The sequence below is a fragment of the Marinobacter pelagius genome, assembly GCF_900114925.1.
Classification (GTDB): domain Bacteria; phylum Pseudomonadota; class Gammaproteobacteria; order Pseudomonadales; family Oleiphilaceae; genus Marinobacter; species Marinobacter pelagius.
The window spans coordinates 338,804-451,227 of record NZ_FOUR01000003.1 but is presented as its reverse complement, the minus strand read 5'-3'; the positions used below and the strand labels follow the sequence as shown (position 1 = coordinate 451,227).

Here is a 112,424-nt window from a genome sequence, read left to right as displayed (position 1 = left end):
AGTGTGCTCGGGCGGATCCATTCCATTCGGCACTGAAAGATGGCTGGATACCGCACTGCTGAAGGTCTGATGATCTTCCAAAACCCGCATGACATCCCCGTGCCTGAACAAGGTCCAGTGCTGATAGTCGCTCCATGCCACCGGGCATCGCGCCCGCATGGCATCGTAGGCCTTTACCTGGTCTCTCAAAACTTCAGCAGTTCGCGGTTTCCAGTCGGGCTTGCGGGAGTCATCTGCCATTGCTGATCCTCGTGACAAGTGCATGTTTTGTCAGAGTATCAGGGCGCCGGAGTGTCTTCTTGAAGATAAATCAACTGGTCTGTGGCCAGATGATCTGAATCATCTGGTTGTGAGAAACTATCAGACCTGCTCCCGCACCAGCATGATCTTGATATGCCCAATAGCTTTCATGGGGTTGAGTCCCTTGGGACAGTATGCGGTGCAGTTGCCAATGCCCCGGCAGCGAAATACGCTGAACGGATCCTCCAGTTTTGCCAGACGCTCCCGTGTGGCGGTATCGCGCGAATCCACCAGGAACCGATACGCCTGAAGCAGCCCCGAGGGCCCGATATACTTCTCCGGGTTCCACCACCAGGAAGGGCAGGCGGAGGTGCAGCAGGCGCAGAGGATGCACTCATAAAGTCCATCCAGCTTTGCCCGGTCTTCAGGACTCTGGAGGCGCTCGATGGCCGGTTCGGGATCATCATTGATCAGCCAGGGTTGCACCTGTTCGTACTGTTTGAAGAACAGGGACTGATCCACCACCAGATCCCTTATCACGGGCATTCCCGGTAACGGGCGAATCTCCAGTGTGTCCTTCTTACCCATAATATCCGCCACTCTCGTGATGCAGCCCAGACCGTTGCGGCCATTCATGCTGAGGCCGTCAGAGCCGCAAACACCTTCCCGGCAGGAACGACGAAACGAGAGTGTTGGATCGCGGGTTTTGAGATGTTCCAGGACATCGAGAACCATGCGGTTGCGGAATTCACCGTCAACTTCGATGTCTTGATTGTAGGGGGCGTCATCCTGTTCCGGGTTGTAGCGATACAGGCGAACAGTAAAGGCCGACATTTTACTACCCTCCTGGAATTTCATTCATTTTCAGTATGGGTTTAAGATCAGGTTAGCAGATGGGGGGTGATTTTGTGGCAGCCGATAGTCCGGAAAGTCAGGAATCGAAACGGTTGGCCTTTGTCGGGGGCCGCGACGGTTTGGCCGCGGCTGTGGCGTTTGCCCGGCAGGGGATCACCCAGTATGAGGCTGCCATCCGGGAATCGGATTCCGGTGGCAATCAGTACGGTGCTGCCTACCGTGAAAGCCTGCTGGCATCCATCAGGGTGTATAGGAAGTACCTGCAGAAACACGAAACCCCGGGCTGACCGGGGTTTCATGAATTAGATGGATTCAGGTAATGCAGCACTAATACATCTCCAACCGGCCAATATCCCTGGATTGCAGGCGGGCCTCGGCCTGTTGACTGGATGCGAGCTCACGGAAGAGTTCCGCCTCACGATTATTCTGGGCGAGTTTGGCCCGCAGCTCATACATTTCTGTGAGCGTTTTGTGTGAGCCCAGAATGTTCTTCAAAATATCCTGAATATCGTGGCAGCCGGTACACGCCGGTATCTGACCCGGAATCCGGCGGCTGTCGAACTGCTGGGAGTCAACCAGCCAGGCATCCATCAGATCGTCGTCGGCATCCTGCAGGAAGTCCTCCATGGCTTCTGCCTGGATATGCTCACGGCTCGCCAGAAAACTGAGTGCCATTTGCATGCGCTCATCCGTCTGTGCATCGGCTAGCATTTCATACTGTTGTTCGAGCAGTTCGTGGTATTCGGTGATCCACTCGATCAGGTCTTTCAGTTGTTTGAAGGCCATAGCGCTATCTCCTCCACTCAGAACTGGAAACGCGGGAACAGCACATCCCGTTCCAGATAGATTTGCTCGGTAAGCCGGAAGTCCAGGCTTTTCAGTTCCCGGTAGAAACGCCTCCAGGAACGGCAAGCGGACTCCGGTGCATGGTAGTCGCGGGTCATCTCGCGAAGCTTTTTCAATTGCTCTTTGATGATTGAATGCTCCTCGTTCATCTGAGCAATCGGTGTTTCCGGTCTGGGCGGCTGGTCATGCACCATCTTGGTCAGCACGTGGGTGTTTTCCCGCTCAATGTGATCCTTGAGCGTACGCTCCAGGTTCTTGATAGCGAGGGTAATGCCTTTGGGCACATCAGGGCTTGCCCTATGAACCGCTTCGATCTTGCGGGCAAGTCTGTGAAGCTCTGGCAGTTTCGCAAGATGGCCGGCATCGTAACCTCTCGTTATCAGCTCCAGCAGGACATCTGTATCCAGTTCCTCAATCGGCGGTTGTTGATTGTTCATTGCTCATCCTCCTCTCTTGCTTTAACATACATATAAAATACATTTTAATAGGTGTCAAGAATTGTTCTCATTTTCCTGACGCATCGGGAGGCGGAGATGAACTGCAACAAGCCGGAACACATTAAAGAGAAGGTCTGGGAGCAGCACCTGAGATGGCTGGATCTTGTAAGCGATGAGTGCAGATCCAATCAGCTCAAGCGTCAACGCGAGAAGCGTAAAGGAGGTGGAGCCCGTGAACATCAACGCTGAAGTGACACCGGAGGCCCGTGACTATCTGGTCGCTATACTGACGAAACAGGAAGTGCCGGGAATGGCAGCGCGGGTCTATGTGGAGAAAGGCGGCACCCAGCAGGCCGAGACTTGTCTGGCTTTTTGTCCGCCAGGCCATGAATCGACCGGGGATGTGAGGAAAGACTTTGAAGAGCTGACTCTGTATTTCGAGGCGGCCAGCGTGCCCTACCTTCAGGATATGGAGATTGGTGTTCAGGGCGAGGGGAAGCTCCAGAGCCTGACCATCAAAGCGCCGCATTCCAAAAAGCCGGCAAAGCCACCCAAAACTTTTGTTCTGTCAGAGAGCTGTGAAGCCCTGCGGGTTCCTTCCGGTGCGTCCACAACACTTCCGGAGGGGGCGTCCGTCTCCATAACCCAGGCACTCGGTGGAAGTTTCACGGTCAAGTATGAGGGTAACCTGTATCGCCTGTCTCCGGAGGTGACTCGCCGTCTGGGGTTTCATTCAGACGCCATCCTGTTCGAGCCACCGGGAGATGGCCGGATCAATGAGCAGCAATGCTGGGATGCATTGCGCCTGGTTTATGACCCGGAAATTCCGGTGAATGTTGTCGGCCTGGGACTCATCTATAAACTGGATTTTGACCAGGATAAGCATTTTGTCCGTGTTGAAATGACGCTGACATCACCAGGTTGCGGCATGGGCGATATTATCGCTGGCGACGTGAAAGACAAACTGCTGCAAGTTCCCTGGGTCGAAGATGCAAGAGTCGACATCGTATTTGATCCTCCGTGGAGCTACGACAGCCTTGATGAGGAAGCGCGTCTGGAACTGGGGCTGATCTGAGTCGGTCAGCTTACTTTACGATCATGCCCGGGCGCGTTTAACCCGAGCAGATGGTTCCTGACATCGGGCAATTTTCCATGAACCTTTATGCAGTATTCTGGGCAGTGACCATGTCCAGTGATCGGAGCGAAAGGTGAACCCGGATTGGCAGCCACATCCCGAAAAGTTCGAGATTTTCCCCTGGAACAGGAATTTCGAAACAGGCCTTGAGGAAATTGACGAGCAGCACAAGGTGCTGGTCGATATTCTCAATAGGCTTGCGTGGCATTTCGCTTCCGATGCTTCCAGAGTCACCTCTGGCCATGTGCTGGACGAGCTACTCTCGTACGCAGCCTACCATTTCAAGTCTGAGGAGAAGATCTGGCAGGAAGCACTCGGGGAATCGGATATGGCCAGAAACCATCACGATGCCCACCAGATGTTTTTTGCCCAGATCCAGACGCTCAAGCAAAGCCATGGCACCGAAGAGGAAAGGCTCTCAGAGCTATTCGATTATCTGACCCGGTGGCTGGCGTTTCACATTCTGGAATCGGACCGGCGTATGGCACTTACCGTCAAGGCGGTGAGGGGCGGGCTGTCTCTCGAAGAGGCCCGGGAGCAGGTGGATTCGGAACTCAGCGGGTCCGTCTCGGTGCTGGTGAATGCTCTGCTCGAGATCTACGCCAAGCTGTCTTCGCTTACGGTTCAGTTGCTGCAGGAGAAGATGGCGCGGCACAGGGCCGAGGTTGAGCTGGACCGGCTTCAGCGAAAGCGGTGATGCCTCGATCTTGCACCTACCCACCGCTTTCATCCTTCAATATAAGCCTTTTGTGAGCTTAATCAGGCGGCCGGGAACAGTATGCTCTGAAAGCTGACATCCCATTCCAGTCCATCCAGCAGGTTCTTCAGTGCAAGCCCCAGCTCAGTGTCTCCCTCAATGACCAGGCGACGCTGGAAGAAGAGCTGATCCGGATCCTGGCGCCGCTCGGCCAGGGTTCGGAATGCCGACAGGGAGCCGCGGATGGTGGCTTCCCCTGGCCCGTTGACTACTCTCAGCCTGCCTGACCAGAAACCCAGGGTTATGCCCGGCTGCCCCCCATTGAGTTCCAGGCGGATCCGCCGGCCCTCGAAATCATCAAATTCGCCTTCGGCCATGGCTTCGGCGAACAGGCGGTTCAGCGGGGCCTCGGCTGCCAGCTGTTTGACCGGCATGGGAATGCGCTGGTCGATGGCACCGAGCACCGGGGCGGGAGAGGGGAGGTACTCCCGGAGTACTGCCAGGGACTGGTTGAGTAATGGGTGGTGTGCGGGGAACGGTGGCAGTTTGGGTAGCGAGAGGTGCATGGCCGGCTCCGTTATTTGGCTCGGGAGCAGGGTAGGGGAAATCTGGTTTGGGGGCTTTGATATAACTCAGGGGTGGGGTCTGAAGAAAGCCTTCTTCTGACCCCGGGTTAACCTGGGAGTTGGACTTAAGATGGGGTCAGAAGAAGGCTTTCTTCAGACCCCTGGGGTTAAAGTTGGGGTCAGATGAAGGCTTTCATCTGACCCCGTCTTCGGGACCTTCAGCGGTGCAGGCCTTCTTCCACGGCCCAGACGGCCACTTCCACCCGCGAGCGGAGGTTGAGCTTTTTCAGCAGGTGCTTCACGTGCACTTTTACGGTGCCGTCGCTGATGTCGAGTTTGCGGCCGATCATTTTGTTGGACAGGCCTTCGGCGATCAGGCGCAGGATGTCTTTTTCCCGGGGCGTGAGGGTGTCAAAGTCAGGGCGTGCGGTCTGTTGTGGCTTGTTGGAGCGCAGGGCCTGGGCCAGCAGGGTGGTCAGGCGGTCGCTGATCACCATCTTGCCTACGGCGGCCTGGTGCAGCTGGGCAATCATTTCCTCGGGTTCCATGTCCTTGAGCAGGTAGCCGTCGGCACCGGCGCGCAGAGCGGCCACAACGTCATCTTCCTGGTCGGAGACGGTGAACATCACGATGCGGGAGCTCACATTCTGTTCCCGCAGCTTCTTCAGGGCCTCGATGCCATCCATTTCCGGCATGTTGAGGTCCATGAGGATCAGGTCCGGCTCCAGCTCAGTGGCCATGCGGATGCCGTCGGCGGCATTGCTTGCCTCACCGATCACTTCCATATCGTCTTCCATGTCCACCAGCTGCTTGATGCCCTGGCGCAGGAGGGGGTGGTCATCGATCAGCAAAATACTCGCGGGTGATTCAGGCATTGTCTCTCTCTTGTCGTCAGGCACTGGAAACTTCGGTTGGAATCAGGTTCCTGCTCTTGGGGACGAATGTTAGCGTGACTTCCACGCCGCCTTCATCCCGGTTCTGCACATTTACCTGTCCGCCCAGGGTTCGGGCTCGGTCCTGCATGATGATCAGGCCGTAGTGATTCACTGGCTGGTCGCCGCCGGGCAGGCCTTTGCCGTTGTCCCGGATCCGGGCCTTGACCTGCGGAGATTCGAACATTACGTCCACCGAGATCTCCGTGGCGTCCGCGTGCTTCACGGCATTGGCCAGCCCTTCCCGGACAATCTGGAGGGTGTGGATCTCTTCATTCGGCGACAGGGTCTGGGGCGGCAGGTTGTAGTTCAGCTCCACCGGTTTGCCCAGTCGCTCACTGAATTCGTCAATGGTTTTTCTCAGGGCCGTTGCCAGATCCGGGGTGTCCAGTTTCAGGCGGAAAGTGGCAAGCAGTTCCCGCAGTTGCCGGTAGGCGCTGTTCAGGCCGGTACTGAGTTCGTCCAGGATTGCAGCGTGCGCTTTCTGCTGGTCCCCCTCGATGTTGAGCCGCCGTAGGCGGGCGACCTGCATCTTCAGGTAGGAAAGCGACTGGGCCAGGGAATCGTGAAGTTCCCGGGCAATCACGGTGCGCTCTTCCGCCAGGGTCAGTTGCTGTTCCTCGGTGATCTGACGTTCGAGGTAGATGGCCGTGGCCAGCTGGTCGCTGAGGGTTTCAAGCAACCGGCGGGCGGTCTCGGACAGTCCTTTCTCACTGGGGTACCAGACTTCCAGGGTGCCCAGCAGCAGGCCCGGGGTCCGGATCGGCAGCAGCAGGCGCCGGCCATCGTTGTTTTCCACCGGCAGGTCATCGTAGACCTCGGGCGTTACCAGACAGGCGTTGCAATGGTGATCACGGCAATAGAACGGGCGCTCCTTGGTGGCCGTGGTCACGGCTCTCACCGGTTCCGCCGACTCCCGGTCGTGGAGGTACAGGTGAATCGGCCCGATACCCAGTAATTGCTCAAGATCCTGCAGCATGGGAACAGCCCCACTGCACAGGTCATGGTTGGCAAACAGGCCACGACTGGAGGAATGCAGCAACTGGAGTGCGGCATGGCTCTTCTCCAGCTCCTCGGTCTTGGACCGGACCCGCTCTTCCAGTTCGTAGTAGGTGAGGGCCAGTTCACTGGTCATCTGGTCAAAGGCCTGCCCCAGCTGGGCCAGTTCATCCGAGCCTTTCAGCTTCGCCTTGTGGGAGAAATCCTGTTCACCCACCGCCGTGGCAATACCCACCAGTTTGCGCAGCGGACGCAGCACCCGGTTCTTGAGGTCCAGGAACAGGGCGATCACGATCAGGATAGAGAACACCAAACTGATAATCTGGATCAGGTGCAGCAGGTCGATCCGTGCTTCGGTGCGTTGTTCGAGCATGTTTACCATGGCATCGACTTCCGCCACATAGTGTTCCGCGGCGTCGAGCATGGCCGGCGTAACCGGTGCACCGGCCGGATGGTTTTCCATCGCTGGCCGCAGTTCGTCTCGCCAGGCGTCAAGGATGCTCTGGTACTGCGCGCTCAAAGGGTGATCGACGGCCTGGGGCAGGGCATCGAGGATGGTGGCATCGGAGAGTTTTGCGCCGTATTCGTCCATCATGCCGGCGAGGCCCTGCTCATCTTCCCTGTGGGCCCCGGTTGCCGCCGCATGGGACAACAGATTGAATGCGCCCATGCGCAGCGCCCCGGCCAGGTTGATGGCGGTGGCGTTGCCCTCGATGCTTTTGGAGACCGCGAGCGTGGTCGCCATGCTGACGACGGCGGTCAGCACGATGGCGCCAACGACGATGGCGATACGGTTAACTAGGGGGCTTCTGGATTTCATGCTGTCAGTTGCACGACGCCTTGTCGAAAGTTTGCTGGCGGGGGCCTCAATTATGACCGCACTTCACCGTCCGTGATACCTCCTTGAGGATAGTCAATTACCCCGATAGTTGGTAACCCATCATAGTCTTTGACCCTTTGAGGATCAAAAGATGAGACTAAAAGTTGGGTTATCAAAGGTTAAGGCTATGACCGTGCAAATGGATCCGGATGACGACACGCTGGCGTCGCTGTGGGTAGTGCTGCCCCTGGCGTTGTTCGGTTTTGTCGTGGCGGCCGGATGCTGGACGTTATTTGCGGTGGCCGGGGTGCATTTGCGGGCGGAGCTTGAACTGTCCAGCCTCCAGTTCGGCATTCTGCTGGCAGTGCCCATGGCAGTAAGCGCCTTGCTGGCGGTGCCTGCGGGTCTGGCAGCCCGCAAATTCGGCGCAAGGAACATCATGTTGTTCTGTCTGGCCGGGCTGGCCCTGTGCATGGTTTTCATGCTTACCGCCGATACCTACTTCGGTTATCTGTTTGTCGCCAGCGGTCTCGGTTTGGCGGGAGGGTTCTACAGTGCCGGGTTGCAATTCGTGACCGGTCATTGCGAACCCCGTAGGTTGGGCCTGGTGCTGGGTACTTTTGGCGCGGGCGTGACCGGGGCAGGCTTCAATTATTACCTGGTCCCGTTATTCCATGAGGCCTTTTCCTGGCACGGGGTGCCTTTAGCCTACCTGATTGTTCTGCTCCTGATCCTGGCGTTACTGATGCTGCTCACCTCCTCCGAGGACTCCCGGGCCGAGCCTGGCAGCGAAACCTCGGTGCGGATATTGTTACGCCAGCTCAGGCATCACCGGACCTGGCACCTGTGTGCCTATTTTGGCGTGGTGGCGGGCAGTTTTTTTGCACTGGCACTCTGGCTGCCGGATTACCTGGCTTCCCAGTTCGATTTGCCGGTGCAGACGGGGGCCAGTCTGGCCCAATGGTTTGTCATTCCCGGTGCCCTGGCGCAGGTTGTCGGTGGCGGGCTGTCCGACCGTTTCGGTAGTGGGCGGGTGATCAGCCGGTCATTGCTACTTTGCCTGGTCTCACTTTTTGTCCTGTCCTACCCGCCGATGACGCTCTTCATCCGCGGGGTGGATGACACCATCCGGTTGGAGTTTGCACTGCCTCTGATGATGGAAGGCGCGTTTGTGGTGCTGCTGGGGGTAGCCCTGGGCTGTGCCATGGGCAGCCTGCAGCGCCTGGTCATTCTCGGGAACCGGTCAGTCGCTGCGTTTGTGGCGGGTCTGCTGCTGGTTGCGGCCAGTCTGGTTGCCTTTGTCCTGCCCGTCGTCTTCGGGGCCGTGAACCACTGGCTGGGTATCCGCAGTGCCGTGTTCATGATCCTTTTCCTTCTGTTGTTCAGCTGCCTGTTCCTGTTTTCCCGGGACAGCCGCGAGCACGAACGTATGAGCCTTCTCCACCCGGGGATATAGATCGCCTACCACCAGGGTGGTAGAACCGGGTTATGTGGTAGTAACCACGCAGATTTCAGGGTTTCTCTATTCCACAATGGTTTCACATCGGAAACCGATCCGGAGAGAGACCATGAGTCATTTGATCGATAAACTGAACTACTTCAGGAAGAAGCGCGAGCCGTTCGCCAACGGCCACGGCGAAACCCATGACGTCAACCGTGACTGGGAAAACGGCTACCGCCAGCGTTGGCAGCACGACAAGATCGTGCGCTCCACCCACGGCGTGAACTGCACCGGCTCCTGCAGCTGGAAGATCTACGTCAAGAACGGTCTGGTGACCTGGGAAACCCAGCAGACGGATTACCCGCGCACCCGCCCGGATCTGCCCAACCATGAGCCTCGCGGCTGCCCTCGTGGCGCCAGCTACTCCTGGTACATGTACAGCGCCAACCGCCTGAAGTACCCGCTGATGCGCAAGCATCTCATGAAGCTCTGGCGTGCCGCCAAGGCCCAGCACAGCGATCCGGTGGAAGCCTGGACCTCCATCGTCGAGGATCCGAAGAAAACCGCCGAGTACAAGCCCCGCCGGGGCATGGGTGGTTTTGTCCGTTCCAGCTGGGACGAGGTCAACGAGCTGATCGGTGCCGCCAACGTCTACACCGCCAAGAAGGTCGGTCCGGACCGCATCATCGGCTTCTCTCCGATTCCTGCCATGTCCATGGTGTCTTACGCCGCTGGTGCCCGTTACCTGTCACTGATCGGCGGTGCCTGCCTGAGCTTCTACGACTGGTACTGCGACCTGCCTCCGTCCTCGCCGCAGACCTGGGGCGAGCAGACTGACGTGCCGGAATCCGCAGACTGGTACAACTCCGGTTATATCATCGCCTGGGGCTCCAACGTTCCCCAGACCCGGACCCCGGATGCCCACTTCTTCACCGAAGTCCGCTACAAGGGCACCAAGACTGTCGCCATCACGCCGGACTACGCGGAAGTGTCCAAACTGTCCGACGAGTGGCTGAACCCGAAGCAGGGCACCGACGCTGCTCTGGGCATGGCCATGGGCCACGTGATCCTCAAGGAATTCCACGTCGACCAGCCCAGCGAGTACTTCACCGACTACGTGCGTCGTTACACCGACATGCCGTACCTGGTGATGCTGGAGCAGAAGGACGACGGCAGCTATGTGCCGGGCCGCTTCCTGCGTGCCAGTGACCTGGTGGATGGTCTGGGTGAAGAGAACAACCCGGAATGGAAAACCATCGCCATTGACGAGAGCACTGGCGAACTGACTGCTCCGAACGGCTCCATCGGCTACCGCTGGGGCGAGAAGGGCAAGTGGAACCTGAAGCAGACCGCCAAGGACAAAGACGTCAACCTGCAGCTGTCCATGGTCGAGAAGAACGACGAAGTCGTCGATGTCGCTTTCCCGTACTTCGGCGGTATCGAGCACGACCATTTCCAGCACGTCGAGATCAAGGACATCCTCAAGCACAAGCTGGGCACCCGCAAGGTCAAGCTGGCGGATGGTTCCGAGGGTCGCGTGGTCACCGTCTATGACCTGATGGTTGCCAACTACGGTATCAGCCGCGGTCTGGGTGACGACGACGGTGCTACTTCCTATGACGAAGTGAAGCCCTACACCCCGGCCTGGCAGGAAAAGATCACCGGCGTACCGGCCGAAAAAGTGATCCGCATTGCCCGTGAGTTCGCCGACAACGCCAACAAGACCAGGGGTCGCTCCATGGTCATCGTCGGTGCCGGTATGAACCACTGGTACCACATGGACATGAACTACCGCAGCCTGATCAACATGTTGATCATGTGTGGCTGTGTGGGCCAGAGCGGTGGTGGCTGGAGCCACTACGTGGGCCAGGAAAAACTGCGTCCGCAGACCGGCTGGCAGCCGCTGGCCTTCGGTCTGGACTGGCAGCGTCCGCCCCGCCACATGAACGGTACCTCCTTCTACTACGCCCACTCCGGCCAGTGGCGTTACGAGAAGCTGGGTGTCGACGAGATCCTGTCCCCGCTGGCGGACAAGTCCAAATTCGGTGGCAGTCTGATCGATTTCAACGTGCGTGCCGAGCGTATGGGCTGGCTGCCGTCAGCTCCGCAGCTGAACCGCAACCCGCTGACCATTGCCGCCGAAGCCGAGAAGGCCGGAGTGGAAGTGGCGGATTACGTGGCCCAGTCCCTCAAGGACGGTTCCCTGGCGTTCGCCTGTGAAGATCCGGACGCGAAGGAAAACCACCCGCGCAACATGTTCATCTGGCGTTCCAACCTGCTGGGTTCCTCCGGCAAGGGCCACGAGTACATGCTCAAGTACCTGCTGGGTACCAAGAACGGCCTGCAGGGCAAGGACCTGGGTGTGGAAGGCGGCGCCAAGCCGCAAGAGGTCAAGTGGCACGACGAGGCGCCGGAAGGCAAGCTCGACCTGCTGGTGACCCTGGACTTCCGCATGTCCACTACCTGCCTGTATTCCGACATCGTTCTGCCGACCGCAACCTGGTACGAGAAGAACGACCTGAATACCTCCGACATGCACCCGTTCATCCACCCGCTGACCGCCGCCACCGATCCCGCGTGGGAAGCGCGCAGTGACTGGGAAATCTACAAGGGTATCGCCAAGTCCTTCTCCAAGGCGGCCGAGGGCCACCTGGGTGTCGAGAAAGACGTGGTCACCCTGCCGTTGCTGCACGACGCACCGGCCGAACTGGGCCAGGCCTTCGACGTCAAGGACTGGAAGAAGGGTGAATGCGACCTGATCCCGGGCAAGACTGCGCCCAGCTTCATCACCGTTGAACGGGACTACCCGAATACCTATGCCCGCTTCACTTCGCTTGGCCCGCTGATGGACAAGCTGGGTAACGGCGGCAAGGGCATCAACTGGAACACCGAGAAGGAAGTCAACTTCCTGAAGGACCTGAACTACACCCACATCGAGGGTGCCAACGCCGGTCGGCCGAAGATCGACTCTGCCATCGATGCGGCAGAGGTGATCCTGACCCTGGCGCCGGAGACCAACGGTCAGGTAGCGGTTAAGGCCTGGGGTGCGCTGTCGGAAATGACCGGCCTGGATCACACCCATCTGGCGAAGAACAAGGAAGAGGAGAAAATCCGCTTCCGGGACATCGTGGCGCAGCCGCGCAAGATCATCTCCAGCCCGACCTGGTCTGGCCTGGAAGACGAGCATGTGTCCTACAACGCTGGTTACACCAACGTCCATGAGCTGATCCCCTGGCGCACCCTGACCGGCCGTCAGCAGTTCTACCAGGATCACGAGTGGATGCGTGCCTTCGGCGAGAGCCTGCTGGTGTACCGCCCGCCGATCAACACCAAGGCAGCGGCGCCGATGCTTGGCAAGAAAGCCAACGGCAACCCGGAGAAGGCACTGAACTGGATTACACCGCACCAGAAGTGGGGTATCCACAGCACCTACAGTGAAAACCTGCTGATGCAGACCCTGTCCCGTGGTGGCCCGATCGTGTGGCTGAGCGAGGACGACGCCAAAGAGATCGGCGTGGAAGACAACGACTGGATCGAACTGTTCAACGTCAACGGTGCCATCGCGGCCCGGGCGGTGGTCAGCCAGCGGGTCATGCCCGGCATGGTGATGATGTACCACGCCCAGGAACGCCTGGTGAACATCCCGGGTTCCGAGATTACCGGCACCCGTGGTGGTATCCACAACTCGGTCACCCGGGTGTGCCCGAAACCGACCCATATGATCGGTGGCTACGCCCAGTACTCCTACGGTTTCAACTACTACGGCACCGTAGGTTCCAACCGGGACGAGTTTGTGGTGGTCCGCAAGATGAAGAACGTGGACTGGCTCGACGGTGAAGGCAATGACTATGCTCAGGAGGCTGTAAAATGAAAATCCGTTCCCAAGTCGGCATGGTGCTGAACCTGGACAAGTGCATTGGTTGCCACACCTGTTCCGTCACCTGCAAAAACGTATGGACAAGCCGTGAAGGCATGGAATACGCCTGGTTCAACAACGTCGAGACCAAGCCCGGTATCGGCTACCCGAAAGAGTGGGAGAACCAGGACAAGTGGAAGGGTGGCTGGATGCGCACCCGTTCCGGCAAGATCCAGCCCCGCATCGGCGGCCGCTTCCGGGTACTGGCGAACATCTTCGCCAACCCGGACCTGCCGGAGATCGACGACTACTACGAGCCGTTCGACTTCGACTACCAGCACCTGCACACCGCCGGTGACAGCAAGGATCAGCCGATCGCCCGTCCGCGTTCGCTGATCTCCGGCGAGCGCATGAAGAAGATCGAGTGGGGCCCCAACTGGGAAGAAATCCTGGGTACCGAGTTCGCCAAGCGCCGCAAGGACAAGAACTTTGACCAGGTTCAGGCGGACATCTACGGCCAGTTCGAGAACACCTTCATGATGTACCTGCCGCGCCTGTGCGAGCACTGCCTGAACCCGGCCTGTGTCGCCAGCTGCCCGAGCGGTGCCATCTACAAGCGTGAGGAAGACGGCATCGTCCTGATCGACCAGGACAAGTGCCGCGGCTGGCGGATGTGTGTCTCCGGCTGCCCGTACAAGAAGATCTACTTCAACTGGAAGACCGGCAAGTCCGAGAAGTGCATCTTCTGCTACCCGCGGATCGAAGCCGGCATGCCCACCGTGTGTTCCGAGACCTGCGTAGGTCGGATCCGCTACCTGGGTGTTCTGCTGTATGACGCTGACCGCATCGAGGAAGTGGCCAGCGCCCCGGGCGAGCACGAGCTGTACGAGAAGCAGTTGGAAATCTTCCTGGACCCGTTCGACCCGAAAGTGATCGAGCAGGCGAAGAAAGATGGCATCCCGATGAATGTCATCGAGGCCGCCCAGCAGAGTCCGGTCTATAAGATGGCGGTGGACTGGAAGCTGGCTCTGCCGCTGCATCCGGAATACCGCACCCTGCCCATGGTCTGGTACGTGCCGCCCCTCAGCCCGATCCAGTCCGCTGCTGAAGCCGGCAAGGTCGAGTTCGACGGCGTGCTGCCGAAGATCGAAAGCCTGCGGATCCCGGTCAAGTACCTGGCCAACCTGCTGACTGCCGGTGATGAGAAGCCCATCGTTCTGGCTCTCAAGCGGATCATGGCCATGCGCCTGTACAAGCGCGCCGAGACCGTGGATGGCAAGGAAGACCTGCGGGCCCTGGAAGAAGCCGGGCTGACCAAGAAACAGGCCGACGAAATGTACCGCTACCTGGCGATCGCCAACTACGAGGACCGCTTCGTGATCCCGACCAGCCATCGCGAGCTGGCCAAGGAAGCCTTCCCGGACGCGAATGCCTATGCCGAGCGCGGCGGCTGCGGTTTCAGCTTCGGTGATGGCTGCAGCGGTGGCGACAGCGACTTCAGCCTGTTCGGTGGCAAGAAGCAGACCACCAGCATGGTGCAGAAGCTGGCCACGGTGAAGCAGGTCGACCCGAAACAGCTGCAGGAATAAGGAGGCCAAGATGCAACTTCTCAAAGTACTGGCACGGGTACTGGAATACCCGACCGAAGAACTCCAGGCCTCCAAGGACGCCCTGGTAGCCGCTGTCCTCGAGGACAGCCGGCTGCCCCGGCAGAACAAGGAGCAGCTGCTCACCTGCCTTGACCGGCTGTGTGACGGCGACCTGATGGACCTGCAGGAAGACTACGTGGGCATCTTCGACAAGGGCCGGGCTACCTCCCTGCTGTTGTTCGAACACGTTCACGGCGAATCCCGCGACCGCGGCCAGGCCATGGTGGACCTGATGGAAGAGTACCGCCGCAACGGGCTGGAAATCGACGCCCGCGAGCTGCCGGATTACCTACCATTGTTCCTGGAATACCTCTCCACCCGCCCGTGGGAGGAAATCCAGAACTGGCTCGAGGATATCCACCACATCCTGGGCCTGCTGGGTGAACGTCTGTTCCAGCGCCAGAGCTTCTACCACGTGGCCATGGACTCGTTGCTGGTCCTGTCCGGTCGCAAGGCCGACCGCCAGGAACTGGCAAAGATCGTGGCCTCCGAAGAGCGCGACGATACCCCGGAAGCCCTGGACAAGGTCTGGGAAGAGGAAATGGTGAAATTCGTGGATGACCAGGGCAGTTCCTGCAGCACCGGTGGCGTGGTTGGACAGCGCCGCCGCGAACTGGAACAGACCCAGACCATTCACCTGAGTGATCAGCTGATGACGGACGCCACACCCCGTCCGGCAGGGCGCGCCTGAGGCGCAGGAGGAAAAGACGATGTCCTATATCAATACACTCTTGTTCGGGGTTTACCCCTACATCGCCCTGATCGTACTGTTTGTCGGTACCTGGGCGCGCTATGACCATGGCCAGTTCACCTGGAAGGCTCACTCCAGCCAGATGCTGCGCAAGAAAAACATGATAGTGGCCTCTGTGCTCTTTCACGTAGGAGTATTGGTGGTTTTCTTTGGTCACCTGGTCGGTCTGCTGACACCCCACTGGGCCTATGAATGGTTGATGACCCCGGGCCAGAAACAGGTGATGGCCATTGTGGTTGGCGGCATCGCCGGCGTGATGGCGATCATCGGTGGCGGAATGCTCGCCTACCGCCGCATGACTGACCCGCGGGTACAGGCCAGCAGCACCTTCGCTGACAACATGATCATCATCATCCTGGTGATCCAGCTGGCCCTCGGCCTGCTCACCATCCTGCCCACCATGGGCCACCTGGATGGTGCCACCATGCTCAAGTTCACAGCCTGGGCGCAGGGCATCTTCACCCTGCAGGGCTCTGGCGTGGCGGACTACATCGCGGATGTGAACTGGATCTACAAGACCCACATCTTCCTGGGCCTGACCATCTTCGTACTGTTCCCGTTCACCCGCCTGGTGCACATGCTGAGCGTGCCGGTGGAGTATTTCGGACGGAAATACCAGGTGGTGCGCAAGCGGGCCTGAGTCTGAGATGAAAAAGGGGTCAGATGAAAGCGTTCATCAGACCCCAACTTTACAAAGGTGAACACCATGCAACTGATCCCCACTGGCGAAGCCGACAAGCCCAGAAACCAGTTCCCGCCGGTTTACGTGGGCGAAACGCTGATTCCGGAAGACGACATCGCCCGGGAAATGCAGCACCACCCGGCGGAAGAAGTGGCAGAGGCCTGGCACGAAGCCGCCAAAAGCCTCGTCATCCGCGAACTGCTCCTGCAACAGGCCGCGCTCCTGAAGCTGGACGACATTGAAGACGAAGAAGACCGCATCGCCCGCGTCCTGGAGCTGGAACTCAACGTCCCGGACCCCACCGAGGAAGACTGCGAACGCTTCTACGCCGCCAACCCGGCCCGCTTCCGCAGCCCGACACTGATGGCCGTCAGCCACATCCTCCTCGCCGCCGCCCCGGACGACGTCCAGGAACGCATCCGCCAGGAAGAGGCCGGCCGCCAACTGTTGTCAGCCCTCCTGGATGGCCGCTCCCAGTTTGCCGAACTGGCCAAACAATACTCCGCCTGCGAATCCCGCCACCAGGGCGGCAGCCTCGGCCAGATCAGCAAAGGCCAGACCGTGGAAGAGTTCGAACGCCCGGTCCTCAGCCTCCAGGAAGGCCTGAACCCGGAACTGATCGAAACCCGCTACGGCTGGCACATCGTCCGCGTCGACCAGCGCATAGACGGTGAGCAATTGCCCTACGAGCACGTGAAGCCCCAGATCCGTCAATACCTGAGCGAAAGCGTGACCAGAAGGGCATTCCGGCAGTACCTGCAGGTACTGGCTGCGGAAACGGGTGTTGAAGGTGTAGATCTGGAACTGCCGGATTCTCCGCTGATGCAGTAAAGGCCACGCCCCCCAAACACTGGAGCCTGGTGGAGACCCCCTGTCCAAAACTGTGCGGAGCCATGGATGGCGGAGCCCAAGCGTCACAGGGACGTGCCGAAGGAGCGTGTTTTGGACAGGGGGGCTTCGCCAGGCTGTGCACCAGTTGTCGAGGGCCGCGGGACATGCCGACGCAACGCGTTTTGGCAAGAAACTCCCGTCCAGTCCGCGCCCTGATTTTACTTAAGTAGATAGCAAAACTAATCTTTGAGTTAAGTCAATTACTCAGGAATAACCACCCGAATACCCCCATCGGGGGAGCGATTTTCAACCAGTTTGCATCTACCATTTAAATCAAGATTTTGAATGCATGTATATGCAGAGGGACACTCACATGGCACTGATGCAATCAGCCGACACCCGCTACAGCAAACCCGTACTCGTAGCCGTCAACAAACCCTTTGATGACGAAGATGGCCTCCAGGCGCTGCGCAGCCACCCGCTGTTCCGCAACCTCCGGCCCCGGGATCTTGAAAACCTCATCCAGCAGTCCCGGCGGCTTCGCCTCGGCCACCATCAGCTGCTGTACCGCCAGGACATGCCGGCCCATCACTTCTTCTTCGTGATCTCCGGCCGCCTGCGCCTGTACCGCCTGGATTCATCCGGCATCGACCGTACCCTCGACAGCATCGCTCCGGGCGACTGCTTCGCCGAAGTCATGATCTACGCCGATCCGCCCCGCTATGCCTGCTACGCCGAAGCCCTGAAATCCAGCGAAGTGCTGATGATCCCGGTCAAAGCCTATCGCGAGCTGCTGGACCAGCATCCGGAGTACGCCCAGGCAGCCCTGAGCCACTACGCCAAGCGCGCCGTTACACGCTTCCACGACCTGGAAATCATGACCGTCCAGAACGCCCGGGACCGACTGATCCGCTACCTGATCGACCTGCTGCCCAACGGCACCGAGCAGGGCGGAGAAGTGGAGCTTCCGCTGCCCAAATGCCTGGTGGCCTCCAGGCTGGCCATGCAGCCGGAGACTTTCTCCCGGATCCTGGCCGACCTGAAATCCAACGGCCTCGTGCGGGTAAACCGGAGCAAACTGTTTATCTCCGATCCCCAGCGACTGATTGAAATCAGCCAGTAATTCATTGCCCTGAAGCCTCCAGGCTCTTCCAGAGGAGGATGTGTGAAACCGAGAAAGCAACGCCCGCTGATCTATTCCTGCTCCGGCTGCTCCGACGTGGCGCAGCTGGCCAACAACGCGGCTGTCCGCCTGGACCACGAAGGCAGCTTCGAGATGTCCTGCATCTCCGGAGTTGGTGGCAAAGTGCCGGCACTGGTGAAAACCGCCCAGTCCGGCCGCCCGATCACCGTGATCGACGGCTGCCCCCTGCATTGCGCCCGTGCCTGCCTGGAAAACGTCGGTGTGGAACCGGATGAACACGTCCGCCTGTACGAATTCGGCTTCAAGAAACACTACGGTCAGAGTTACGGTGACGAGGCGGTCGAGGAAGTCTGCGACGAAGTTCGCAGCCTTTCGCTCGGCGAACGACTGATTGCCCGCCAGGCGTAAGTCCCGGCGGACACCCCTTTCTTTTCAAGGAACACCCATGATCAGCAACTACCAGGATCTCATCCAGGCCACCCGCGAGCAGTCCGAACCCCAGCGTCTGTTGTTTGTCTTCTGCCGAGCGGAGCTGCCGGATGATGCCTCTGCAGAAGAAAAAGCCGCGTTCGAGCGCGGCGAGGGTGGCGCACTGACCCCCGTTATCTGCGTTGATAAAACCCCTGACGAAGCCCCCGAATTCAACGTGCTGGCCCAGGAATCACAAGCCACCGGCCAACCCTGGGACATGGTGTTCGTGGCTGCCATGTCCGGTCGCGGAGGTGTCGCCCCTTCCAGTGACGAGGCCCAGCAGCCCCTGACCATGATGGTAGAGGGCATCCGCATGGGTCACATCGGAAACTACCTGCCCCTGAACGGCCAGGGCGAAGCAATCGACCTGGGCTGAACCGAGCCCCGGTGGGCCTGACCCCCGGGGTGTATTCAATTAGGGGTATTTCCTTTCCATCAATAATTGACCAAGCTTTTGATATACCTATGGATATGGGGGCTCTCGTGGGCTTAGCAGTTCGAAGCTTTGCAGTATTTCTTTTTACCCTTGTCAGCACTGCCGTTCTGGCCATGCCAGTGGACCAGTACGAGCCCGTGGCTGGCCGGCAGGTGATCGAGCAGGCGTTGCCCTCGGTGACCGAGATGGTGCCGAGAGAAGGTAATCGCGCCATTCAGGAACTCTACGCCGGGGACGAACTGAAGGGTTACGCCTACCAGTCCCTGGATTTCGTGCAGACCCCTGCCTATTCCGGCAAGCCGGTCAACGCCATGGTGGTGCTCGACACCGAAGGCACTATCCTCGCCGCCAAGGTCATCCACCATGACGAGCCCATCCTGCTGGTAGGAATCCCGGAGAGCAAACTCCACATCTTTACCGACCAGTACGCCGGTCTCAAGGCTGATCAGCGGGTTACCGTGGGCGGCACCTCGAATGAGCGCAAGGTGGCCGTGGACGGACTGTCCGGCGCTACCGTTACAGTCATGGTGATCAATGAAGTCATCATGCGTACCGCCCACCGTGTCGGCGTTGAGCTGGGTATGGTGGAAGGCGGCGAAAAGTCGCGTCCGCCGAAGGCCACCGTCGACAAAGAAGCCTTCGAGCAGAAAAGCTGGACCGAGCTGACTGGTGACGGCTCCATTCGCCGGCTGCTGCTCACCAGGGGGCAGGTAGATGACTCCTTCAAGGGTACGCCAGCCGAAGGCGTCGACGCGGCTGGCAAGGGGCAGCGGGACAGGCCTCTGATCGACCTGTACACCGCCTACCTGGACGCTCCGACCATCGGCCGTAATCTGCTGGGTGAAAGCCAGTACCAGTGGCTGATGTCCGAACTGAAGCCGGGTGAGCATGCCATTGCCGTGATGGCCAATGGTAGATACTCCTTCAAGGGCTCCGGCTACGTACGCGGTGGCATCTTCGACCGGGTCCAGATTCGCCAGTTCGGTGACACGTTCAATTTCCGTGACCTCGACTTCTATCGGCTCAGCGATGTCTATGCCGAGGGTATGCTCGAGTTTTCCGAGATGGCGATCTTCATCATTCGCCAGCAGTACGACTTCGATCCGGGTACGCCCTGGACGCTTGAGCTCACCGTGAAGCGCCAGACCGGGCCGCTGGACAGCGAGTTCCAGGTATTCCCCCTCGAATACCAGCTGCCGGACCAGTATTACACCCGCCCGGAGCGGGTGGTCACCGAGGAAGAGTGGCTGGAGTCCCAGCCCATGTGGGTCCAGGTGTGGTACCAGAAGGAGTTCCAGATCATTGTGCTGGCCCTGGGCATCGGTGTGCTGCTGTTCATCCTGTTCTTCCAGGACTGGCTGGTGAAGAAGCCGAAGATGATGCGCTGGATCCGCCATGCCTTCCTGACCTACACCCTGTTCTTTATCGGCTGGTATGCCCTCGGGCAGCTATCCATTGTCAACGTGCTGACCTTCGTGAACAGCCTGATCAGTGGTTTCAAGTGGGAAACCTTCCTGATTGATCCGGTCATTTTCATTCTCTGGGCCGTCGTGGCCGGCATCATCCTGCTGTGGGGGCGGGCGGTCTACTGCGGCTGGCTGTGTCCGTTCGGGGCACTGCAGGAACTGCTCAACGAGATCGCCCGCAAGCTCAAGGTGCCCCAGTACACCGTGCCGTTTGCCGTGCATGAGCGGCTGTGGGCGATCAAGTACATCATCCTGCTGGTGCTGTTTGGCGTGTCCCTGGAGTCCATGGCCACCGCAGAAAAACTGGCCGAGGTGGAGCCCTTCAAGACTGCCATCACGCTCAAATTCGACCGGAGCTGGCCGTTTGTGACCTATGCGGTGCTGTTGCTGGTGGTCAACCTGTTCACTCGCAAGGTTTTCTGTCGCTACATGTGCCCGCTGGGCGCGGCCCTGGCCCTGCCCACGAAGCTGCGGGTGTTCGACTGGCTCAAGCGCCGGAAAGAATGCGGCAACCCCTGCAGGCTGTGCGACCACGAGTGTGAAGTCCAGGCGATCCATCCGGACGGGCACATCAACTACATGGAATGCCACTACTGCCTGGACTGCCAGATGACCTATTTCGATGACCACAAGTGCCCGCCGCTGATCGTCAAGCGTCGCGGTAAACGCCGTGGCCACAATGCACCGGGCCATCCGGAGGAAATCCCCGTGGTTCAGGTGTCCTGAGCAGTCCCAAAAAAGAAAACATGAGAAGCAAAAACCGCCATAACCAATAACGGAGTTGGATGTTATGAAAAGAAGAGATGATCTGACCAAGGATACGCCGGAGCTTCCGGAAAGCGGCCAGAGCCGCCGCCGGTTCATGGGTGCTGCGGCACTGGCCGGTGTCGCCGGTGCTACCGGTCTGGGTACTGCGGTGATGAGCCGTGAGTCCTTTGCTGCCGCCGCCAAGGAGGCTCGCAACAATGCTGTGGTCCATCCCGGTGAACTGGATGAATACTACGGTTTCTGGAGCGGTGGTCACCAGGGCGAGGTGCGCGTATTGGGCGTGCCGTCCATGCGCGAGCTGATGCGGATTCCGGTCTTCAACGTGGACTCGGCCACGGGCTGGGGTATCACCAACGAGAGTAAGGAAATCCTCGGCGGCGACCAGCAGTTCCTGAACGGTGATTGCCACCACCCGCATATTTCGATGACCGACGGTCGTTACGATGGCAAGTACCTGTTCATCAACGACAAGGCCAACACCCGGGTAGCGCGGATCCGTCTGGATATCATGAAGACGGACAAGATCACCCACATTCCGAATGTGCAGGCGATCCACGGTCTGCGTCTGCAGAAAGTGCCCCGTACCAAGTACGTTTTTTGCAACGCCGAGTTTGTGATCCCGCAGCCGAACGACGGCAGCGAGTTCAGCCTGGAAAATAGCTACACCATGTTCAACGCCATTGACGCGGACACCATGGAAGTGGCCTGGCAGGTGATCGTGGACGGCAACCTGGATAACACCGATGCCGACTACACTGGCAAGTACGCCGCTTCCACCTGCTACAACTCCGAGAAGGCGGTGGATCTGGCCGGCACCATGCGCAATGACCGCGACTGGGTTGTGGTGTTCAACGTTGAGCGCATCGAAGCGGCGGTGAAAGCCGGTAACTTCAAGACCATCGGTGACTCCGATGTACCGGTGGTGGACGGCCGCGGCGATTCCGAGCTGACCCGTTACATCCCGGTTCCGAAGAACCCGCACGGTCTGAACACCTCTCCGGATGGCAAGTACTTCATCGCCAACGGCAAGCTGTCTCCGACCTGTTCCGTCATTGCCATCGACAAGCTGGATGACCTGTTCGACAACAAGATCGAACTGCGGGACACCATTGTTGCCGAGCCGGAGCTGGGCCTCGGGCCGCTGCACACTACCTTCGACGGTCGTGGCAACGCTTACACCACGCTGTTCATCGACAGCCAGGTGTGCAAGTGGAACATTGCCGATGCCATCAAGCACTACAATGGCGAGGACGTGAACTACATCCGCCAGAAGCTGGACGTACATTATCAGCCGGGCCACAACCACGCGTCCCTGACCGAGTCCCGGGATGCCGATGGCAAGTGGCTGGTGGTTCTGTCCAAGTTCTCCAAGGATCGCTTCCTGCCGGTAGGCCCGCTGCATCCGGAGAACGACCAGCTGATCGACATTTCCGGCGAGGAGATGAAGCTGGTGCATGATGGCCCGACTTACGCCGAGCCGCACGATTGTATTCTGGTGCGTCGTGACCAGATCAAGACCAAGAAGATTTACGATCGTGATGATCCTTTCTTTGCCTCTGCGGTTGAGCAGGCGAAGAAGGATGGTGTGACCCTGGAGGCCGATAACAAGGTGATCCGTGACGGCAACAAGGTGCGTGTTTACATGACCTCGGTTGCGCCGCAGTACGGTATGACCGAGTTCAAGGTCAAGGAAGGGGATGAGGTCACGGTGTATGTGTCCAACCAGGACACTATTGAGGATGTGACCCATGGTTTCTGTATGGTGAACCATGGTGTGAGCATGGAGATCAGTCCTCAGCAGACGGCTTCGGTGACCTTTACTGCCGGTAAGCCGGGTGTGTACTGGTACTACTGCAACTGGTTCTGTCATGCGCTGCACATGGAGATGGGTGGTCGCATGATTGTTGAGAAGGCCTGATAGGCTACTCTTTCGCCGGGACTCCTTTTGGGGTCCTGGTGATTTCTGACTTCGGAGAAGCAACCCAAGAGGAAAGCCCTTTCCAAAACACGCTCCTGGCGGCACGTCCCTGTGACGCTTGGGCTCCGCCATCCATGGCTCCGCACAGTTTTGGAAAGGGCTTTCCTCTTGGCTTGCCAAGCTTGAGTGCAGTCCTCTGCCATTCTTTTCGTTTCTAGAGAGACATTGATGTATTCACTTTTGCGTTATGGAGTGGCCCTGTCAGTCGCTCTTTTATCGCTGACCGCGAACGCGGACCTGCAAGACGAACTTGATGCCCTGGAACCGGGCGCGTCCTATGAGCTTCCTCCTGAGCAACTTTCGCCTCTGGCTATCCGGGTGCCCGGTGTCACCGTGTCTTGTCATCCCGATACCGTCATTGATGGCGGGGGGCAAGGGAACGCCGTGGATATTGTTGCCGAGGAGGTGACGTTTTCCGGTTGTACGGTGCGTAACTGGGGTGAGGACCTGAACGAGCTGGATGCGGGGATTTTTGTGGCCCGGGAGGCTCGGGGGGCGGTTATCGAGAATAATCGCTTGCAGGGGCCGGCTTTCGGGGTGTGGTTGGATGCGACGCCGGATGTGACGGTGCGAGGGAATGTCATCCGTGGCGAGACGCGGTTGAGGTCGCAGGATCGGGGCAACGGGATTCATCTGTTCAATACCACCGGAGCGTTGATCGAGGGGAATGATATCCGTCAGACCCGGGATGCGATTTATATCGAGACGGCCAATAACAACACGATCCGGGGTAATGAGATGGCGGATCTGCGTTATGGCATCCATTACATGTATTCGATGAATAATCTGCTGGAGGATAACGTTACCCGCGGCACGCGGACCGGGTATGCGTTGATGCAGAGCAAGCGGCTGAAGGTGTTCAACAATCGGTCGGTGAATGATGAGAACTATGGGATTCTGATGAATTTCATTACCCAGTCGGAGCTTCGGGGCAATGTGGTGACCGGGGTGTCCGAGGGCAAGACCGGTGGGGTGGCGATTTCCGGGGCCGAGGGGAAGGCGGTGTTTATCTATAACTCGCTTTATAACACCTTCGAGGGTAATTATTTCGCGGACAGTAACATCGGGATTCACCTCACGGCCGGTTCGGAGGATAACCAGGTGTTCGGCAATGCCTTTGTGAACAACCAGCGCCAGGTGAAGTATGTGGCCACCCGGACCCAGGAGTGGTCGAAGGAGGGTGAGGGCAATTTCTGGAGTGATTATCTGGGCTGGGACCGGAACCAGGACGGGGTGGGGGACGTGCCCTATGAGCCCAATGACAATGTGGACCGGCTGCTGTGGAAGTATCCGGAGGCGAAGATTCTGATGTTCAGCCCGGCGGTGGATACCCTGCGCTGGGTGCAGGATGCGTTTCCGGTGGTCAAGGCCGCCGGAGTTGCCGATTCCCATCCATTGATGCGACTTCCCGCTGATCTTCAACCGGAGAGCTGATGAGCTGTTTTCGTCTTGAAAATGTGAGTTACCGGTACGACAAGAGCCTGGTACTGCATGGCATTGATCTGCGTCTGGAGCCGGGCGAGATCCTGGGTCTGTTCGGCCATAACGGGGCGGGCAAGACCACCTCGATCAAGCTGATTCTGGGGCTGATGCAGCCGACCCAGGGTACGGTGTCCGTTCTCGGGGGTCAGGCCGGGGATCCGCAGGTGACCCAGTACATCGGGTATTTGCCGGAGAATGTGATGTTCTACCCGCAACTGACCGGCCGGGAGATTCTGAGTCATTTTGCCCGGCTCAAGGGTGCGTCCTTGCGCCAGGTGCCGGCGCTGCTGGAACAGGTGGGGTTGGGCGATGCCATGGATGCCCGCACCAAGACCTATTCCAAGGGGATGCGCCAGCGTCTCGGACTGGCGCAGGCGCTGCTGGGTAAGCCGAAACTGCTGATGCTGGATGAACCGACGGTGGGTCTGGATCCGGTGGCTACGGCGGATCTGTACCGGTTGCTGCGGGATCTGCGGGATGAGGGCACGGGGATTGTGCTGTGCTCCCATGTTCTGCCCGGTGTCGAGCCATACATCGATCGCGCTGCGATTCTTACCGAAGGCTCCCTGAAGGCCGCCGGGGATCTGGCAGCGTTGAGGCGGCAGGCGAACATGCCGGTGACGCTATCACTGGATCCCGCCCACAGTATCTCGGCACTGGAAAAGGTGATCGACAGCGCCGCGACCAGCAGTGGCCTGATGATCAAGACTGACAACGGGCGGCTGCGAGTGGATGTGCAACCGAGGGAGAAAATGGCCTTGCTGCAAACGGTAATGGCATCGGGTGAGGTGGCGGATGTCAGTATCCACCAGCCGAGCCTGGAGGATATCTATGTGCATTTCATCGGCTCGGGTGGCCTGGCCCACCGGGGAGGCAGCCAATGAACAGTATTTGGACCATTGCCCGCAAGGAACTCAGTGACAGCCTGCGCAACCGCTGGCTGATGGCCATTTCCCTGGTGTTCGCCACCCTGGCCCTGGGCATTGCCTGGTTCGGCGCTGCCGCTTCCGGCCAGGTCGGCTACGCGTCCACGCCGGCCACCATTGCCAGCCTGGCCAGCCTGGGGATCTTCCTGATCCCGTTGATCGCGCTGCTGCTGGCCTACGATGCCATCGTCGGGGAAGAGGAGGGCGGCACCCTGCTGTTGCTGATGACCTACCCGCTCAGTCGCAGCCAGTTGCTGCTCGGCAAGTTTCTCGGCCATGGCCTGACCCTGGCCCTGGCTACCCTCATCGGCTTCGGTGTGGCTGGAGTCGCCATTGCATTGTTGGTGGAGGATGTCGCGATCACCAACCTGGCCGTCGCCATGTTCCGCTTTATCGCCTCCACTGTGCTGCTGGGCTGGGGCTTCATCGCGCTGGCCTATGTGGTCAGTGTCCGCGTCAGCGAGAAACCGATTGCCGCCGGTCTGGCGCTGGCGATCTGGTTCTTCTTTGTGCTGATTTTCGATCTGATGCTGTTGGGCACCCTGGTCGCCAGTGAGGGCAAGTTCAACGCCGAGCTGTTGCCCTGGTTGCTGATGCTCAACCCGACCGATATCTACCGCCTGCTCAATATTGTTGCCTTTGGAGATACCGGCCAGCTTAGCGGTGTTCTCAGTCTTGGCGCCGATCTGCCCATCGGTGCCGCCGGCCTCTGGATCGGCCTGGTGCTGTGGTTTGCCATCCCGCTGGCGGCTGCCCTGTTACTTTTCCGAAATCGTCGTATCTGAACGGAGTTATCATTGATGAACCGAACCAAATTGAACTGGCTCCTTGCCGCCCTGGCTGCCATAACCCTCACCGCCTGTTCGGGTAATGAGGAACAGGCCACGGCCAAACCCGACCCGGTGCACTTCGAAAGCGGCGACGAATGCCACGTCTGCGGCATGGTGATTACCAACTTCCCGGGCCCCAAGGGTGAGGCCATCACCGAGAAGGAGCAGCACGTTCGCAAGTTCTGCTCCACCAAGGACATGTTCGCCTGGATGCTCCAGCCGGAGAATGAAAACCGTGATCATACACTTTACGTCCACGACATGGCCCAGACCGAGTGGGAGAGCCCCGATGACGCCGCCCTGATCGATGCCCGGGATGCCTTCTTCGTGGTCGGCTCAGACCGCACCGGTGCCATGGGGCCGACCCTGGCCTCATTCGCCACCGAGGATGCTGCCCATGGTTTCATGATGGAGCATGGTGGGGAGGTTCTGAAATACAGCGAGATCACCATGGAACACCTGAACACCGGTGCGGCCATGGACGAGATGAGCGGGATGCATGAGATGGGGGCGATGGAGGCCGAAACGGCAGAGCACTCCATGTGAATGAAAATGGGGTCAGATGAAAGCTTTCATCTGACCCCGTCTTTAGCAGGACTATTGCTAAGGGCTTGGATGAGCCGGTGAGGGCCCCCTTCCAAAAATGTGCGGAGCCATGGATGGCGGCGCCCAAGCGCCACAAGGATGTGCCGCAAGGAGCGTTTTTTGGAAGGGGGCCCTCATCGGCTCCACCTCCCAAACAAAAAGGCTGGGCGGCAAAACGAAGAGGTTCGCTCAGCCGCCAGTCATGTTCATAAACCGCAGAATCTGCACATCCCCATTACTCGAGAAGTGATGACGCTCCGGCTTCAGATCCATGGCGTTGATGATGGTCTCGCGCAGTTTGTCGTCGGTCACCGGGTTACCGCGCAGCACGCGACGCAGATCAACCGAGTGCTCATTGCCCAGGCACAGTAACAGCCGGCCTTCGACCGTTACCCGCACCCTGTTACAGGTGGAGCAGAAGTTGTGGGAATGCGGGGAAATGAAGCCGACCTTGATCGGGCTGTCCGTCATCCGGTAGTAACGGGCCGGGCCGCCGGAATCCTCGGTGGCCGGGACCAGTTCGTGGGTCTTCCGGATAATGTCCCGGACTTCCTCGCTGGTACACAGGGCCAGGCCCCGGTCGTGCTCGGAGATTTCGCCCAGGGGCATTTCCTCGATGAAACTGATATCCACCTGCTTCTTGCGGGCGAATTCGATCAGCTCCGGGATTTCCTCGTCATTGCGGCCCTTCATCACCACGGTATTGAGCTTGATGCCCCGGAACCCGGCTTCGCGCGCGGCATCAATGCCATCCAGGACGTGGCTGAGCTTGCCGGTGCGGGTGATGTTGTGGAATTTCTCGGCATCGAGGGAATCGAGGCTGATATTCAGCCGGTGCATGCCGGCCTTGCGCAGGGGCTCGGCCATGGTGGTCAGCTGGCTGCCATTGGTTGTCATGGCAAAGTCCCGCAGCCCGTAGGTGCCGATTTCCTTCACCAGCTCCAGGATATCCTTGCGAACCATGGGTTCGCCGCCGGTGAGGCGGATTTTTTCAGTCCCCAGCGAAACGAAGTTGCGCGCAACGCGGGCGATTTCTTCCAGGGTCAGTACCTGCTGGCGTGGGAGGAACGTCATGTCCTCGGCCATGCAGTAGACACAGCGGAAGTCACACCGGTCGGTGACGGACAGGCGCACGTAGTTGACGGTGCGGCCAAAACGGTCTGTCAGTTTGCTCTGGGGCATCGGGTTGATCCTGTTACCGCTTGTTTTTTGATCTGAGTATAGACCAAGTATTGCAGATTGGATCAACTATTCCGATACCCCTCGCGAGGTAAGCCTAGGCGGACAGCCCGTCGATGCGGGCAAAAAGCACGTTGTTCTCCGTGTCGATGTGGTCCCTGAGGTCTTGTCGGAACTGCCCGATTTCCTCATAGAGCCTGCGCCAGGTATTGCAGGCACCCTCCGGCAGTCGCAGTTGATTGGTCAGCTTCTCGAGCCGGGCGAGGGCGGCGGCATGATCGTCATGTTCGGAGCGCATGACCGAGATCGGACCGCGTGCCATGCCCGAGATTCCCCGCACGATCATCGGGAACAGGATCTGCTCTTCCTTGGCCATGTGGTTTTCCAGTTCGGCCTGCATGGCCTCGAGGTGGGCGCTCAGGCCGGTCGGGCAATCGGGGTGGCCACTGTGAACCCGCTCCACCCGCTGGGCCAGACGGATCATTTCCGGTAACTGGTCCCGGTGGGTGTCGTGGTAGCGGTTCAGGATGTGCTCGATGAGTTCCTCTTCGGTGGCTTCTTCAACCCAGGTTTGAGGTGTCATGGCATTTCTCCTTTACATTTAAATCAAGTGAATCTTTTTGGGTGAAAATCAGGAACTTCTGTCTGTTTCCGGGATCTCTGTGGGATCACCAATGGGGACAAGGGTTGAAACTTCTGAAAAGAAGTCTATAGAATACATATTAAAGATGTATTCTGGAGGTTTCAAATGGAAAAGCTGCTATTCAGGGCGAACAGTGCGATGGTCTGGTCACTTCTGGGGCTGCTGCTGACGGTGCTGGTGGCTTATCCCCTGGCCCGTTACTTTCCCATGGCCATCCAGATCCTTGCTCATGTTGGCACTTTACTGTTCGCGGTGGGCGTCAAGGTGGCCTATGTGGCGCGGCTGGTTTTCCTGAGCCGGTTGGGGAGACCCGTCCATTGAATGAAGGTAGAATGGATGCAGTTATGAATCATAGCGGGGGCCCCGTCATGGGCGAGCCTTCCGGGAAAACCGGATTTAGGATTCTGGCGTATATCTCTGCAGGCCTGGCGGTGGTGGGTGTGGTTCTGCCTTTGCTGCCCACCACCCCCTTTGTCCTTTTGGCTGCGTTTTTTGCCAGCAGGGGGTCACCGGCCTTTGCCCAGTGGCTGGATGCTCATCCGCGGTTCGGACCGGCAATTGATAACTGGCGTCGCCGTCGGGCGGTGCCGGTCAGTGCCAAGGTTCTGGCCTGCAGCATGATGGTATTGAGCTGGGCCATGTTATTGCTGATGGGAGCTTCCCTGATGGTATTGGGTATCGTGGGTGCCTGTTTGGCTGCCACGGCCTGCTATCTGCTGACGCGACCGTCCTGTTGAACAAATTTTATTTAAACTGGAGCACTGAATGCACATCACCCGTTATACGGATTATTCACTTCGCGTGCTGATTTACCTGTCGGCGCAGGGTGATCGTCTGGCAACCATCCAGGAAATTGCCGACAGTTATGATATATCCAAGAACCACCTGATGAAGGTGGTGCACCAGCTCAACAAGAAAGGCTATATCGAGACCATTCGTGGCAAGAAGGGTGGCATGCGTCTGCACATGGCGCCGGAGGACATCAATGTCGGGATTCTGGTCCGGGAGACCGAGCAGGACCTGAGCATTGTCGAGTGTTTTTCGTCGAAGAATGCCTGCAAGATCACGCCGGTGTGTGGCCTCAAGTCCATGTTCAACGAAGCGCTCAAGGCCTTCCTCGAGGTGCTGGACCAGTACACTCTGGCCGATGTGATCCAGGATCAACACCGGCCACAGTTGCTGCGCCTGCTTCAGATTGCCTGAGGGGCGCTTCCGCCTTCCAGCCGGGTGCGAACCCGGTCCGGGAGGGAGTAGCGGAAGATCCGGTTGAGCACGGTGCCGTACTGCTTGGCGAAACTGCCCGTGTTGTACGGAATGCCGTGTTTGCGACAGACCGCCTGCACCTTCTCGGAAATCTCCGGGTACCGGTGGGCCGGCAGGTCAGGGAACACGTGGTGCTCGATCTGATAGCTCAGGTGCCCGCTCAGGATATGCAGCCAGCGCCCGCCGGTGAAGTTCGAGGAGCCGGTCAGCTGGCGCAGGTACCAGTGCCCCGTGCTTTCACCTTCGCACTCCGCCTCGGAGAAGGTTTCCGCATCCTGAGTGAAGTGGCCGCAGAAAATTACCGTGGATGACCACAGGTTGCGGATCAGGTTGGCTCCGATGTTGCCGGCCAGCACGATCGGTGCAACCGGCAGGGTCAGCAACGGAAAGAACACATAATCCTTGAACGCCTGCCGACCGCCCTTGCGGGCAAAGTCCCTCAGAAACGGCAACTTGTCCCGCCAACGGATCTCGCGCCGACGCAGTTTCTCGCTTTCCAGCTCGTGCAGGCCCACGCCCCACTGGAACAGCACGCTCAACAGGATGTAGTTGATGAACTGGAGGCTGTGCCAGGGCTTCCACTCGTCCTCGTCGCTCAGGCGCAGTACCGCGTAACCGTAATCCCGGTCCTTGCCGATGACATTGGTGTAGGTGTGGTGCTCGTAGTTGTGGGTCCGGCGCCAGGAGTCGGCGGTGCAGACCGTGTCCCACTCATAGGTCTGTGAATGCAGGTTCGGGTCATTCATCCAGTTATACTGGCCGTGCATGACATTGTGGCCGATCTCCATGTTCTCGAGGATCTTGGCAACCCCCAGTGACGCGGTTGCGGCCACGAAGACCGGCGGAATGAACCCAAAGGGCATCATCACCCGGCCGCCGATTTCCAGGGTCCGGTGCAGGCGGATGATGCGGCGAATGTACCGGGCATCACGTTCGCCCAGGTCCGCCAGTACCTCGTCACGGATGGCGTTGAGATCCTGCTCCAGTTCCTGCAGTTGGGTCTCGTTCAGTTTCTTCATGGCAAACTCCTTGCAGCAGTACAAAGAAGGTAAAGGCTGCGTTGATTCGGATAACTGGGTTTAAACGTCGACAGAGACCGGCCCCCGGGGCACGGAAATACAAAGCTGGACGTTTTCCTCGCCGGCCCCGGAAACCTGGCCGGTCAAACGGTTGATCACGGTGCCGCTGGTCTTGCGGCAGCTGCACTGGTGGCAGATGCCCATGCGACAGCCGTATTGCGGCTTCAGGCCGGCGGCTTCGGCGATCTCCAGCAGGTTGGCATCGCCCTCGGAGCCCACCTGCACATCACTTTTGGCAAACGTTACCTGGCCGCCAAGCCCGGCGCCTTCCAGTTGCGCCGGCGCCGGTGGGGCAAAGAAGGTGCTGTGGATCCGGTCGTCGGTGACTCCCCGCTGATGCAGCAGCTCACCGGCCAGGTCCATCAAACCCTTGGGGCCGCACAGATACACCTCACGGCTTTTCAGGTCGGCTATCTCATCGAGATCCTCGCCCCTGAAAAACCGGGGTTCCTCGCTTTCATTGGTGGCGATGACCTGAACCCTCAGTGTCGAATGACGGGACGCCAGCGCCCGGAGTTTCTCCCCCGCGATGACATCCCGATGGGTGCGCACGAAATACAGCAGCGTGACCGGCGCCGGGTAATCCTGTGCAGCCATGGTTTCCAGCTGACTGACTACCGGTGTGATACCGCTGCCGCCGGTAATGAACAGGACCGGTTGAGCGGGCTCGGGGATCAGGAATTCGCCAAAGGCCTCACCCAGACCAATCACCTGGCCGGGTTCGACCTGGTCATGGAGCCAGTTGGTCACCAGTCCGCCGGGCAGGCGCTTGATGGTCAGGGTCACCAGGCCCTGGCTTTCCCAGAGCAGGGGAGAGCTGGACAGGCTGAAGGTGCGGTTACGGCGAACGCCGTCGATCTCGGTACAGATGTTCACGTGCTGTCCGGCCCGGAAGCCGGTCCAGCGTCGTGCCGGTCTCAGCACGAAGGTTCGGGTGTCGGCTGTTTCCTGAATTACCTGCTCGACCCGTGCCGGTGTGTACGCCTGTACCCACATGGGGTTGATCCTGGCCAACACCGGGTCCAGCCAGGATTCCGGATTGTCCTGGTTCGACAGCTGGCGGCCCAGCCAGTGTATGGTCTTGCTCTGTATCACTCTCGCTAACATGGTGGTGCTCTCCATGGAATCCCAGGTACTCATCTATGTTGATGTGTACACTTGTTCACTAATGTGTACGACTGTACACACGGAGATTCCGGGAGACAATCCGGGATGGTGAGTTGGCTCAGAATGACAAGTCCGGGCGACTTTCTTCGGGTCAAATGTGTACACTCGTGAACACGAAGAACAGATGGCGCGGCAGGACATGGCAGAACGACAACGACGAAAGCCCGGGGAAACCCGGGAAAAACTGATGGGCGCGGCGCTGGCCCTGGTGGGCAAGGGCCGGCACTTTGCCAGCCTCGGGATCCGGGAGGTGACGCGGCAGGCGGGTGTAGTGCCTACCTCGTTTTACCGGCATTTCCGGAACATGGACGACCTGGGGCTGCAGTTGGTGGATGAGCTGGGGCTGGTCTTGCGCCGGATGATGCGGGAGGCCCGCGCCAATGTGCTTCAGTCGGACAAGCTGATCGAGGAATCGGTGGGCATCTTCGTGGCCCATGCCCGGACCAACCGGAACTTCTTCATGTTCATGGCCCAGGGACTGGCGGGGGAGAGCCGGGCAGTGCAGGAAGGCATCCGCAGTGAAATGCGTTTCTTTGCCAGTGAGTTGGCCAATGACCTGCGCCGGCTAAGGTTGATGGATCATCTGAGCGATGCGGATCTGGATCTGACCTGTGACCTGGTGGTGCGTACCGTCGCCTTCAGCCTGACCGACCTGCTCAGCGTCTCTCCGGACGACGACTACCAGATCGGTCAGATCCGGAAACGGACGACCCGTTTCCTGCAGATGATCTTTGTCGGCGCCGGCCACTGGCAAAGTGACGGCGCCTGAGTTTTTCTCGACTTACTTGCTGGCGGTCGCCGCTTTCTTCCGCCGGCCGGCGGTTTTCGGCTTCGGCGGCAGGATCAGATCCTCGATCTCTTCCAGCGCCTCACCGGTGTACACCGCCAGTTTCTGCATGCTGGGCAGGGTATCCCGGCAGCCGGTATAGCCGAAGTTCAGCGATCCGGCATAGCTCAGGCAGGTAATATTCAGCGCCCCGCCATGGGCGATCAATGACACCGGGTACATGGCCTCGAGCCTCGCGCCCTCATAGTAGAGGGTTTGCTGCGGGCCCGGCACATTGGAGATGGTGACGTTGAACACCGGCCGCATGCGCCCGCCAAGCCCGGACATCAGTTGCAGGATGTACGGCGACATCAGCATCATCGTGTACTGGGTCAGGGCACTGCGCGGCAGTTTCTGTAGATGCTCCTTGGCACGGCGGGTGGAGGTCTTGATGTTCTGCAACCGGGTCAGCGGATCGGGCTCGTCGGTTGCCAGGGAGGCAATCATGAAGCTGATCTGGGTGCCGGTACCCTCGTCATCCGACGGCCGGATATTCACCGGGATGCCCGCGGTGAGCGGAATGTCCGGCAGTTGGTCCTGCTCCACCAGGAACCGGCGCAGCGCCGTTCCGCACAGGTAAAGGACGATATCGTTCAGGGAGCCGCCGGATGCGTGGGCCAGGGCCTTGAGCCGGTCCAACTGATAGTGCTGAGTCGCGAAGCGGCGTTGGGGTGTCACCCGGTGATTGAGGATCGAGACCGGTCCGGTAAAGGGCGCGGTCAGGCCGTCTCCGGGATGGCGCACCGAGTGTACGAGTCTGTTGCCGGCCTGCCAGAGTCTCGGTGCCATGTCCGCCTGGAGTTTCAGGGCATCCATGGCCTGGGAGACCGCGGCAGGAATGGTGGCTTCCTTGTCGGTCTTGCTGCCCCTGCGGCGCTGTGGTTTCACCGACCAGGGCGGAGCCATATCGCGCCGGTCAGGATCGGTGGTCAGCACCCGCTGCATCAGACGCACACCGCTGATGCCGTCGATCATCGAATGGTGCATCTTGGTGTACAGGGCAAACCGGTTGTTCTCCAGACCCTCGATCACATGGCATTCCCACAGCGGCCGGGAGAAATCCAGGGGATTGGAGTGCAGGCGGGATACCAGGATGCCCAGTTCCCGCTCGCCCCCAGGCCGTGGCAATGCCGAGTGCCGGACGTGGTAATCCAGGTCGATTTTCTTGTCTTCCACCCAGTACGGGGCAACCAGCCGGCCGAGAAAGCCGGACCAGGCAAGCTTGTAGCCCCAGGGCGAGGCGATGTCGCCAGCTTCTTTCATGCGGGTGACCATATCCCGCAGGAAGGTCTCGGGAGCGCCCTCCGGCAGTGAGAAGATCTGCAGGGTACCCACGTGCATCGGGGTGTCCTCAGATTCCACGGCCAGCCATGAGGCATCCAGTGTTCCCAGACGTTTCATTCCTTGTCGTACTCCACCAAAGTAAGGGATTTTTAGTTGTAGGTAGAAAGTATACTGATAATGGACCGTGTTCACGATTCAGGGTGCTATAAAGTTCCCTGTTCAGAGAGATTTTTTTCATTTCGTCCGGGGAGAGTTTCATGCAGTTTCTCAATGGCATAACCCTGTTGCTGGTGTATCAGTTGGTCGGAGAGGTCACCGTGCGATTACTGGGGGTGCCCATTCCCGGACCGGTGCTGGGCATGGTGATGCTGTTCATCACCCTGTGGATTCGCGGCAGCACGCCGGAATCGGTGGAAACCGCCTCCACCGGCCTGCTCAGCCACCTGTCCCTGCTGTTTGTACCGGCGGGCGTAGGCATGATGGCGCACTTCAGCCGGATTGCCGACGAGTGGCTGCCCATTACCCTGGCGCTGTTGCTCAGTACCATCATCACCATGGTGGCCACAGCCCTGGTAATGCAGGTGACCACCTGGTGGCTGGTGGGTTCGGCCGCAAACGAGGAGCAAAACCATGAATGATCCCGGGCTGAAGGATATCTGGGTCTACCTCTCGGCATCGCCGCTGCTGGGACTGACCATCACCCTGGTGGCCTATGGTCTGGCCTACCGGCTTTACCTGCGCACTAATTCCAACCCCCTGGCCAACCCGGTAGTAACGTCCGTCGCCATGCTTATCGGCCTGCTGCTGCTGACCGGCACCTCCTACAACGATTATTTCGAGGGTGGCCAGTTCGTTCACTTCCTGCTTGGCCCGGCCACGGTGGCGCTGGCGGTGCCGCTGTACCAGCAGTTCTCCCGGCTGCGCCAGCTCTGGATGCCGGTCACCATCTCGCTCCTGTGTGGTGTAGTGATTGCCGCTGGCAGCTCGATCTGGCTGGCGCGGATCTTCGGTGGCTCGTTCGAGATCCAGATGTCTCTGGCACCGAAATCGGCCACGGCGCCGGTGGCCATGGGCATCTCCGAGAAAATCGGCGGCCTGCCGTCACTGACGGCGGTGCTGGTAGTGATCACCGGGATCACGGGGGCGGTGCTCGGCACCAAGCTGTTCGAGTGGATCCGGGTGAAGGATGACACCGCCAAGGGCATCGCCATGGGCGTGGCGGCCCACGGGATCGGCACGGCCCGGGCGTTCCAGGTCAGCAACCAGATGGGCGCCTTCTCGGGATTGGCCATGGCACTGTCCGCATTTGCCACCGCCTTGTTGGTGCCCTGGCTGGTTGATCTGCTTGAAGCCTGGATCCCCGCCTGATTCTGCTACTTTGGAACCACTACCAAGATCCTATAAAAAGCAATTTAAATGTTTATTTAAGAATGGCCTTCCGATGGGTTGAATGGGATGACACCATTTCCCCATCGCTGGCGTACCCGTTATCAAGAGAAATCTTGATTGGCGAACCCTGAGGAGGCCCTTTGAACAAGAATAACTACCTGGCAGCGCTTGTCCTGGCACCCATCTGTTTTTCTGTCTCGCTACCTGCGATCGCCCAATCACCATCGGACACCGATGAGGAGTTGGTGCTGAAAGTCACGGCGCCACGGCTGGTTCGGGATCTGTATGAAACCCCCGCTGCGGTCTCAGTGATTAACGCCCCGGATATCCTCGAGGGCCAGCAGCGCCTGCAACTGGACGAATCCCTCAATACCGTCCCCGGTCTGTTTTTTCAGAACCGCTATAACTTCGCCCAGAATCTCAGGTTGTCCACCCGAGGGTTTGGCGCGAGGGCGCCCTTTGGTATTCGGGGTATCCGTGTTCAGGTTGATGGCATTCCCTACACCCTTCCCGACGGCCAGTCCCAGATTGATGCCATTGATCTGGATTCGGCCCAGCGAATTGAAGTCATTCGGGGGCCAGCGTCGGTTCAGTATGGTAATGCCGCCGGCGGTGTGATCGATATCTCGACAGCGCGGGGTAATGAACTGCCCGAGGGCGGTCGACTGCGGCTTGATGGTGGCAGTGACGGCTATCGCAAGGCTGCGGTCCAGGGTAACGGCGTTGATGGTGATACCAATGGTATAGCCACCCTCTCCTGGCTGACCGTTGACGGCCATCGTGAGCAGAGCGAGGCGGAAAAAGGATTGTTCAACGCCCGGATAGGGCACGATCTGGACCCTGGCCGGCGGGTGATAACCACCTTCAACGTGTTGCACAACCCGAAGTCTGAAGATCCGGGCGGGCTCACCCTGGCCCAGGTGGAAGAGGACCCGAACCAGGCCACTGAACTGGCCAAGAGGCTGGATAGTAGCCAGACCGTGAACCAGCAGACCCTGGGCGTAAGATTTGAAGATTCGGCGGTCGTGCCCGGCCAACTCACCCTGGATACTTTCTATACCCACCGGGATTTTGCCCAGCAACTGCCGTTCCCGGGCAGCAGCCGGGTGGCCTACGACCGGCACTTTTACGGCATCAGTTCCGAGTACCAGCAGGAGTCGACATTCGCCGGGTTGCCCCTGGTGTGGGTTACCGGTTTGGATATGCACCATCAGTCGGATGACCGGCGCCGCTATTCGGTGTCTATCGATGGCGATATCACCGGCCAGACCCAGGCGGAAAACCAGAGCGCCACTAATGTGGCGGTATTTGGCCAGGGCGATCTGGCGATTAGCGATGCACTCAACCTATCCCTGGGTGTCCGGTTCGATCGATTGCGCCTGGCCATTGACGACGACTGGCTGCAAGACGGCGAGGATGATTCGGGCAGCCGGACTTTCCGGGAGTACAGTGGTGTTGCCGGCATCAGCTACAAGCTGGCGCCAAGGCACCAGGTGTACGCCACCATCGGCACAGCGTTCGAATCGCCCACCTTTACCGAGTTTGCCAATCCCAGCGGCGGTGGTTTTAATCCCGAGCTGGAGCCTCAGCAGGCATTGAATCGCGAGCTGGGTATGCGCGGCATGCTCGGCCGCGGCCTCAGCTATGATATGGCCCTGTTTTCGATCCGGGTGGAGGACGAGATCCTGCCTTTTAACGTGGGGGATCAGACCTTCTACGAGAACGCCGGTGAAACCCGGCGCAACGGCTTTGAACTGGGCCTGGCCTGGGAGCTTTCCTACGCCTGGCGAGTGACCAGCGCCCTGACCCTCGCCGATTACGAATTACGGGACTTTGTTGATGAACAGGGCAACGATGCCAGTGGCAACGACATCCCTGGCCTTCCGGAGCAGCTCTGGGTGAGCGAGCTGGAGTGGCGCGGACCCGCCGGCCGTTTCGCGGCGCTTGAATGGCAGTATGTGGGCGAGTTCTATGCCGAGAACAGTAACCAGACCCTGGTGAGTGATTACTGGCTGGTAGGTCTGCGTGCCGGCGATTCCTTCCGGATGGCGGATCAGACCCTGAACCTGTATGCCGGCCTTCGCAATCTGCTGGATCAGGAGTACTTCAGTAACGTCCGGATCAATGCCAACGCGAATCGTCCGGTGGAAGAGCGCGGATATTTCGAACCGGGTCCCGGAAGAACTTTTTATGCGGGCCTGGAATGGGTATTCTGAGGGCGATAACAACATAAACAGTAGGGATTTTAAATTCATGCAAACCAAGTTCCTTCTCGACGAAAGCCAGATGCCGAAATACTGGTACAACCTGCAGGCGGATTTTCCGGAGCCGCTACCGGCGGTGCTGCACCCGGCCACCAAACAGCCGGTGGGCCCGGCGGACCTGGAACCCCTGTTCCCCATGGAGCTGATCCAGCAGGAGGTGTCCACCGAGCGGGAAATCGAGATTCCCGAGCCGGTTCGTGACGTCTATCGGCTGTGGCGCCCGGCACCGTTGTATCGGGCGCATCGTCTGGAGAAGGCCCTGGGAACCCCGGCCAAGATCTTCTACAAGTACGAAGGTGTCAGCCCGGCGGGCAGTCACAAGCCCAATACCGCCATCCCGCAGGCGTTCTATAACCAGCAGGCAGGCATCCGCACCCTGACCACCGAGACTGGGGCGGGGCAGTGGGGTACCTCGCTTTCCTTCGCCGGCTCCCTGTTCGACATCGACGTCACCGTGTTTCAGGTCCGGGTGTCCTATAACCAGAAGCCCTACCGTCGTGCAGTGATGGAAACCTACGGCGCGAAGTGCGTGCCGTCACCCTCCGAGCTGACCGAGTTCGGTCGCAAGGTGCTGGCCGAGAAACCCGACCACACCGGCAGCCTGGGTATCGCCATTTCCGAGGCGGTGGAGTTGGCGGTCCAGGACCCGAACACCAAGTACGCCCTGGGCTCGGTGCTGAACCATGTGCTGCTGCACCAGAGCGTGATTGGCCTGGAGGCGATGCAACAGATGGAAATGGCCGATTGCTGGCCGGATGTGATCGTCGGTTGCACCGGCGGCGGTTCCAACTTCGCGGGTATTGCCTTCCCGTTCATGGGCCATGCCCTGCGTGGTGGCGAGAAGTCCCGGATTGTGGCGGTTGAGCCCTCGGCCTGTCCCACACTGACCCGGGGCAAGTACGCCTACGATTACGGCGACACCGCTCACATGACGCCGCTGACCAAGATGCACACCCTGGGCTCTGACTTCACTCCCCCGGGCTTCCACGCCGGTGGCCTGCGTTACCACGGCATGGCGCCAATGGTGTCCCACGCCAAGGAGCTGGGCCTGTTCGATGCGGTGTCCTACACCCAGCGCGAATGCTTCGAAGCCGGCGTGCTGTTTGCCCGCAACGAGGGGATCGTGCCGGCACCGGAGGCCAACCACGCGGTCAAGGGCGCCATCGAGGAAGCCCTGCGCTGCAAGCGGGAAGGCAAGGACGAGGTCATCCTGTTCAACCTCTGCGGCCACGGCCATTTCGACATGGCGGCCTACACCGCCTACTTCGAGGGCCAGCTTGAGGACTACGAGTACGACGAGCAGGAGCTGGCCATGGCCCTCTCCGGCCTGCCGTCCGTTTCGGGCTGATCATTCCTCCCGGCCACGATGAAATACCGTCCCTCCGCCATCGGCATTCAATTGCCGGATGGCGGAGGGTGCGCCCTCCTCATCCAGCCGGACATCACCGATGCCGGCATGGTTCCACAGCCGCTCCCCGGCATCCCGACCTTCCGGCAACCTCGGTCGAATCCGCATGCGCCGACGCTTGGTGAACCAGTTCAGGGGTGACCAGGGGGCGAACAACCAGCGGTTCAGCCGGTCCAGCCATTCCAGCAACTGATGGGGAAACTCGTTCTTGATACCGCTGCTGGTGATCTGCCAGATCTCGGGGCTGTTGTGCTTGTGTTTCAGCCGGATGTCGTAGGCGAAGGAGTAGTGCACATCTCCGGACAGGATCACGAAATGCTTCGGGGTGCGGGGATGGCCGAAGATGTTCAACATCACGCTGGCGGCGCCCCGGTGCGCCATCCAGTTTTCCGCATCCACCAGCAGTGGTTTGCCGAACCAGGTGAACACCCGCTGGATCATCTCGATCAGCTTCACGCCAAACATGGGGGCGGGCGAGACCACGACCACCGCGTCCTCACCCATTACCTCCTGCTGGAAGTCGGTCAGGGACTCCCAGTCCATCAGACCTGAGGGCTGACTGCGCCGGACTTCGCTGCGCCAACGGTGGGTGCGGGTATCCAGGACCACCAGTTTCGGGCTGGTGGCCAGGCTGTAATGCCACTGATGGAAATGGAACAGCTGGTCGATCAGTTCATCCTGGATGGTCTTGTCCAGTTCATTGTGATCTTTCTGTGGTGCCAACAGTCCCTGGCACTGCTCCAGCAGGTCCTTGAAGGTGTCGGGTTGGTTGCCCCAGCCTTGACAAAGCAGGTAACCAAGCAAGGCATTGCCGATGATCCGGCGGGAGAAGGGATGCTCGTAAGCGGTGGTTTCCCAGAGTGCCGACAGGTTCCAGTCGTCGGTCACGTCGTGATCATCAAAGATCATGTAAACGGGCACGTTGGCCAGCGCCCGGGCAGCCCGGGGCAGATCCGCCCGGAACCGGTCGATCGCTTGCTGTTCCCGGCGATAGCGGGCCAGCTCTTCCTCATCACTTACGGGTTCGGCAGGCGTCACCATGGCCCAGGGCTCGGGTGACCACACCAGCAGGTACATGGCCATGACCTCGGCAAAGGAGATCAGGTGGTTGCCGGCGTTGGCGGTGGTGAATACCGGCTTGCGCACACCCCCGAAGAAGCGCTCGGTCAGGTCCTCGTTGAATTCCGATTCCGGCAGCAGCTTGTCCCGATGGTAGTAGGCCTTCTCCAGGGAGGTCAGCTCCTGGCTGTGGCTCAGGGAAGCGCCTTCGAGAACCTCCTGGTAGAGCCCGAGCTGATGAATCACGCACTGGATGGCATGGAGCATGGGGCCGGCGACATCGTCGGCGTAGATCTGGTCACCGGTCATCAGCAGCAGTGCCGGGATGTCCTCCAGCTGGCGGGCCTTCTGCAACTCCTCGTCCACCCGCACCAGGCCATCGGCAGAGGAGTGGTGGGGCCGGCGGCAGGAGCCATGCAGGATGCGGTCGAGTCGCGACTTGATGACAAAACCGGGTCGCTCCCGGTCCTCCGGACACAGATGCGGCGCCCAGTCCCGAACCCAGCTCACGCCCTCCGTGGCAATGATGCCAAGGTCGTATTCCAGCCGGGTATCCCGGGGCAGGGGATTGTCAGGCCGGAGATCCACCAGGTGCAGCCACGCGTGGGTGCCGATCCTGAGGCGGGTAATCTCGGTGTCAACAAGGTCCCGCTCAACAAACGGCTGCTCTGGATGGTCCCGCTCGGACAGTCTCACACATAGGTCCAGGGACTCCCGGGCCACCAACCAGAGGACCAGCTGGTCCTGGCTGGCATGGCGCAACAAGGGCCCGACCAGCACCGGAGAATGGTGGTTGGTCGGGGCCTTGTCCTGATTGTCGGAGTCCGGAGTGGGTTTATCAGCTGCCTGCACAGTTACTCGTCATCGAGATGGGGGGGCGGACAATGATATTCCTCCACAACCGTACCTTCATCCACGCTCTCCAAGTGCACATCGAAGCCCCACAGCCGATGGACATGGCGCACCACTTCCTCGGTGTCCTCGCCCAACGGCACCCGGTCCACCGGGATATGCCTGAGGGTGAGGGAGCGATCGCCCCGCACATCCACGTTCCAGACCTGGATATTCGGCTCCCGGTAACTCAGGTTGTACTGGCGGGCCAGTTTCTCCCGAAGGGGGCGGTAACCGGGGTCATCGTGAATGGCGGTGACCATGTAATGATCTTCCTGGTCGTCATTTTCGATGGCAAAGAGCTTCAGGTCCCGCATTACCTTGGGTGACAGGAACTGCTGGATAAAGCTCTCATCCTTGAAGTTGCGCATGGCGAAGTGCAGCGTCTCGAGCCAGTCCGATCCGGCAATGTCCGGGAACCATTCCCGGTCCTCGTCGGTGGGGTTCTCACAGATCCGGCGGAGGTCGGTGAAAATGGAGAAACCGAGGGTGTACGGGTTGATGCCGGAATACCACGGGCTGTTGAACGGCGGCTGATAGACAACCGCCGAATGGCTCTGGAGGAACTCCAGCATGAAACCGTCATTCACCAGGCCCTTGTCGTACATCCGGTGCAGCAGGGTGTAGTGCCAGAACGTGGCCCAGCCCTCGTTCATCACCTGGGTCTGGCGCTGCGGGTAGAAGTACTGCCCGAGCTTGCGAACGATGCGGATGATTTCCCGCTGCCAGGTCTCCAGCAGCGGCGCATTTTTCTCGATGAAGTACAGCAGGTTCTCCTGGGGTTCCTCCGGGAACCGGCGCTGGCGTTTCACCGGGTCATCGTCGTCCTCCGGCCTCGGGATGGTGCGCCACAGGTCATTGATCCGGCGCTGCTGGTACTCTTCCCGTTCCTTCTGGCGGCGAGCTTCTTCGGCAGCCGAAATGGGCGGCGGACGCTTGTAACGGTCTACGCCGTAATTCATCAGGGCGTGGCAGGAATCCAGGATCTCTTCCACCGCATCCACGCCATGGCGTTCCTCGCACTCGGCCACGTAGTTGCGGGCGAACACCAGGTAATCGATGATCGCGCTGGCGTCGGTCCAGGTGCGGAACAGGTAGTTACCCTTGAAGAAGGAGTTGTGGCCGTAGCACGCGTGGGCAATCACCAGTGCCTGCATGGGCAGGGTGTTCTCCTCCATCAGGTAGGCGATACAGGGGTTGGAGTTGATCACGATTTCGTAGGCCAGCCCCATCTGCCCGCGCTGGTAGCCCTTGGCGGTATTGAGGAACTGCTTGCCGAAGGACCAGTGATGGTAACCCACGGGCATGCCCACGGAGCTATATGCATCCATCATCTGTTCGGCGCTGATCACCTCGATCTGGTTCGGGTAGGTATCCAGCCCGAACTCCCCGGCGCACTTGGCGATTTCGTCGTCGTACTGCTGGATCAGATCGAAGGTCCACTCCGACCCGGTGGAAATCGGCTTCCTGGCTCCGGGCTGGTCGCTTTCCGGTACGTTCGGACGGTCGACGATGCTACTCATGCGGCTTTCCTCTCGAACAACTGGCGGAACACCGGGTAGATCTCACCCGGGTCAGCAATCTGCTGCATGGCAAAGCTCTGCGGGAACCGTTCCATGATCTTCTCGTACTCGTACCAGAGCATCTGGTGATCCTGGGGTGTGATCTCCACATAGGCGTAATACTGCACCAGCGGCAGGATGCTGTCGGCCAGCAGCTTGCCGCAGACCGGGGAGTCGTCGTTCCAGTTATCGCCATCCGATGCCTGGGCGGCATAGATGTTCCATTCCGCCGGGGAATAGCGGGACTCGATGATCTTGTGCATCAGCTTGATCGCACTGGAGACAATGGTGCCGCCGGTTTCGCGGCTGTAGAAGAACTCCTCCTCGTCCACCTCCTTGGCGCTGGTGTGGTGGCGGATGAAGACCACGTCGATCTTCTTGTAGTTCTTCTTCAGGAACAGGTAAAGCAGGATGAAGAAGCGCTTGGCGATGTCCTTGTGCATCTGGGTCATGGAGCCGGAGACGTCCATCAGGCAGAACATCACCGCACTGGTGGCCGGTTTCGGCTGCTTCACATGCTGCCGGTAGCGCAGATCGATCTCGTCAATGAACGGGATTCGGCGCACGTTGGCCTTGAGCCGGGCGATCTCGTCTTCCAATACCTTTATCTGGTCCTCGTGGCTGAAGGCCGGATCCAGATCCTCCGGTGCGGATTTCAGCGCCTCCAGCTGCTTCTCCAGATCCTTGATCTTCTTCTTGCGGGCGCCACCCAGGCCGAGGCGCCGGGCGTGCGCGCCCCGCAGGGAGCGCACCACATCCAGCTTGGCCGGAATACCCTGGTTGGTGAAACCGGCCCTCACGTATTTGAAGGCCTCGGTATCCTTGAGTTTCTTGCGAGCGAGGTTGGGGAGTTCCAGGTCATCGAACAGGAAGTCCAGGAACTCTTCCTGGGTGATCTGGAAGGCGAACTCGTCCATGCCCTCGCCATCCGGACTGGCCTGGCCCTGGCCGCCTCCCTGGCCACCACCACCCTGGGGTTTGGGGATCATGTCCCCGGCCACAAAGTCCTGGTTGCCGGGGTGCACCACCTCCCGCCGGCCACCCTGGCCGTGGTGGAAGATGGGCTCGTCAATATCCCGGGTCGGGATACTGACTTTCTCACCCCTTTCAACGTCTGTGATCGAGCGCTTGTGCACCGCCTCCGCCACCGCTTTCTTGATGTGGTGGCGGTAGCGGCGCAGGAACCGTTCCCGGTTCACCGCGCTCTTGTTCTTACCGTTCAACCGCCGGTCGACGATGTGGGTCATACCCATAGTGCTACTCCCATCAGTGACTGGTCACTGATTTCAGTGAGACTTGCGAACACGCAGGTACCATTCGGCCAACAGCCGTACCTGCTTCTCGGTGTAGCCTCGCTCGACCATACGTTCGACGAACTGCTTGTGCTTCTTCTGGTCTTCCTGGCTGGCTTTCGGGTTGAAGGAGATGACCGGCAGAAGATCCTCGGTATTGGAGAACATCTTCTTCTCGATCACGCTGCGCAGCTTCTCGTAGCTGAGCCAGGACGGGTTGCGGCCCTGGTTGTTGGCCCGCGCCCGCAGTACGAAGTTGACGACTTCGTTGCGGAAGTCCTTCGGGTTGCTGATACCCGCCGGCTTCTCGATCTTTTCCAGCTCGTCGTTGATGGACCCGCGGTCGAGGATCTCGCCGGTCTCCGGATCCCGGTATTCCTGGTCCTGAATCCAGAAGTCGGCATAGGTCACGTAACGGTCGAACAGGTTCTGACCGTATTCGCTGTAGCTTTCCAGGTAGGCGGTCTGGATTTCCTTGCCGATGAACTGAACATAGTGCGGCGCCAGGTATTCCTTGATGAAGCGCAGGTACTTTTCCTGGATCTCCGACTGGAACTGCTCCTGCTCGATCTGCTTCTCCAGCACGTAGAGCAGGTGCACGGGGTTGGCCGCCACCTCGGTGGTGTCAAAGTTGAACACCTTGGACAGGATCTTGAAGGCGAAACGGGTGGACAGACCATCCATGCCTTCCATGACCCCGGCTGCATCCCGGTACTCCTGGATCGACTTGGCCTTCGGATCGGTGTCCTTGATGTTCTGGCCGTCGTAGACCTTCATCTTTGAGAAGATGCTGGAGTTCTCCGGTTCCTTGATCCGCGACAGCACCGAGAACTGTGCCAGCATGTCGAGCGTATCCGGCGCACAGGGCGCGCCATACAGGGAGCTGTTGGTCAGCAGCTTCTTGTAGATCTCGATTTCCTCGGTCACTCGCAGGCAGTAGGGCACCTTGACGATGTAGACCCGGTCCAGGAACGCCTCGTTGTGCTTGTTGTTCCGGAAGGTCTGCCATTCGGACTCGTTGGAGTGGGCCAGGATCACACCGTCAAACGGCACCGACCCCATGCCCTCGGTGGTGTTGTAATTGCCTTCCTGGGTAGCGGTCAGCAACGGATGCAGCACCTTGATCGGCGCCTTGAACATCTCCACGAACTCCAGCAGGCCCTGGTTGGCCTTGCACAGGCCGCCACTGAAGCTGTAGGCATCCGGATCATCCTGGGAGAAGTCCTCCAGCATCCGGATGTTGACCTTGCCTACCAGGGCGGAAATATCCTGGTTGTTGTCGTCGCCCGGCTCGGTCTTGGCGACCCCCACCTGGTCGAGTATCGACGGATACTTCTTCACCACCCGGAACTGGCTGACATCCCCGCCAAACTCATGCAGGCGCTTCACAGCCCAGGGTGACATGATGGAGTTGAGGTAACGGCGCGGAATGCCGTACTCCTCTTCGAGGATCTCGGCATCCTCGGCGGGATCGAACAAACCCAGGGGGGATTCGTTCATCGGTGAGCCCTTGATGGCGTAGAAAGGCACCTTCTGCATCAGAGCCTTGAGCTTCTCGGCCAGGGAGGACTTACCACCGCCCACCGGACCCAGCAGGTACAGGATCTGCTTCTTCTCTTCCAGACCCTGGGCGGCGTGGCGGAAGAAGGAAACGATGTTCTCCACGGCATCTTCCATGCCGTAGAACTCGGAAAACTCCGGGTAACGCTTGATCACCTTGTTGGAAAAGATGCGTGACAGTCTTGAGTCACGAGAGGTATCTACCAACTCCGGCTCGCCGATCGCAATTAACATTCTCTCAGCGGCCGTGGCGTAGGCCGTTGGGTCCTTTTTGCAGATCTCCAGGTATTCCTCAAGAGTGTATTCTTCCTCTTGGGTAGCTTCATACCGGTCTTTGAAATGCTGCAGTATGCTCATAGATGGCCCCTCGCTCGCTGTTATTCAGCTTTTCAGTTCACGCAATTTCCCCGTTGCTGTTGGCTCCGCCTGTCCCGGCGGTGTTTATCTGGTTATGGGTAAAAGGGATGGATACTTACAAGCCGCGATGCAACTTTCTCTTCGCGGCTTGCTTAATCTGAGCTTAGTTCAGGTTCAGGGAGTTGGACAGTGGGCGAGTGGTTAAGGTTCATTAAATTGTGTTAGAGGGGTGTGGGGTTTTTGTAGCCTTCTGGGCGTTGGGGGCTGGAGCGCACCGGGGGTTCTTTTTCGGGGCGAATTGGCAACTCGCTGCGCTCAGACATCAAATTCACCCCGAAAAAGAACCCCCGATACACTCCGATCAAAATCATCAGGAATATCTCCAAAACAGCCACGAGGCTGGGAGGGCCTATATCAAAGCTTGGTCAACCGGAATACGCTCTCCGAGGCCCCCTCTAGGCCCCGCCGCTTGGCAAACGGGTGATCCTTGGCCAGCGTGTTGGTCAGCACATGCTCGATCTCATAGTCCTGGCCGTAGAGCTCCCGGACTTCGTCGTTGCTGACGTTGAACGGCGGGCCTTTGATTTCGGTGTCGTAGTCCAGGGTGATCAGCAGGATCCGGGTGCCGTCGGGGATGATGGCGGTCAGGTGTTCGACATACTGGCGGCGCATGGAGGGGGGCAGGGCGATCAGGGCGGCGCGGTCGTAGACCAGGCGGATGTGTTTGAGATCGTCCGGCACCAGTTGGTAGAAATCTCCGCACCAGATTTCCAGGTCATCCTGCTTGAAGGTGGTGAAAGGTTCGCCCGGGTGTACTTTGGCTTTCTCACACGCTTCCTCGAAGAAATCCTTGCAGGCAATTTCGCTCAGTTCCACTCCGATAACCGGGTGGCCGCGGTCGTGCAACCACCACATGTCGTGGGCCTTGCCGCAAAGAGGCACGAAGACCGCATCGGTGCTCTCACCGGCCAGTTCGGGCCAGTGATCGTGCAGGTACTGGTTAACGGTGCCCTCGTGGAAGCCGATTTGTTTTTTTGCCCAGCGTTCGTGCCAGAATTCGTGTTCCATGATTCTTTCCCTTCACCGGTATTTGGACGTTTTCTTCAGTCTACCTTAATCTGTGGCGATCTTGAGATGGGAGAAAAGCATGAAAGCCGTATTCCTGGACGCCAATACCCTTGGCGATGATGTCGACCTGTCACCAATCGAGACCGTGACCGGCGGCCTGACAAAGCACGATCGAACCACGCCGGAGCAGGTGCTGGAGCGGATTCGGGGCTTTGACACCGTGCTGGTGAACAAGGTGGTGCTCAAGCGCGAGCATTTCGAGGCTTGTCCGGAGCTGAAGACCATTGCCGTAGTGGCCACCGGCCTGAACAACATTGACCAGGAAGCCGCCCGGGAACACGGCATCAAGGTGATGAACGTGACCCACTACGGTCGCTCCACCGTCGCCCAGCACACCCTGGCCCTGATGCTGGCCCTGGCCACCCGACTGCTCGACTACGACCGGGACGTGCGGGCCGGGCGGTGGGGCCAGAGCGACATGTTCTGTTTGATGGATCATCCGATCCTCGAACTGGAAGGTCGCACCCTGGGCGTGATCGGCTACGGCGACCTGGGGCAGGGGGTGGTTGAGCGCGCCAAAGCCTTCGGGATGAAAATCCTGCTGGGCGCACGGCCAGGGCAGGAGCCGGGCGAGGTGGATGGCTATCCGCGGATTCCGCTGGATGAGCTGCTACCGCAGGTGGATGTCCTGTCACTGCACTGCTTGCTGACAGACGAAACCCGTAACCTGATCGGCAAGCGGGAGCTGGAAATGATGAAAAAGGACGCACTGCTGATCAACACCAGCCGTGGTGGCTTGGTGGACGAGCAGGCGCTGGCGGATGCCTTGCGAGCGGGCGTGATTGGTGGTGCAGGCTTTGATGTGCTGACCGAAGAGCCGCCGCGCAATGGCAATCCCCTGCTGGCGGATGACATTCCGAACCTGATAGTCACCCCGCACTCGGCCTGGGCCAGCCGGGAAGCGAGGCAGCGGATTGTGAATATTACCGCCAATAATCTCGCATCGGTGATCTGAGCACATAACTCGCTGACCGATCGTTGTCTGACCTGTTTGAAATAACATAGAGGTATTAGCGGCCCCCTTCTAATGCCTCTGAGTTCGTCAAGCCCCCCGATTGAATTTTGAGTATCATTTTGTTGTTTTGAATGTAAAACGTTGCAATATCAACGATTACGGTTCTATTCAGCAGGTTCCTTTCCAATTAGTGTTAACTCCCTGTAAGTATTTGGTCATGTACTGACTTGTGCCGGTGATAAAGGGAATTATCGCAACTGTCTTCCAATTCCCTCTATCCGGGCAGTTGATCCATCAGGGAGTGCTTGTGTGAACCTGCTACAAAAAACCATTCTTGTTGTGTTCTTCGCGACCCTTGTTTCGGGTTGTTCTTCTTTCCAGCACCGAAAGCAAATGTCCTCTTTTAATGCAGCCTATTCCAGTGGTGATTACCAGGCTGCACTGGAATCTGTGAGCTTCAAATCATCCGCGGATGAGCCAGTAGACACGGAAGGGCATCTTCTGGAGTTGCTTCATCAAGGCGAGCTTTATCGGCTGACGGGCCAGTACGAGGAGGCGGCAAAAGCTTTCGATCTTGCAGAAGAGGGTATGAAGTTTCTCGATACCGAGGGCGTTGTTGAAGAAGCCGCTGAGGGTTTCGTGGCAGTAATGGTCAACGATTCGGAAGCGGATTACGAAGCGCTGATGTCAGAGGCTGTGCTGGTCAACACCTACAAGGGGTTAGCCTTCCTCGCATCCGGGAACAATGAGTACGCGCGGATTGAATTCAACCGTGCAAATGATAGAACGCGTAGAGCAGTCGAGTATTTCCAGAAGGAAATCGCCAGTCAGCAAGCCGCGCTGGAAGAGGAGTCCGAAGACGAGGAGAGCAACGCGGCCATCGTGAGTAGTAGCCTGGAGAGCGAAGGGCTTCAAGCCGCAGTGGCCGAAAATTACGGTGCTCCATCCGGTTGGTCTGTTTTTTCTGAATTCATTGTTCCTTCAAGCACATATTTGCATGGCATTTATTTCCTCGCCAATGCCACCACTGGTGGTGACTATGAGCGAGCCGCGACTTCTCTCAAGCGTGTTGCCGAAATGAACGCCGAGAGTGATGTTCTCAAAGAAGACGCAAGACTCGCCCAGGCGTTGGCCTCGGGAAGCCAGAGACTCACGGACCTGGGGCCGCAGGTATGGGTTGTGTACGAAAACGGGCTGGGACCCGTGCTCGAAGAATCCCGGTTTGATGTTCCTCTGCTCTTTTTCCACGAAAACCAGCAGGCACCCGCATACTTTGGTATTGCTCTGCCAAAGTACGCCAACAGATCCGCCGTGCCCGGAAACATGGGCATCATGGTGGATGATGCTGAAGTGATGGAAACCGAGCTGATTGCTGATATGGGTACGGTGATTCGAACGGAAATGAAGGAACGTTTCCCCAGCGTTCTTGCTCGTGCTGTTACTTCAGCTGTGATCAAGGCGGTTTTGCAGAATGAAGCCTCCGAGAGGTTCGGCATGGTAGGGCAACTTGGAGCTGCCGCTCTGACTGCAGTGACTACCCAGGCAGACCTGAGAGGTTGGCAGGCTATGCCTGATCATTGGCAGGCTGCCCGAATAGATCGCCCTGAAAGCGGCAAGCTCACTCTGCTTGACCATCAGGGCGGCGTCCTGGGGACGGTGGAGGTTCCCGAGCGCCCATTCACTCTTGTCTACGTCAAACGGCCTACCGAGCTGGCACCCGCTACTGTCATAACCATGGATCTTCGTGGGGAAGCTCAGGCACAGATCGCCAGATTTCCGGAGTTACAGGTTCAAGAGCCTGCCCAGGTGTCCAGCATCCAGTAAGAAACAAGGAATTTCTTCATGAAAGTTTCATTGATCTCACTCTTTTTGATTCTTGCGCTCGTGGTTGGTGGATGCGCGACGAAACCGGAAACCAATGCATCTGTTGAACGGCAGGAACTCAAGGTTGATCCGGAAATTCTGTATGCGCTGACGGTCTCGGAACTTTTTGAAGACCGTCTGCCCCAGGCCGATGGCAGCTCCCTGTTGCAAGTTCAGTTTGCCGTAGATGTCCACTCCAATGCCGATCTGGCATGGAAGGTCACTTGGTTCGATGACACTGGCATGACGGTTAAAGGAGTGGGTGAGGGATACAGAAAAGCCACTCTTATAACCGGACAGACCCGTTATTTCCGGGCAACCGCCCCGCATTCCAGAGTTGCCAGTTACCAGTTACACCTCCGTGAACCGCAGTAAACAAGGAAAACCGATGTTAAAAAAAGCTATCGCACTGTCAGCTGGCGTTCTGATGCTTTCCGGCTGTGCCACTCCCACCCGTTATGTTGACCCGGCAGCAGATGACGGTCCCGTCGCCATGACGATGGACTATCGAGATTTTGAAAAGGCGGCAACCGAAGCAGTGGAAGATATGTTGGCCAGTGGCGCAGTCGTCAATCCAAATGGTGGCCGTTACATAATGGTTGTCAGCCGTATTACCAACGACACCATGCAGAGGATCGACACGGATCAGCTCACCAAAAAAATCCGGGTATCTCTTCTGCGTTCTGGCAAGGTTGTTACCACCACCGCTGTCGGCCTTAACGGGGCAGAGGATGAAATGACCATGCGTGCCCGCGAGTTGCGTAACTCCGAGGAGTTTGACCAGAGTGGGGTTCAGAAAAAGGGAACGCTACAGGCGCCGGACCTGAGCCTCTCCGGCAAAATCCTTCAGCGCAATCACAAGGTTGGTAGTGAGCAACAGGTTGAGTATTACATCCAGCTTTCATTGACCGATCTGGCAAGCGGCCTCGCCTTCTGGGAGGGCGAAACTCCAATCGTCAAGCGCGGCTCTAACAGCTCCGTCAGTTGGTAAGAAATCTGGAGAAACATAATGATAATACGTAAGACAGCGTTGTCTGTTGCCCTCTCTGGCATGCTCGCGGCTTCCATGCCATCAGTCCTGATGGCCGAGGAAGGTGATCTTGCCGGTCAGGCTCAAGCGGCGGAGCAGGAAGCAAGCAAAACACCACCATCTCCCTTCATGGCAGTCTCGGAGGTGGATCCGGGAGACAAAAAAATCCAGGAATTTCTGGATGCCCGTGGTTGGGTGCGTGGCGAGTCCAAAAGTAATCCGGCTGGGGGAACTCTCGTTGTTGCCAGTCAGGCTGTAGCTGCTGACCCCGGCACCATTGAATTCAGTCAAGCCCGTATTATTGCGACCGAAGAGGCTTTTTTGAAAGCCATGGGAGAACTGGTATCCCAGGACTCTGTGAATATCGGTGTTTCCCTGGCTGACCGATTCATGAAGGACGATCTCCCTGAAGATGTTCGGGACAATACGAGTCTTGATGCGCTGGGTAAGGCGATTGCCGGTCGTGCGGCTGAGCTGACTATTCAGGGTATGAACGCGCTCCTGGAAGAGCTGGGTACTGACACCTCAAAGCTGCCGGAAATGACCGTTGCCGAACGAAAAAATCTCATCTACGACGAGTTCGTCAGTGAGACGACATGGCGGGCGATGGGACGTTTGAGCGGTGTTGGAATCTTCGGTGTGATTGAAGAAGTCGGCGGTGACGGCCCCGTGAACAACGGACGCATGAGCGTGGTTGTAGTCCGTTCGGATCGATTCAGCGAGTTCGGCCGCCAACTCCGCACCGGTGATGTCGCACCTGGGCAAGCTATTTCACTCGATGAAATTCGTGAGCGTCTGGACCCGCAATTGCGGGAAGGTATTCCCATGCTCGGTTATTTCGGCGTCCAACCCGTAGTCGATGCAAATGGCCGATACGGTCTTTTGTCTTTTGGTACTTCAGGGCCGCAGCTGGTGCGGGGAACCATGGAAGAATTCGAGATAGCAGCCGAGATGGAGGCTGCCCGTGATGAAGCCATGATGATGGCAGATGGTTGGCTGGCACAGTTTGCGTCTATGACGGTTCAAGGCCAGAAAGAGACAACTCGCCGGAAGCTCAAGCAAAAGGTTCGTGAGACCCGTGGGGACGGAAGTACTGAACTCAAAACTTCAGAAGGGATTGGCCGTATGGTCAACAACATCCTGAAGTCGGAAGCGAATGCCCGCTTGACCGGAATTCAGACTGTCGGTCAGTGGGATGCTGTCGACCCGGCAACGGGGCATCCATACCTCGGTTATGTCAAGTATTGGTCGCCGGCCACATCCGCCAAGGCTCAGGGGTTGGACAAGAAACCTGAAAAGGCTTCGACTGCAGACTCCGGCAGTAGCCAGCCGGCAACCCAGAAATCCTCTCGTAGCACAGGATCCTTCGGCTCATGGTAAGGCTGATGATTGCGATTGTGATGGTCCTGCTGCCGGGGATATCCCTGGCAGCTACGGAAACCAGAACAGTTCATGCTGAAGCAACTGGTATAGACCGGGAGCAGGCAATCTTCAATGCCCTGGGGGATGCTGTTCGTCAGGTCAGAGGGGCGCAAATCAGTGCCAGCCGACAGGTTCAGTCTGCATTGAGCCGCATGTCTGTGCGCACTGGGGATGGGCGCGAGGCCAGTCTTGAGATCCAGAAAGGCTCCAGTAGCAAAACCAGCGTTTCTGCCGAAGGGTTGATCAGCGGATATCGGGTGCTTTCGGTTTCCAACGCACAGGGGGGCGGTAAGTTGGCGCGCCTGACCGTTGATGTGCCTGTGTACCGGTCACCAGGCAATCCGGATGACGGGCGCTGGCGCATGGCTGTCTATCCGGTGTGGTCAGCACGTCCCTTTTACGAGGTGGGCAACGTAAGGCTATCACGGGAAGAAGTGTCGGATCGGATGACGCAGGCTATCACCGAGGCCCTGGTCCAATCACGTCGCTTTGCCATGCTTTCTCGCGACAAGGAACACGCGATTAACGCAGAGCGTTTACGGATGGCCGGTGATGACGTCCCGGTTGAAGAGAAAGCGATGCTGGGAAACGAGCTGGGCGCTGAGTATCTTGTTACGGCACAGGTCACTGATCTTACACTGGGTATCGAGGAAACCGTTTCCGGTTTGACCGGCGAACGCTCCCGAAAGCAAACCGGCGCGCTGGTGCTGGAAGCGAGGGTCCTGGTGCCTGCTACCGGCGCGATAGTTTGGACCCACACCTTCAATTTGCAGCCAGAGCACCTGGGGCTGGAAATTGATGACACTCGTGGGGGGATTCAGTCGCTTTTCGAGAGGGCAGGCCAGGAGGTGGCACTGTCCGTCATCGATGTGGTGTGGCCACCACTTGTTGAAGGTCTTCAAGGAGAAGAATTGATCATCAATATGGGCGGCGAGCTGATGAAAAAAGGTCAGCGCTGGGAAGTTTTCTCTCTCGGTAATTCGGTCCAAAATAGCCATACCGGCCAAAAGTTGGGACGCTCCGAGGCTTTAGTTGCAACTGTGGAAGTGACTCGCTCCACACCAAAAATGGCATACGCACGCATTGTTGAGGGTGATGTCCAAGGTAAAGGGCATGTTTTGCGTCGACCTGCCCATGTTGAAGGGCAGGATCCGGCTGAGGCAATTCGGGGAACCCGTAAACGCACATGCTTGCCTATTGATCCGTGCTGAACAGCTGCCCCGGAACCGAGAATCAAAACCATGATTCAGGAGTGTCCGGGGAAGTTCGCTCTGCATAACGGGTTCGCCCTGCTTTCAGTACCGCCAGCCGATGCTGGCGGATACGCCTACCTGGTACATGCTCAGCTCAATGGTCTGCTGCGGGTTGAGCGGGTTGTCGCCTTTCACACTGTTACGCGGTGAGTAGAACACCGAACCGGAGAGTTCCAGGGCATCGCTGAACTGGCGGGTGAAACCGCCGGTGAAGTGCCATTCCTGCACGCCGGGAGCCAGGATGTTGAACAGCACTTCCTCTTCCTGCACCGGCTGCTCGCCATAGCTGATGCCGGCACGCCAGGTTTGCTGATCGGTCTGCTGCCATTGCCAGCCCAGCTTGACGATGGTCATGTCATCCCAGCCGAAGCCGGCGCCATCGTCATCACCCAGTTGTGCGGTCATCAGGTTGGGCAGCATCGGGTTGCCCACGCTGTTGATGTCGCTGTAGCGGATGTGCTGAACGTCGAGCAGGATCCAGTGCCGGTCGATGCCGGACCAGGCAATGCCGGCGTTGAGCATCTGCGGGATGTCGAAGTCACCCTGTTCGGCGAACAGGCCCTGGTATTCGTCGAACTCCTCCATTTCCAGGATGGTGCGGAAGCTCAGGCCACCGCGCAGGGTGTCGGTAATCTCGCCCTGCCAGCCGATCTGGATACCATAGCCCCACGCATCGTCAGTGCCATTGTTGGTGAGTGCCGAGGGATCAGAGGAGAAGCCGGCAAAAGCGCCCAGGCCTTTGGCCTCAAAACGCTGGTAGGCGATCATCGGAGAGATACCGATGGCCTGGTTGTCGGCAAATTTCCAGGACCAGGTGGGCGCAATATAAAGCTGCTCCAGATTGACACCGGTCCGGCCGCCATAGAAGGGGCCACCGTTATCGCCGGGATAGCTGGTGTTCATGCCGCCGTTGGCAAACACGGACACACCCAGGGCGTGGCGGTCGTTGAGTCGATGATTGGCGCCGAAGTGGGGGATCAGGAAGGCGTCCCGGCTGCTTTGATAGCTGCCTGGCTGCAGGGAGAAGGCGGGTGGCGGAGCCATCGGACCTTCAACTTCGTACTTGCGTCGGGGCGAGAACAGCTCCAGACCGCCATCCACACGATCACCTACAAACGCCAGCCCTGCCGGGTTGGTGGCAGCGGCAATGCTGTCCTGCGCCAGCGCCGCACCGGCGCCCGCCATGCCAGAGCTAATGGTGCCATAACCGTGGCTGAAGTAACCATTTGTGGCAGAGGCAACCGACGGCAGGAATGCGGAGGCGGCTGCAATGCCCAGAGCAGTCTTGAGGCGCATAAGGAAAACCCGTTCATTGACAAATATCGAATATGGCGCCCGTTTATACAGAAGGTTGGTTATAAGATGAAGGATTAAAAGCTAATATGGTTATATTGTCCGGTTAGGCCTCGCAAACCGGCGGTTATCGGCCATACTTTGGGGCACCGGCTTATATCCCTGATAAACTGGCTAAAATTTCCTGTAACAGGACGTCACGTGGCTTCATTCCAACTCAAAGAACGGCTGCAGGCAGCAGAAGACTGGATTCTTGCAAACCCGAACCCGCCCCAGAAGTGGCCCTGGACCTGGCTATACAAGGTCGGGCGTTCGGTCTATGCCCTGGTGCGGGACGTGCTCAGCGGGCAGCTGACCCTGCATGCCATGAGCCTGGTCTACACCACGCTGCTCAGTATTGTGCCGTTGCTTGCCCTCAGCTTCTCCGTGCTCAAGGCTCTGGGTGTTCATGAGCGTGTGGAACCTATGCTGTACCCGCTCTTTGAACCAATGGGGCCGCAGGGAATTGAGTTGGCCAATGAAATCCTGGGCTTTGTGGACAACATGAAGGTGGGCGTCCTTGGTTCGGTGGGACTGGCCTTGCTGGTCTATACCGTGATCTCATTGGTCCAGAAAATCGAGCGCTCCTTCAATATGATCTGGCGGGTGCCGGATATGCGCTCCCTGGCCCAGCGTTTCAGTAACTATCTGAGTGTGATCATGGTCGGGCCGCTACTTATGGTTTCGGCCATCGGCGTTTCTGCCACCATCTTTTCCTCGGACATCGTTCAGGCGCTTGTGGAAATTGAGCCCTTTGGTGCCCTGATTGTGACTGTCAGTCGGTTCACCCCGTTCTTCCTGGTGGTGGCCGCGTTTACCTTTGTCTACGTTTTTATCCCCAATACTCGAGTCAAGCTACGCTATGCGTTCACGGCGGGTTTGGTGGCGGGGGTTTCCTGGCAAGCCGCGGGCATGCTGTTCGCCTCTTTTGTGGCCGGTTCGGCGAAGTACGCGGCCATCTATTCCAGTTTTGCCATCGGCATCATCCTGCTGATCTGGATTTACCTGAACTGGATGATCCTGTTGCTCGGCGCGAGCCTGGCGTTCTATCTGCAGAATCCGGGGTCTGTGGCCAAACGCCGGCAGGTCCAGCTGGCGCCGGAACTCCAGGAACGGGTGGGGCTTGCGGTCATGTGGATGGTGGCCAAGCCGTTCAGTGAAGGCGAAGCGGCCCCCCAGCAGGAGGCTCTGGAACACAAGCTCCGGGTGCCGGGGGAAGTGACGAGGATTGTCAGTGACAAGCTGATCCGGGCCGGCTTGCTGTCCCTGGCGGGCGGGCAGGGCGATAAGCTGGTGCCCGGGCGGGCACTCGATCTGATCACCGTCCGTCATATCCTGGATGTCATTCGCAAGGATGAGGACCGGGTTGTGGACCGGCTGCCGTCGGTTCTGCCGCCGGTCCTCATGGATGGCGCGAGGGATCAGGAGTCAGAAACCCTGGCTTCGCTGCTACGGCAATCGAAGGCCTGAGAAGTCGCTCAGGCCGGACCATCGATGGATCCTTTTATACAAGCAGGGTTTCCCCGAACACGAAGACCAGCTGGCAGACACCGGCGGCAAAGCCCAGGAAGGCGCCCACCAGGATCAGCTTGATCTCGTCTTCCTGGAAACAGGGTCGCAGCAGGTCCTGAAACTCTTCCGAGGACAGGGCGATCATCCGTTCCACCATGATGGACTCCACCGCGCGGGCCCTGTCCTTCTCGAACACCGGGTTGTTGAAGGAGGTCTGGGATATTTCGATGGCCTTCTCGCCTACCTGGGTCTTAAGGGTGGCAAAACCGGTGGGGCCGAAGGCCATCTGGGTGAGTGCCTTGCCCATGCCGGCGGTTTCATCCACCAGCGGCTTGATGTGCTTTTTCACCATGTTGCGGGCCCGGTCCCCCTTCGGTCCATCCAGGATCGCGCGGATGATGTTGCCCACTGTGAGGATTTCGTGGGTGACAATGTGGCAGAAAGACTCGGCCACTTCCGGCTGGCGCTTCAGGAACAGGCCCTGGATCCGTAGCGGTCCCACCTTTTTCTCCCGTAGTGGCCGGAAGATGACGTTCAGGGCGATCCAGTTGGTGGCCCAGCCGACCAGGAGGCCGAAGAAGGGCAGTACCCACCAGGCTGGGTAAACATACCAGACGGCCATCTGGATCAGGCCGAACAGGAAGCCGAAGTACAGGCCGGAGTTGATGATGAAGCGGAATTCCACTTCACCACACTCGAGGAAGATGCGGTTCAGCAGCTGTTTGTCTTTGGCCAGGCGCTCGATAACCATGCCTTTGATGTCCAGCAGGTCTTCGATGTTGTCGGAGATGTCCTCGACCAGGTTGTCCACCAGTTGCGGGGTGGATTTGCGCACTCGATCATAGACCATCTTGCGGGCCGAGGCGGGCAGGTTTTCCCAGAAGGTAGGGTATTCCCGGAGCATCATTTCGTCGACGTATTCTTCGATTCTGGGGTCGACGGAGTGGACGATGTGGGCGGCCAGGACCTTGGGGTCGATCTGCTGGAAGATTTCCTGGACGGTGCCAATCTTGGAGATGGTGGCGTCGACGCTGATGGCGGCCATTTTGCGGGCCTTGGAGGGGATGATGCCCTGCCAGCCGAGCAGGGGTGGTTTGCCGATGAATTCCAGGGGGTAGAAGGTCATCTTTATGGCAAGCCAGTTGGTGGTCCAGCCGATCAGGGCTGCGATCACTGGGATGCTCAGGTATTGCCAGAATTCTTGGGACGTCAGCAGGCTTGTCATCCGGTACTCGCACTCGGTCTTTGTTTTTTAACTGAGGAGCATGCGTTCATTCGGGGAGGGCCGTCCAAAACACGCTCCTTGCGGCACGTCCATGTGACGCTTGAGCTCCGCCATCCATGGCTCCGCACAGTTTTGGACGGCCCTCCCCGAATGAACGCCCCGTCAGTGGCGGGGCTCCAAACAGCACTTTTGTCAGACAGGAATCATGTTGGCCGGTCCGGTTACTGTCAATGACTGAGACGCCAGAACGGGACGGCGGCACGGTCTAGGGCTCAGGTGCCGATATCACCCCAGAGCCACTGGCACAGGGCCATGGCCGCAACCGGTGCAGTTTCGGTCCGGAGGACGCGGGGGCCGAGTGCTACCGGGAGGAATCCGGACTGCTCGGCTGCCGCAATTTCTTCCGGGCTCAGGCCACCTTCCGGGCCGATCATTAGGGCGACCGAGCCGGGTGTGGCCAGGGATTTCAGGCTTTGTTCGGTGCGGTGGTGCGGGACCAGGCGCAGGTCGCAGGTCTGGGTGTGTTCGAACCACTGGCTGAGGTTCATGACCGGGAGAATTTCCGGGACGCGGGCGCGGCCGCATTGTTCGGCGGCGCTGATGGCGACCTGTTGCCAGTGGCGCAGGCGTTTGTCTTCCCGGTCGCCTTTGAGTTTGACGTCGCAGCGTTCGGTGGTCAGGGGAACGATCTGGCTGACGCCCATTTCCACGGCTTTCTGGACGGCGTAGTCCATGCGGTCGCCTTTGGAGAGGGTCTGGCCGAGAACGATTTCCAGTGGTGACTCGGTGGTGGTGGCCGTGGCTCCGGCGATCTCCACCTGGACGTGCTTTTTGCTCGCATCCTGGATGGTGGCGTCGTAGTCCTGGCCGTCGCCGTTGAACAGGATCAGTTGCTGTCCGGGCTGCATCCTCAGAACCCGGCCTACGTGCTGGGCGGCGTTGTCGTCCAGTTCGCAGCTGCTGCCAACGGTGAGTTCCGAGTCTGTGTAGATTCTGGGGATGCGCATTACGGTCAGTCCTTTACGGCGATTTCTATGCCTTCGGTCGCGACCTGGGCGAGGTGGCGGATCTGCTCCTCGGTGATCACGTAAGGCGGCATGAAATATACCACGTTACCCAGTGGCCGTAGCAGGGATTGCCGGGTCAGGGCGTGCTGGTAGACGCGGATACCCCGGCGTTCCTGCCAGGGGAACGGGGTTTTGCTGGCCTTGTCCTTCATCATCTCCACCGCGAGGGTCATGCCGTGCTGGCGGATGTCGCCAACGTTGGGATGGTCTGCCAGGTGGGCAACGGCCTCGCCCAGGCAGCGGGACAGGTAGCGGTTGTTTTCGATGACGTTGTCGTCCCGGAAAATGTCCAGAGTGGCCAGGGCCACGGCGCAGCCGATGGGGTTGCCGGTGTAGCTGTGGCTGTGGAGGAACGCCCGGAGTGTTTCGTAGTCGTCGTAGAACGCGTTGTAGACGTCGTTGGTGGTCAGCACCACGGACAGGGGCAGATAGCCGGCGGTGAGGCCTTTCGAGAGGCACATGAAATCGGGGGTGATGCCGGATTGTTCGCAGGCGAACAGGGTGCCGGTGCGGCCGAAGCCAACGGCAATTTCATCGGCAATCAGGTGCACATTGTACCGGTCGCAGGCCTCGCGCAGTTTGGTGTGGTAGATGGGGTGGTGCATGCGCATGCCGCCGGCGCACTGGATCAGGGGTTCCACCACCACCGCGCAGATTTCCTCGTGTTTCTCCGCCAGGAGTTTCTCTATGGCTTCGAACTGGCGCAGGGCGTATTCCTCGTCGGTCTCGCCGGCTTCTTTATTGAAGGCATCCGGGGAGGGGGCTGTGAGTACTTCCATCAGCAGCGGCTGGTAGGTGTCCTTGTAGAGGGCGACGTCGCCAAGGGCCAGGGCACCGAGAGTTTCGCCGTGGTAGCTGTTGCTGAGGTTGACGAAATTCTTCTTGCCCGGCTTACCGTGGTTTTTCCAGTAGTGGTAGCTCATCTTCAGGGCCGCTTCGATGGCTGATGAGCCGTTATCGGCATAGAAGCACTTGTTCAGGCCTTCAGGAGTGACTTCGATCAGGCGTTCGGACAGGTTGACCACTGGTTCGTGGCTGAAGCCGGCAAGGATGACGTGCTCGAGCTTGCCGATCTGTTCCTGGATGGCGGCGTTGATGCGCGGATTGGCGTGGCCGAATAGGTTGACCCACCAGGAGCTTACTGCGTCGATGTAGCGGTTGCCCTCGAAGTCTTCCAGCCAGACGCCTTCGCCCCGTTTGATCGGGATCAGGGGAAGGGATTCGTGATCTTTCATTTGTGTGCAGGGATGCCACACGGATTTGAGATCGCGGGCGACGAGATCGGCATTGAGCATGGTGAGTCTCCGGTCACGTTGTCTGGTTTTGAATGGGCGCTGTTAACCTTTGCGGATATTACAGTTAACAGCGGAGTCTGGCTAGCGCGCCCCGGTTGGCTGACCTGCCGGCCAATGCCGGTGATGGTCATTGCCCGCAGAATCTGGCTGACATCATACGGAGACCACCCATGCAAATTGAACTGGAACACCCTTATGAGGCGAGTCTGGAGCAGGTGCTCGGTGCCTTCTTCAGCAAGGACCATATTCTTGAGAAGAATGCCCGGCTTGGGTCACGCAACGTGTGTGTACCTGAACTGGTCAAGGATGAGGAGTCTGCCAAGCTGGTGATCGAGCGGGAGGTCACCAGCTCACTGGAGGTGCCTGGAATCCTCGCGAGCTTCCACCGGGAGTGGAACCGGGTGCGTCAGGAGGAGCACTGGTTCCGCAAGAGTGATGACGAGTGGCATTGTGAGTTCCGGGTGCATATCGAAAATGTGCCCGCGAAGATCAAGGGCATGATGCGTTTGCTGGCCTCCGAGCAGCAGTGCACCAATCATGTCCTGCTGAGCGTGCGTTGCGATGTGCCGCTTCTGGGGAAAAAGGTGGCGAGATTCCTGACGGACGATTGCCACGCCAAGATCGAAAGTGAGTATCAGGCGACGCGGGAGTTGCTGTAATCGTCGGAAAAGAAATCTTCTTGAAAGCGAAAGTGGGCTCAATTCCGGGGAGCGGCAGGGATCAGTCGCCAGGCTGTATTTCCCTGCTATAGTTATTGGAGCATATCCGGATTGGCTCCTGATTGCTGCAGTGCAGGCCAAGCCATCCGCTGTCACAGAGTGTGACAAGGAAGCGGACGATGGACTATCGAGCGATTGTTCTGGCAATCAGTTTCTTCGGCGTTTTTTTCTCCCAGGCTTCCTCGGCCCAGGATGCGCTCGCAGAACTCAAGGGCGACGACTTTCAGGAAAGACTGACTGAAGAGGCGTCCGTCAGTGGCCGGGTTGTGGCCGGGGTGTTGTCTTCAGGCACGATGGCCGCTCATGCCCTGTCGCTGTTTTCTTCACCGGCAAGAGAAGGTGAAGATGTCTGTGTTCGGGTGATTTCCCGCGATGGTCTTTACTGGTCAGAAAACACCTTCCGCTGGCCTGCTGTTTCGGAGGCCGATGCTGTTCGCCTGCAGTATAAATCCCGATATGACCTGAGTCGCTACGCCGAAACGGATCTATCGGTCCTCGGTTACGAAGGAGATTGCAGTGAGGCCCAAAGCGGCCCTGTCCTGATCGCGGCCCGCGGGAACAACCACAAATTACCGGACTCTCTGGATATTTTCGTGAATTCCGGACGGTCGGACACGTTTGCGGTGATTACCTCACCTGATATCGAGGCCAGAACCCTTGCATGCCGTCTGATCAGGGAGGGACGCCGGACCGGGTACGACACCATATGCACGGTGCCCATTGCCGATTCAGCGACCGGAAGCCTGACCGTCCGGATCATGCGCCGACGGTTTGATCGAATGATGCCGCCAACGGAACTGGTTGTGCGTTTACCACAACGCTCGGGCAGGTGAGGCCTATGGGGCGGGACAGTCCAGCAGGTAAGCGTCTTCGCAAAATCCGGTTCTTTTTTAGAATGAGGCTGGCCAGACAGTCCCGTAGAGTGGCTGCACTGTGTTCTGCAGGTCTCGGACTGATTGTTTTGGGCCTCTTTCTGGATGGTCGCGACCGTATCTTCACTTTGGATGCGGTCACGGAAACGGCCTCTCTGGTTACCTCGGATGGCGGTATTTCGGACTGGCCCATTGGCGGAGCCGACCTGTATACGGATCCCTTCGCGACACAGGATGACGGGATATTGTTGCCGGTGAGCGCTAATCTTTTGATTCGTCCAGGGACCCGTGTTGATATTCAGCGTCACGGTATTCAGGACGTCAGGCTTACGCTTCGCACAAGCGAAGGGTCGGCAGGCAGTATCATCAGCCCCGGTGCCGATGAGCTTATATTGGGAGGCTGGGCTTCGCTGACGGTGTCTTCAGACGAGAGGCCCCTTGTCTGGCCTTTTCGGGGCACTCTTGAAGTCGGGGATGATGTGGCCAGTGGCGTCGACAGCGTTCTGTTGCAGGGGGCGGTCAACGTGCTTGAAGAACAGCTGGTGCGGGATACCCGTTACAATGCGGGCACAAGCGAGCTGGATCGGGGCGATAAGGCCCGGTTCTGCAATCACTCATCAGGGAAAGAATGCGAGGAAGCCACTGTTGAAGGTTTTTTCAGAATTGAGCCCACCAACCAGGAAAGGTTCACCGAGGCCCTAAATGCGATTCAGTTGGTTGCACATGGTAGTGCGGATCACGTCAAGGTAGAGAGGCTGGGTAGTTCCGGCTATCAGATAAGGGCCACACGCTGGGCACGATTCCTTTATGACCCCCTGCTGTCTTTTTTGGCTGGTCTCGGAGCCTTGTTTTTTGCAGCGATAGAAATTTATTCCAATGTTCGTGAGATTCTCAGAGATGTGGGAAGCAATGATTAGAACGATCGCTTTGGTCATGGTTATCCTGTTCCAGGTGATTCCCACGGCAGAGGCGATGCCTTTTCAGGCCTTTGTGAGATCCGGGGAGAACGGACAGGCGGTGCTGATGAGTCGCCTGAATGAATGCTACGCCGTCACTCCTGCCCACGTGATGGGTGACGGCTTTTTCGCCACCCTGGTCGGTGGTAGCAGCGCCCGTCCCAGAGGAGAAGCGGACCTGCTGCAACGGTTCGGATACGATCTTGCGGTGCTACGCGTGACCGGTGCGATCACAGATGACTGTGAGTTTGATCTGGACGGTTCCTTTTCTCTGGATCGCGTGTTGTCGACAGAAGGAAACGGCCAGATTGTATCGGTGAATTCCGACGGCAGTCTCAGCCGGAGAGATGTCCGGGTTTCGGATGTCGGTCTTCTGTACCTGAGGGTCAGCCCTGTCGGGCCCGATAACCAGCTGTTCAAGGGACTTAGTGGAAGCCTGCTCGCGCTGGGTAAGACGCCAGCCGGGATCCTGATGTCGGTTGATCCGCAGACTGGTGAAGGCAAGGTGCTCCGGTTTGATCGCGCCGTGGAGACCGTTCGTCCATTCTTCGGCCTCGCGAGCGGCAACCAGTTGGCAAAATCAGTGTCGCCGAAGCCAAAGGTGGCCGACGAAGGCAATCTTGCCGAAACGGTTGAACGTTGGTCGAGCCCGGCCGTATCCGTCGAATACCGGGTATCGAACCTGATTGATGATGGTGAAGCTGACACTGTCTGGCTGGCCCAGCCCGAAGGGTTTCCGATAGAGGTGGTTGTTGATCTGCGAGGGGGCGGGGTACATGCGGTTGATCGGGTGGTGCTAATTGGCGAGGGTATTATGCCACCGGAGCGGCTGCCCCGAGACTTTGAGCTGCTGGTCAGTTCCAGGGACGAAGGCGGTTGGATGTCTGTTTTTTCGGGAACCTATTTCACCTCAGAAAGTTCCAGACAGGTGGTCTTTGCTCCAGTCCGTGCTCGCAAGGTGATGCTTCGGATCTACTCCCATTGGGGCGACGGGACTGGAGTCGGGCTTGCTGGCCTGGTGATTCCCGCCAAGTGACCTACTGTAACCTGGCCGAGGCCGCATAGGTTCCCTCATGGGGAGCGTTGCAGCGGAGTTCTCCGATCAGGTTTGCACTGTCTCCCAGTGTAAAGTATCCCTGACAACGATATGACTGGAACTCCAGACCGGTTCCACTTATCTGCCCTTTCATCGTTGATCTGGGTGCGTCGCCACCGAAAAAGGTGAATTGTCCAGTGCTTTCGTCGAATTCGCCGAGCGTAAAGCTGTATGACCCGCTCCACTTTTCCAGGGTGCTTTTTTCACTCTCCGTTTCTTCCTCACCGGCCGTGAGTTTAAAGGGCAGAACTGTGATGTCCCTGAATTTTCCCTTCAGGGCCAGAGCTCTCATGGCATCATCTGCACTGTTGAAGCCTACGCCATAGGCCACCTCTTTCATCGCGAGGTCGTCCGATTTGAGCATTACATCCAGGGCGGCCAGCCGGGTGCTCTGGTCGGGGTCATTCAGTAGTGCACGGAACTGGTTGATTCGTTCTTTCCGTTCGCTGATCTCTTTGAGCAGTTCTTCCGCCGACTGGGCACAGACACTGCTGCTCAAACTGAAGAGGGTTACTGATAGAAGCAGGTATCGGGGAGTAAAGGACCAATTCATGTGCACCTCCCTTTGAACATTGGTCTCTGACAAAAGAATAGTCGATGGGGAAGTGCTGTCTAATTTCTGTGCAAGTTTCTGGCTTGAGTTGCGGCGTAAAAGAATGAAGCCCCGTAAATCGGGGCTTCATCGGCCAGGGTCAGTGAGCTAACACCCGTGAGAGGAACGCCTGGGTACGTTCATTCTGCGGGTTGTCGAACACGTCGTCCGGTTTGCCCTGTTCCACGATCTGGCCTTCGTGGATGTAGATGACCCGGTCCGCCACTTCACGGGCGAAGCCCATTTCGTGGGTCACGACCATCATGGTCATCCCTTCCTTGGCCAGTTCGCGCATGACGTCCAGCACTTCGCCGATCATTTCCGGATCGAGGGCGGATGTCGGTTCGTCGAACAGCATCAGGCGCGGTTCCATGGCCAGGGCGCGGGCGATGGCCACCCGTTGCTGCTGACCACCGGAGAGGTGGCTCGGGTACTTGTCGGCCTGGTTGCCGATACCGACCCGGTTCAGCAGCCGCTCGGCGGTGGCATTGGCCACCACCTGAGAGGCGTTCTTCACCTTCATGGGCCCCAGCATGACGTTCTTCTTCACCGTCAGGTGAGGGAACAGGTTGAACTGCTGGAACACCATGCCGACTTCCTTGCGGATCTCGGTCAGGGCCTTCTGGTTGCCGCCCTTCGGGGCGAGCGCCTGGCCGTCGACCACCAGTTTGCCGGATTCGAATTCTTCCAGGCCGTTCACGCAGCGGATCAGGGTGGATTTGCCGGAGCCGCTGGCGCCGATGATCACCACCACTTCACCCTGCTCGACCGTCAGGTCTATGTTCTTGAGGACATGCAGCTTGCCGAAGTACTTGTTCATGCCCTTCATTTCTACGATATGAGTCATGGGTACCTTTCCTTCAGACAGATGCCAGTCCGCGCCGCTCTACCAGGCGGAGGATAAATGACAGGGACAGGGTGATCGCCAGATAAAGGATGGCCACCACAAAATAAACCTCGAACGCGGTAAAGGTGTTGGCGATGTAGATCTGACCCTGACGGACCAGCTCACCGACACCGATGACGGAGAACAGGGAGGTGTCCTTGATACTGACAATGGCCTGGTTGCCAAGAGGCGGAATCATGCGACGGAAGGCCTGGGGCCAGATGATGGACCAGAAGGTCTGGGTACGGGACAGGCCCAGGGAAAGGCCGGCTTCGGTCTGGCCCTTGTCGATGGACTGTACGCCGCCACGGACCACTTCCGAGATGTAGGCACCGGAGTTCAGGGCGATGGCCGCGATACCGGCAGTCAGCGGATCAATCGGTCCGCCAATCAGGTCGGGCAGGCCGTAGAAGATGAACAGCACCTGTACCAGGATGGGGGTGCCGCGGAATATCTCGATATAAGCGGTCGCCGGCCAGCGCAGGAACCACTTCTTGTTGATGCTCAGCAGGCCGAAAATGATACCCAGCACGAAACCGATAAGCAGGCCGCCAAACGAGATCAACAGGGTGTAGGGGATCCCTTTGAGCAGAAAAGGGATAGAGTCGATGGCTGCTTGCCAATCGAACTGAAACTGGAATTCCACGGTTAGTGTCTCCGCAGGAAGTTGGAGTCAGGAACAGCCGGGGCACAGGGGCCCCGGCGCGGGGAATCGGATCGGATGATCCTTCAGCCCTTACATGCCCTCAGGCATCGGGCCGAACCACTTCTCATAGATGCTCTTGTAGGTACCGTCTTCCTTCATGGAAGCCAGTGCAGCGTTGACTTCATCAACCCATTCACTGCCCTCCACCAGGGCAATACCATACTGCTGGCCTTCATACAGCGGGCCGACGGTAGTGACTTTGCCTTCACCCTTGGTACGGGCGAAGTAGCCAACGTTGGGCGCGTCATAGAAGACGGCGTCGATGGCGCGGGACATCAGGGCCATGTACATGTCGGAGCTGCCCGGATAGGGAGTAACTCCGTCATCGGCTTCCAGGTTGGCCATCAGGTAATCGTAGGAGGTACTGCCGATCTTGGTGCCGACCTTCTTGCCTTCCAGGTCGCTCAACTCCTCCATATCGCTACCTTCACGCACCAGGATGCGCAGACCGGAATCGTAGTACGGATCGGAAAAGTCGACGATCTGCTCGCGCTCTTCGGTGATGGTGATACCGGCAATGGCGATATCCACGTTACCGGTCTGCAGGGCCGGGATGATGCCATTGAAGTCCATGGTTTGCAGGTCATATTCAAAGCCCGCACGCTTGGCTACTTCGGCGATGATCTCCATGTCGAAACCGATCATTTCGCCGGTTTCCTGGTCCATCATCTCGAACGGAACGAAGCTCGGGTCGGTGACCACTTTCAGGTTTTCCGCGCTAGCTGTTCCCGCCGCCACAGTCAGTGCCAGGCTGGCGCCAAGAGTTTTCAGCCATTTCGTGCTCATGCTTTCTCCTTTTGCTTTTTTCAGGCCCCGTTTGCCCGGTAAGGCAAGCCGGAACAACCACTTCTGGTGACCGTGGCTTCCGGGGAGCGTTTATGGGATTGCAACACATACACTTTAGACTATTACCCACCGGGCTGCCTAAAATCAAATGCTTGGGGGATGAAGGTGGGGTCAGAAGAAGGCGTTCTTCAGACCCCGGGGGTAGGGTGCAGATATAAAAAAGGAGTCAGATGAAAGCCTTCATCTGACCCCATGTTCAGAGCTTTACGCCATCCCGGCATTCAGAATGCAATTTTCTCCCGATCGCTGATGCCCAGATTCTTCCAGATACTCAGGCTCGGCTCCGCCTGGTTCAGGGTATAGAAGTGCAGCCCCGGTGCGCCCGCCTTCAGCAGCCGTTCACACATTCTGGTTACCACTTCTTCGCCGAACTTGCGGATGCTGTCGCTGTCGTCGCCGTAGGCTTCCAGCTGCTTGCGGATCCAGCGGGGGATTTCCGCGCCGCACATATCGGAGAAGCGCACCAGGCTGGAGAAGTTGACGATGGGCATGATGCCCGGCACCACCGGAATGGTGACGCCCACCTTCTCGAGGCGCTCGATGAAGTAGAAGTAGCTGTCCGCATTGAAGAAGTACTGCGTGATGGCGCTGTTGGCGCCGGCCTGTACCTTGCGGGCAAAGTTCTTCAGGTCTTCTTCGGCATTGCGGGCCTGGGGATGGAACTCCGGGTAGGCGGCCACTTCCAGGTTGAAGTGATCACCGCTGTGTTCCCGGATGAATTCCACCAGTTCATTGGCGTAGCGCAGCTCACCGGAGGCCCCCATGCCTGAGGGCAGGTCGCCCCGCAGGGCGACGATCCGGTTGATGCCGTTTTCCTTGTACAGGTCCAGCAGTTCACCGATTTCCTCGCGGGTGCCACCCACGCAGGACAGGTGCGGCGCCGTGGAAATGCCCTGCTTGTGCAGGCTGAGCACGGTTTCAATGGTGCGGTCCCGGGTGGAACCGCCCGCGCCGAAGGTGACCGAGAAGAAGTCCGGTTCCACCTCAGCCAATTTGTTGCGCACTGTCTGCAGCTTCTCCTTGCCCTGATCGGTCTTGGGCGGGAAAAACTCGAAGCTGAATCGGCGCTTGAATTGCTTCTGGGATTCCATGATCTGTTCCGCTTAGTACCTGTAGCTTTCCGGCTTGTACGGGCCTTCGACCGGTACGCCGATGTATTTTGCCTGCTCCGGGGTCATCTTGGTGATCACGCCACCGAAACCTTCCACCATGGCGCGGGCCACTTCTTCGTCCAGTTGCTTCGGCAGCACCTGAACGTAGACGCCTTTAGTCTTGGAGTCTTCCGGCAGGTCGCCGAACTTGCGCTCGAACAGGTACATCTGTGCCAGTACCTGGTTGGCAAACGAGCCGTCCATAATCCGGGACGGGTGGCCGGTGGCGTTGCCGAGGTTTACCAGGCGGCCTTCGGACAGCAGGATCAGGTGGTCGTTGGTGGCCTTGTCACGGTAGATGACGTGAACCTGAGGCTTCACCTCGTCCCACTCCCAGTTCTTGCGCATGTAGGCGGTATCGATCTCGTTGTCGAAGTGACCGATGTTGCACACGATTGCACCGGTCTTCAGCGCCTTGAGCATGTTGGCATCGCAGACGTTGACGTTACCGGTAGAGGTCACCAGGAGGTCGGTGCTGCCAAGCAGGTCTTTGTCGATGCCAGCCTCGGTGCCGGTGTTTACACCGTCAAGGTACGGAGAAACCACTTCAAAGCCGTCCATGCAGGCCTGCATGGCACAGATTGGATCGGCTTCGGTGACTTTTACGATCATGCCTTCCTGGCGCAGGGACAGGGCGGAACCCTTGCCCACGTCACCGTAACCGATGACCAGGGCCTTCTTGCCGGACAGCAGGTGGTCGGTGGCACGCTTGATGGCGTCATTCAGGCTGTGGCGGCAGCCGTACTTGTTGTCGTTCTTGGACTTGGTCACGGAATCGTTCACGTTGATCGCCGGCACCTTCAGGGTGCCTTCACGCAGCATTTCCTGCAGGCGGTGAACGCCGGTGGTGGTTTCCTCGGTGATGCCGTGGCTCTTTTCGAGGATCTCCGGATATTTGTCGTGAAGCAGGGCGGTGAGGTCGCCGCCGTCGTCCAGGATCATGTTCGGTTCCCAGCCGTCCACGTCCGCACCCACGGTGCGCTCGAGGCACCACTCGTACTCTTCCTCGGTTTCACCTTTCCAGGCGAAAACAGGAATGCCTTGGGCGGCGACGGCCGCGGCGGCCTGGTCCTGGGTGGAGAAGATGTTGCAGGAGGACCAGCGTACGTTGGCACCCAGTTCGACCAGGGTTTCAATGAGAACCGCGGTCTGGATGGTCATGTGGATGCAGCCCATGATGTTGGCGCCTTTGAGCGGCTGCTCTGTCTTGTATTTATTACGCAGAGCCATCAGGGCGGGCATTTCGCCTTCGGCGATCTTGATCTCTTTCCGGCCCCAGTCGGCCAGGGAGATATCGCGGACTTTGTAGTCGTCGAAGCTGTTCAGTTTTTCTGCCGGAGTGCTCATGGTGTTCTCCTGTCAGTTCTGTTTTTGGCCTTTGGAGTCGGTTGTCCTCTGGCCTCTAGTTTGGGAGTTGCCGGAGGTGGGGCACTGCTTCCGTGGAACCGCTACGAGCACGTCCATGTGCGCTTGTTTCAGGCCATCCCTGGCCTTCAACATTCCACGGAAGCAGTGCCCCACCTCCTCACTCAATCTTTGGCGTTTGCGGTCATGAATACGCCCGTTATGCAGCTTTGGCCTGAATCAAAAATTAATGATTCGGCCCGCTTGAGTTGTTCTGCCGATCAGCAATCACCAGCTGTCCAAGCGGTGGTGAGGTAAGGCCTTTGCGGACTGTTGAGGGCCATGGACGGCCCGAAACAAGCGCACATGGATGTGCTCGTAGCGTGTCCGCAAAGGCCTTACCTCAGCGCCGCCACCCCCACAGGTGGCGGGCTATCCGAGAATGCCCCCGATTCAGAGGCCAGACCCGGCACTCTCAACCCCGGAAGCATCCCGAAGCGCCTCGGCGCGATCGGTCTTCTCCCACGGGAACGCGGTGAAGGTGTCATTGCCTACGGTCATCTCAAACGGGTCGCGGCCGAAGTGACCATAAGCTGCGGTTTGACGGTACATCGGGTGCAGCAGGTCCAGCATGCGGGTGATGGCATACGGACGCAGGTCGAAGTTCTGGCGGACCAGTTCGACGATCTTGTCGTCGCTGATCTTGCCGGTGCCGAAGGTGTTCAGGGAGATCGAGGTTGGCTGTGCCACGCCGATGGCGTAGGAAACCTGGATCTCGCACTTGTCGGCCAGCCCGGCGGCGACGATGTTCTTGGCCACGTAGCGGCCGGCGTAGGCTGCGGAGCGGTCTACCTTGGACGGGTCCTTGCCGGAGAAGGCGCCGCCGCCGTGACGGGCCATGCCGCCGTACGTGTCGACGATGATCTTCCGGCCGGTCAGGCCACAGTCACCTACCGGGCCGCCGATGACGAACTTGCCGGTCGGGTTGATGTGGAACTGGGTGTCCTTGTGCAGCAGCTCTGCCGGCAGGGCGTGCTTGACGATCAGTTCCATCACCGCTTCTTTCACGTCTTCCTGGGTGACGTCCGGGTCGTGCTGGGTGGACAGGACCACGGCATCGATGCCGGTAACCCTGCCGTTCTCGTAGCGGCAGGTGACCTGGCTCTTGGCGTCCGGGCGCAGCCAGGGCAACAGGCCGCTCTTGCGGGCTTCGGCCTGGCGCTGGACCAGTCGGTGTGAATAGGTGATCGGTGCCGGCATGAGTACGTCGGTCTCGTTGCTGGCGAAGCCGAACATCAGGCCCTGGTCGCCCGCGCCCTGGTCTTCCGGCTTCTGGCGGTCAACGCCCTGGGCGATGTCCACGGATTGCTTGCCGATGATGTTGATTACACCGCAGGTGCTGCCGTCATAGCCAACGTCAGAGGAGGTGTAGCCGATGTCATTGATTACGTCGCGCACCAGATCCTCGAGGTCGACCCAGGCACTGGTGGTGATCTCGCCGCCGATGATGGCAACGCCGGTCTTGACCATGGTTTCGCAGGCCACGCGGGCGTGCTTGTCTTCGGTAAGGATGGCGTCCAGGACCGCGTCGGAGATCTGGTCCGCCAGTTTGTCCGGGTGGCCTTCGGAGACCGATTCGGAGGTAAAGATGTTGTAATCAGACATAGGTGTTTGCTCCTCTGTGAGCGCTTCAAATTCGTGCCGGGGTCAAACATGACCAGTGCCGGCTGCCTGGTTGTTGATGGTTGTCAGGGCATACGTAAAACTACCTACACCCATATCAAAATTTTTTGATATTCCGGTTTTGGCCATTCCCTCAGGCCGGTCTGGAAGTTTTCCAGAATTCCCGTACCTGTACCTGGAAGCCATTGCGCAAGCCGATAAACAGCTGCTCGCCGGCTACCAGGTCGGCATCTGCTGCCCAGCTGGTCAGTTCCTCGGGCTCGAAGCCGAGCCAGAGGTCACCGCAGTTTTCCTTGGTCCAGTCCTGGTCGTGGCTGCACAGATCGCTGACGACGAAACAGCCGCCGTTATTCATAAGCGCCGCGGCATCCAGGAAGATGTCGGCCGGACTGGGTACGTGATGGAGCACCATGTTGGCCACCACCAGGTCGAAGGAGTCACCCCGGGCCAGCAGGGTATCGGTCACGCCCTCGATCAGGTCCACGTTGTTCAGCTTTTCGTCGATGCAGGTGCGCGTGGCCTTGGCCAGCATGTCCCGGCTGTTGTCCAGGGCCACCACGTGCCCGAACAGGCCGGACAGCACCGGCAAAAACGCGCCTTCGCCGGGACCGATTTCCAGGGCCGTCTGCCACTCCTGCTTGCCGGCCCTTTTACGGATCAGTTCCGCCGTGGGCTCGGCATACAGATCAAACGCTGCGATCAGTTCCTGCTGCTCCCTGAACTGTTCGGCGTGCCGGGAGAAGAAGGCCTGGGACTGGTCCGCCCGTTGATCGCGAATCGCCTCGATCTTTTTCTGCAGCGGCTCGGCCAAGGGCACGCGGTCCACCGTCTCGAAAATCTGCCGGATGGTCTGGTCGGTGAGCTTGTCGCTGTCCAGATGCAGGGGGCGGCGGTAGAAAATGGCATTGCCTTCCCGCTGCGGCTCCAGTAACCCGGCCTTGTGCATTACTTTGAGGTGATGGCTCATGCCGGACTGGCGCATGTCGAACATCTGGCTCAGCTCCAGCACACCAAAGGTGTCCCGGCGCAGCACACGCAGGATCTCCAGGCGCAGCGGGTCGCCGCTTGCCTTGAAGATCGGGGCCAGGGAATCTACCGAGGCCAGTTCGTTTGCATGTGCATTCAATGAGGTCATGGTTGCGAAGTGTAGGTGGGTTCGGCTGGTCAATCAATAGGCATATCAAAAAATTTTGATATAGGTTTATCGCGCTTTGAAATCAGCTGTTTCGGGAATCCACAGGCAAACAATCGTGAAAAGGAAGCAGGCTGATTTGCCCCGGAACACACTAATCGGCGAAAATACGCGCCTTATTTTTGATCACCCTTTGAATCACCACGAATTCTTTTCCTGCAAAACACTGGAGAAACGTCAATGCCGTCTCGTAAAGATCTCGCCAACGCCATTCGCGCGCTGAGCATGGATGCGGTTCAGAAAGCCAAATCCGGCCACCCGGGTGCGCCCATGGGTATGGCAGATATCGCCGAGGTGCTGTGGAACGATTACCTCAGCCACAACCCGGCCAACCCGCATTGGGCCAACCGTGACCGCTTCGTGCTGTCCAACGGTCATGGCTCCATGCTGCAGTACTCGCTGCTGCACCTGAGCGGGTATGACGTTTCCATTGATGACCTGAAGAACTTCCGTCAGCTGCACTCCAAGACCCCGGGCCACCCGGAGTACGGTTACACGCCGGGTATCGAGACCACCACCGGCCCGCTGGGTCAGGGCATAGCCAATGCCGTTGGTTTTGCCATTGCCGAGAAGTCCCTGGCCGCGCAGTTCAACCGTCCGGGCCATGACATCGTTGATCATTACACCTACGCCTTCCTGGGCGACGGCTGCCTGATGGAAGGGATTTCCCATGAAGTCTGCTCCCTGGCCGGTACCCTGGGCCTGGGCAAGCTGATCTTCTTCTACGACGACAACGGCATCTCCATCGACGGTGAAGTGGAAGGCTGGTTTACCGACAACACCCCGCAGCGCTTCGAATCCTACGGCTGGCAGGTGATTCCGAACGTGGACGGCCACGACGCCGAGGCTATCCGCGCTGCCATTGAAGCCGGTCGCGCCAACACCGAACAGCCCACCCTGATCTGCTGCAAGACCATTATCGGTTTTGGCTCCCCCAACAAGCAGGGTAAGGAAAGCTGTCACGGCGCCCCGCTGGGTGACGACGAAATCGCCCTGACCCGCGAGCAGCTGGGTTGGGAACACGGCCCGTTCGAAGTGCCGGAAGATATCTACGCGGCCTGGAACGCCAAAGAGAAGGGCGCCGAGGCCCAGAACGCGTGGGATGAGAAGTTCGCGGCCTACGAGAAGGCCGAGCCGGAACTGGCCTCCGAGTTTACCCGCCGCATGGCCGGTGACCTGCCGGCGGACTTCGCCGAGAAGGCCCAGGCCTACATCCAGGAGTGCCAGGACAAGGGCGAGACCGTCGCCTCCCGCAAGGCCTCCCAGAACACCCTGAACGCCTACGGCCCGCTGCTGCCGGAACTGATGGGTGGCTCCGCCGACCTGGCCGGTTCCAACCTGACCATCTGGAGTGGCACCAAGGGGCTGACCAAAGAAGACGCCTCCGGTAACTACATCTATTACGGTGTCCGTGAGTTCGGTATGGCGGCGATCATGAACGGCATCGCCCTGCATGGTGGTTTCGTGCCCTATGGCGCTACCTTCCTGATCTTCATGGAATACTGCCGCAACGCGGTCCGCATGGCCGCCCTGATGAAGCAGCGCTCCATTTTCGTGTTCACCCACGACTCCATTGGTCTGGGCGAAGACGGTCCTACGCACCAGCCGGTCGAGCAGCTGGCCAGCCTGCGCACCACGCCGAACATGAGCACCTGGCGCCCGGCCGACACGGTGGAATCCGCAGTGGCCTGGAAAGCTGCGCTGGAGCGTAACGACGGCCCGACCGCCATGGTCTTCTCCCGCCAAGGCCTGCCGCACCAGGACCGTACCGCCGAACAGCTGGCCAACGTTGCCCGCGGTGGTTACATCCTGTCTGACAGCGAAGGCGCGCCGGAGCTGATCCTGATCGCCACCGGCGGCGAAGTCGGCCTGGCCCAGGACGCCGCCGCCAAACTGCGTGAGCAGGGCAAGGCCGTCCGCGTGGTTTCCATGCCGTCCACCGACGTGTTCGATGCCCAGAGCGCCGAGTACAAACAGCAGGTGCTGCCGCTGGAGGTGACCAACCGCATCGCCATCGAAGCCAGCATTGCCGATTACTGGTACAAGTACGTTGGCCTCGACGGCCGCGTGGTTGGCATGACCACCTTCGGTGAGTCCGCACCGGCGGGCGAGCTGTTCAAGGAGTTCGGCTTCACCGTCGACAACATCCTGGAAGTGGCTGACGAACTGCTGGACGCCTGATGAGCAACTCAAAGCCTTTTCGTATTGCCATCAACGGGTACGGTCGGATCGGCCAGTGCGTGTTGCGGGCGCTCTATGAAAACGGCTACCGCGACCACCTGCAGGTGGTCGCGATCAACGAGTTGTCCGACATCGATACCATCGCCCACCTGACCCGCTACGACTCCACCCACGGCCGGTTCCGGGGTGATGTGGCGGTCGAGGGCGATGACCTGGTTGTCAACGGGGACCGCATCCGCGTGTTGCGGCATCCGGACCCCGTCGATCTGCCCTGGCGCCTGCTGGATATCGATCTGGTGCTGGAATGCTCCGGCTCCTTTTCCGACCGGGCGACAGCCCAGAAGCATATTGATGCCGGCGCTCAACGGCTCCTGTTCTCCCAGCCTGCCGAGTCGGATGTCGATCGCACCGTGGTGTTTGGGGTCAACGACACTGAGCTGACCGCCGAGGACGTGATTGTTGCTGCGGCCTCCTGCACCACCAATTGCCTGGTACCGGTGATCAAGGTGCTGGATGATGCGCTCGGCGTGGAGCAGGGCAGCACCACCACCATCCATGCCGCCATGAACGACCAGCCGGTGATCGATGCCTACCACCACCAGGACCTCCGCCGCACCCGCAGCGCCCTGCACAACATCGTGCCGGTGGATACCGGCCTGGCCCGTGGTATCGAACGCCTTTTGCCCCACATGGAAGGCCGCTTCAGCTCTGTAGCCATGCGCGTGCCCACCCTGAACGTCTCGGCCATCGATATGGTGGTCAACGTTGGCAAAGTTACCTCTGTCGAGGCCGTTAACAAGCTGTTAGAGAACGCCTCAAAGGGGCCGTTAAAAGGTATCCTCGGCTACACCGACGAACTGCTGGCCAGCTCAGACTTCAACCACGACGCCCACTCCGGCATCGTCGACGGCGGCCAGACCAGGGTGACCGGCGGCACCATGGTGAAGGTGCTGTGCTGGTTCGACAACGAGTGGGGGTTTGCCAACCGGATGCTGGATGTTAGCCGGTGTTGGCTGGGAAGAACTGAATGAAAAAGGGGTCAGATGAAGGCTTTCATCTGACCCCGGGTTCGCTGTCTCAGGGGTCTGATGAAAGCCTTCATCTGACCCCAAGTTAATTCAAACTCAGGGGTCAGACCCCATGATCATGCAGACTTAGGGAAGATTGTTATGGCCATCAAAAAAATGACCGACCTCAACCTCGCCGGCAAGCGGGTCCTGATCCGCGAAGACCTCAACGTGCCGGTCAAAGACGGCAAGGTAACCAGCGACGCCCGCATCCGCGCCTCCCTGCCCACCATCAAGGCAGCGAAAGACGCCGGCGCCAAAGTCATGCTGATGTCCCACCTGGGCCGTCCGGAAGAAGGCGTCTACGACGAAGCCTCCTCCATGAAGCCCGTCGCCGACCACCTGACCCAGGTCCTCGGCCAGGAAGTCCGCCTGATCAAGGACTACCTCGACGGTGTTGAAGTGGCTGACGGCGAAGTCGTCCTGTTCGAAAACGTCCGCTTCAACAAGGGCGAAAAGAAAGACGACGAAGAGCTGTCCAAAAAGTACGCCGCCCTATGCGACGTCTACGTCATGGACGCCTTCGGCACCGCCCACCGCGCCCAGGCCTCCACCCACGGCGTCGCCCGCTTCGCCCCCGAAGCCTGCGCCGGCCCACTGCTGGTCACCGAGCTCGAAGCCCTGGGCAAGGCCCTGGACAACCCGGCCAAACCGGTCGTCGCCATCGTGGGCGGCTCCAAGGTCTCCACCAAACTGGATGTCCTCAACGCCCTGGAAAAAGTCTGCGACCAGATCATCGTCGGCGGCGGCATCGCCAACACATTCCTGGCCGCTGCAGGCCACCCGGTCGGCAAATCCCTGTGCGAACACGACCTGATCGACACCGCCAAAGACATCGCCAGCCGCGTTGAAATCCCGCTGCCGGTAGACGTAGTGGTCGCCAGCGAATTCGCCGAAACCGCCACCGCCACCACCAAAAACATCTCCGACGTTGCTGAAGGTGACATGATCCTCGACGTCGGACCCGAAACCGCCGGCAAATTCGCCGAACTGCTGAAAAACGCCAAAACCATCCTCTGGAACGGCCCGGTCGGCGTCTTCGAATTCGACCAGTTCGGCAATGGCACCAAAGCCCTGGCCGAAGCCATCGCCCAAAGCGACGCCTTCTCCCTCGCCGGCGGTGGCGACACCGTCGCCGCCGTTGACAAGTACGGCGTTGCTGACAAAATCTCCTACATCTCCACCGGCGGCGGCGCGTTCCTCGAATTCGTGGAAGGCAAGACACTGCCGGCAGTAGCAGTACTGGAAGAGCGTGGCGCTTAAGAGGCCACGAAAGAGCTAGATTCGCGAGGCTGGTGGCGGGGTTGGCTTCACGGGACTGTGCGCAGCATGGATGCTGCGCTCAAGCCTACAGGGACGTATTCACGGCGTGTCCCGGGAAGCCAACCCCGCCATCAGCCGAAGCAGACTCCCAAGTCTGAAGCAAAACAGAATTCAAACATCCAAAGTCCAAACGAAGGAGACGACCCATGGCCCTGATTTCGATGCGGCAAATGCTGGACCACGCCGCCGAGCATGGTTACGGTGTGCCAGCCTTTAACGTAAACAACCTCGAACAAATGCGCGCCATCATGGAAGCCGCCGACAAGACCGACTCCCCGGTCATCGTCCAGGCCTCCGCCGGTGCCCGCAAATACGCCGGTGCCCCGTTCCTGCGCCACCTCATCCTGGCCGCGATCGAGGAATTCCCGCACATCCCGGTCGTTATGCACCAGGACCACGGCACCAGCCCCGCCGTGTGCCAGCGCTCCATCCAGCTGGGCTTCAGCTCGGTCATGATGGACGGCTCCCTGGGTGAAGATGGTAAAACCCCGACCGACTACGAATACAACGTCGACGTCACCCGCCGCACCGTCGAAATGGCCCACGCCTGTGGTGTCTCCGTGGAAGGCGAGCTGGGCTGCCTCGGCTCCCTCGAAACCGGCCAGGCCGGCGAAGAGGATGGCATCGGCGCTGAAGGTACCCTGGACCACAGCCAGATGCTGACCGATCCGGAAGAAGCCGCGGACTTCGTCAAGAAAACCCACGTGGACGCCCTGGCCATCGCCATCGGCACCAGCCACGGTGCCTACAAGTTCACCCGTCCGCCCACCGGCGACATCCTGGCCATCGACCGCATCAAGGAAATCCACGCCCGGATTCCGGATACCCACCTGGTCATGCACGGCTCCAGCTCCGTCCCCCAGGAGTGGCTGAAGATCATCAACGAGTATGGCGGCGAGATCCCGGAAACCTACGGTGTCCCGGTTGAAGAAATCGTCGAGGGCATCAAGCACGGCGTGCGCAAGGTAAACATCGACACCGACCTGCGTCTGGCCAGCACTGGCGCTGTCCGTCGTTTCCTGGCCGAAAACCCGGCCGAGTTTGATCCGCGCAAATTCCTCAAGGAAACCATGAAGGCCATGACCGACGTGTGCATCGCACGCTATGAAGCCTTCGGTTGTGCCGGCAACGCGAGCAAGATCAAGCCGATCAACCTCGAGCGCATGTTCGAGCGGTATGCGGCTGGTGAACTGGATCCGAAGATCAAGTAAGCGCTGATTCGCTCCACCCCTGCCGTTGCGGGGGTGGAGTTCTTCTTTTTAAGACCCCCCCCCCCTCTATATTTCCTCTGCTTTCCATAACCAAATCGCATATTCTTTTTGGTGCCAACGACCAAGTCTTAAGGTATTTTGACCTGCAGCAGGTTATGGATTGAACAACCGCGTTAACCTGCATAAAAGAAGATGGAGTCTTGGTTGAGTTCGACTCGTAGTAGCCATGGATTCTCTACTCTTTTCATACATTGGAAGTGAAAAAGAGGTTGATTATGGGTTTGAGTAGTAGATTGAGGTCGTGTGCGAGCAGCACGGGCAAAGGGCCGGTTTTCCGGAAAAGTGGCATAACGGCAGCCATCCTGGCCGCGGGCCTGGTGGCCGGCACGACGGTTGCGCAGGAGCCGACGCCAAATACTTTCGTAGACGTTCCTGTACCGCAGTTGACTAAGTGGAATGAAGTCAACTACCTGAACGTCGAGCCGGGTATCGATGGATACTCCGGGGCGTCTGCCAGGACGCACATATACACAAGTGAGGCAGCGAAGCAAGCCGCTGCTGACGCATTGGCGACTGATCCGGCTGACCCTCTGATTGAGGACAAACTTTGGGCCGATAGTCCTGCAGCCGTGTATTACGAGCTCGATGACGGTAGTGGTCGCGCACCAGGAATCCAGGTGGTGACCGACGATTTCGCATTCCCCACCAATAACTGCATTATGGCTTCCGGTGAGCGTGAGTATTTTGTTGATGGTGAGGATACAGAGCCCACGATCGTACCAAAAACCTGTAGTGATCCTGCCAGCAGTTCTAAACGTTATTTCCTCGAGATCCGTGAGGCCGATACGCCTGTCGATATGGTGTTTGATGTCGGCATGAAAGACATCCGCTACGGTGGCGTGAAAGACCCCGCAGACGACGGTGGTGAGGCGCTGGAAGCCTTCCGCGAGGAATATGGCATTGGCCGGATTTATCGTGCCATTCAGAAGGTAATCAATAATTCGGACGAGCGCTGGGTCGGCATTAACGTAGAGATTGGCCACGGTGTGGGCGCCGAATTCGAACGTTTCAACTTCGAAGAAGACGGCGTGGCTTTCGAGTTAAGGAACCTGGTGCCGAGGGAATTCTTCGAGGGTGAAACCGGTGCTCCGGACATCGAGGTCTGGGTTCCTGAAAGGTATGCCACATTCTCACCCAAGGCATTTGATGATGGCTCCCGGGAGCGTTTCGATCCTGGTTTCTTTGATGATGCCGCAGCCGGCCTGTTTCCGCCGCAGGACACAGGTGGTTCAGGTGACAAAACTCCCTACATCTTCAGTGGCGACGACCTCCGTGAAGACGGCGCCTATGGTGCCATTACACTGAACCACTTCAGCATGGTGGATGCACAGGCCGCTGGAAGCGATCTAACAACCGGTGTGTTCGGTTACCTGCTTTCTGACTCTCTTGCCCCGTATAGCATTGCTCTCTATGAGAGTGGTGACCCCTCCGGTGAGTCAGATGCTCTGGAAGCCTGGTGGGATGGTAACAACTGGCGGTATGGCCTTGCTGGTGGTGAAGATGGTACCCCTCCCTTTGGCGTTGTGGTAAACGACCAGTTGCAGCAATGGGCTGAAAAGCTGTTGGGTCTCGATACTGATGAGAACCCTGCAAACCCGGAAGATAACTACCGGTATGCATCTATCCTTGCGGATGATCTCGCCACCCAGAATATGGATGTGTTCATCTATATCGGTGATGGTATCTTGAATGAGGATGGTTCGCTGAAGCATGAAAACATCACTCTACGGGTTACCGGCGTGTCATCCGAAAGCTTGGGTGCTGTCACAGGTAATGCCACTCCTGCCTGGATCGGCGAAGATGGAGAAAATACTGCGCCTGACCTGTCGACCTATATGGTCGCGGATGGTGTGCCAGTAGCTCTGAACGATCTAGCTACCATGATTGAAAATGATCCTGCGCTGAATATTGATGTTTTGGCCAATGATCTGTTGGACGGACAACGTCTACTCGATAGCGGTGCTACCATTACAGAGATCACTGTCACACCAGTAACTGGTGGATCGGCTGTGGTGGTCGACCAAGGGACTAATGCAGCTACAGTGGATTTCACGCCGGAGCCTGATTTCACTGGTGTTGCTTCCTTCAAGTATACGGTTGCAATCGCCGATGCCGATGAAGCTAATCCTGACATCGTGTCAAACACTGCTACGGTAAATGTTCGTGTTGACGAAAGGCCCGATCCAGATGCGCCTGTTGCAGCCAACGACTCGGCGGTAACATTCTTCGATACTCCGGTAACTATCGACGTGCTGGCGAACGATACTTTGCCGGCCGGAACGCCAACTATTGAGATCCTTGATGCACCGCCGTCTGCTCAAGGAACCGCGGTAGTCGAAGGTGAAGCAATTGTGTTCACACCGGCGGAAGGCTACACAGCCTTTGATATACCTGCTCGATTCACTTATCGGGTCACAGTCGAGGATAAAGTCTCGAATGCTGCTCTGGTCACTGTGAGGATCGACGATACTCCGGAGATCTATGAGCCGCCTGTTGAGGAATCCTCCAGTGGTGGCGGTGATGGCACCATCTTCGGTTGTAGCTACAACCCGCGTGCTCCGTTTGACCCGACCCTGCCGCTGGTTGCTTTGGCTGCCATCGCGGGTCTGGTTATCAGGCACCGTCGTAAGCAAACCCTGCACTGATCCTGATCTGCAGGCGTAAACCCCAGGCCCCGGCATCCGCCGGGGCCTTTCTTTTTAGGGCCCTACCGAATCCCTCCCTCAAGTGAACGGAAATTGATCCGTGTCTTGTATTTTCGCTTCCGGCACCGACTATTATAAGTAGCAAGCAAACCTGAGATTTTGTGGAACAAGAGGTGCAGATGGAATTCAAAGACTATTACGCCGTACTCGGTGTGAGCGAGTCTGCCACCCCCGAGGAAATCAAGAAGGCCTACCGCAAGCTGGCGCGGAAGTACCATCCGGACGTCAGCAAGGAAGAAAAGGCCGACGAAAAGTTCAAGGACGTCGGTGAGGCCTATGAAGTCCTGAAAGACCCCGAGAAACGGGCCGAATACGATCAGCTTCGCAAATACGGCGCCCGGGGTGACGGCTCATTCGAACCACCACCCGGTTGGCAGAGTGCCTCCGGTTTTGGCGGTGGTGGCTTCACCGACGCCGATGCCAGCCAGTTCAGTGACTTCTTTGAGGAAATCTTCGGTGGCGGTCGCCGCGGTGGCTTTTCCGGTGGTTTCAGCGGTGGTGGTTTCCGCCAGAACATGCGCATGCGTGGTGAAGACGTTCATGCCCGTCTCGCTCTGTTCCTGGAGGAAGCATTTAACGGCTGCGAAAAGCAGGTGTCGTTCACGGTGCATGAGGCCGACGAGCAGGGCCGCGTGATTGCCCGCCAGAAGACTCTGAAGGTGAAGATCCCCGCCGGCATGCGCGAAGGCCAGCACATCCGCCTGAAGGGGCAGGGCTCGCCTGGCATCGGCGGTGGTGAGTCAGGTGACCTGTTCATCGAGATCGAGTTCGCGCCACATCCGCATTTCACCGTGGAAGGGCGAGACGTATTGATCACCGTGCCGGTGGCACCCTGGGAGGCGGCACTGGGCGCAACGGTGACTGTTCCAACCGTTGGCTCCAAGGTGAATGTAAAGGTGCCCAAAGGCTCCACCAGCGGCCGAAAACTCCGGCTCAAGGGCAAGGGCTTCCCCGGCAAGCATCCGGGTGACCAGATCGTGATCCTGCAGGTGGCCATGCCCGAGAAGCACACGCCGGAGGCAGAAAAGCTCTACGAGCAGCTGGCCGAGGCCGAGAAGAACTTCAATCCACGCAGCAAGCTCCATGTCTGAGCGGGGGTAGGAAATGACCAGGCAAGACCAGATTCTGACCGTGGAAGTGGTGGACTCGGAGGGGGGCACCTTCACCCTGCGAGAGATATGCGAACGGGGTGACTGCCACGCCGAGTTTGTCATCAAGCTGGTGAACTATGGTGTCATTGCGCCCGTGGAGGATATCCCCGAGGCCGGGCAGTGGCAGTTTGACGTCGCCGCCCTGAGCCGCCTGCGCAAGGCCATGCGGCTGCAGCGGGACCTCAAGATCAACCTGCCAGGCCTGGCGATGTCGCTGGACCTGCTGGACGAAGTGCAGGAAATGCGGCGGGAGGTGGATCGGCTTAACCGGCAGTTGCGGCATCTGCTGGGGGAGTGAGACCTCTTGAAGACGGGGTCAGATGAAAGCGTTCATCAGACCCCAAGTCAGTGCCAAACTCAGGGGTCTGAAGAAAACTTTCTTCTGACCCCATCTTGGCGCCAAACTTCGAAGTCAAACCCAACTCAGGGGTCTGAAGAACGCTTTCTTCAGACCCCACCTTCACTTCTCCCCCTTCTCCAAAGCCTGCAACTCCCCATAAATCTTCTCCGCCTCCTCCATCAACGTCCCATGTGTGCGCAAATCCCCATTCCGCTGCGCATGGAGCGCCTTGGCGAGTTTGTCCTCGTAGGCCTTCTTCAGCTTCTTCTTCGGATCACCCTTCAGAAATCCCAGCATGGTTGCTCCCGGTTGGTTGGACTTGGAAAGGGTACGCCTGTTGGGCGGAATGGTTCACAGTCCTGGTGGTGAAAAAGGGGTCAGAAGAAGGCTTTCTTCAGACCCCGACCTTGGCGCCCCTTTCCGAGGTCAAACCCCGGGGTCAGATGAAAACTTTCATCTGACCCCTCCTTCACCTCCCACCGTCACAAAAATTTAATGATCAAAATCTGGACAACCCAAGAAATTGGGAATAAATTCCCAAATAATGAAATGGGAAATTAATCCCAAACCCGGCAAAACCCCGCCGGCCCGAAAACGAAAGCAAAAGCCTGGAGAAGAACATGAAACGCAATCCCCTGACTCTGGCAGTAAAGCTAGTCCTCACCGGCGCCCTGGCCGGGTCCCTTGCCGCCTGCGGTGGCGGCTCCAGCAGTACCTCCACAGACACAGTCAGCACCACCTCTGACGGCACCAGCGTTGGTCCGGTCACCGGCTTCGGCAGCGTCTACGTCAACGGCACCCGGTTCCGGACCGATGGCAGTGTTTCCAGCGACGACGGCATCGAGCGCGAGACCCAGCTGGAAAAGGGCGTGATCCTGAAGGTCGATGGCAACTGGGATGATTCCGGTGAGGGTGAGGCCCGCCGTATTGATTACGACGACACCCTCCGTGGCCCGCTGACCTCCGCAACCTGGGACGAAGTCGAGACCACCGGTGAACTGATCGTCGCCGGCCAGACCATCCGGGTGGATGACCAGACCGTCTTCAAGGGCGCCACGCCCGTTGAGCTGCGAGACTCCGCCGCTAACTGGCGGGTGCGTGTGAGCGGCTGGCGCCTGGACGATGGCAGCTTCCGGGCAAGCTTTGTGGGTGCCCGCGCCTTCGGAACCGATTTCGATGATGACAACGAAGTGGAAATCGAAGGTGTGGTCGCCAATCTCGATGATGTGGCCCAGACCTTCACCATCAACGGCTACCCAGTGGATTATAGCAGTGCGGTATTCGATGATGATCTCGACGAAACCGAGCTGGCCAATGGCCTGGCTGTAGAAGTCGAGGGCTTCCTGGAGAACGGCACACTGATCGCCCGGGAAATCGACGATGAAGATGACCTGTTCGATGACGACGATGACGTGGAAATCTCCGGCGCCATCGCCGGCAGTTATGACTCTGGCAGCCGCCAGTTCCAGCTCAACGGTCTCACCATCCAGGTCGACAACGATACCGAATTCGATGACGGCCTCCGGGAATCCGATCTGAGCGATGGCCTACTGGTGAAAGTTGAAGGCGAGTACCGCGGTGGCGTGATCGTGGCCGAGGAGATTGAGCCCCGCGAGGGCGAGGCGGAGCTGGACGGTGTTATCGAATCCCTCGGTGGTGACGGCGAAACCTTGGTGGTAAGTGGTGTCCAGGTGTTCATCACCGCGAACACACTGATCGATGATGACGATCGGGACGATGATGACGACAGTACCGTGAGCCGGATCCAGGATATCGACAGCCTGAATGTCGGCGATTACCTGGAGATCGAAGGTATCCAGACTTCGGACCAGGGCGGTGGCCTCGTTGCCCTGAAGCTTGAACGGGAAGACGACGATGACGACGGGTTCGAGCTGGAAGGTCGCGTGACAGCAGTCTCCAGTGATCGCATCACCGTGCTCGGTCTCGAGCTTCTGGGCACTACTTCCGGCATCTCGGTAGGAGACCATGTTGAAGTCGACTATTCCAAGACCTCCGGCGGAGAATACGTCATCGACGAAATCGAGGTTGAAGACTCGGATTCCGATGATGACAGCGACGATGATTGATGCCTGATCCAGCAGGGCGCTCTTCGGGGCGCCCTCGCTGGTGTTCGGCGTTACTATGGGAATACAATCCCAAACATGAAAAAGACCCCGACCAATCCGTTGCACCAGGCACTGTTCCGTATTCTGCGCCCTCTTGCCAGATTGTTGTTGCGTAATGGCATCCCCTTCGGAGAGTTCGCGGAGTTGGTCAAACGAGCCTATGTGGAAGCCGCGCTGGAAGATTTTTCCGGCGGCCGCCGCAAACCCACCGATTCCCGGGCGGCAGTGATGACCGGCCTGACCCGCAAGGAAGTCAAACGCCAGCGCGAGATCCTCGCCGGAGAGAACCCGGTCCGGGAGACCACCACCCATGCCAACCGCGCTTCCCGGGTAGTGTCTGGCTGGGTACATGACGAAGCCTTCCAGGCCCGCGACGGTGCGCCCGCGTTGCTGCCGTTCGAAGGCTCGCTGAGTTTCAGTGAACTGGTCAAGCAGTACAGCGGTGACGTCCCGCCCCGGGCGGTGCTGGACGAGCTGGTCCGGGTGGGCGTTGCGTCTGTGGACAGTGACTCGGGGCTGATTCAGCTCAGGCAACGGGCCTATGTGCCGGCCGGTGACAGCGAGGAAATGCTCCAGATCTTTGGGGAAGACGTATCTGACCTTATCGCCACTATCGACTATAACCTTGTAAGTAGTGAAGCGGGCCAGCAGCCCCTGTTCCAGCGGACTCTGACCTACGACAACATTCCTCCGGAAATCATGGACCGGTGGCGCGCCCATGCCGCCGCCCAGTCCCAGGCCCTGCTCGAGCAGCTGGACAAGTGGCTGGGGCCACACGACCGGGGTATCGCGGGCAACGGTAACGGCAATCACACAGGCGAGCCAGTGCGCACCGGTGTGAGCATCTTTTACTTTGAGGATCCTGTGCAGGCAGGGAGAGACGAATGAAACGGAAATTGCTCTATCGATCAATCGGACTGACTGCCAGCACCCTGGCACTGGGAATCCTTTCCGCCTGTGGCGGAGGCGCGGGCACGAGCCTGGACGTGGCAGACGGAGGCATCCGGGGAACCGGATCGAGCGTCGGGCCGGTGTCCGGGTTTGGGAGTGTGTTTGTTAATGGGGTTAAATTTGATACCGACTCTCTTGGAGGGTCGGTGGGTGGCGATGACGGTGTAGCCTCTGAGTCCCGCCTACAGACAGGCATGATTCTCGAGGTGCAGGGGGAGTGGTTCACCGACGGTACCGGAGAGGCCTCGGGGCTCACCTATGACGATACGCTCCGTGGTGAAATCCTGATTATCCAGGCATGGGATATCGTCACCAAAACCGCCATCATCGAAATTCTTGGCAGAACAGTTCATATCGATGCTCAGACGGTAGTCAAAGGCAAGGCAGTAGTGGATCTGGCAGAGGGAGATTTCGTCCGGATATCCGGGTGGAGGCTCCCGAATGGTGAGTTCCGTGCTTCGTTCCTGGGGCTCAGATCGAGCTCGAATCTTGATGATTTTGATGACCTAAACGAAGTGGAACTCGAGGGTGCTATTTCCTCGATCAACACCTCGGACGAGACGTTCAATATCGGATCGCAGGTAATTTCCTATGGCGGGGCGGAGTTCACAGACCTGGCTCGTGAAGATCTGGCGGTTGGTACCTCGGTTGAAGTCGAAGGCAACCTCGTTGGTGGCGTACTTCAGGCCAATGAAGTTGAGCGGGACGATTTCCGTCGTTACACCCTGGATGATGAAGGTGATATAGAGTTTGTGGGGCCGGTGTCTTCGGCCTACAACAGCTCGAACGCGACCTTTACCATTAATGGCCTGACCGTCCGTGTTACCGCCGAGACAGAGTTCGATGATGCGCTCTCGGGCCCGGACCAGTTGATTCCGGGGCTTTTGGTCCAGGTTGAAGGTGACTTCGAGAGTGATGGCACCATCACCGCCGAAGAAATCGAGTTACGAGAGGCGGATTCGGAAGTCGAAGCCGCCAGGACGTCGGAGATCGATTATTCGTTGAGTCAGTTGCGAATTGGTGGGGTACTGGTGCAGGTTTCGCCGCTCACCATCATTACTGACGACGATGACGAAACCAGGCTTACCCTCGGGGATCTGCAGACGTCGCTGGAATTGACGGTTGAAGGCGTGGACCGGTTTAACAGCGATGGTAGTGGATATCTGGAGGCACTCCTCATTGAGCGAGGAGATGATGCAGCTGACAGTGAATACGAGTTGACCGGTCGCATAACGGAAATGGTCGATGACCGGATCCGGGTTCTCGGTCTTGATGTGTTCACCACTACAGATACCGATTTCGACGATATAACCAAATCCGACCTGCAGGCACGGGTTGATTCAGGTCAGCAGCCGGTTGTTGAAGTCGAATATCAATTCAACGGTGCTCGATTCGAGATCCAGGAAATTGAACTGGAGGAGGACGACGACGATTAATTTCGCCGTCGAGTCATTCTCCTGACTTTCAGCCACAAACCCGGGAGCGAGCCTCCCGGTATTCCTTCTTAAGCCGGTCCACGAGGTCTGACACACTTAGCACATCGTGGATCTGGCTCACCCCCTGGCCGGCGGACCACACGGTTTTCCAGGCCTTCGCCTCATCATCCACCGGCTTCAGCTTCTCGCCGTAGTTGATGTTGCCGGCCTGGTTCAGTTTGTCCATGTCATATCCCGCCGCTTCCAGGCTCTGACGCATGAAGCTGGCGGGCACACCGGAGACGGCCGGGGTATGGATAATGTCGGCCGAAACCGCCTCAATGATCATATTCCGGTAGGCATCGTCCGCTTGCGACTCAGTTGTGTTGATAAACCGTGTGCCCACATAGGCAAGGTCCGCGCCCAGCGCCTGCGCTGCGAGAATATCCTCACCGTGGGACAGGCCACCGGCCAGCAGGATGGTGCCGTCGAACACCTCCCGGATTTCATGGACCAGCACGAACGGGTTGATGGTGCCCGCATGGCCACCGGCCCCGGCTGCCACCGCGATAATCCCATCCACACCGGCCTCGGCCGCTTTTCGGGCGTGTTTCTGATTGGTGACATCATGGAACACCAGCCCGCCGTAACTGTGTACCGCATCCACCACCTGACTGGCGGCACCCAGGGAGGTAATCACCATGGGCACCTTGTGCTTCACGCACAGCTCCAGATCCGCCTGCCAGCGCGGGTTACTGCGGTGGACGATCAGGTTCACCGCCCAGGGTGCCACCGTAGCGTCCGGGTTCTCTGTGCGAAATTGCTCCAGCTCCTCGTGCATCTGCACCAGCCACTGCTCAAAGCCCTCGCTGGTACGCTGGTTCAGTGCCGGAAAACTTCCCACAATGCCCTCCTTGCAGCAGGCAAGCGCCAGCTCCGGACCGGAAATGAGAAACATGGGGGCTGCCACCAGGGGCAGTGACAGCGAATCGGCAAGCGAGGAGGGCAGTGGCATGGCATTTCCTTAATTTTTATCGGAACTTTTGTAGGATATAAAGGATCTTAGCGTGCCTCGGCCTCCGTGCAAACGACGGATGGCCCATCGGATCGGAACATTCAAAAATCAAAAGGGAGCCCTGACATGGGTGAAGCGAAACGCCGCAAGCAAACCGGAACACCATCCTCGCGGAAGTCCGGCAATCGTGGCCTCATCATCGGCATCGCCGCAGTCGTTGCCATCGCCGTCATTGCAGGCCTGTATTTCCTCACCTCGGCGCCCGAGCCCACCTCCGACGCCTTGCCCGTAGCCGCGCCTGACGCCCAACCCTTCCCCGCACAGCTAGACCAGTACGGTGTCTCGGTCGGTGACGAAAACGCTCCCGTCGTCGTCCGCGAATTCGCCGACTACCAGTGCCCGGCCTGCGGCCGATTTGCCGAAGCAAGCCAGCGCCTGAAACAGGAATACGTCGAAACCGGCAAAGTCCGCTTCGTCTACTTCGACCTGCCTCTGCAGCAACACCAGAACGCCATGCCCGCAGCCCTCGCCGCCCGCTGCGCCGGCGACCAGGACGCCTACTGGCAGATGCACGACCAGCTCTACGGCAGCCAGACCGAATGGAGCGGCTCCAACGACCCGGTAGCCACATTCACCCGCTACGCCGGTGACCTCGAATTGAACGAGCGCCGTTTCCAAAACTGCATGGAATCCGAGCTGCATCGCGAGGATGTCGAGCAGAGCCGTCAGGCAGCTACACAGCTGCGGGTGATGAGCACTCCGACTGTTTATGTGGATAACATCCAGCTGACGCGTCCCGGCTGGGGTCAGTTGTCGGCGGTAGTAGAACGCGAATTGAGCCAGCAGGCTGACTAAACAGTGAGCCATTGAGCGGTGGGGGCCTGCCAAAATCGTGCGGAGCCATGGATGGCGGAGCCGAGCGTACAGGGACGTATCTACAGCGTATTTTGGCAGGCCCCCATCGTTCAATGGCGGGCCGTCTACCTCAAGGCTGCGAGTATCCCGGACTTGCTTGAGGCTCCAAGTTGGTTAAACTTTGCGCCCTCGCGAAACCCGCGAATGAACTAAAACCCATGCTCCGGATTTACGATCCGGCCCGCAGGAGAAAACCATGAGCAATGAAGTAGTTGTCTGCGCACTCTACAAGTTCGCAGTCCTGAATGATTACAAAGACCTACGCCAGCCCCTGCTAAACCTGATGCTGGAAAAAGACGTCCACGGCACCCTGCTGTTGGCCCGCGAAGGCATCAACGGCACCATCGCCGGCAGCCGCGAAGGCATCGACGCCATCAAAGCCTGGATTGCCAGCGACGAGCGCTTCGACGGCATCGACTACAAAGAATCCTTTGTCGATATCCAGCCGTTCAAACGCACCAAAGTGAAGCTCAAGAAAGAGATCGTCACCATGGGCGTGGAAGGCATCGACCCGAAACGCGTGGTTGGCACCTACGTGGATCCGAAAGAGTGGAACGACCTCATCTCCGATCCGGAAGTGCTGCTGATCGACACCCGTAACCAGTATGAAGTGGAGATCGGCACCTTCAGGAACGCGGTCAATCCGTCCACCGACACCTTCCGTGAGTTCCCCGAGTACGTGAAGGAAAACCTCGATCCTTCAAAGCACAAGAAGGTCGCGATGTTCTGCACCGGTGGTATCCGCTGCGAAAAATCCACCGCGTACCTGAAGGAACAGGGCTTCGATGAGGTGTATCACCTCAAAGGTGGCATCCTGAAGTACCTGGAAGACGTACCCGAAGAACAGAGTCTCTGGCACGGGGAATGCTTTGTGTTTGATGACCGGGTAACGGTGAACCACCGGCTTGAGCGCGGCGATTACGATCAGTGCCATGCCTGCCGACGCCCGATTACCGAGGACGACAAGCAGCGCCCCGAGTACGAGCAGGGCGTGAGCTGCCACCAGTGCATCGACTCCCTGACCGAAGAGCAAAAGGCCCGGTTCAAGGAGCGCGAGCGCCAGATGCGCCTGGCCGAGGAGCGTGGCGAAGTACACGTTGGCGGCGAAGCGGCCCGCATCATCGCCGAGCGCAAGGCTCGCAAGAAAGCTGAACGCGAGGCTCAGGCCAGAAAGAGTCTGCAAGGAGAAAAGGCTCGTAAAACCGCGGACGCCTGATATTCAATCGACAGGAGGTTTCATGGGGTTCAGACACGCAGTCGCAGTAACGCTCACGGCACTTGCGCCGTTCGTGCAGGCACAGGATGCCTCGGACTGGGAAGGCGAGGCCGAACTGGGCGTGCTGGTGACCTCGGGTAATTCCGAGGAAGCCAATGTTAACGGCCGGCTGGCCCTGATCCATGAAATCGAGAAATGGCGCAACACCGGCGAATTGAGTTCGAAGTACTCCGAAGCTGAGGGTGAAACCACGACCGAGGAGTACAAGGCAACAGGCCAGACCGACTACAAGTTCGCCGAGCGCCAATACTGGTTCCTGCGGGGCTCCTATGAGGATGACCGCTTCTCCGGGTACGACTTCGAGTCCACCGCCACCACCGGTTACGGCCACCGGGTCTGGGAATCCGGGGAGCGCTCCTTCCTGGACCTCTCCGCCGGTGCCGGTTATCGCTACAACCGGCTGAACGAGCCCAACGCCGACCGGCAGAATGCCGAGGAAGAGGCCATCGCCCGGCTGGCGGGGCATTTTGATTATGCGCTGTCCGAGAACTCGCTGTTTCGTCAGAAGCTGAGCACCGAGATTGGCCTGGATGACAACAACACCGTCAGCGAATCCGAGACCTCGTTGCAATCGACTGTGGTGGGAAATCTGTCGATGAAGGTGGCGTTCCGGGTCAAGCATGTGTCGGAGCCGCCGGAGGGGGCGGAGAGGACGGATAAAGAGACTTCGCTGTCCCTGTTGTATGGATTTTGACATGTCGGGGTCTGAAGAAAGCCTTCTTCTGACCCCTTCTTCATAACTGTGGGGGCGAGGTGAAAGTGGGGTCAGATGAAAGCGTTCATCAGACCCCTGTGCATCCGTCTGACCCCTCTTTCAAGCTTCAGACGTTATTCCTCAACCCCAACTCATCCGGGTACGGCGTCAAATACTTCTGCACATGCAGATAATCCACGGGCTCCCGGCGCTGGGCCATGCGCAGTAAGGTCATGGGCACCACCAGCGGCACTTCACCCCGGCGGTAGGCTTCCATCTGCTCCAGCAGCACCTTCTTGTCCTCCGCATGCATGGAGTCCTTGAGGTAGCCCAGCAGGTGCATCATGGCGTTCATGTGGGAGCCGCGGCTGACTTTCTGGCTCATGGCTTCCATGAACAGGTGGATGTATTTGTCTGCGGTGTTTTCCAGCGGCTCGGACTTCAGGTCGCTCAGCAGCGGGCCGAGTTGGCGGTAGATCTTTTCCGAGTGGGCCAGCAGCTGGAACTTATGGCGGGTGTGGAATTCGATCAGGGCCTGGGCGCTCAGCTTGTCGCCGGCGACGTTCTGCATCCAGTCGTCGTAGGCGAAGACCCGTTCGATGAAGTTCTCACGCAACATATCATCGTTCAGCCGGCCTTCTTCCTCCACGGGCATCAGCGGGTAGGCACGCATCAGGGCCTCGGCGAACAGGCCGCGGCCGTCCCGGCGGGTTACCCGGCCTTCCTCGTTGTGGACCTTGATGCGTTCCATGCCGCAGCTCGGGGACTTGGCCATGAGGATGTAGCCACGCAGATCCGAAAGAGTGGGCATGATCCGCTCGATGAAGGCGTTCATTTCATCGGTGTGGTCGGCGGTGCCTTTGGTGTCGATCAGGCGGATGCCATCGGGGTATTCCCGCAGGTGGATGGCCGGGCGTGGGACGCCGAGGCCGGCTTCCAGTTCGGGGCAGATGGATCGGAATTCGAAATGTTTTGACAGTACCTGGGTGCAGTAGCGGGAATGTTTGTGGCCGCCGTCATGGCGGACTTCCTTGCCCAGCAGGCAGGTGCTGATTCCGACGGGGATGCCGCTCACGTGTTGTCTCCGGTTGTTAAAACGTCACTTGTAATACGTGATTTCAGTCTAGCTCGATCAGCGCACTCACGAAACTGGTGGAATCGGCCTAGCGGGGCAAGGTTTCCAGAATACGCTGTGAATACGTCCCTGTACGCTCGGCTCCGCCATCCATGGCTCCGCACGATTCTGGAAACCTTGCCCCGCTAGGCCGACCCGGACTTTGGTAGTCCGCTGATCGGGTGCTGGTGACGCTTTTTTTCTACGAGGGCGAGAGTACTCGCATAAATGTTTCGGACGTCCTTGGCGAATTGTTCCACTGAGAAATCAGCCGCAAACTCCAAAGCGTTGCTTGAAAGGGTTCCCCGCAGTTTGTCGTCTTCCAACAGCTCCTTCACCTTCGCAACCCACTGATCCTGCTTTTCCGGCGTCTTGAAGCCGTTGAACCCGTGCCGCACCACATCGTCGATGCCGCTGGAACGTACCGCGACCACCGGAAGGCCAGCGGCCATGGCTTCGAGGATGACCATTCCCTGGGTTTCGGACTTGGAAGCGAACAGGAAGGCGTCGCCCAGGTGGTACCACAGGGCCATTTCATCGGGTGGTACCGCGCCGACGAGTGTGAAGTGCCGCTGCAGACCGAGGGATTCGATTTTCTTCTGTAGCCGGTCTTTCTGGTGGCCGTCGCCGATCATCAGGAATCGGAAGGGTACGTCGGTCTGTTTGCACAGGGCGTCGATGGCTTCGATCATGAAGTCGATGTTTTTCTCGTTGGACAGGCGCGAGACGCTGACGAAGATTTTCTCTTCGGTGATCCCGAGTTCCTTGCGCAGGTTGTCCACGTCCTCCCGGTTCACTTGCTGGAATTTCTGGTATTCGATGCCGGTGGGCTGCACGAAGGTGGGGGTCTTTACCCCGATCATGCGCAGGTATTCTTCCGTGGAGTAGGTGGGCACGATGACGCCGTCGCATTTGTTGGCGAAGTGTTTGATCAGGGCGTGGGAGATCAGGTTCCGGAACAGAATGCCGGGTAGCGGTACGAAGTGGGCGTAGTGCTCCAGCCGCGTATGGTAGGTGTAGATCGCCGGGACCTTGAGGGTGCGGGCGATGAACAGGCCGAGGCTGCCGAGCCAGAACGGGTGGTGAACATGGATGATGTCCGGGCGGAATGCCTTGACCTGTTCGCGGATTCTGGCCAGGAAGATGTTGGCCAGTCGGAATTCCCGGTTCTTGCCCATGGCCAGCAGTGACGGCACCCGGTAGACGTATTCCTCGCTTTCCGGCTGGTCCTTGTAGCTCGGGGCCACGATCAGCAGTTTGTCGCCAAGCCCTTCCAGACCACGCCTGAGGCGGTCGATGGAGATGGGTACGCCGCCGATGAAGGGCAGGTAGTTGTTGGTGAACATGGTGACCCGGAGGGGGTTTTCGAGCCAGGGGGCGGGGTCCAGGTCGTAGTCGGGGTAGTAGTCCTTGCCGATGAAGATGATCTGGTAAAGCTTGATGGCTATGGCCGCGAATACCGCAACGATCAGGATGAAGTTGAGGTAGCCGGTGTAGAACAGGGAGTAGATGAAGAACCAGAAGCTCTCCAGGGTGCTCCACACCGGATGCTGCCCGACTTCCAGTCGCTGCAGGTTGTGGGAGACGTCACCATCCGGGGTCACACCCACTTCCACGTAGTGATAGAAACTGCTCTCGTTGTTGAGCACCAGGCCTCCGGCCCCGCCGGTGGTGATGAACTGCGTGCCTTCCCGTTCCTTCTCGGCATATACGGAGAGGTTCGAGGAGAACACCATGTCGATGCCCTGGCTGTCGATAAGCTCAAGCAGCGCGTCCCGGAATTCCGGTGGTTGCAGGTAGTCGTCTTCCTGGTCGAACAGGGGGTTCTGTTCCGGCTCCAGTGGCGGATGGCCGATGAACAGGATGCGGGCGTTGCTGGTGTCCTGGGTGAGCAGATCGGTGAGCCAGCGGATCTGCCACCGCCAGGGGGTCTTGCCGGTGCTGTCCAGGAAGATCAACCGGGCATTGCCGGTGCGGATGCTGTAGAAGTGCGGGCCGAAATGGTCGTAGAAGCGAAAGCTGCCGAAGTTGTCGAATTCGTGGGCGCCGAATGTGAGCAGGTAGGGGATCTGCAGATTGCTCAGGGTGCCATACAGGGCCCGGTACTTGTCCTCTCCGCCACCACTGACCGCGTTGCCTGCAGACACCATGAAGTCCAGCCCGGAGCTGTTCAGCTCCGGAATAATCCGTTCCTCGAAAATCCCGATGGAGTTGTTGATGTTGCCGACCACGGCAAAGTTGACTGCTTCCCCGGGTTTCACTCGTTCATGGATGCGCTCCACCTGGGTACTGTGCAGGCTGTTGAAGTCCTGCATGAACAGGTTGAGGTAGGCCTTGTAGCCCACTAACAGAATGACGATCAGCAGGCACAGGTAGAACAGCAGCTTGAGCGGGTTTCGGAAGATCATCCGGATTTCCTGCGGTCTTTGGTCAGTTCCCTCTGGAGGACAAGCAGTCCGACAATCATGCCCAGGTAAATGGTCAGGAAGCGCCAGCCCACGGTGACCAGAACCAGGTGATTACCGGACAATATATCCCGAAAGAAACTGCCAAACACCCCCTCGGAGATGCCCGAGGCGCCGGGGGTGGGTGAGAAATACATGATGAAGGTGGTCACTACCAGCAGCCCCACCGTGACCAGGTAGTCCACCTCATAGCCCAGGCTGTGAATGAGCAGGGCCGGAAAACTGAACAGGCTGAGCAGGAAGGTGGCGGTGAAGAAGATCGACAGCAGCACGAACAGCGGCCGCCCCTCGATGTAATCGTTGAAGCTGAAGGAGAACCTCAGCATCTCCCGGCGGCACTTGAACTGCCAGCGGTCGTGGCGACGGGCGCCGATCAGGTGCGCCCGTCTGAGCAGGCTGATGAGTTTGCTCAGGGGCAGGATGAGCCAGCGGGTCCGGAACAGCAGGACGATAAAGAAACCCAGGTAGAGAGTGATAAACACCGCGAGGGCGGTGCCGATCTCCCCGGAGATCGTATGATCTTCCAGTGCTTTCAGGGTGAACAGGAAAACCGGGGTCAGCGAGAAGATGAAGATCACTGCCAGTACGGTGCGGATCGTAGTCGCGGCCGTGGCCCGCCCCACGGGGACGCCATGACGGGTGAGATACCAGATCTGGGCAAAGCCCCCACCGGTGGCCATGGGCGTCACGTTCGAGAAAAACAGGTTGATGAATACCAGCTTGAACATGATCCGGAACGGCAATTTGTGTTCCAGGGCCCGCAACGTGTAGTAGAGCCTCAGCCCGTCAGACAGGAAATACACCAGCAGCAAGGCGCCGAATGCCAGCAGGCTCTCTGGTGCGATTAGCCGGGTGTCGAAGGTAATGCTGCGGTCGGCGAACTGGTGATAGACGGTGTAAAGCCCGGCAGCGGTCAGGGCGACAAAGATCAGGCTGAAGAAACCGAGTCTTCGCCAGGAGGTCCCGCTCTCGTAATCGATGTCCGTTGAGTCTGTCATGGGCTGCCCGTCAGAGTGAGACGGGCAGTTTACATGTGAAGTGGCAGTAGTTGTCCAGTGGTGCCTCAGTGGCCATATACCATCATGGTGGTGTCCGTGATGGCAAAGTCCGTGAACTGGACACTGCCGATGCTGGTGCCGCCAATCCGGAAGATCGGCATGTCGATGTCCGCGCGGAATTCCACATCATGTACCGACAGCCCCTCCACTGCCGAGGCGGCGCTGGTGCCCCGGGAAAGCTTTGCCGTGGCGTGAGCCATCCCGAAATGCCCCAGGGTGTCGTCCCCGCGCCGGTTATGAATCTGCAGCCCTTCGATGCCTACGGCGGCGAAATTGAACAGCAGGATCAGGTCGGCGGCGTCCCAGTTCAGACTGCCGTTGGTGATCTCGAAGTGGGTGTCCAGCTGCAACTCGGAACCGGACACCACATTACCGTTGGCCAGGGTTCGGGTATTGCCGCCCTGGTTCCGGATGACCAGGTCCGTGGGTCCCACGTAACCCTGAAGCAACATATCCGAGAACAGCGTGGCGCTGCCTTCGGTGCCGGACGTTACGATGCTGTCCACGGCCAGTTCGAAATCCACCGCCTGCAGGTAATCATTGAGACTGGTTGGATCGCCGTAATCAATGGCGCCCAGGTGAATCACCAGGTCGCCACTGTCGAACTGCTTGCCGAACTCGCCATTCACCGAGTAGGTGGCCAGGGCCTCGGCCACATCCGGATCACTCGGGTCCAGCAAACCCGCATTCGCTCGCCGGGCAATCTCCGAGAAGCCATGCTCCAGCACCTCGCCATCACCGGCGATATCGAGGGTCAGCTTCATGTTGTCCAGCACGGTGTCATTCTGGCCGGAGAGCCGCAGCCCGTTAACGCTCAGGGAGCCTTCATCGGTCCAGGTCAGGCTGTCCATGGTGAGCCGGGTCTCAAGCTCGATGGTCACGCCGGCCTGGCCGGTAACGGTAGAAAGGCTGCTGTCATCCAGCGCCCGGAATTCGGCAAGTGTAGAAGTAGGCAACGCCATCGCAAATGCCATAAGGGGAAAGCACCTGCGCGGCGTTGAAAACTGGGTCAGGAGAGATGGAATCATGAGCGTCCCGATATTGTTCGACGGATTCTTGTTGTTATCCGGGCCGCAGGGACACCTGAATCAATGCGGCGATCAAAGGTTACAGACTGTTACATTAGAGTCCGGAAGGTCGGCTGTCTGTGATACAGATCCCGAATAGCTGTTTCATTGTCCGGGCTGGATCTGGCGTCGCCCCTTGAAATCCGATTGAAACGCACGCAGGTATAAAGTTTGAATGCTCTGAACCAAAAGGGAAATGATCATGCCCAAGCATTTCGAAGACGCCCCCGGCCTGTACGACGCGCCCGTTCCCGAGACAGAAGGCTATGTCTTCAACCAGACCATGATGCGCATCAAGGAACCCGAGCGCTCAATGGACTTTTACACCCGCGTTCTGGGGATGCACCTCATCCGGAAGCTGGATTTCCCGGAGATGAAGTTCACTCTGTACTTCCTGGGGTACCTGGATGACCGTTCGGCCCAGTTCGTCCCGAACGACGATGCCCATCGCACCACCTACACCTTCGGCCGTGAGGCGATGCTCGAGCTGACTCATAACTGGGGCACCGAAGACGACAATGATTTCGCCTACCACAACGGCAACGACGAGCCCCAGGGCTTCGGCCATATCGGCATTGCGGTGCCGGATGTGTATGCCGCGTCGGACCGTTTCGAGAAACTGGGTGTCGAGTTTGTGAAGAAGCCGGACGACGGCAAGATGAAAGGCCTGGCCTTCATCAAGGATCCGGACGGCTACTGGATCGAGATCCTGCAGCCGGACATGCTCGCCAAGCAGCAGAAGGACGACTGAACGTCCACTTGATTAACCGCCGTCGGATGTCTGTCCGGCGGCGGCTTTCCCGCCAAATCTGGAGGCGACGATCACCGCCGCCGTCAGGATCAGGGCGCCGGTAATGCCAATCGGCCCCAGCACCTCTCCCAGGAAGACCCAGGCCAGCAAGGCCACGAACAGCGGTTCCAGCGTCACGATGATGCTTGAAAGCGTCGCGGGCGTGGTTTTCATGCCGGTGAAAAAGCTCACGTAACCGATGCAGGTCGGCACCACGCCAATGTAGGTCACCATCAGCCAGTGCCTGAACGCCAGGGTTTCCAGGCCGGCAAAGCCTCCGGTGGCGGCTACCACCGGCAACAGGATCAGCGCCGCGGTAAAGAAGCAGATGAAGGCCGTGGTGAACACCGGTGTGCCTGCGGAGCTGTACCGGCTGGTGAGGGTGAAACCGGTGTAGACACAAGCGGCCAGCAAGGCCATCAGGATACCGGCCAAGCGCAGGGTGCCGCTGGTGTCCATGTCGCTCAGCACCAGCATGGCCGTGCCGGCAATGGCGGCGATCAGTGACAGGATGGTCAACAGCCCGGGTTTCTCACCGAGCAGGGGCGCGGCGGTGATCGCCACCAGCACCGGCGGCAGGCACAGGGCAATCAGGGTGGCTATGCCGGCGCCGGTCAGGTCCACAGCCAGCAGGTAGCTGCCCTGGTAGAACGCCTGGAACAGGCCGAGGGCCGCCAGGGGCAGCAGTGCCTTCAGCCCCAGATGCCGCAAGGAGCTTCCGGGTACCCGCTCGTCAGGATGGTTGCGCTTGAGTTGTACCTGTTCCCGCCGCATCAGCAGCCAGAAAAACGGCAACGCCACCACCAGGCGCAGAAAGCCCAGGGTTATGGGTTCCAGCTCGGTGCCGGTAAACAGGAATTTGGCGACGATGCCTGTGGTCGCCCACAGCAAGGCCGCCAGGGCGATCAACAGTGCGCCTTGGATCATTCTATAACCAGTACAATCAGCTCTTTGGGGCCGTGGACACCGTAGGCCAGGGTCTGCTCGATATCCGCGGTTTTGGATGGCCCAGAGATTAACAGCGCATTGGTCGGCATGCCAGAGGCCCAGTTCTGGGAAATCATGGCTTCGTGGAACGTGGTGTAGATTTCCGAGGCATTCAGCACGGCAATGTGCACCGGCGGCACCAGGCTCATCAGGCGTGGTTCGTCCGGCGTCGGCCAGAGAATCAGCGAGCCGGTTTCGGCAATGCCGCCCCGGGTGGAGGTGATGCTGGCGTCCACCTCGTTGAACAGGTAGGGCTGCCAGCTCTCGATGGGCTCGTCGTAGAGCAGCAGTTCCGGCAGGTCCGTGCGCTCGGAAGCCTTGATCGCCTGCCCGATGGGATGCTCTTTCGGGATCATCAGGTTGCGGGCACCCCGGGTATTCAGCACCTCGGCCAGCCGCTCGATCCAGGTATCGGAGGTGCAATGATGGACCTCACCGTGGACCGACTCGATCATTTTCTCGAACAGTTCGATCCGTTCGGCGGTGCTCCAGTCCGGGCGCTTCAGAACCGAGAAGTCGCATTCCGGGGCGGTCAGCTCGCCACCGGTGCGGTTGCGCAGGCGCTGCAGAATAATGTTTCGGGAACTCACTGGCCACGCTCCTTCATCCGCTGGTGCAGGGTTTTCGGCGCAAGCTTCGGTACGGTCCTGAAATCGGTCCAGGCGCCGGCTTTCGAGGGCTGCAGGGCCCGGAATTTCGCTGCGACCCCGGTGCCCAACCGGTATATGCCAGGGCTGGCATGCATCCAGGCCCACCCCTTCCAGATCATGGCTTCGCCGGTACTGCGCTTGGCGCCATGGCCCCGCACTTTGGCCGGGTGTAGCCGGTCGCCATCCACGGATTCCTGGCGCAGGCGCACCAGCAGGTCCGGAATCGGAATCTTCACAGGGCAGACTTCGCCACAGGCGCCACACAGGCTGGATGCGGTGGGCAGGTGCCGGCCCTCGTCCAGGCCGATCAGGTGCGGCATCAGGATCTTGCCGATGGGGCCAGGGTAGGTTGTGCCATAGGTGTGGCCACCGACCCGGGTATAGACCGGGCAGTGGTTCATACAGGCGCCGCAGCGGATGCAACGCAGGGTGTCCAACAGCTCGTCGTCCTGGTAGATGGAGGACCGGCCGTTATCCACCAGCACCACATGGACTTCCTCGGGCCCGTCCAGCTCCTCGCCCTTGCGGGGGCTGGAGATCATGTTGAAGTAGGTGGTGATGTGCTGGCCGGTGGCGGAACGGGTCAGCAGCGCCAGCAGGGCGGAGACATCCTCCAGGCTCGGCACCACCTTTTCGATACCGGTGACGGCAATATGGCACTTTGGCACCGTGGTGGTCATCCGGCCGTTGCCCTCGTTCTCCACCAGGCACAGGGTGCCGGTCTCCGCTACCGCGAAGTTAACGCCGGAGACACCCACGTCCGCGTTCATGAATTTCTCCCGCAGCTGCTGGCGGGCAGAGGCAGTCAGGTATTCCACATCGTTGGAGAGATCGGTGCCGGTCTTCTCGTGCATCAACTCGGAGATTTCCCCGGTGTTCTTGTGGATCGCCGGCATGATGATGTGGGAGGGCGTCTCATCCGCGAGCTGGACAATGTACTCCCCCAGATCCGATTCCAGCGCCTCGATGCCGTGGTCCTGAAGGTAATGGTTGAGTTCCATCTCCTCGGACACCATGGACTTGCCCTTGATGACACTCTTGGCGTCCCGGGCCACGCAGATATCGCGGACGATGCGGCACGCCTCGTCGCCGTCCACCGCCCAGTGCACCTTGATACCGTTCTCGGTGAGCTTCTGTTCCAGCTGCTCCAGCAGGTCCGGTAGGTTGGACAGGGCTTTCAGGCGGATGTTGGCGCCCAGGTCCCGCAGGGTTTCCAGGTCCCAGCCCTCGAACGCTGCCGTGCGCTTGGCCATCAGGCCGTCCATCGCCTTGCGGAAATTCTGGCGGATCTTCGGGTTGTGGATGGCCGCGTGTGCCCGGGGGTGAAATTCCTTCACATCGACGTGCGGATGGGCGTGGGCAGTGGTCTCGCTCATGACTGGCCTCCCTGGTTTCCGCGGGTGCGCTCCCACAGGAAACTGATGATGTGCTGGCCCTGCAGGGGCTTGCCGTTCTTCTCCGCATAGCCGGCGATGTTCATCAGGCAGCCGCAGTCGGTGGTGACAAATTCTTGGGTGCCGGTATCCACCAGGGTGTCGACCTTCTCACTGACCATGGCGGCAGAAATCTCCGGGTGGCGAACCGCAAAGGTGCCGCCAAAGCCGCAGCATTCTTCTGGCCGGATCTGTTCCACAAGGTTGACGTTTTTCAGCTGCCCAAGCAGTGCCGGGCCGACCTCGGCCACCCCCATTTCCCGGCGGGCCGAGCAGGAGGTATGCATGGCAACTGTGACCGGATCACCCAGATCCTCCAGTTTGATGTGGCAGACATTCAGCAGGAAATCCGTCAGCTCCCAGACCCGCCCGGCAATTTCCGCGGCCTGGGTAGCCTGGGGTGTGTCCTTGAACAGTGCAGGGTAATGCTTGCGCATCATCCCGCCACAGGAACCGGAGGGCACCACAATCGGCCAGTCTTCGGGAAACAGGTCCAGCTGGGCTTGCGCCACCGAGCGGGCCTCATCGTGGTAACCGGAGGTGTAGGCCGGTTGGCCACAGCAGGTCTGGCCCTGGGGGAAGATCACCTCGATGCCCTCCCGCTCCAGCAATTCCACCCCGGCAATCCCCGCATCCGGGTAGAACATGTCCACCAGGCAGGTGCCGAAGTAATAGACCTTCTGAGGTTTGGAAGGATAAACCTTGATGGGATCAGACATTAACGCCCCGCTCCGGGTGTGGGATTGTTGTTATCCAACAATAATAGGGTGGGGGAGCGGTGGTTGCCAAACGACTTTCGGCTCAGCAGCTTCTGTTGGATAACTTTTGATAGACCTTGGATTTCTCGCGTTTGCCAATAGCGAGGACATAAACAATTAACTCGTCATCAACCACCTCGTAGGCGAGGCGATAGCCGGCATTACGAAGTTTGATCTTATAGACGCTCTGGTAGCCGCCTAGACGGGCCGAAACTACGTGAGGATTCTCAAGCCGTTCAGACAGTTTATTCTTGAATTGTTGCTTTATTGGTGGCGGAAGTTTTTTCCACTCCTTCAGTGCAACTGGCAGAAATTTAAGTTTATAAGTCATCCAGATTGACGCTGACAGCCTTGTGTTTTTCTTGGCGGCGCTTCTCGACGATTTGGCTTAGCTCCTGGTCGTCGATCATTTCCATTATCCACTCATAGGTTTCCGCTGGAACCAAATACGCTGCGGGCTTGTTGTGGTTAAGAATAGCGATAGGCGCACCATCAGATTCGGCAAGCAGGGCTGTAGGGTTGCGCTTCAGTTCGGAAATGCTGGCTGAGCAATCGGCAAGTACTTTGCGCATAAAAGACCTCAAATGTGCATCAAAATAAGATCTCATTTTAGACCATTCTTTGCCTGTTGCCGATAGTGACAGGGTGGCTTGCGCCACCCTTCGTTAATCCTACTCTATGCTGAGACGATCCGCGTTCTTCTCCACAGTGCGTGCGCCAATGCCTTTGACCTTGGAGAGGTCGGCGGTGGAGGCGAAGGGGCCATTTGCTTCGCGGTACTCGATAATGGCCTGGGCCTTGCTATCGCCGATTCCGTTGAGACTCGCCAGAGTGGTTACGTCTGCGGTGTTGATGTTCACGGTGGCGTCCTGGGCGTGGGCGAAACCGATGAACAGGCTGAACAGCAGGACCAGCGTGGCGATAATCGGGGTTCTTTTCATGTGAGCATACTCCTGAGATTGAATAACGTCGTTATGGTTGTTTGCCAGGACGTCATGCCGCACAGGCGCAGGCTCGGTTGAGAGGCGAGAATAAAGGTTCGGAGGTGATGAGGTGTAAGGAAGGTATTCCGAAAACGGAAGTGCACGGACTGGGCCACGCTCCCTGTGGACCCAATATCCGTGGCTGACCCCTGCCTGATCCATCAGGCTGCGCATCATCCTGAGCGCTTCATCCTTGTGTTCATCCCTGTAATCCCGATCCTTCGGGTAACTCCTGATCCGTGGAGTTTCCATCCTTGAGCCAACGATCCTTGCCGGCTGTCATCCCTGACAATTCCTATTCTATCGAAGATGGTCTGTAGCAAAATCGGATATTCGCTCTGCGGTTTGTGCGATATTTCCTACGCTGATGTGAGCCAAGGGAGCTGGCCACATGATCTTCAAATCTATTATTTGGGTTCATAGGCAAGCCGGCATCTTGTCGCCGAGTGCCAGCGTCCAGTTAATCGGGTAACGTGGCCCGCTTTTCTGGAGTCATTCCCCTTTCCCATTCAGCTTCATCGCCCGGCGCTGGCAGAAACCGGCCAAACTCGATCATCTGAGTGGCGGGAATGTCCTGCAGATAGATCCAGGCGTCCTCAACCGTTATTCCCGTAATTTGGACTATCTCTTCAAGCATCTGGCTCATCAGGGCTTGCTTGACCTCGGCAGTGCGGCCCTCGCGCACCAGGCCGTGGACATACACCTGGGGCGCCTTGTTCACGGTGCCACCTACAAAGTGCTCGCCATCATTGGTAAGAAAAAACGAAACCTGGGCAAAAAAACGGGGGGCGCCCGTTTGCGTGTGATGGGCCGTGGTTATGGCTTCCGCTATCTGTGATTTCTGCTGCTGCGACAGGGAAAGATTCGCGACCGTTACGGTATAAGTGGGCATGAGGGACATCCTACCGAGAGTGACGTTTATTTACCTGTCTAGTCTCTGAGTACACGCTATCAGCTGCAACCACCTTGCAGCTGTCCCACATAGGCGGTGATAAAGGCCGTTTCCTGAAAGGCCTTCAAACCCGTCTCGGCAAACGCAATGGGCAGCGGGTTGGCTGCCAGGGTGGACTTGATAAGGGCCGGGGGCAGCAGGGTCACCGTCAACTCAATATCGGTGATCAGTTGAATGGCCGCTTCCATTTTGAAGCTGATGGCACCACCTGCAAATTTGCCTTTGGGCATCCGCTCTTTGATAGCGACAGTGGTGACTCCGTATTCGGCCATTAACGCCGAAAAGGCCGCCTGGAACCGCTTCAGATCTTCACGGCTATGGTTTTTTGGCAGTGACAGTTTGCGCACCTTGCACTCCGGCAGGTTGAACTGCCCCCTGTCCATATTCAGCAAACACACCACCGCATCGTTGCCAGTCAGCTCAACCCCGCAAATAATCATAGCCATTGCCCTCTACACGCCCGTTGCTGTTAGCCACAGCACTTCTTGAATTTGATACCGCTACCGCAGTTGCAGACGTCGTTGCGGGAGGGCGGTTTTACCGTGGTGACTGTCCCGCCTTTATTCAGGATAGCGGTGAGCTCGTTGATGGATTCAACGGCGCCTTCGCGGGTATCAACCGAAATAGTCGCATGCAGCTTCGCCCGGGCAACCTGTGCCTCAACCTCTTGCTTGCGCGCTTCACTGGTAACCACCAGTTTTAGCGGATACTTCCGGCTGCCACTCTTCTGGCTGGCGTTGGTCTGAAAGCCGCCGTAAGCGGTGTGGTTCTGGCGTGCGTCCTGCCGGCCCTTGAAGAAAAACTTATCTGACATGGTGATATCCTGATGAGAAGAATACCCGAGCTACTGCCGGGGGGAGTCTTTTAGCATGCTTATGGGAACGGGGATATAGGGAAAACCGGGACAGATCTATTTTAGATGGATTGAAGGGCATAGAATTGGCAAGTGGTATCTACTGGGAGCTCATGTGCAACCAGATAACAAACGCAGCGAAAGGCTCCGATTATGCACGTGGATAAAGCAAAGAAGCGTATTGCAAAGCAGGTTAAGAAGGGCTTTCACGGCTATCCGTTAGTTTCGCTGGAGTACTTTGGTAAAACGCCGGATTCAGCCATCGAGGTTGTTATTTCATATACCGAGGAAGAGGGCGCGGAACCCCAGAAGCAAACGTTTGTGAGTGGGGGTGATGCCCGGGAAGACGAAACCATTCAATCCACCCTCCTGAAAATCATTGAGCGGGCGGATGCCAAAACGGTGACTGAGGTCAATGGTATTTCCACTCTCAGTGAAACTTGATTACGGACAGGCCCGGACATCGTCCCCAAGGGCAATGTCACCCGCTTCAACCACCCGGCTTGTGATTCCACCGTGCCCGCGCACGGGCTGGGTGGGCGTCATTGAGGGGTTCAAAGGGGCGTAAACATGCAAATCGGAGTGATCGCTGACACCCACAGCAAAATGCGTCCAGAAGCCCTGGAGGTTTTGAAAGGCTCGGATCTGATCCTTCATGCCGGTGACGTGGGGCGGGACGAGGTTCTGGAAGCGCTGGAGGGGATCGCCCCCTTGATTGCGATCCGTGGCAATATCGACAAAGCAGGTCGAGCTGCGACGCTTCCAGATGTTCAGGATCTGGAATTTCTCGGCCACGCTTTCTACATGCTCCACGACGTTAAAACCCTCGACATCGATCCTCAAGGCCGTTACCGCGTGGTCATCGCCGGCCATTCCCACAAACCCCGTAATGAATGGATTGGAGATGTGCTCTATTTCAATCCAGGAGGCGCCGGCCCCCGCCGATTTACTCTGCCGATCACGGTGGGGCGGCTTCAGGTGAGTGAGGACGGTGTGGTTGGTGAGATTGTTGAGCTGCCGGTTTGATCGGTTGGGAAAACCGGGGCCGATCTATTTTCTTGAGAACCTTATTTCTATTCTGTCCGCAAGGTGCTATTCCTTGAGCCGGACGAGCAACCGGCCATCCTCGACCTGGATATAATCCACCCCGGCTGCAAAGGATTGCCAGAATCCCGGATCGGCGCCGAACTCGTTAACCAGGTCCACATTCTTGAGGTTACCCAGCCAGGCATTCGGAATGGGTACGCCCATCACGCTGACGCCCCTTAATTTAACCAGGGGGCGACCGTTGGCAAAGGACAACTCTACACCGGCATTTACTCGTAGGGTTCTGCCGCCGAGTACAGGGAAATTCTCTTCAAGAGGCACAAGGAGCAGGGCGCTGAGTAGATCGTCTGAAAGGTCGACTGCGAGTCTCTGCGCCAGATCGGTGTTATTGGCCAGCATACCGTTGAGTTCCCGCTCGCTGAAGCGTACCTCCCGGCTGGCGCCTTCCTCACTGTAGGGTACCGGCTGCAACCGCCGCTCGGATTTGCCACCCTGGGTATCAATACCCAGAGTGTTCAGCTTGTTATTCAGTGAATCCTGTTCACTCGCATTCAGGGTTACGGGGTCGAATTTCTCAGGAAACACGTAGTGGCTTAACCACCAGTAACCAACGCCGATGGTGGCAACGATGGTGAGCACGACAATGCCAAAGACATGCCAGCCACTGAAACCCTTCTTTGCGGGTGCCGGTGCTGCTGTTTTATCCTCGGTTGTCTCACTCATTGCCAATGTCACCTGATTGCAGTTTGAATCCTCTGCTTTGGTAATCGTGTCAGAATATGTTTGAGGTCGGTATGGAAATCATGCCTGAAGATAAGGTTTATGGGGAGGTTAAAGGACGTTTTCTATGTTTCTTTTTTGAACTTTGCTTTGCAATTGCCGCTCATGCACATCGTACAGTAGTGCTCACGGTCCTCGTGTTTGGTGCCCTCTGCGATAGTGATGCCGCAGCCATTGCAGAGCAGGATCGCAACGTCTCCGTCAAATTTCACAATTGCGTGTTCGTATTTCATAAGACCGTCCGTGCCCGACTTTCACACTCTCTCATCAAACTACGATGCCCGCGTCGGGTCAGACTGCTGGAGAGCGATCACCGCGGGTAAGCTTTATCCGGGAAAGCCGGGACAGATTTATTTTCGGAGGAACTCGGGTGCCCCAAAGCTGACAGTATTGGCTATTATCAGGGGTATCTTGCATGATCAAAGGAAGGGAAACAGACTAGCCAGATGAAACCGCTCCTTCTGATCGTTGCTTACCTCGTCGCCGTTACCTTGCCGCTGCTTCTGTCCGCCTGGGTCGGAGGCCCGCCACGCCAGTTGCACCAGGAACTCGCCTCAGGCCTTGGCATTCTTGCCTTCTCGATGATCCTCGTGGAATTCATCCTGTCCGGCCGCTTCAAGGCCATTTCCAATGACGTCGGCATGGACGTGACCATGCGGTTTCACCAGATCATGGCCCGCACGTTACTGGTCTTTGCGCTGCTGCACCCGTTTCTTTACCAGGGGACGCCGACAGGGGGGGAGCGCCCATGGGACCCCACACGGCAATTGACGCTCACGACCGATTTTTCCGATCTGGCGACCGGGATTGCCGCCTATTTGCTGCTTGCAGGCCTTATTGTCATGGCCATTGGGCGCACCCAGCTGGGCTACCGGTACGAGACGTGGCGCCTGTTGCACGGGCTCGGCGCGCTCCTGATTGCGGTGCTTCTGTTGCACCATACCGTGTATGCCGGGCGTTACGGATCACAGCCGGTGATGACCTGGGTGTGGCTGGTCATGACGGGCGTGGCGGTTGGGTCATTGCTGATGGTTTACCTGGTGGTTCCCTGGCTGCAGAAGGCTCGCCCCTGGCGCGTGACTTCCGTCGTCCGATTGACGCCCAAGCAATGGGAAGTGACGGTGACGCCCGACGGTCATGATGGTCTGGATTACCAGGCCGGGCAATTCGTCTGGCTGAATGTGGGGCACAGTACCTTCTCGATGAAGGAAAACCCGTTCTCCATGTCCTCAGCGCCGGCGGGCGGCCCGGAAGTCTCCTTCATGATCAAGGAGCTTGGCGACTTCACACGAACCATTGGCCAGATAAAACCTGACACCGTCGCCTATCTGGACGGCCCTTATGGCAATCTTACCGTCGATGGTCGCGAGGAGTCCGGGGTCGCGCTCATCGCCGGTGGTGTGGGCCTTGCGCCGCTGCTCGGCATACTCAGGCAAATGCGCCTGACCGGCGATTCGCGCAAAGTGAAGGTGATCTATGGAAACCGGATCATCAACCAGATTGCCTATCACGAGGAGTTGGGTGATGAGGATGTGGTCTATGTGCTGTCAGAACCGCCAGAAGACTGGCACGGGGAGACAGGCTTCATCGATGGAGCGCTGATGGATCGTGAGTTTTCAGAGAACGAGTTTCGCGACTGGGTCTTTGTGATGTGCGGACCGGCGATCATGATGGATGTTGTTGAAGACCACCTGAGCACGAGGGGCACACCTCCTCAGCGTATCCTGGCGGAGCGGTTCAGCTATGATTAATCCAATCAGGCGGTTGAGCCAGCGTCGGCGGCTATCCTTGATCATTTGGGGTGTGAACATCAGCTTATGCCTGATCCTTCTGGTTTTTGTGTTGCGCTGATTCAGGACTGAACAGACCATGCCCATCAGGATGTAACGATGATCAACGTTTGCTCAGAAGAAGCCTTGTCGGAACTGCTGCAGTCGAACCCTGCGGTTCTTGTGCTCTTTGGCGGACCGCACTGCGGTGTCTGCCAGGCCATCAAGCCTCAGCTCGAAAAGCTCGCGAATGACGAGTTCCCGAAACTGGTGACGGCCTACATTGATTGCCAGGAAGCTGCCGCGCCGGTGTGTGCTGCCCGCGGTATTTTTTCTCTGCCTGTGGTCCAGCTATGGTTTGGCGGGCAGCGATTCGCGGAATTCGCGAGAGTGTTTTCCATTGGTGAGGTGCGCTCGGCTCTGGAGCGGCCTTATGGGCTTGTGACGTGATAGCAGTGTCGGGGTAATAGCCGCAACAAAAAGAAAGATCAAATCCGTCAGTAAGTTACATCTCTCCATCTGGTCTAAATTGTTGAATTTTAAATAAAAATTAACATGCTGCTTCGCGTGTACTCCTGATATTCTCGAATGGTTCACAGAACTGATCAGTGACTGATGGGACGATGAAGACAATGTTTTCCTTCCCGCCATGCTGGGCAAGTCAGACCACCTGAACAATGGGATTTACGTCAATGAAAATGAAATCACTGCTCGTTTTTTTATCTCTGAGTGTCACCTCTCTGGGGGCCGTGGCGGGTGACACGGCCGACGCCGCGATAGGTGGCGGTCTTGGTGGCGCGATCGGGGCTGCCATCGGCAACGAGGTAGGTGGCAGAGACGGTGCTATTCTCGGCGGTGCCGTCGGTGCGGCAACGGGAACAGCCATTACCACCAGAGATCATGAAGAATACTACCGCGACCATGATCGCCGTCATCATGACTACGACGATCGCCGGTCTTACCGTAAGTCTGGTGGCCATTTCTGTCCACCGGGCCAAGCGAAAAAGGGCAACTGCTAATACGCGAAAAGCCTGAAGTTTTATCCGTGCGTTTCAAAAGCCTTTCTCTAATGGGAAGGCTTTTTTTATTTTCGACCCTGAACCACCTGTGCCTCAATCTCCTGCTTACGCGCGTCCTGCCGACCCTTGAAGAAAAATTTATCTGACATGCTGATATCCTGATGGGGAGAATACCCGAGCTACTGCCGGGAGGAATCTGTTAGCGCGCTTGTGAAAACGGTGATATAGGAAGATTTAATTTTCTGAATCGGCCCGGAGCCCCGAAATGATCAAGCCTAGTTGTTACAGCTGTCGGAAAAAGTTTGAGCCATCTGCGCTGAGGGTTTCTTACTCAAAAAACTACTGTGAGGGTTGCGGCGTGGGGCTGTTTGGTGAGGATTACTTCCGTTTCGCCAGAAAGCCCGCCCCATCTACCCAGAAAAACTTGGCTGTTCACGTTGCAGTGCTTTTTTTCTGTGTTGCTGGCTTGTTGTTATGGCTTTATTGAAAGTTAAACAGTGGAAGCCGTGAAGCCGTCGAATCAACTTTGACCGAAGGGATACCTGCAAGTGAATCAAAAAGGCTCACTCACCTCATGGAATGACGCAAAGGGCTTTGGCTTTATCACTCCGGAAAACGGAGGTGAGCGTCTGTTTGCCCATATCAGCGCCTATCAAGGGCGGGGCAGACCTTCGGCCAGTTGCAAGGTGGTTTACTCCCAGACAAAAGACGAGAAGGGCCGGCTAAGGGCGGCTAGTTTCCAGTACGCTGGCGTTGCACGACACCGCGCAGCGGTAGCAACTGGTGTCTGGGTCGCTCTGTTGATTGCAGCCGCAGTCGGGGGCGCGATCTCTGTGTTGTATCTTCAGGGGCATGTGCCGGTGGTTTTGCCGGTCGCCTATGGGGTGATGAGTCTCGTTACTTTCCTGATGTACGCGGTCGACAAAGGGGCCGCCGAGAGCGGCAACCGGCGTGTGCCTGAGGGACGTTTGCACCTGTTTGAACTTCTGTGTGGCTGGCCTGGGGCTCTGGTGGGTCAGCAATTCTTTCGCCACAAAACCCGCAAGGCCTCGTTTCAGGTGGCATTCTGGTTCAATGTGATTCTCAATCTTGCGGTTCTCGGTTGGTTGTTGGTTTGGCCGGATGCGGAGTTTGCCCGGCAGGTGCTGGAGATTAAACCGGTCATGAATATCGGGATTTGACTGCGAAGGCGACATGGTCTTGCTACATGGCTTTATCAAAAAAACTCAAAAGACACCGGATCAAGAGTTGAAGAAGGCAAGAGATCGAAAGAAGAATCTTGTCTGATCGGGAGCAAAGAACATGGCACAGCATAAACATATTGGCAGCTCTCTCGATGATCTGCTCGAAACTGATGGCACGCTGGAGCAGGCAGAAGCCGAGGCTCTGAAGCGCGTGATTGTCTGGCAAGTTCAGCAGGCGATGAAACACACGGGCGTGAACAAAACCCAACTGGCGAAGCGGATGCACACCAGTCGTACGGTGGTAAACCGGCTGCTTGATGAGAAGGATACCGGTGTAACAATTACCACGCTTGTAAAAGCCGGGCGGGCATTGGGAATGACATGGACACTGGAGTCTGAGGGCAATAACGGCTCCCCTCAGGCAGCCTGAAAGCCATCAATCTCTGCTAAATGAATGCTCCCTTCAAGTGCGGCCCTAGCAGCAGGAAGCCGTCGACGCCACGCTGAGCCATTCTTGCAAATCAGATGAGTCTGCCACTTCCAGCCCTGTAGTAGTCCCTTAATACCCGCTTCACCATCGCCGCTGCTACTGTTTTCAGACTTGGCAACAAAAACACAGGGAGATAGCCATGAGCGGGAAGAAGATTCTGATGATTACCGGTGATTTCACCGAGGATTACGAAACCATGGTGCCATTCCAGGCACTACAGGCCGTTGGCCACACGGTTCATGCCGTTTGCCCGGACAAGAAAGCGGGCGATACCGTGGCCACTGCCATCCATGACTTCGAGGGCGACCAGACCTACACCGAAAAACCGGGCCATCGGTTTGCCCTGAATGCGGATTTTGAGGGGCTGGACCCGGCCAATTACGACGCACTGGTGGTGCCCGGCGGTCGTGCACCCGAATACCTGCGCCTGAACAAGGATGTGCAGAATCTGGTTCGCCATTTCTTCGAAACCAACAAGCCGGTGGCGGCGATCTGCCACGGTGCCCAGTTGTTGGCCGCAGCGGGTGTTCTGGAGGGCCGCAAATGTTCTGCCTATCCGGCCTGCCAACCGGAAGTGGAACTGGCCGGCGGGACCTTTGCCGGTATCGAGGTTGATCAGGCTGTAACCGATGCTAATCTGGTAACAGCGCCCGCGTGGCCAGCCCATCCGGCCTGGCTGGCGCAATTCTTCAAATTGCTGGATCAATAACGCCGCAGGGGCCAGTCCACCGGCCCCTCAGTGCTCTCAGGCGCACCCAGGGAGGCCGTCATGTGCAAGCTCTTTATCAATGCCGATCCGGAGCTTTGGGTCAGCCGGACCCACTCCCTGCGTATTGACGGCATGGTGACCAGTGTGCGGATGGAAAACGCCTTCTGGCAGGTACTGTCAGAGTTGGCCGACCGGGATGGGATGAACCTGCCGCAGATGATCACCCGGCTTTACCACGAATCCATTGATGCCGGCCATGATCTCGGGAATTTCACCTCCTTCCTTCGGGTTTGTGCGCTGCGCTATCTTGAGCTGCAACTGAGCGGCGACGTTCCGAGGGATACCCGGGTGCCGATTGCCTCACTTGATGCAGACCGTATTCTGGCCAGCGAACCCGGTGAGCCGGCAACTCCGGAAGTGGTGAGCAAAGCCAGGCACTGATCCGGCCAAAACGCTTCTGTTGGCTGCGCTGTCGTCCAGTTTTTATGAAAAAGTCCGCCTGAACAACGTGGTTCAGGACAGAACCTGGCCGCCGTCCACCACCAGTGTCTGGCCGGTGATCCACCGGGCCAGATCGGAGGCCAGGAACAATGCCACGTCGGCGACTTCCTCCGGCGTGCCCAGGCGCCCGAAGGGAATCCCACCGCGAATACGGTCGTATAGATCCGGATTGTTCTGACGGGCCTGATCCCAGACGCCACCCGGAAACTCGATGGAACCAGGGGCAATGCCATTAACACGCACTTTATGCGGGGCCATGGCCACCGCGAGGCTGGCGGTATAATGAGCGACGGCGGCCTTGATGGCCGCGTAGGGGGCGGTGCGTGTCGAGGCGTGCAGGGCGGCGATGGAGGCAATGTTGATGATCGTGCCCCCGGTTTCCTTGAGCGCTGGCAGGCAGGTATGGCCGGCGCGAACCGTGCCCATCAGATCCACCTCAATGCTGCTCAGCCAGCCCTCTTCGTTGTCCTCCCGCCCGAAGGCCGAGGCACAATTGACCAGCACGTCCAGGCCGCCCAGCTCGGCCATGGCGCTCTGCAGATAGGTCTCCAGCGCGGCCTTGTCGCCGATGTCGCAGGAGGCCACATGCAGCGCCAGCCCCTCGTCTGCCACTTCTTCCGCCAGTGCGTCCAGGGACGCCTGCCCGCGCGCGCACACAGAAACGCTGGCACCGGCTCGGACAAATCCCAACGCGATGGCCCGGCCAATACCCTTGCTGCCGCCAGCGACAATGACGCGCCGGCCGTGGAAATCAAATGTCATTGAATGCTCCTGTTTTCCAATAAGGTTTGGTTTCGCCTCTGGTCGCGCCAGAGGCTCGAATCTCCTGCTACTTTAGCGCTAAACGTGGATATGGACGATCTACTGGTTGAGTGAATTGCTGGAGTATTGGTAAGGTCGTAATGCCTTACTGTTGGTTCCCACCCTGAGATCGACCAGACCCTGCAAAATGAATGCTCCCTTCAAACTGCGGCCCTACCAGCAGGAAGCTGTCGACGCCACGCTGAGCCATTTCCGCAAATCGGACGAGTCTGCCGTTATTGTGCTGCCCACCGGCGCGGGTAAGAGCCTGGTCATTGCCGAGTTGGCCCGGCTAGCCCGCCGCAAAATTCTGGTGCTGACCCACGTCAAAGAGCTGGTGGAGCAGAATCACGCCAAGTACCAGAGCTATGGGTTGGAAGGTGGCATCTTCTCCGCCGGGTTGAAGCGCAAGG

108 protein-coding genes and 1 pseudogene (2 of these 109 running past the window's edge) are annotated in these 112,424 nt (G+C 58.5%); 62 read left to right on the top strand and 47 right to left on the bottom strand.

Annotated elements, in window-relative coordinates:
- A protein-coding gene (locus BM254_RS09145) for a cytochrome P450 (RefSeq protein ID WP_092001999.1) crosses the window boundary here: on the bottom strand, positions 1-240 show its 5' portion. The gene continues 921 nt to the left of window position 1, outside the view; only the first 240 of its 1,161 coding nucleotides appear in the window; the start codon lies at positions 238-240; the stop codon falls past the left edge of the window.
- A 120-nt stretch (positions 241-360) separates the two neighbouring features.
- Positions 361-1,074 (bottom strand): annotated as a pseudogene (locus BM254_RS09140) (succinate dehydrogenase iron-sulfur subunit); the annotation flags it as partial.
- A gap of 74 nt (positions 1,075-1,148) precedes the next feature.
- Between BM254_RS09140 and BM254_RS09135 the strand changes: the two are divergent.
- On the top strand, positions 1,149-1,382 hold the full coding sequence (locus BM254_RS09135; RefSeq protein WP_139227051.1) for a hypothetical protein: 234 nt from the start codon (positions 1,149-1,151) through the stop codon (positions 1,380-1,382).
- A 40-nt stretch (positions 1,383-1,422) separates the two neighbouring features.
- Here BM254_RS09135 and BM254_RS09130 read toward each other — a convergent pair whose 3' ends face one another.
- Both BM254_RS09130 and BM254_RS09125 read right to left on the bottom strand, forming a co-directional pair.
- Entirely contained in the window at positions 1,423-1,881 is a 459-nt protein-coding gene (locus BM254_RS09130) for a hypothetical protein (RefSeq protein WP_092001988.1), read from the bottom strand.
- A 17-nt stretch (positions 1,882-1,898) separates the two neighbouring features.
- Entirely contained in the window at positions 1,899-2,378 is a 480-nt protein-coding gene (locus BM254_RS09125) for a hemerythrin domain-containing protein (protein WP_092001985.1), read from the bottom strand.
- Positions 2,379-2,610: 232 nt separating this feature from the next.
- Here BM254_RS09125 and BM254_RS09120 point away from each other — a divergent pair, with 232 nt between their 5' ends.
- Both BM254_RS09120 and BM254_RS09115 read left to right on the top strand, forming a co-directional pair.
- Positions 2,611-3,453 carry an iron-sulfur cluster assembly protein gene (locus BM254_RS09120; RefSeq protein WP_092001982.1) on the top strand — a complete coding sequence of 281 codons (843 nt, stop codon included), beginning with the start codon at positions 2,611-2,613 and terminating at the stop codon, positions 3,451-3,453.
- Between the two features lie 133 nt (positions 3,454-3,586).
- Positions 3,587-4,210 (top strand): bacteriohemerythrin, encoded by a 624-nt coding sequence (locus BM254_RS09115; protein ID WP_092001980.1) that lies wholly within the window; start codon positions 3,587-3,589, stop codon positions 4,208-4,210.
- A gap of 62 nt (positions 4,211-4,272) precedes the next feature.
- Here BM254_RS09115 and ubiT read toward each other — a convergent pair whose 3' ends face one another.
- From ubiT to BM254_RS09100, 3 genes are all read right to left on the bottom strand, one after another.
- Positions 4,273-4,776, bottom strand: coding sequence for a ubiquinone anaerobic biosynthesis accessory factor UbiT (gene ubiT / locus BM254_RS09110; protein ID WP_092001977.1), 504 nt, complete (start codon positions 4,774-4,776; stop codon positions 4,273-4,275).
- 218 nt (positions 4,777-4,994) lie between these two features.
- A complete protein-coding gene (narL, locus tag BM254_RS09105) occupies positions 4,995-5,651 on the bottom strand; it encodes a two-component system response regulator NarL (protein ID WP_092001974.1) in 657 nt (218 codons plus the stop codon).
- A gap of 16 nt (positions 5,652-5,667) precedes the next feature.
- On the bottom strand, positions 5,668-7,527 hold the full coding sequence (locus BM254_RS09100; RefSeq protein ID WP_092001972.1) for a histidine kinase: 1,860 nt from the start codon (positions 7,525-7,527) through the stop codon (positions 5,668-5,670).
- 187 nt (positions 7,528-7,714) lie between these two features.
- On the opposite strand from BM254_RS09100, the gene BM254_RS09095 reads away from it, so the two are divergent.
- From BM254_RS09095 to BM254_RS09025, 15 genes are all read left to right on the top strand, one after another.
- Positions 7,715-8,983, top strand: coding sequence for an MFS transporter (locus BM254_RS09095; RefSeq protein WP_092001969.1), 1,269 nt, complete (start codon positions 7,715-7,717; stop codon positions 8,981-8,983).
- A 112-nt stretch (positions 8,984-9,095) separates the two neighbouring features.
- Positions 9,096-12,839: a nitrate reductase subunit alpha gene (locus BM254_RS09090; RefSeq protein ID WP_092001966.1), complete on the top strand. Its 3,744-nt coding sequence runs from the start codon at positions 9,096-9,098 to the stop codon at positions 12,837-12,839.
- Positions 12,836-14,413 carry a nitrate reductase subunit beta gene (gene narH, locus BM254_RS09085; RefSeq protein WP_092001963.1) on the top strand — a complete coding sequence of 526 codons (1,578 nt, stop codon included), beginning with the start codon at positions 12,836-12,838 and terminating at the stop codon, positions 14,411-14,413. The genes BM254_RS09090 and narH overlap by 4 nt, the downstream gene beginning before the upstream one ends.
- 10 nt (positions 14,414-14,423) lie before the next feature.
- Positions 14,424-15,164 carry a nitrate reductase molybdenum cofactor assembly chaperone gene (gene narJ, locus BM254_RS09080; protein WP_092001960.1) on the top strand — a complete coding sequence of 247 codons (741 nt, stop codon included), beginning with the start codon at positions 14,424-14,426 and terminating at the stop codon, positions 15,162-15,164.
- Positions 15,165-15,183: 19 nt separating this feature from the next.
- Positions 15,184-15,864 (top strand): respiratory nitrate reductase subunit gamma, encoded by a 681-nt coding sequence (gene narI / locus BM254_RS09075; protein ID WP_092001957.1) that lies wholly within the window; start codon positions 15,184-15,186, stop codon positions 15,862-15,864.
- 66 nt (positions 15,865-15,930) lie between these two features.
- Positions 15,931-16,737 (top strand): peptidylprolyl isomerase, encoded by an 807-nt coding sequence (locus BM254_RS09070; RefSeq protein ID WP_092001953.1) that lies wholly within the window; start codon positions 15,931-15,933, stop codon positions 16,735-16,737.
- A gap of 373 nt (positions 16,738-17,110) precedes the next feature.
- The gene (locus BM254_RS09065) at positions 17,111-17,860 is read left to right on the top strand and encodes a Crp/Fnr family transcriptional regulator (protein ID WP_092001950.1); all 750 of its coding nucleotides are present in this window, start codon (positions 17,111-17,113) and stop codon (positions 17,858-17,860) included.
- A 42-nt stretch (positions 17,861-17,902) separates the two neighbouring features.
- Positions 17,903-18,289, top strand: coding sequence for a putative zinc-binding protein (locus tag BM254_RS09060; protein WP_092001947.1), 387 nt, complete (start codon positions 17,903-17,905; stop codon positions 18,287-18,289).
- A gap of 37 nt (positions 18,290-18,326) precedes the next feature.
- Complete coding sequence (locus BM254_RS09055) at positions 18,327-18,728, top strand: ribonucleotide reductase subunit alpha (RefSeq protein WP_092001945.1); 402 nt, start codon at positions 18,327-18,329, stop codon at positions 18,726-18,728.
- Positions 18,729-18,901: 173 nt separating this feature from the next.
- A complete protein-coding gene (nosR, locus tag BM254_RS09050) occupies positions 18,902-20,980 on the top strand; it encodes a transcriptional regulator NosR (RefSeq protein WP_245777406.1) in 2,079 nt (692 codons plus the stop codon).
- 64 nt (positions 20,981-21,044) lie between these two features.
- Positions 21,045-22,940 carry a TAT-dependent nitrous-oxide reductase gene (gene nosZ / locus BM254_RS09045; RefSeq protein WP_092001940.1) on the top strand — a complete coding sequence of 632 codons (1,896 nt, stop codon included), beginning with the start codon at positions 21,045-21,047 and terminating at the stop codon, positions 22,938-22,940.
- Positions 22,941-23,168: 228 nt separating this feature from the next.
- Complete coding sequence (locus BM254_RS09040; protein WP_092001937.1) at positions 23,169-24,434, top strand: nitrous oxide reductase family maturation protein NosD; 1,266 nt, start codon at positions 23,169-23,171, stop codon at positions 24,432-24,434.
- Positions 24,434-25,366, top strand: a complete 933-nt coding sequence (locus BM254_RS09035) for an ABC transporter ATP-binding protein (RefSeq protein ID WP_092001935.1) — start codon at positions 24,434-24,436, stop codon at positions 25,364-25,366. Before BM254_RS09040 ends, BM254_RS09035 begins: the two co-directional genes overlap by 1 nt.
- A complete protein-coding gene (locus tag BM254_RS09030; protein WP_092001932.1) occupies positions 25,363-26,193 on the top strand; it encodes an ABC transporter permease in 831 nt (276 codons plus the stop codon). The genes BM254_RS09035 and BM254_RS09030 overlap by 4 nt, the downstream gene beginning before the upstream one ends.
- Positions 26,194-26,208: 15 nt before the next feature.
- Positions 26,209-26,784, top strand: a complete 576-nt coding sequence (locus BM254_RS09025) for a nitrous oxide reductase accessory protein NosL (protein WP_092001929.1) — start codon at positions 26,209-26,211, stop codon at positions 26,782-26,784.
- 228 nt (positions 26,785-27,012) lie between these two features.
- Here BM254_RS09025 and moaA read toward each other — a convergent pair whose 3' ends face one another.
- Both moaA and BM254_RS09015 read right to left on the bottom strand, forming a co-directional pair.
- Positions 27,013-28,005 (bottom strand): GTP 3',8-cyclase MoaA, encoded by a 993-nt coding sequence (moaA, locus tag BM254_RS09020; RefSeq protein ID WP_092001926.1) that lies wholly within the window; start codon positions 28,003-28,005, stop codon positions 27,013-27,015.
- A 94-nt stretch (positions 28,006-28,099) separates the two neighbouring features.
- Positions 28,100-28,585 carry a hemerythrin domain-containing protein gene (locus BM254_RS09015; protein ID WP_092001922.1) on the bottom strand — a complete coding sequence of 162 codons (486 nt, stop codon included), beginning with the start codon at positions 28,583-28,585 and terminating at the stop codon, positions 28,100-28,102.
- Positions 28,586-28,750: 165 nt separating this feature from the next.
- On the opposite strand from BM254_RS09015, the gene BM254_RS09010 reads away from it, so the two are divergent.
- The 3 genes from BM254_RS09010 to BM254_RS09000 are packed head-to-tail and all read left to right on the top strand — an operon-like array spanning position 28,751 to position 29,848.
- A complete protein-coding gene (locus tag BM254_RS09010) occupies positions 28,751-28,966 on the top strand; it encodes a hypothetical protein (protein ID WP_092001919.1) in 216 nt (71 codons plus the stop codon).
- 23 nt (positions 28,967-28,989) lie between these two features.
- A complete protein-coding gene (locus tag BM254_RS09005) occupies positions 28,990-29,382 on the top strand; it encodes a YbaN family protein (RefSeq protein WP_245777405.1) in 393 nt (130 codons plus the stop codon).
- A 28-nt stretch (positions 29,383-29,410) separates the two neighbouring features.
- Positions 29,411-29,848 (top strand): RrF2 family transcriptional regulator, encoded by a 438-nt coding sequence (locus tag BM254_RS09000; protein WP_092001912.1) that lies wholly within the window; start codon positions 29,411-29,413, stop codon positions 29,846-29,848.
- On the opposite strand, the gene BM254_RS08995 is transcribed toward BM254_RS09000, so the two are convergent.
- Complete coding sequence (locus BM254_RS08995) at positions 29,836-30,927, bottom strand: fatty acid desaturase family protein (protein ID WP_092001909.1); 1,092 nt, start codon at positions 30,925-30,927, stop codon at positions 29,836-29,838. The genes BM254_RS09000 and BM254_RS08995 overlap by 13 nt on opposite strands.
- A gap of 60 nt (positions 30,928-30,987) precedes the next feature.
- A complete protein-coding gene (locus tag BM254_RS08990; protein WP_092002246.1) occupies positions 30,988-32,094 on the bottom strand; it encodes a ferredoxin reductase in 1,107 nt (368 codons plus the stop codon).
- Positions 32,095-32,293: 199 nt separating this feature from the next.
- Between BM254_RS08990 and BM254_RS08985 the strand changes: the two genes are divergently transcribed.
- Positions 32,294-32,923 (top strand): TetR family transcriptional regulator, encoded by a 630-nt coding sequence (locus BM254_RS08985; protein ID WP_092002243.1) that lies wholly within the window; start codon positions 32,294-32,296, stop codon positions 32,921-32,923.
- Between the two features lie 12 nt (positions 32,924-32,935).
- On the opposite strand, the gene BM254_RS08980 is transcribed toward BM254_RS08985, so the two are convergent.
- The gene (locus tag BM254_RS08980) at positions 32,936-34,381 is read right to left on the bottom strand and encodes a WS/DGAT/MGAT family O-acyltransferase (RefSeq protein ID WP_092001906.1); all 1,446 of its coding nucleotides are present in this window, start codon (positions 34,379-34,381) and stop codon (positions 32,936-32,938) included.
- Between the two features lie 140 nt (positions 34,382-34,521).
- Here BM254_RS08980 and BM254_RS08975 point away from each other — a divergent pair, with 140 nt between their 5' ends.
- The 4 genes from BM254_RS08975 (at position 34,522) to BM254_RS08960 (ending at position 39,265) form a co-directional block, all read left to right on the top strand.
- Positions 34,522-34,902, top strand: coding sequence for a CidA/LrgA family protein (locus tag BM254_RS08975; protein ID WP_092001903.1), 381 nt, complete (start codon positions 34,522-34,524; stop codon positions 34,900-34,902).
- Positions 34,895-35,632: an LrgB family protein gene (locus tag BM254_RS08970; RefSeq protein WP_092001900.1), complete on the top strand. Its 738-nt coding sequence runs from the start codon at positions 34,895-34,897 to the stop codon at positions 35,630-35,632. The genes BM254_RS08975 and BM254_RS08970 overlap by 8 nt, the downstream gene beginning before the upstream one ends.
- Before the next feature lie 161 nt (positions 35,633-35,793).
- Positions 35,794-37,869, top strand: coding sequence for a TonB-dependent receptor family protein (locus BM254_RS08965; RefSeq protein WP_092001897.1), 2,076 nt, complete (start codon positions 35,794-35,796; stop codon positions 37,867-37,869).
- A gap of 37 nt (positions 37,870-37,906) precedes the next feature.
- Positions 37,907-39,265 (top strand): TrpB-like pyridoxal phosphate-dependent enzyme, encoded by a 1,359-nt coding sequence (locus BM254_RS08960; RefSeq protein ID WP_092002240.1) that lies wholly within the window; start codon positions 37,907-37,909, stop codon positions 39,263-39,265.
- On the opposite strand, the gene BM254_RS08955 is transcribed toward BM254_RS08960, so the two are convergent.
- From BM254_RS08955 to tmpT, 5 genes are all read right to left on the bottom strand, one after another.
- The gene (locus tag BM254_RS08955; protein ID WP_342714233.1) at positions 39,266-41,236 is read right to left on the bottom strand and encodes an alkaline phosphatase D family protein; all 1,971 of its coding nucleotides are present in this window, start codon (positions 41,234-41,236) and stop codon (positions 39,266-39,268) included. It abuts the gene before it with no gap.
- Between the two features lie 2 nt (positions 41,237-41,238).
- A complete protein-coding gene (locus BM254_RS08950; protein WP_092001894.1) occupies positions 41,239-42,798 on the bottom strand; it encodes a SpoVR family protein in 1,560 nt (519 codons plus the stop codon).
- Positions 42,795-44,084 carry a YeaH/YhbH family protein gene (locus tag BM254_RS08945; RefSeq protein WP_245777415.1) on the bottom strand — a complete coding sequence of 430 codons (1,290 nt, stop codon included), beginning with the start codon at positions 44,082-44,084 and terminating at the stop codon, positions 42,795-42,797. The genes BM254_RS08950 and BM254_RS08945 overlap by 4 nt, the downstream gene beginning before the upstream one ends.
- Positions 44,085-44,123: 39 nt before the next feature.
- On the bottom strand, positions 44,124-46,046 hold the full coding sequence (locus BM254_RS08940) for a PrkA family serine protein kinase (RefSeq protein WP_092001889.1): 1,923 nt from the start codon (positions 46,044-46,046) through the stop codon (positions 44,124-44,126).
- A gap of 414 nt (positions 46,047-46,460) precedes the next feature.
- A complete protein-coding gene (tmpT, locus tag BM254_RS08935; RefSeq protein ID WP_092001886.1) occupies positions 46,461-47,114 on the bottom strand; it encodes a thiopurine S-methyltransferase in 654 nt (217 codons plus the stop codon).
- Between the two features lie 79 nt (positions 47,115-47,193).
- Here tmpT and BM254_RS08930 point away from each other — a divergent pair, with 79 nt between their 5' ends.
- From BM254_RS08930 to BM254_RS08905, 6 genes are all read left to right on the top strand, one after another.
- The gene (locus BM254_RS08930) at positions 47,194-48,129 is read left to right on the top strand and encodes a D-2-hydroxyacid dehydrogenase (RefSeq protein WP_092001883.1); all 936 of its coding nucleotides are present in this window, start codon (positions 47,194-47,196) and stop codon (positions 48,127-48,129) included.
- Between the two features lie 309 nt (positions 48,130-48,438).
- Positions 48,439-49,953: a COG3014 family protein gene (locus BM254_RS08925; RefSeq protein WP_175497230.1), complete on the top strand. Its 1,515-nt coding sequence runs from the start codon at positions 48,439-48,441 to the stop codon at positions 49,951-49,953.
- 18 nt (positions 49,954-49,971) lie between these two features.
- Positions 49,972-50,367, top strand: a complete 396-nt coding sequence (locus BM254_RS08920) for a YcfL family putative periplasmic lipoprotein (protein ID WP_092001879.1) — start codon at positions 49,972-49,974, stop codon at positions 50,365-50,367.
- A gap of 13 nt (positions 50,368-50,380) precedes the next feature.
- Positions 50,381-50,983 (top strand): penicillin-binding protein activator LpoB, encoded by a 603-nt coding sequence (gene lpoB / locus BM254_RS08915; protein ID WP_092001876.1) that lies wholly within the window; start codon positions 50,381-50,383, stop codon positions 50,981-50,983.
- Positions 50,984-51,001: 18 nt separating this feature from the next.
- Positions 51,002-52,402 (top strand): DUF6844 domain-containing protein, encoded by a 1,401-nt coding sequence (locus tag BM254_RS08910; RefSeq protein ID WP_092001873.1) that lies wholly within the window; start codon positions 51,002-51,004, stop codon positions 52,400-52,402.
- A gap of 5 nt (positions 52,403-52,407) precedes the next feature.
- Complete coding sequence (locus BM254_RS08905) at positions 52,408-53,655, top strand: CsgG/HfaB family protein (protein ID WP_175497229.1); 1,248 nt, start codon at positions 52,408-52,410, stop codon at positions 53,653-53,655.
- An 84-nt stretch (positions 53,656-53,739) separates the two neighbouring features.
- Here the strand turns inward: BM254_RS08905 and BM254_RS08900 are convergent, their stop codons facing one another.
- On the bottom strand, positions 53,740-54,993 hold the full coding sequence (locus tag BM254_RS08900) for an OmpP1/FadL family transporter (RefSeq protein ID WP_092001869.1): 1,254 nt from the start codon (positions 54,991-54,993) through the stop codon (positions 53,740-53,742).
- A 198-nt stretch (positions 54,994-55,191) separates the two neighbouring features.
- On the opposite strand from BM254_RS08900, the gene BM254_RS08895 reads away from it, so the two are divergent.
- Positions 55,192-56,499, top strand: a complete 1,308-nt coding sequence (locus BM254_RS08895; RefSeq protein WP_092001866.1) for a YihY/virulence factor BrkB family protein — start codon at positions 55,192-55,194, stop codon at positions 56,497-56,499.
- Positions 56,500-56,533: 34 nt separating this feature from the next.
- On the opposite strand, the gene BM254_RS08890 is transcribed toward BM254_RS08895, so the two are convergent.
- From BM254_RS08890 to BM254_RS08880, 3 genes are all read right to left on the bottom strand, one after another.
- The gene (locus BM254_RS08890; protein WP_092001863.1) at positions 56,534-57,766 is read right to left on the bottom strand and encodes a DUF445 domain-containing protein; all 1,233 of its coding nucleotides are present in this window, start codon (positions 57,764-57,766) and stop codon (positions 56,534-56,536) included.
- Between the two features lie 272 nt (positions 57,767-58,038).
- A complete protein-coding gene (locus BM254_RS08885; RefSeq protein ID WP_092001860.1) occupies positions 58,039-58,773 on the bottom strand; it encodes a 16S rRNA (uracil(1498)-N(3))-methyltransferase in 735 nt (244 codons plus the stop codon).
- A 5-nt stretch (positions 58,774-58,778) separates the two neighbouring features.
- Positions 58,779-60,128: an adenosylmethionine--8-amino-7-oxononanoate transaminase gene (locus BM254_RS08880; protein ID WP_092001857.1), complete on the bottom strand. Its 1,350-nt coding sequence runs from the start codon at positions 60,126-60,128 to the stop codon at positions 58,779-58,781.
- 170 nt (positions 60,129-60,298) lie between these two features.
- On the opposite strand from BM254_RS08880, the gene BM254_RS08875 reads away from it, so the two are divergent.
- The 4 genes from BM254_RS08875 (at position 60,299) to BM254_RS08860 (ending at position 63,711) form a co-directional block, all read left to right on the top strand.
- Positions 60,299-60,787, top strand: coding sequence for a DUF2505 domain-containing protein (locus tag BM254_RS08875; RefSeq protein WP_092001854.1), 489 nt, complete (start codon positions 60,299-60,301; stop codon positions 60,785-60,787).
- Positions 60,788-60,966: 179 nt separating this feature from the next.
- Complete coding sequence (locus BM254_RS08870; protein WP_092001852.1) at positions 60,967-61,680, top strand: hypothetical protein; 714 nt, start codon at positions 60,967-60,969, stop codon at positions 61,678-61,680.
- A 128-nt stretch (positions 61,681-61,808) separates the two neighbouring features.
- The gene (locus tag BM254_RS08865) at positions 61,809-62,636 is read left to right on the top strand and encodes a hypothetical protein (protein ID WP_175497228.1); all 828 of its coding nucleotides are present in this window, start codon (positions 61,809-61,811) and stop codon (positions 62,634-62,636) included.
- A 16-nt stretch (positions 62,637-62,652) separates the two neighbouring features.
- Complete coding sequence (locus tag BM254_RS08860) at positions 62,653-63,711, top strand: discoidin domain-containing protein (protein WP_092001846.1); 1,059 nt, start codon at positions 62,653-62,655, stop codon at positions 63,709-63,711.
- Between the two features lies 1 nt (position 63,712).
- Here BM254_RS08860 and BM254_RS08855 read toward each other — a convergent pair whose 3' ends face one another.
- From BM254_RS08855 to BM254_RS08820, 8 genes are all read right to left on the bottom strand, one after another.
- Positions 63,713-64,324, bottom strand: coding sequence for a hypothetical protein (locus BM254_RS08855; RefSeq protein ID WP_092001844.1), 612 nt, complete (start codon positions 64,322-64,324; stop codon positions 63,713-63,715).
- A 139-nt stretch (positions 64,325-64,463) separates the two neighbouring features.
- Entirely contained in the window at positions 64,464-65,210 is a 747-nt protein-coding gene (locus BM254_RS08850) for an amino acid ABC transporter ATP-binding protein (protein WP_092001841.1), read from the bottom strand.
- A 13-nt stretch (positions 65,211-65,223) separates the two neighbouring features.
- Positions 65,224-65,895, bottom strand: coding sequence for an amino acid ABC transporter permease (locus BM254_RS08845; protein WP_092001838.1), 672 nt, complete (start codon positions 65,893-65,895; stop codon positions 65,224-65,226).
- Positions 65,896-65,985: 90 nt separating this feature from the next.
- Positions 65,986-66,741 carry a transporter substrate-binding domain-containing protein gene (locus BM254_RS08840; protein WP_092001835.1) on the bottom strand — a complete coding sequence of 252 codons (756 nt, stop codon included), beginning with the start codon at positions 66,739-66,741 and terminating at the stop codon, positions 65,986-65,988.
- 281 nt (positions 66,742-67,022) lie between these two features.
- On the bottom strand, positions 67,023-67,892 hold the full coding sequence (gene metF, locus BM254_RS08835; protein WP_092001832.1) for a methylenetetrahydrofolate reductase [NAD(P)H]: 870 nt from the start codon (positions 67,890-67,892) through the stop codon (positions 67,023-67,025).
- A 12-nt stretch (positions 67,893-67,904) separates the two neighbouring features.
- On the bottom strand, positions 67,905-69,299 hold the full coding sequence (ahcY, locus tag BM254_RS08830) for an adenosylhomocysteinase (protein WP_092001829.1): 1,395 nt from the start codon (positions 69,297-69,299) through the stop codon (positions 67,905-67,907).
- A 450-nt stretch (positions 69,300-69,749) separates the two neighbouring features.
- The gene (gene metK / locus BM254_RS08825) at positions 69,750-70,961 is read right to left on the bottom strand and encodes a methionine adenosyltransferase (protein ID WP_092001826.1); all 1,212 of its coding nucleotides are present in this window, start codon (positions 70,959-70,961) and stop codon (positions 69,750-69,752) included.
- Positions 70,962-71,112: 151 nt separating this feature from the next.
- Positions 71,113-72,114, bottom strand: coding sequence for an ArsR/SmtB family transcription factor (locus tag BM254_RS08820; protein WP_092001823.1), 1,002 nt, complete (start codon positions 72,112-72,114; stop codon positions 71,113-71,115).
- A 237-nt stretch (positions 72,115-72,351) separates the two neighbouring features.
- Here BM254_RS08820 and tkt point away from each other — a divergent pair, with 237 nt between their 5' ends.
- From tkt to BM254_RS08785, 7 genes are all read left to right on the top strand, one after another.
- Positions 72,352-74,352, top strand: coding sequence for a transketolase (gene tkt, locus BM254_RS08815; RefSeq protein WP_092001820.1), 2,001 nt, complete (start codon positions 72,352-72,354; stop codon positions 74,350-74,352).
- Entirely contained in the window at positions 74,352-75,383 is a 1,032-nt protein-coding gene (locus BM254_RS08810; protein WP_092001817.1) for a type I glyceraldehyde-3-phosphate dehydrogenase, read from the top strand. Before tkt ends, BM254_RS08810 begins: the two co-directional genes overlap by 1 nt.
- A gap of 138 nt (positions 75,384-75,521) precedes the next feature.
- Positions 75,522-76,682 carry a phosphoglycerate kinase gene (locus BM254_RS08805; protein WP_092001814.1) on the top strand — a complete coding sequence of 387 codons (1,161 nt, stop codon included), beginning with the start codon at positions 75,522-75,524 and terminating at the stop codon, positions 76,680-76,682.
- A gap of 206 nt (positions 76,683-76,888) precedes the next feature.
- Positions 76,889-77,953 carry a class II fructose-bisphosphate aldolase gene (fba, locus tag BM254_RS08800; RefSeq protein WP_092001811.1) on the top strand — a complete coding sequence of 355 codons (1,065 nt, stop codon included), beginning with the start codon at positions 76,889-76,891 and terminating at the stop codon, positions 77,951-77,953.
- Between the two features lie 275 nt (positions 77,954-78,228).
- Positions 78,229-80,658: a choice-of-anchor F family protein gene (locus BM254_RS08795; RefSeq protein WP_139227049.1), complete on the top strand. Its 2,430-nt coding sequence runs from the start codon at positions 78,229-78,231 to the stop codon at positions 80,656-80,658.
- A 179-nt stretch (positions 80,659-80,837) separates the two neighbouring features.
- Complete coding sequence (locus BM254_RS08790; RefSeq protein ID WP_092001805.1) at positions 80,838-81,809, top strand: DnaJ C-terminal domain-containing protein; 972 nt, start codon at positions 80,838-80,840, stop codon at positions 81,807-81,809.
- Positions 81,810-81,822: 13 nt separating this feature from the next.
- Positions 81,823-82,167: a chaperone modulator CbpM gene (locus BM254_RS08785; protein ID WP_092001802.1), complete on the top strand. Its 345-nt coding sequence runs from the start codon at positions 81,823-81,825 to the stop codon at positions 82,165-82,167.
- A gap of 162 nt (positions 82,168-82,329) precedes the next feature.
- Here the strand turns inward: BM254_RS08785 and BM254_RS17675 are convergent, their stop codons facing one another.
- Positions 82,330-82,506 carry a DUF6435 family protein gene (locus tag BM254_RS17675; protein WP_139227047.1) on the bottom strand — a complete coding sequence of 59 codons (177 nt, stop codon included), beginning with the start codon at positions 82,504-82,506 and terminating at the stop codon, positions 82,330-82,332.
- A gap of 323 nt (positions 82,507-82,829) precedes the next feature.
- Here BM254_RS17675 and BM254_RS08780 point away from each other — a divergent pair, with 323 nt between their 5' ends.
- From BM254_RS08780 to BM254_RS08770, 3 genes are all read left to right on the top strand, one after another.
- Positions 82,830-84,296 carry a DUF5666 domain-containing protein gene (locus tag BM254_RS08780; RefSeq protein WP_092001799.1) on the top strand — a complete coding sequence of 489 codons (1,467 nt, stop codon included), beginning with the start codon at positions 82,830-82,832 and terminating at the stop codon, positions 84,294-84,296.
- Positions 84,297-84,371: 75 nt separating this feature from the next.
- Positions 84,372-85,223, top strand: a complete 852-nt coding sequence (locus tag BM254_RS08775) for a DUF6502 family protein (protein WP_092001796.1) — start codon at positions 84,372-84,374, stop codon at positions 85,221-85,223.
- Positions 85,220-86,722, top strand: a complete 1,503-nt coding sequence (locus BM254_RS08770; protein WP_175497227.1) for a DUF5666 domain-containing protein — start codon at positions 85,220-85,222, stop codon at positions 86,720-86,722. Before BM254_RS08775 ends, BM254_RS08770 begins: the two co-directional genes overlap by 4 nt.
- 28 nt (positions 86,723-86,750) lie before the next feature.
- Here BM254_RS08770 and BM254_RS08765 read toward each other — a convergent pair whose 3' ends face one another.
- A complete protein-coding gene (locus tag BM254_RS08765; RefSeq protein WP_092001793.1) occupies positions 86,751-87,716 on the bottom strand; it encodes an NAD(P)H-dependent flavin oxidoreductase in 966 nt (321 codons plus the stop codon).
- Between the two features lie 126 nt (positions 87,717-87,842).
- Here BM254_RS08765 and BM254_RS08760 point away from each other — a divergent pair, with 126 nt between their 5' ends.
- The 3 genes from BM254_RS08760 (at position 87,843) to BM254_RS08750 (ending at position 90,601) form a co-directional block, all read left to right on the top strand.
- Positions 87,843-88,571 carry a DsbA family protein gene (locus BM254_RS08760; protein WP_092001790.1) on the top strand — a complete coding sequence of 243 codons (729 nt, stop codon included), beginning with the start codon at positions 87,843-87,845 and terminating at the stop codon, positions 88,569-88,571.
- Positions 88,572-88,827: 256 nt separating this feature from the next.
- Entirely contained in the window at positions 88,828-89,847 is a 1,020-nt protein-coding gene (gene trhO / locus BM254_RS08755; RefSeq protein WP_092001788.1) for an oxygen-dependent tRNA uridine(34) hydroxylase TrhO, read from the top strand.
- 22 nt (positions 89,848-89,869) lie between these two features.
- Positions 89,870-90,601, top strand: coding sequence for a DUF481 domain-containing protein (locus BM254_RS08750; protein WP_092001785.1), 732 nt, complete (start codon positions 89,870-89,872; stop codon positions 90,599-90,601).
- Between the two features lie 127 nt (positions 90,602-90,728).
- Here BM254_RS08750 and BM254_RS08745 read toward each other — a convergent pair whose 3' ends face one another.
- The 4 genes from BM254_RS08745 to BM254_RS08730 form a co-directional block, all read right to left on the bottom strand.
- Positions 90,729-91,676 carry a YbgA family protein gene (locus BM254_RS08745; RefSeq protein WP_092001782.1) on the bottom strand — a complete coding sequence of 316 codons (948 nt, stop codon included), beginning with the start codon at positions 91,674-91,676 and terminating at the stop codon, positions 90,729-90,731.
- A 185-nt stretch (positions 91,677-91,861) separates the two neighbouring features.
- Positions 91,862-94,123, bottom strand: a complete 2,262-nt coding sequence (locus BM254_RS08740) for a glycosyltransferase (RefSeq protein ID WP_092001779.1) — start codon at positions 94,121-94,123, stop codon at positions 91,862-91,864.
- Positions 94,120-95,178: a lysylphosphatidylglycerol synthase transmembrane domain-containing protein gene (locus BM254_RS08735; RefSeq protein ID WP_092001776.1), complete on the bottom strand. Its 1,059-nt coding sequence runs from the start codon at positions 95,176-95,178 to the stop codon at positions 94,120-94,122. Before BM254_RS08735 ends, BM254_RS08740 begins: the two co-directional genes overlap by 4 nt.
- A gap of 65 nt (positions 95,179-95,243) precedes the next feature.
- Positions 95,244-96,212: a DUF6160 family protein gene (locus tag BM254_RS08730; protein WP_175497226.1), complete on the bottom strand. Its 969-nt coding sequence runs from the start codon at positions 96,210-96,212 to the stop codon at positions 95,244-95,246.
- Positions 96,213-96,507: 295 nt separating this feature from the next.
- Here BM254_RS08730 and gloA point away from each other — a divergent pair, with 295 nt between their 5' ends.
- The gene (gene gloA, locus BM254_RS08725) at positions 96,508-97,056 is read left to right on the top strand and encodes a lactoylglutathione lyase (RefSeq protein ID WP_092002234.1); all 549 of its coding nucleotides are present in this window, start codon (positions 96,508-96,510) and stop codon (positions 97,054-97,056) included.
- A gap of 12 nt (positions 97,057-97,068) precedes the next feature.
- Here gloA and BM254_RS08720 read toward each other — a convergent pair whose 3' ends face one another.
- The 10 genes from BM254_RS08720 to BM254_RS08675 all read right to left on the bottom strand — a co-directional run bounded on the left by BM254_RS08720 (position 97,069) and on the right by BM254_RS08675 (position 103,672).
- Positions 97,069-98,022: a DMT family transporter gene (locus tag BM254_RS08720; RefSeq protein WP_092001768.1), complete on the bottom strand. Its 954-nt coding sequence runs from the start codon at positions 98,020-98,022 to the stop codon at positions 97,069-97,071.
- Positions 98,019-98,672, bottom strand: a complete 654-nt coding sequence (locus BM254_RS08715; protein WP_092001764.1) for a LutC/YkgG family protein — start codon at positions 98,670-98,672, stop codon at positions 98,019-98,021. The genes BM254_RS08720 and BM254_RS08715 overlap by 4 nt, the downstream gene beginning before the upstream one ends.
- Positions 98,669-100,108, bottom strand: coding sequence for a LutB/LldF family L-lactate oxidation iron-sulfur protein (locus tag BM254_RS08710; RefSeq protein ID WP_092001761.1), 1,440 nt, complete (start codon positions 100,106-100,108; stop codon positions 98,669-98,671). The genes BM254_RS08715 and BM254_RS08710 overlap by 4 nt, the downstream gene beginning before the upstream one ends.
- The gene (locus tag BM254_RS08705) at positions 100,105-100,884 is read right to left on the bottom strand and encodes a (Fe-S)-binding protein (RefSeq protein ID WP_092001758.1); all 780 of its coding nucleotides are present in this window, start codon (positions 100,882-100,884) and stop codon (positions 100,105-100,107) included. Before BM254_RS08705 ends, BM254_RS08710 begins: the two co-directional genes overlap by 4 nt.
- A gap of 82 nt (positions 100,885-100,966) precedes the next feature.
- Positions 100,967-101,254, bottom strand: a complete 288-nt coding sequence (locus BM254_RS08700; protein WP_092001756.1) for a type II toxin-antitoxin system RelE family toxin — start codon at positions 101,252-101,254, stop codon at positions 100,967-100,969.
- Positions 101,244-101,582, bottom strand: coding sequence for a type II toxin-antitoxin system Phd/YefM family antitoxin (locus tag BM254_RS08695; protein ID WP_425434484.1), 339 nt, complete (start codon positions 101,580-101,582; stop codon positions 101,244-101,246). Before BM254_RS08695 ends, BM254_RS08700 begins: the two co-directional genes overlap by 11 nt.
- Before the next feature lie 12 nt (positions 101,583-101,594).
- Positions 101,595-101,864: a ComEA family DNA-binding protein gene (locus BM254_RS08690; RefSeq protein WP_092001753.1), complete on the bottom strand. Its 270-nt coding sequence runs from the start codon at positions 101,862-101,864 to the stop codon at positions 101,595-101,597.
- 502 nt (positions 101,865-102,366) lie between these two features.
- Positions 102,367-102,798, bottom strand: coding sequence for a tautomerase family protein (locus BM254_RS08685; protein ID WP_092002229.1), 432 nt, complete (start codon positions 102,796-102,798; stop codon positions 102,367-102,369).
- Positions 102,799-102,857: 59 nt separating this feature from the next.
- Positions 102,858-103,298, bottom strand: coding sequence for a DUF3010 family protein (locus BM254_RS08680; RefSeq protein ID WP_092001749.1), 441 nt, complete (start codon positions 103,296-103,298; stop codon positions 102,858-102,860).
- A gap of 29 nt (positions 103,299-103,327) precedes the next feature.
- Complete coding sequence (locus tag BM254_RS08675; protein ID WP_092001746.1) at positions 103,328-103,672, bottom strand: PBPRA1643 family SWIM/SEC-C metal-binding motif protein; 345 nt, start codon at positions 103,670-103,672, stop codon at positions 103,328-103,330.
- 192 nt (positions 103,673-103,864) lie between these two features.
- On the opposite strand from BM254_RS08675, the gene BM254_RS08670 reads away from it, so the two are divergent.
- Entirely contained in the window at positions 103,865-104,155 is a 291-nt protein-coding gene (locus tag BM254_RS08670) for a hypothetical protein (protein WP_092001744.1), read from the top strand.
- 126 nt (positions 104,156-104,281) lie between these two features.
- Positions 104,282-104,737, top strand: a complete 456-nt coding sequence (locus BM254_RS08665; RefSeq protein WP_092001741.1) for a metallophosphoesterase family protein — start codon at positions 104,282-104,284, stop codon at positions 104,735-104,737.
- A 66-nt stretch (positions 104,738-104,803) separates the two neighbouring features.
- Here BM254_RS08665 and BM254_RS08660 read toward each other — a convergent pair whose 3' ends face one another.
- Positions 104,804-105,481, bottom strand: coding sequence for an arginine N-succinyltransferase (locus BM254_RS08660; protein ID WP_092001738.1), 678 nt, complete (start codon positions 105,479-105,481; stop codon positions 104,804-104,806).
- Between the two features lie 503 nt (positions 105,482-105,984).
- Between BM254_RS08660 and BM254_RS08655 the strand changes: the two genes are divergently transcribed.
- From BM254_RS08655 to BM254_RS08615, 8 genes are all read left to right on the top strand, one after another.
- On the top strand, positions 105,985-107,289 hold the full coding sequence (locus BM254_RS08655; RefSeq protein ID WP_092001736.1) for a ferredoxin reductase family protein: 1,305 nt from the start codon (positions 105,985-105,987) through the stop codon (positions 107,287-107,289).
- Positions 107,290-107,427: 138 nt separating this feature from the next.
- Complete coding sequence (locus BM254_RS08650; protein WP_092001733.1) at positions 107,428-107,757, top strand: thioredoxin family protein; 330 nt, start codon at positions 107,428-107,430, stop codon at positions 107,755-107,757.
- A 227-nt stretch (positions 107,758-107,984) separates the two neighbouring features.
- Positions 107,985-108,326 (top strand): glycine zipper domain-containing protein, encoded by a 342-nt coding sequence (locus BM254_RS18045; RefSeq protein WP_342714232.1) that lies wholly within the window; start codon positions 107,985-107,987, stop codon positions 108,324-108,326.
- A gap of 548 nt (positions 108,327-108,874) precedes the next feature.
- Positions 108,875-109,507 (top strand): DUF1294 domain-containing protein, encoded by a 633-nt coding sequence (locus BM254_RS08635; protein WP_092001724.1) that lies wholly within the window; start codon positions 108,875-108,877, stop codon positions 109,505-109,507.
- A 13-nt stretch (positions 109,508-109,520) separates the two neighbouring features.
- Positions 109,521-109,613 (top strand): type II toxin-antitoxin system RelE/ParE family toxin, encoded by a 93-nt coding sequence (locus BM254_RS18010; protein ID WP_425434483.1) that lies wholly within the window; start codon positions 109,521-109,523, stop codon positions 109,611-109,613.
- Positions 109,614-109,628: 15 nt separating this feature from the next.
- Positions 109,629-109,940 (top strand): helix-turn-helix domain-containing protein, encoded by a 312-nt coding sequence (locus BM254_RS08625; protein WP_092001721.1) that lies wholly within the window; start codon positions 109,629-109,631, stop codon positions 109,938-109,940.
- Positions 109,941-110,139: 199 nt separating this feature from the next.
- The gene (locus tag BM254_RS08620; protein ID WP_092001719.1) at positions 110,140-110,709 is read left to right on the top strand and encodes a DJ-1/PfpI family protein; all 570 of its coding nucleotides are present in this window, start codon (positions 110,140-110,142) and stop codon (positions 110,707-110,709) included.
- Positions 110,710-110,769: 60 nt separating this feature from the next.
- Positions 110,770-111,150, top strand: a complete 381-nt coding sequence (locus BM254_RS08615; protein ID WP_092001716.1) for a ribbon-helix-helix domain-containing protein — start codon at positions 110,770-110,772, stop codon at positions 111,148-111,150.
- A gap of 72 nt (positions 111,151-111,222) precedes the next feature.
- Here BM254_RS08615 and BM254_RS08610 read toward each other — a convergent pair whose 3' ends face one another.
- Positions 111,223-111,972, bottom strand: coding sequence for an SDR family NAD(P)-dependent oxidoreductase (locus BM254_RS08610; protein ID WP_092001714.1), 750 nt, complete (start codon positions 111,970-111,972; stop codon positions 111,223-111,225).
- A 187-nt stretch (positions 111,973-112,159) separates the two neighbouring features.
- Between BM254_RS08610 and radD the strand changes: the two genes are divergently transcribed.
- Positions 112,160-112,424: the 5' end (the start) of a DNA repair helicase RadD gene (gene radD, locus BM254_RS08605; RefSeq protein ID WP_092001711.1), read on the top strand. It continues 1,505 nt past the right edge of the window; the window shows 265 of its 1,770 coding nt (coding positions 1-265); its start codon is at positions 112,160-112,162; its stop codon lies off the right edge, out of view.

What these genes read in the sequence shown, in the direction of transcription:
- BM254_RS09130 (WP_092001988.1), bottom strand. Translation starts at nt 1,881, where the DNA reads ATGGCCTTCAAACAACTGAAAGACCTGATCGAGTGGATCACCGAATAC.
- BM254_RS09125 (WP_092001985.1), bottom strand. Translation starts at nt 2,378, where the DNA reads ATGAACAATCAACAACCGCCGATTGAGGAACTGGATACAGATGTCCTG.
- ubiT (WP_092001977.1), bottom strand. Translation starts at nt 4,776, where the DNA reads ATGCACCTCTCGCTACCCAAACTGCCACCGTTCCCCGCACACCACCCA.
- narL (WP_092001974.1), bottom strand. Translation starts at nt 5,651, where the DNA reads ATGCCTGAATCACCCGCGAGTATTTTGCTGATCGATGACCACCCCCTC.
- BM254_RS09100 (WP_092001972.1), bottom strand. Translation starts at nt 7,527, where the DNA reads ATGAAATCCAGAAGCCCCCTAGTTAACCGTATCGCCATCGTCGTTGGC.
- BM254_RS09095 (WP_092001969.1), top strand. Translation starts at nt 7,715, where the DNA reads ATGACCGTGCAAATGGATCCGGATGACGACACGCTGGCGTCGCTGTGG.
- BM254_RS09090 (WP_092001966.1), top strand. Translation starts at nt 9,096, where the DNA reads ATGAGTCATTTGATCGATAAACTGAACTACTTCAGGAAGAAGCGCGAG.
- narH (WP_092001963.1), top strand. Translation starts at nt 12,836, where the DNA reads ATGAAAATCCGTTCCCAAGTCGGCATGGTGCTGAACCTGGACAAGTGC.
- narJ (WP_092001960.1), top strand. Translation starts at nt 14,424, where the DNA reads ATGCAACTTCTCAAAGTACTGGCACGGGTACTGGAATACCCGACCGAA.
- narI (WP_092001957.1), top strand. Translation starts at nt 15,184, where the DNA reads ATGTCCTATATCAATACACTCTTGTTCGGGGTTTACCCCTACATCGCC.
- BM254_RS09070 (WP_092001953.1), top strand. Translation starts at nt 15,931, where the DNA reads ATGCAACTGATCCCCACTGGCGAAGCCGACAAGCCCAGAAACCAGTTC.
- BM254_RS09065 (WP_092001950.1), top strand. Translation starts at nt 17,111, where the DNA reads ATGGCACTGATGCAATCAGCCGACACCCGCTACAGCAAACCCGTACTC.
- BM254_RS09055 (WP_092001945.1), top strand. Translation starts at nt 18,327, where the DNA reads ATGATCAGCAACTACCAGGATCTCATCCAGGCCACCCGCGAGCAGTCC.
- nosR (WP_245777406.1), top strand. Translation starts at nt 18,902, where the DNA reads ATGCCAGTGGACCAGTACGAGCCCGTGGCTGGCCGGCAGGTGATCGAG.
- nosZ (WP_092001940.1), top strand. Translation starts at nt 21,045, where the DNA reads ATGAAAAGAAGAGATGATCTGACCAAGGATACGCCGGAGCTTCCGGAA.
- BM254_RS09040 (WP_092001937.1), top strand. Translation starts at nt 23,169, where the DNA reads ATGTATTCACTTTTGCGTTATGGAGTGGCCCTGTCAGTCGCTCTTTTA.
- BM254_RS09035 (WP_092001935.1), top strand. Translation starts at nt 24,434, where the DNA reads ATGAGCTGTTTTCGTCTTGAAAATGTGAGTTACCGGTACGACAAGAGC.
- BM254_RS09030 (WP_092001932.1), top strand. Translation starts at nt 25,363, where the DNA reads ATGAACAGTATTTGGACCATTGCCCGCAAGGAACTCAGTGACAGCCTG.
- BM254_RS09025 (WP_092001929.1), top strand. Translation starts at nt 26,209, where the DNA reads ATGAACCGAACCAAATTGAACTGGCTCCTTGCCGCCCTGGCTGCCATA.
- moaA (WP_092001926.1), bottom strand. Translation starts at nt 28,005, where the DNA reads ATGCCCCAGAGCAAACTGACAGACCGTTTTGGCCGCACCGTCAACTAC.
- BM254_RS09015 (WP_092001922.1), bottom strand. Translation starts at nt 28,585, where the DNA reads ATGACACCTCAAACCTGGGTTGAAGAAGCCACCGAAGAGGAACTCATC.
- BM254_RS09010 (WP_092001919.1), top strand. Translation starts at nt 28,751, where the DNA reads ATGGAAAAGCTGCTATTCAGGGCGAACAGTGCGATGGTCTGGTCACTT.
- BM254_RS09005 (WP_245777405.1), top strand. Translation starts at nt 28,990, where the DNA reads ATGAATCATAGCGGGGGCCCCGTCATGGGCGAGCCTTCCGGGAAAACC.
- BM254_RS09000 (WP_092001912.1), top strand. Translation starts at nt 29,411, where the DNA reads ATGCACATCACCCGTTATACGGATTATTCACTTCGCGTGCTGATTTAC.
- BM254_RS08995 (WP_092001909.1), bottom strand. Translation starts at nt 30,927, where the DNA reads ATGAAGAAACTGAACGAGACCCAACTGCAGGAACTGGAGCAGGATCTC.
- BM254_RS08990 (WP_092002246.1), bottom strand. Translation starts at nt 32,094, where the DNA reads ATGTTAGCGAGAGTGATACAGAGCAAGACCATACACTGGCTGGGCCGC.
- BM254_RS08985 (WP_092002243.1), top strand. Translation starts at nt 32,294, where the DNA reads ATGGCAGAACGACAACGACGAAAGCCCGGGGAAACCCGGGAAAAACTG.
- BM254_RS08980 (WP_092001906.1), bottom strand. Translation starts at nt 34,381, where the DNA reads ATGAAACGTCTGGGAACACTGGATGCCTCATGGCTGGCCGTGGAATCT.
- BM254_RS08975 (WP_092001903.1), top strand. Translation starts at nt 34,522, where the DNA reads ATGCAGTTTCTCAATGGCATAACCCTGTTGCTGGTGTATCAGTTGGTC.
- BM254_RS08970 (WP_092001900.1), top strand. Translation starts at nt 34,895, where the DNA reads ATGAATGATCCCGGGCTGAAGGATATCTGGGTCTACCTCTCGGCATCG.
- BM254_RS08960 (WP_092002240.1), top strand. Translation starts at nt 37,907, where the DNA reads ATGCAAACCAAGTTCCTTCTCGACGAAAGCCAGATGCCGAAATACTGG.
- BM254_RS08950 (WP_092001894.1), bottom strand. Translation starts at nt 42,798, where the DNA reads ATGAGTAGCATCGTCGACCGTCCGAACGTACCGGAAAGCGACCAGCCC.
- BM254_RS08945 (WP_245777415.1), bottom strand. Translation starts at nt 44,084, where the DNA reads ATGACCCACATCGTCGACCGGCGGTTGAACGGTAAGAACAAGAGCGCG.
- BM254_RS08940 (WP_092001889.1), bottom strand. Translation starts at nt 46,046, where the DNA reads ATGAGCATACTGCAGCATTTCAAAGACCGGTATGAAGCTACCCAAGAG.
- tmpT (WP_092001886.1), bottom strand. Translation starts at nt 47,114, where the DNA reads ATGGAACACGAATTCTGGCACGAACGCTGGGCAAAAAAACAAATCGGC.
- BM254_RS08930 (WP_092001883.1), top strand. Translation starts at nt 47,194, where the DNA reads ATGAAAGCCGTATTCCTGGACGCCAATACCCTTGGCGATGATGTCGAC.
- BM254_RS08920 (WP_092001879.1), top strand. Translation starts at nt 49,972, where the DNA reads ATGAAAGTTTCATTGATCTCACTCTTTTTGATTCTTGCGCTCGTGGTT.
- lpoB (WP_092001876.1), top strand. Translation starts at nt 50,381, where the DNA reads ATGTTAAAAAAAGCTATCGCACTGTCAGCTGGCGTTCTGATGCTTTCC.
- BM254_RS08910 (WP_092001873.1), top strand. Translation starts at nt 51,002, where the DNA reads ATGATAATACGTAAGACAGCGTTGTCTGTTGCCCTCTCTGGCATGCTC.
- BM254_RS08905 (WP_175497229.1), top strand. Translation starts at nt 52,408, where the DNA reads ATGATTGCGATTGTGATGGTCCTGCTGCCGGGGATATCCCTGGCAGCT.
- BM254_RS08900 (WP_092001869.1), bottom strand. Translation starts at nt 54,993, where the DNA reads ATGCGCCTCAAGACTGCTCTGGGCATTGCAGCCGCCTCCGCATTCCTG.
- BM254_RS08890 (WP_092001863.1), bottom strand. Translation starts at nt 57,766, where the DNA reads ATGACAAGCCTGCTGACGTCCCAAGAATTCTGGCAATACCTGAGCATC.
- BM254_RS08885 (WP_092001860.1), bottom strand. Translation starts at nt 58,773, where the DNA reads ATGCGCATCCCCAGAATCTACACAGACTCGGAACTCACCGTTGGCAGC.
- BM254_RS08880 (WP_092001857.1), bottom strand. Translation starts at nt 60,128, where the DNA reads ATGCTCAATGCCGATCTCGTCGCCCGCGATCTCAAATCCGTGTGGCAT.
- BM254_RS08875 (WP_092001854.1), top strand. Translation starts at nt 60,299, where the DNA reads ATGCAAATTGAACTGGAACACCCTTATGAGGCGAGTCTGGAGCAGGTG.
- BM254_RS08870 (WP_092001852.1), top strand. Translation starts at nt 60,967, where the DNA reads ATGGACTATCGAGCGATTGTTCTGGCAATCAGTTTCTTCGGCGTTTTT.
- BM254_RS08860 (WP_092001846.1), top strand. Translation starts at nt 62,653, where the DNA reads ATGGTTATCCTGTTCCAGGTGATTCCCACGGCAGAGGCGATGCCTTTT.
- BM254_RS08855 (WP_092001844.1), bottom strand. Translation starts at nt 64,324, where the DNA reads ATGAATTGGTCCTTTACTCCCCGATACCTGCTTCTATCAGTAACCCTC.
- BM254_RS08850 (WP_092001841.1), bottom strand. Translation starts at nt 65,210, where the DNA reads ATGACTCATATCGTAGAAATGAAGGGCATGAACAAGTACTTCGGCAAG.
- BM254_RS08840 (WP_092001835.1), bottom strand. Translation starts at nt 66,741, where the DNA reads ATGAGCACGAAATGGCTGAAAACTCTTGGCGCCAGCCTGGCACTGACT.
- metF (WP_092001832.1), bottom strand. Translation starts at nt 67,892, where the DNA reads ATGGAATCCCAGAAGCAATTCAAGCGCCGATTCAGCTTCGAGTTTTTC.
- ahcY (WP_092001829.1), bottom strand. Translation starts at nt 69,299, where the DNA reads ATGAGCACTCCGGCAGAAAAACTGAACAGCTTCGACGACTACAAAGTC.
- metK (WP_092001826.1), bottom strand. Translation starts at nt 70,961, where the DNA reads ATGTCTGATTACAACATCTTTACCTCCGAATCGGTCTCCGAAGGCCAC.
- BM254_RS08820 (WP_092001823.1), bottom strand. Translation starts at nt 72,114, where the DNA reads ATGACCTCATTGAATGCACATGCAAACGAACTGGCCTCGGTAGATTCC.
- tkt (WP_092001820.1), top strand. Translation starts at nt 72,352, where the DNA reads ATGCCGTCTCGTAAAGATCTCGCCAACGCCATTCGCGCGCTGAGCATG.
- BM254_RS08810 (WP_092001817.1), top strand. Translation starts at nt 74,352, where the DNA reads ATGAGCAACTCAAAGCCTTTTCGTATTGCCATCAACGGGTACGGTCGG.
- BM254_RS08805 (WP_092001814.1), top strand. Translation starts at nt 75,522, where the DNA reads ATGGCCATCAAAAAAATGACCGACCTCAACCTCGCCGGCAAGCGGGTC.
- fba (WP_092001811.1), top strand. Translation starts at nt 76,889, where the DNA reads ATGGCCCTGATTTCGATGCGGCAAATGCTGGACCACGCCGCCGAGCAT.
- BM254_RS08795 (WP_139227049.1), top strand. Translation starts at nt 78,229, where the DNA reads ATGGGTTTGAGTAGTAGATTGAGGTCGTGTGCGAGCAGCACGGGCAAA.
- BM254_RS08790 (WP_092001805.1), top strand. Translation starts at nt 80,838, where the DNA reads ATGGAATTCAAAGACTATTACGCCGTACTCGGTGTGAGCGAGTCTGCC.
- BM254_RS08785 (WP_092001802.1), top strand. Translation starts at nt 81,823, where the DNA reads ATGACCAGGCAAGACCAGATTCTGACCGTGGAAGTGGTGGACTCGGAG.
- BM254_RS17675 (WP_139227047.1), bottom strand. Translation starts at nt 82,506, where the DNA reads ATGCTGGGATTTCTGAAGGGTGATCCGAAGAAGAAGCTGAAGAAGGCC.
- BM254_RS08780 (WP_092001799.1), top strand. Translation starts at nt 82,830, where the DNA reads ATGAAACGCAATCCCCTGACTCTGGCAGTAAAGCTAGTCCTCACCGGC.
- BM254_RS08775 (WP_092001796.1), top strand. Translation starts at nt 84,372, where the DNA reads ATGAAAAAGACCCCGACCAATCCGTTGCACCAGGCACTGTTCCGTATT.
- BM254_RS08770 (WP_175497227.1), top strand. Translation starts at nt 85,220, where the DNA reads ATGAAACGGAAATTGCTCTATCGATCAATCGGACTGACTGCCAGCACC.
- BM254_RS08765 (WP_092001793.1), bottom strand. Translation starts at nt 87,716, where the DNA reads ATGCCACTGCCCTCCTCGCTTGCCGATTCGCTGTCACTGCCCCTGGTG.
- BM254_RS08760 (WP_092001790.1), top strand. Translation starts at nt 87,843, where the DNA reads ATGGGTGAAGCGAAACGCCGCAAGCAAACCGGAACACCATCCTCGCGG.
- trhO (WP_092001788.1), top strand. Translation starts at nt 88,828, where the DNA reads ATGAGCAATGAAGTAGTTGTCTGCGCACTCTACAAGTTCGCAGTCCTG.
- BM254_RS08750 (WP_092001785.1), top strand. Translation starts at nt 89,870, where the DNA reads ATGGGGTTCAGACACGCAGTCGCAGTAACGCTCACGGCACTTGCGCCG.
- BM254_RS08740 (WP_092001779.1), bottom strand. Translation starts at nt 94,123, where the DNA reads ATGATCTTCCGAAACCCGCTCAAGCTGCTGTTCTACCTGTGCCTGCTG.
- BM254_RS08735 (WP_092001776.1), bottom strand. Translation starts at nt 95,178, where the DNA reads ATGACAGACTCAACGGACATCGATTACGAGAGCGGGACCTCCTGGCGA.
- BM254_RS08730 (WP_175497226.1), bottom strand. Translation starts at nt 96,212, where the DNA reads ATGGCATTTGCGATGGCGTTGCCTACTTCTACACTTGCCGAATTCCGG.
- gloA (WP_092002234.1), top strand. Translation starts at nt 96,508, where the DNA reads ATGCCCAAGCATTTCGAAGACGCCCCCGGCCTGTACGACGCGCCCGTT.
- BM254_RS08720 (WP_092001768.1), bottom strand. Translation starts at nt 98,022, where the DNA reads ATGATCCAAGGCGCACTGTTGATCGCCCTGGCGGCCTTGCTGTGGGCG.
- BM254_RS08710 (WP_092001761.1), bottom strand. Translation starts at nt 100,108, where the DNA reads ATGAGCGAGACCACTGCCCACGCCCATCCGCACGTCGATGTGAAGGAA.
- BM254_RS08705 (WP_092001758.1), bottom strand. Translation starts at nt 100,884, where the DNA reads ATGTCTGATCCCATCAAGGTTTATCCTTCCAAACCTCAGAAGGTCTAT.
- BM254_RS08700 (WP_092001756.1), bottom strand. Translation starts at nt 101,254, where the DNA reads ATGACTTATAAACTTAAATTTCTGCCAGTTGCACTGAAGGAGTGGAAA.
- BM254_RS08690 (WP_092001753.1), bottom strand. Translation starts at nt 101,864, where the DNA reads ATGAAAAGAACCCCGATTATCGCCACGCTGGTCCTGCTGTTCAGCCTG.
- BM254_RS08685 (WP_092002229.1), bottom strand. Translation starts at nt 102,798, where the DNA reads ATGCCCACTTATACCGTAACGGTCGCGAATCTTTCCCTGTCGCAGCAG.
- BM254_RS08680 (WP_092001749.1), bottom strand. Translation starts at nt 103,298, where the DNA reads ATGATTATTTGCGGGGTTGAGCTGACTGGCAACGATGCGGTGGTGTGT.
- BM254_RS08675 (WP_092001746.1), bottom strand. Translation starts at nt 103,672, where the DNA reads ATGTCAGATAAGTTTTTCTTCAAGGGCCGGCAGGACGCACGCCAGAAC.
- BM254_RS08670 (WP_092001744.1), top strand. Translation starts at nt 103,865, where the DNA reads ATGCACGTGGATAAAGCAAAGAAGCGTATTGCAAAGCAGGTTAAGAAG.
- BM254_RS08665 (WP_092001741.1), top strand. Translation starts at nt 104,282, where the DNA reads ATGCAAATCGGAGTGATCGCTGACACCCACAGCAAAATGCGTCCAGAA.
- BM254_RS08660 (WP_092001738.1), bottom strand. Translation starts at nt 105,481, where the DNA reads ATGAGTGAGACAACCGAGGATAAAACAGCAGCACCGGCACCCGCAAAG.
- BM254_RS08655 (WP_092001736.1), top strand. Translation starts at nt 105,985, where the DNA reads ATGAAACCGCTCCTTCTGATCGTTGCTTACCTCGTCGCCGTTACCTTG.
- BM254_RS08650 (WP_092001733.1), top strand. Translation starts at nt 107,428, where the DNA reads ATGATCAACGTTTGCTCAGAAGAAGCCTTGTCGGAACTGCTGCAGTCG.
- BM254_RS18045 (WP_342714232.1), top strand. Translation starts at nt 107,985, where the DNA reads ATGGGATTTACGTCAATGAAAATGAAATCACTGCTCGTTTTTTTATCT.
- BM254_RS18010 (WP_425434483.1), top strand. Translation starts at nt 109,521, where the DNA reads ATGGTCTTGCTACATGGCTTTATCAAAAAAACTCAAAAGACACCGGAT.
- BM254_RS08625 (WP_092001721.1), top strand. Translation starts at nt 109,629, where the DNA reads ATGGCACAGCATAAACATATTGGCAGCTCTCTCGATGATCTGCTCGAA.
- BM254_RS08620 (WP_092001719.1), top strand. Translation starts at nt 110,140, where the DNA reads ATGAGCGGGAAGAAGATTCTGATGATTACCGGTGATTTCACCGAGGAT.
- BM254_RS08615 (WP_092001716.1), top strand. Translation starts at nt 110,770, where the DNA reads ATGTGCAAGCTCTTTATCAATGCCGATCCGGAGCTTTGGGTCAGCCGG.
- BM254_RS08610 (WP_092001714.1), bottom strand. Translation starts at nt 111,972, where the DNA reads ATGACATTTGATTTCCACGGCCGGCGCGTCATTGTCGCTGGCGGCAGC.